Raw genomic sequence first — 108,786 nt, 5'->3', positions numbered from 1 at the left:
TTCGATCTTCGGCCGCGCCACCCCGGTGGAACTCGAATATACCCAGGTCGAAAAGATCTGACGAATTTCCGGCTGGTGGTCTCCATCGGCCGGCTCCCGCGTGGGAGGCTAAGTCCGCAAGTCCAAGGGCGGCCGCACCACGCAAATCCCATGACGGAACGGCCCGGCCTTCCGTCAGACTATGAGGATCATCATGGCGAAGAAAATCGTCGGCTACATCAAGCTGCAGGTTCCGGCCGGCAAGGCCAACCCCAGCCCGCCCATCGGTCCGGCGCTGGGTCAGCGCGGTCTGAACATCATGGAGTTCGTCAAGCAGTTCAATGCGAAGACGGCCCAGCTGGAACAGGGCATGCCCATTCCGGTCGTGATCACCGCCTATGGTGACCGCACCTTCACCTTCGTGACCAAGACCCCGCCGGTGACCTACTTCCTGAAGAAGGCCTCGGGCATCACCAAGGGCTCCTCCACGGTCGGCAAGTCTGCCGCTGTTGGCAAGGTCACGACCTCTCAGGTCCGCGCCATCGCCGAACAGAAGATGGTCGATCTGAACGCGAACGACGTCGAAGCCGCGATGACCATGATCGTCGGTTCCGCCCGTTCCATGGGTCTCGAAGTGGTGGAGGGCTGATCATGGCCATCGGTAAGCGTCTGAAGAAGGCCAACGGCAACGTTGACCGCGCCAAGTTCTACGCCCTGGGTGACGCTGTCGCCACGGTGAAGAGCAACGCCACCGCCAAGTTCGACGAAACCGTCGAAATCGCGATGAACCTGGGCATCGATCCGCGTCACGCTGACCAGCAGGTCCGTGGCATGGTGGTTCTGCCGAACGGTACCGGCAAGACCGTCCGCGTCGCCGTGTTTGCTCGCGCCGCCAAGGCCGAGGAAGCCAAGGCCGCTGGTGCCGATCTGGTCGGTGCCGACGATCTGGCCGAGCAGATCCTGGCTGGCAATATGGACTTCGACCGCTGCATCGCCACCCCGGATATGATGGGCGTTGTCGGTAAGCTGGGTAAGGTCCTGGGCCCCCGCGGCCTGATGCCGAACCCGAAGCTGGGCACCGTGACCCCGAACGTCGCCGAGGCCGTCAAGGCCGCCAAGGGTGGTTCGGTTGAGTTCCGCGCCGAGAAGACCGGTATCGTTCATGCCGGCGTTGGCAAGGCCAGCTTCTCCGCCGAAGCGCTGGAAGAGAACGTCAAGGCGTTCGTTTCGGCCATCAACCGTGCAAAGCCGGCTGGCGCCAAGGGCACCTATGTCGAGAAGGTCTCGCTGTCCTCCTCCATGGGTCCCGGCCTGAAGCTGGACGTGCAGGCGCTGGTCGCCGCTCTGAACGCCTAAGTTCAGAGAACGAATTTCCCGTTCCGGTCTCGGCCGGAACGGGATCGGGCCTTCTCACAAGGAAGGCCCACCCTGTCCGAGACCGCCGCGCGCCGATGGAGACTTGTCTCCTGACGCTTAATAGACCAGCCGGCGCAGACAGGAGCGAAAGCATTGATACGCCGGGACGGCGACAGCCGCCCTGGACATGATGGCTTGAAGCTTCTGGGACAGGTAACCCCGTCTGGGCTGGTTCGTTTGAACCGGCCTGGATGTGTTGTAACCGGGCGGAACAGCCTTTTGGCTGTCCTGTCCCAAATGGAGGCGAACCGTGGATCGTTCACAGAAGGAAGCTACGATCGCGGCCCTTAATCTTGAGCTGCAGTCGGCAGCCCTCGTCGTCGTGACTAAGCAGTCCGGCATGACGGTGGCTGAAGTTACCGACCTGCGCCGCAAGATGCGGGCTGCGGGCGCTAGCTACAAAGTGACCAAGAACTCGCTCGCCGTCATCGCCCTCAAGGGCACGCAGTTCGAGAAGACCGAGGGCCTGTTCAAGGGCCCGACCGCCATGGCCTGGTCCAAGGACCCGGTTGCGGCGGCCAAGGTTGCGATCGACTACGCCAAGACCAACGACAAGTTCAAGGTCATTGGCGGCTCCATCGGCGCTGTCACGCTGGACGCTTCGGGTGTCGAAGCCCTGTCCAAGCTGCCGTCGCTGACGGAACTGCGTGCTGGCCTGCTCGGCATGATCCAGACCCCGGCGACCCGTATCGCTGGTGTTCTGCAGGCACCGGGTGGCCAAGTGGCCCGCGTTCTCGCGGCCTACGCCAAGAAGGACGAGGCGGCCTGAGCCGCATCTTACCCAACGTTTATCTAGTTCCCTTAGGAGAGCATCATGTCCAAGCTGGAAAAGCTGGTTGAAGAACTGTCGGCCCTGACCGTCCTGGAAGCCGCCGAACTGTCGAAGCTGCTGGAAGAGAAGTGGGGCGTTTCCGCCGCCGCTCCGGTTGCCGTTGCCGCTGCCCCGGCCGCTGCTGGCGCCGCTGCTCCGGCTGCTGAAGAGCAGACCGAGTTCACCGTTGAGCTGGTTGACGGTGGCGACAAGAAGATCAACGTCATTAAGGAAGTCCGCGCCATCACCGGCCTGGGCCTGAAGGAAGCCAAGGACCTGGTCGAAGGCGCTCCGAAGGTCGTCAAGGAAGGCGTGCCGAAGGACGAAGCGGCCAAGATCAAGAAGCTGCTGGAAGATGCCGGCGCCAAGGTCGCCGTCAAGTAATAGTGGCGATCTTCGCTGCATAAGAAGGCGCTGGACGGTGGCACCCGGGAACGGGGGTCGCCGCCCGGCGTCGTCTGTCTTTTCTGAACCGGAACGTTCCGCTATCATGGCGGGCTTTTCCGGGACGGGACCATGGCGGTTCCGGAAGGGGTGGGATCAAACCCTGCTCCAGACGGGAAAAACCAAGGCGGATCCTGGCTTCCACCGGCAGCGGAAGTGGGTGACGCTGATGATAACGACGTGGCTAAGCGCCTATCCGAACTGGATTTGCGCCCGCGTCGATTCGTGTTTTGGGGTGGCGGGTTTCGGCCCGATGCCTCGAATTTAGGCATTGACTAGAGCGCGCATTGCACCGGGCGAGTTCACGAGAGGCACTCTATGGCCAAGTCGTTCACGGGACGTAAGCGTATCCGCAAGAGCTTCGGGCGTATCCCCGAGGTGACCCGCATGCCGAACCTGATCGAGGTTCAGCGCAGTTCCTACGACCACTTCCTGCAGATGGACGTGGCGCCGGAAAAGCGGGCGGTCCTCGGTCTCCAGGAGGTCTTCAAGTCGGTATTTCCGATCAAGGACTTCTCCGAGCGCGCCGTGCTGGACTTCGTCCGGTACGAGCTTGAGCAGCCGAAATATGATGTCGAGGAATGCCAGCAGCGCGGTATGACCTTCGCCGCCCCGCTGAAGGTGACGCTGCGTCTCACCGTGTTCGACGTTGATGAAGATACCGGCCTGAAGTCGATCCGCGACATCAAGGAACAGGACGTCTACATGGGCGATATGCCCCTGATGACGGCCAACGGCACCTTCATCATCAACGGCACCGAGCGCGTGATCGTCAGCCAGATGCACCGTAGCCCCGGTGTGTTCTTCGACCACGACAAGGGCAAGACCCACAGCTCGGGCAAGTACCTGTTCGCCGCCCGCGTCATCCCCTATCGCGGCTCGTGGCTGGACTTCGAGTTCGATGCCAAGGACATTGTCTATGTCCGCATCGACCGCCGCCGCAAGCTGCCGGCCACCACGCTGCTCTACGCGCTGGATGGCCTGGACACGGAAGCCTCCCGCGCCGCCCGCAAGGCGCTGGGCAAGGATCTGCTGCCCTATGAGGCGCAGGGCATGACCAAGGAAGAAATCCTTGGTGCCTTCTATGAGACCGTGACCTACACCCGTTCCGGTGCCGGCTGGAAGACCGCCTTCGAGCCGGAGCGCCTGAAGGGGCAGAAGCTCGCGACGGACCTGATCGACGCCCGCACGGGCGAAGTGCTGGTCACGCGCGAGACCAAGATGACCCCGCGCGTCCTGAAGCGTCTGGTCGAACAGGGCCTGACGGAAGTGGCCGCCCCCATCGAAGAGATCATCAGCCGCTATCTGGCTGTCGATATTATCGATGAGCGTACTGGCGAGGTCCTGTACGAGGCCGGTGACGAGATCAGCAGCGCTTCGCTGGACAAGCTGGAAAAGCTGGGTGTGCAGGAACTGCCCGTCCTGGCCATCGATCATCTGAATGTCGGTCCCTACATCCGCAACACGATGGCCGCCGACCGCAACGCGTCCCGTGAGGATGCGCTGGTCGACATCTATCGCGTCATGCGTCCGGGTGAGCCGCCGACGCTGGAAAGCGCTGAGGCGCTGTTCCAGGGTCTGTTCTTCGACCAGGAACGTTACGACCTGTCGGCCGTGGGCCGCGTGAAGATGAACGCCCGTCTGAATTTCCAGACGGATGATCAGATGCGCGTGCTCCGCAAGGAAGACATCCTGAAGATCCTGAAGATCCTGGTGGAACTGAAGGATGGCCGGGGTGAGATCGATGACATCGACCATCTGGGCAACCGTCGCGTCCGCTCTGTCGGCGAGCTGATGGAAAACCAGTACCGCGTCGGCCTGCTGCGCATGGAACGTGCGATCCGCGAGCGTATGAGCTCGGTCGAGATTGATACGGTCATGCCGCATGACCTTATCAATGCCAAGCCGGCGGCCGCTGCCGTCCGCGAATTCTTCGGCTCCTCGCAGCTGTCGCAGTTCATGGACCAGACCAACCCGCTGTCGGAAATCACGCACAAGCGTCGTCTCTCGGCCCTGGGGCCGGGCGGTCTGACGCGTGAACGCGCGGGCTTTGAAGTCCGCGACGTCCATCCGACCCACTATGGCCGTATCTGCCCGATTGAGACGCCGGAAGGCCCGAACATCGGTCTGATCAACAGCCTCGCGACCTATGCCCGCGTGAACCAGTACGGTTTCATCGAAAGCCCCTACCGCAAGGTGGTGGACCAGAAGGTGACGTCGGAAGTGGTCTATCTGTCGGCCATGGAAGAAGGCCGCTACATGGTGGCCCAGGCCAACGCGCCGTTGCAGGCCGATGGCAAGTTCGCCGAACTGCTGGTCTCCTGCCGTAAGGGTGGCGAGTATCTGCTGGCCCGTCCGGACATGATCGACCTGATCGACGTGTCGCCCAAGCAGGTTGTGTCCGTCGCCGCAGCACTGATCCCGTTCCTGGAGAACGACGACGCGAACCGCGCGCTGATGGGTTCCAACATGCAGCGTCAGGCCGTGCCGCTGATCAAGGCGGACAGCCCGCTGGTCGGTACCGGCATGGAAGCGACGGTTGCCCGTGACTCGGGTGTGACCATCGTCGCCCGCCGCGCCGGCATCGTCGACCAGGTGGACGCCACCCGTATCGTGGTCCGCGCGACCGAGAATACGGACCCGGCGGCCCCCGGCGTTGACATCTACAACCTGCTGAAGTTCCAGCGTTCCAATCAGAACACCTGTATCAACCAGAAGCCGCTGGTGAAGGTGGGCGACCGGGTGATCAAGGGCGATATCATCGCCGACGGTCCCTCGACCGACCTGGGTGAACTGGCCCTGGGCCGTAACGTGCTGGTCGCGTTCATGCCCTGGAACGGTTACAACTTTGAAGACTCGATCCTGATTTCCGAGCGGATCGTGCGCGATGACGTCTTCACCTCGATCCATATCGAGGAGTTCGAGGTCATGGCCCGCGATACCAAACTGGGCCAGGAAGAAATCACCCGCGACATTCCGAATGTCGGCGAAGAGGCTCTGAAGAACCTCGACGAAGCCGGCATCGTCTATATCGGCGCCGAAGTCCGTCCGGGCGACATCCTGGTCGGCAAGGTCACGCCGAAGGGCGAAAGCCCGATGACGCCGGAAGAAAAGCTGCTGCGCGCCATCTTCGGTGAGAAGGCCTCTGACGTGCGCGACACGTCCCTGCGCCTGCCGCCGGGTGTCGTCGGTACCGTCGTGGAAGTGCGCGTCTTCTCCCGCCGTGGCGTTGACAAGGACGAGCGCGCCCTGGCGATCGAGCGGGCCGAGATCGAGAAGCTGGCCAAGGACCGCGACGACGAGAAGGGCATTCTCGAGCGCTCCTTCTACACCCGTCTGAAGGAACTGCTGATCGGGCAGACCGTCGTGTCGGGTCCGAAGGGCCTGAAGGGTGGCGAGGCGATCACCGCCGAGCTGCTGTCGGGTCTGAGCCGCAATCAGTGGCGCCATATTTCCGTCGCCGATGATGGCGTGATGGAGTTCATCGAGCAGACCGGCAAGGTGTTTGACGACAGCGTCCAGCGCCTGCAGGAGAAGTTCGAGAACAAGGTCGAGAAGTTGCAGCGCGGTGACGAGCTGCCGCCCGGCGTGATGAAGATGGTCAAGGTCTTCGTGGCTGTGAAGCGCAAGCTGCAGCCCGGCGACAAGATGGCCGGTCGTCACGGCAACAAGGGTGTTATCTCGCGCATCACCCCGATCGAAGACATGCCGTACCTGGAAGATGGCCGGAATGTCGACATCGTGCTGAACCCGCTCGGCGTGCCGTCGCGCATGAATGTCGGTCAGATCCTGGAGACCCACCTTGGGTGGGCCGCAGCAGGGTTGGGCCGTCAGATCGGCGAGATGCTGGACAAGATGCGGGCCAAGGCGACCGACGCGGCCATCAAGTCCAAGACCCTGGATGAGCTGCGGGCCCGCCTGCGCCACATCTATGGTGAGGATGTGTGGGGCGCCGACATCGCCGACATGGGCGATGCCGAGCTGATCGAGCTGGCCAACAACCTGCGTCGCGGCATTCCCTTCGCCACGCCCGTCTTCGACGGTGCGCGCGAGGAGGACATCTGCCGCATGCTGGAAGATGCCGGCATCGACCGTTCGGGTCAGATGCAGTTGATCGACGGTCGCACGGGTGAGCCGTTCGACCGCCGCGTCACGGTCGGTTACATCTACATGCTGAAGCTGCACCACTTGGTCGATGACAAGATCCACGCCCGTTCCATCGGCCCCTACAGCCTTGTGACCCAGCAGCCGTTGGGTGGTAAGGCGCAGTTCGGTGGTCAGCGCTTCGGTGAAATGGAAGTGTGGGCACTGGAAGCTTACGGCGCCGCTTACACGCTGCAGGAAATGCTGACGGTGAAGTCGGACGACGTGTCCGGCCGTACCAAGGTTTACGAAGCCATCGTCCGTGGCGACGACAACTTCGAAGCCGGCATTCCCGAAAGCTTCAACGTTCTGGTCAAGGAACTGCGTTCTCTGGGCCTGAATGTCGAGCTGAACGAGCGCGACTACTAAGGGCCGATCAGGTCGACGCCCGGCGGGTCACCGCCCGCCGGGCGTCCTCATCGTTTGACGAAGCCATGACCCCCAGGGGAGACGGCATATGAATACCGAATTGATGAACATCTTCGGCACCCCGCAGGGTCCGCAGAGCTTCGACCAGATCCGCATCTCGATCGCCAGCCCGGAGCGTATCCGCTCCTGGTCGTTTGGCGAGATCAAGAAGCCCGAGACGATCAACTACCGGACCTTCAAGCCGGAGCGCGACGGCCTGTTCTGCGCCCGCATTTTCGGTCCGATCAAGGATTACGAGTGCTTGTGCGGCAAGTACAAGCGCATGAAGTATCGCGGCATCATCTGCGAAAAGTGCGGCGTGGAAGTGACCTTGTCCAAGGTCCGCCGCGAGCGCATGGGCCATATCGAACTGGCCTCGCCCGTTGCCCATATCTGGTTCCTGAAGTCGCTTCCCAGCCGTATCGGCCTGTTGCTCGACAACACGCTGAAGGATCTGGAGCGCATCCTTTACTTCGAGAACTATGTCGTTATCGAGCCGGGCCTGACCGAGCTGAAGCAGGGTCAGCTGCTGTCTGAAGACGAGCTGATCGACTTCCAGGACAAGTACGGCGAAGACACGTTCACCGCCAAGATCGGTGCCGAGGCCCTCAAGGACATGCTGTCCTCCCTGGACCTGGTCACCGAGAAGGCGAACTGCCGTGACGACCTGCGCGAGACCTCGTCTGAGGCCAAGCGCAAGAAGCTCGTCAAGCGTCTGAAGATGCTGGAAGCCTTCCTGGGCAACCCGGTCGAGGTGGAAACGGTCGCCGATTACGAGCGGTTTGAAGGCTATAAGGAGCGTATCGAGCGCGCCGACGGCCCGACCATCTACAAAACCTACCCGGAAGCCACCCGCCCGGAATGGATGATTCTGGAAGTCGTTCCGGTCATCCCGCCCGAGTTGCGTCCGCTGGTGCCGTTGGATGGTGGTCGTTTCGCGACGTCGGATCTGAACGATCTGTACCGCCGCGTGATCAACCGTAACAACCGTCTGAAGCGCCTGATCGAGCTGAAGGCCCCGGACATCATCGTCCGTAACGAAAAGCGCATGCTGCAGGAAGCTGTGGACGCGCTGTTCGACAATGGCCGTCGCGGTCGCGTCATTACAGGCGCCAACAAGCGTCCGCTGAAGTCCATCAGCGACATGCTGAAGGGCAAGCAGGGGCGCTTCCGTCAGAACCTGCTGGGTAAGCGCGTCGACTATTCCGGTCGTTCGGTTATCGTCGTGGGCCCGGAACTGAAGCTGCACCAGTGCGGCCTGCCGAAGAAGATGGCGCTTGAGCTGTTCAAGCCCTTCATCTACGCCAAGCTGGAATTGTATGGTCTGGCCAGCACGATCAAGGCCGCCAAGCGTATGGTGGAAAAGGAACGTCCCGAGGTCTGGGACATCCTGGAAGAGGTCATCCGCGAGCATCCCGTGATGCTGAACCGCGCGCCGACCCTGCACCGTCTTGGCATCCAGGCGTTCGAGCCGACCCTGATCGAAGGCAAGGCGATCCAGCTGCATCCGCTGGTCTGCACGGCGTTCAACGCCGACTTCGACGGTGACCAGATGGCCGTGCACGTCCCGCTGAGCCTTGAGGCCCAGTTGGAAGCGCGCGTCCTGATGATGTCGACCAACAACATCCTGTCGCCGGCCTCTGGCCGTCCCATCATTGTGCCGTCGCAGGATATCATCCTGGGTCTGTACTACATCACGATGGAACTGCCGGGTGCGGTTGGTGAAGGCATGGCCTTCGGCTCCATCGGCGAGATTGAGCATGCGCTGGCGGCCAAGGTCGTCACGCTGCATTCCAAGATCCAGGCCCGCTATCACACGGTGGACCAGGATGGCAATCCGATCACGACCCGTGTGACGGCCACCCCCGGTCGCATGCTGCTGTCGGAGATCCTGCCGCGCCATCCGGCCATTAAGTTCGACCTGATCAACCGCCTTCTGACGAAGAAGGAAATCGGCAACATCATCGACGTCGTCTACCGCCATTGCGGTCAGAAGGAGACGGTGATTTTCGCCGACCGGATGATGCGTTTGGGCTTCACCAACGCGTTCAAGGCCGGCATCTCCTTCGGCAAGGATGACATGGTCATCCCGGCCGAGAAGGAAACGCTGGTCAAGGAAGCCCAGGACCGCGTGAAGGAGTTCGAGCAGCAGTATCTGGACGGTCTGATCACCCAGGGCGAAAAGTACAACAAGGTGGTCGACGTCTGGTCGGAAACGACCGAAAAGGTCGCCGGCGCCATGATGAAGGTGATCGAGCAGCCGCGTCCGGGCTTCGGCGTGAACTCGGTCTACATGATGGCCCATTCCGGTGCCCGTGGTTCGCCGGCCCAGATCAAGCAGCTGGCCGGTATGCGCGGTCTGATGGCCAAGCCTTCGGGCGAAATCATCGAGACGCCGATCATCTCCAACTTCAAGGAAGGCCTGTCGGTTCTGGAGTACTTCAACTCCACCCACGGTGCCCGTAAGGGTCTGGCCGACACCGCCTTGAAGACGGCGAACTCCGGTTATCTGACCCGCCGTCTGGTGGACGTGGCGCAGGATGCCATCATCACCGAGACGGATTGCGGTACGAAGAATGGCCTGACTGTGAAGGCGGTGATCGATGGCGGCGACGTCATTGTTCCCCTGTCCGAGCGTATCCTGGGCCGTACCTCGACCGTCGATCTGGTCAACCCGCTGACCGGCGAGATGATCTTGCCGGCTGGTGAGCTGATCACCGAGCGCGAGATCGAACTGGTCGACCGCGCCGGTATCGACACCGTCCATATCCGCTCCGTCCTGACCTGCGAAACGCAGGACGGCGTGTGCGCCCACTGCTATGGCCGCGATCTGGCCCGTGGTACGCGGGTGAACATGGGCGAGGCTGTGGGCGTCATCGCCGCGCAGTCGATCGGTGAGCCGGGCACGCAGCTGACGATGCGCACGTTCCACATCGGTGGTGCGGCACAGCGTGGTGCGGAGCAGAGCTTCATCGAGGCAACGCTCGACGCCAAGGTCATCGTCCGTAACCGCAACCTCGTCATGAACAGCGAGGGTGTGCCGGTGGTGATGGGCCGCAACTGCGAGCTGGCGCTGCTCGACGAGCAGGGCCGTGAGCGCGCCAAGCACCGCGTGCCTTATGGTGCCAAGCTGAACAAAGCGCTGGCGGTTGATGGCGCGCCCATCAAGCGCGGTGACCGCTTGGCCGAGTGGGACCCGTACACCCTTCCGATCCTGACGGAACGTGAGGGTACGGCCACCTATGTCGATCTGGTGGAAGGCATCTCGGTTCGCGAAGTCATGGATGAAGCCACCGGCATCTCCTCCAAGGTGGTGGTCGATTGGCGTCAGCAGCCGCGCGGTGCGGACCTGCGTCCGCGCATCGCCCTGCTGGACGCCAATGGTGATGTGGTCAAGCTGCCGAACGGCACCGAGGCCCGTTACTTCATGAGCGTCGATGCCATCCTGTCGGTGGAAAATGGTGCGAAGGTTCAGGCCGGTGACGTGCTGGCCCGTATCCCTCGCGAAAGCTCCAAGACGCGTGACATCACCGGCGGTTTGCCGCGCGTGGCCGAGCTGTTCGAAGCCCGCCGTCCCAAGGACTTCGCGATCATCGCGGAGATCGAGGGTCGGGTGGAATTCGGCAAGGACTACAAGACCAAGCGCCGCATCGTTGTGAAGAATGACGAGACGGGGGAAGAGCGCGAGTACCTGATCCCGAAGGGCAAGCACATTGCCGTTCAGGAGGGCGACTATGTCCAGAAGGGCGACAGCCTGATGGATGGTAGCCCGGTGCCGCACGACATCCTGTCGGTCATGGGCGTCGAAGCGCTGGCGAACTACCTGATCAATGAGATCCAGGACGTCTATCGTCTGCAGGGCGTGAAGATCAACGATAAGCATATCGAAGTGATCGTCCGCCAGATGCTGCAGAAGATCGAGGTCTCCGATCCGGGTGACACTACCCTGCTGATCGGTGATCAGGTTGATCGCGTGGAGTTCGAGCAGGAAAACCGCGCCGTTCAGCAGCGGATCAAGGAAGGCGAAGTCGATCTGCGCTTTGCGGTCGGCAAGCCGGTTCTGCAGGGCATCACCAAGGCCTCGCTGCAGACCCGTTCCTTCATCTCTGCCGCGTCGTTCCAGGAAACGACCCGCGTCCTGACGGAAGCTGCCGTCCAGGGCAAGGTCGACAATCTGGAAGGCCTGAAGGAGAACGTGATCGTCGGTCGTCTGATCCCGGCCGGTACCGGTTCGGTCGTCAACCGTCTGAAGGCCATCGCTGCCGAGCGCGACCGCGCCATGCAGCTGGGCGAAGACGCCGATGCCCCGGCCCTGCCGGACGCAGCGGCCGAGTAAGATCGGCCGTCGCAGAGCAAGCAAGGAAAGGGCCACCCCGGCAACGGGGTGGCCCTTTTTCGTTTCGGGACGTCAGGAACAATCGCGCCCCTGCCGGGTTCCTCCCCATGGCGCGGGCCGTCGCCGGCGCAGGGTTCGGAGAGGTTCCCATGCAGCGCTACGCCTATGGCTGGATCACGCTGGCCTTCTTCATCGTCTCAATCTTCGGCCATTGGATATTTGGGTGGTTCGCCTATGCCGATGACGCCATCCAGCATGGAAGCGCCCCCACGCTGGTGCCCTTCATCATGCAGATGGGTCGGGAGACCTTCGAGAACTGGCAGTCGGAGTTCCTGCAGCTGCTCTGGCAGGTCTGCGGCCTGGCCTATTTCCTCTATGCCGGCTCGCCCGCCTCGAAGGAGAATGACGACCGCATGGAGGCCAAGATCGACGCCCTGCTTCGCCTACAGGCGGGCGACCGTGCCGACAGCCTGATTACAGAACTGGACGAGCGTTACCTGCGCACCCACGGCCATGCAAAGCCGTTGTGCCATGGCGAACTTCCCCTGCAGGTCGATCCCGGCTATGAGCCGCAGCAGGCTTCTCATCCCGGCGGCACAAGTCCAGTATAGGGTCTAGGTTCTCTGGTCTCGGTGCATTGTCCATGTCCACGCCCATATCGTTCGGTGCCCGTCTCAAACGTCTGCGCCGCCTGCGCGAAATGAAGCAATCGCATCTCGCCGATCTTGCCGGCGTTGATCAGACCACCGTGTCGCGGTGGGAGAGAGGCGTTCTTGTTCCCGATCCAAAGCGGGCGGCAGAGTTGCTGCGTCTGGTGGGTGTGGACGGAACGCCAACGCTGGACCGCGCCCTGGCCCGACTGGTCCGCCATTCAACGGCGTCGGTGCATCTGATTTGTGACAGAACGCATCGGCTGCTGGCGGCCTCTCCGCCGCGTGAAAAGGAATGGCGCGTGTCCGCCACCGATCTACTGGGCGTTGGGCTTCGTTGTTTTGCGACATTGGAGATTGAGGCCGCGGAGACGCGCCTGGATGATCTGGGCTGGCATGACGGGGCAGTCGACAGCCTGATGCTGTGGCCCGGGGACGGGCGTAATGGGACGTTGCCTATCATGCCCGTGATGATGCTCTGGGAAAGATTGCCGCTGGCCGATGGGGGCACGGCGCGACTTTGCACGGATTTCCCGGAAATCGCCATCCGGCCCGGCCTGCACCGACCGCCGTCACAACTGCTCCACGCCTGAAATAGGCGTAGTTTTAAGATCGGGTTGGGGGCAACAGAGCGCGATAGCTTTCTCTTTCCTGGAACTGTCCCATGCCCCTTCCCGCTGAATCCATTGCCGCTATTCCTCGCATCCTTGACTTCCTGGCCCTGTCTGAAAGGCTGAAGCTGGAACTGCGCCATAGCTGGCTGTCCGATGGCCGGCGCGAAAGCGTGGCTGAGCATTGCTGGCACATGGCGCTGATGGCGATGCTGTTGCACCGGCATCTCTCACATCCGACCGATCTGGGGCACACCCTGAAGCTGATCCTGATCCATGATCTGGTTGAGGCGCTGGTTGGCGATATCCCCTTCTTTGAGGCCAGTGAGCGTAAGGCCATGAAGCGCCAGCGTGAGCAGGAGGCCATTCTGGAGATCGAGAGGCGGCTGCCCGGCGACCTGGGTCGCGAGGTTCGTGACCTGTGGGAAGAGTTCGAAGCGCGGATAACACCGGAGGCCCGTTTCGCCGGTGCGCTGGATCATCTGGAGGTCCAGGCCCAACATAACCTGGCGGATCTTGCCAGCTGGGAACCGGTTGAGCATGAGCTGGTTTACTGGAAAATGGACAAGCCATGTGCCCATGATCCGTTCCTGACGGCTTTTGCGCAGGCTATAGCAGGGCAGGCAGAAGCCAAGATGCGGGCCGGGGGCATCGACATTGACGCCGTCAGGCAGCGGGTCGCGGCGCGCGGCTGAACCTTCTCCCTTGGCAAGCGCTCCTGCTGCCGCCTAAATTGCCGGCGTTGTTCTCAGGCGGGAGGTATGCGCCATGGCGGGTGGTCGTTTGTCGGGCAAAGTGGGCTTGCTGTTCGCAGCCCTGTCCGGTGTCGGTGCGGCATCCATCGTGGGAGAGCTGCTGCGCGCCCTGCCACAGGCACAGGCCATTGCGGCACAGAATCCGATGCTGCTGGTGGCGGCACCCATCCCCATCGGCGCGGCAGTGGCCATTGCACAGATTTTCTGGCTGCGGTCCCTGACCGCCCGGTCGTCCGTGCCCGCAGCACCAATGGCGACACCGGCCCGCACTCTGGTGCCGCCCCCGGATGACGGGCAGAGCGGGGGCAAGCCCCCGCGCTGGCGGCCTGTCATCCGTAACTGAGGGTACGGCGATGAACCGTACCCAGCTGACCCTGGCACTCGACCGTATGGACAGGCTGTACCCTAACGTGCTTCAGCCCGATTACCGGGATGAGGTGTTGGGAGTCGGTCGTTCTTTTGCGCCGCTGGCCCGGACCGCCAAGAAGCTCGGTGGTTTGCTGCACGCCCATCGAGGCCGTAAGCTGGATCAGTTGGAGGAACGGGTTGTGGCGGAGGTCCGACAACTGCATGACGAGTTGCGCGAAGGCGCGCAGCGGCTGCTGGCGGCAAAGGTCTGGATCGGGGACGAATAGCCCCCGACTGCGGTCAGGCCCCGAAGAATACCTTATGCATCAGGCGTCCGGGCAACAGCGTGAAGGCACCAGTGATCAGCAGCGCCATGATGTAAAGTCGCACCATCGCCTTTTTGTGCCGCGCGATGTCGCCCCTGCGGGCCAGACGAATGGCCTGCCACAGCGCGATTAAGGTCAGCACCGACAGAAGGTGAATGGCGCTGAACAGCCCGAACATCCGGATTTCATGGATGAAGAAGGAAGACAGCGCAACGATGGCCATGCAGGCCACCCAGATACGGCCCAGAAGCCGGTGGGTCGGCGTACCCTTGGGGCTGGCTAACTGCACGCCACCCAGGATGATGGCGGTGGCCGCCAGCACTGCATGAAGCTGGATCAGCGCCGGGGCGCTCAGGAAAAGATCAAAACCCTGCAATTTAAATCCCCTGTCCGATAGGTTTTTCCAACCTATCGGACAAACCAGACTGGAAAATCAATGGTCTGGTTAAAGGGAACATGAAGAATTCAGCGGATGACGCTGCCCCACAAGTCATACTCGTCCGCTTCCTCAATCTTCACGCGGACCATATCACCGGGCTTTACCTTGAATTCGTCATTCAGGTAGACCGCGCCGTCGATCTCCGGGGCATCGGCCCAGGAACGGCCGATGGCGCCGTCCTCGTCCACCTCATCAATCAGCACATCCATCTCGCGACCAATCTTGGTGGCAAAGCGTTTGGCGCTGATTTCCTGCTGGTGCGCCATCAGGCGGTTCCACCGCTCCTCCTGCACCTCTTTCGGCACAGCGCCGGGGATCTCATTGGCGGGCGCACCCTCCACGGGCTCATACTTGAAGCAACCCAGACGGTCGATCTGCGCCTCGGTCAGCCAGTCCAGCAGATACTGGAAATCCTGCTCCGTTTCCCCAGGGAATCCCACGATGAAAGTGGAGCGAAGGGTCAGGTCGGGGCAACCCTGGCGCCACATCTTGATCCGGTCCAGCACCTTGTCGGTATTCGCCGGGCGCTTCATGGCCTTCAGGACATTGGGAGCCGCATGCTGGAACGGAATATCCAGATAGGGTAGCACCTTGCCCTCGGCCATCAGGCCGATCACCTCATCCACATGCGGATAGGGGTAGACATAGTGCAGGCGAATCCAGGCACCCAGGTCACCCAGTTCGCGGGCAAGATCAATGAACTTGGCGCGGACCTGGCGGCCCTTCCACTTGCTTTCCGCATAGCGGGTGTCCATGCCATAGGCGGACGTATCCTGGCTCACCACCAGGATTTCCTTCACACCGGCCTTTACCAGCGCCTCTGCCTCGGCAAGCACCATGTTGGCGGGACGGGAGACGAGGTCGCCACGGATCGACGGAATGATGCAGAAGGTGCAGCGATTGTTGCAGCCCTCCGAAATCTTCAGATAGGCGTAGTGCCGGGGCGTCAGGCGCAGGCCCTGTGGCGGCACCACATCCAGATACGGGTCATGGCGCGGCGGCACCACCTCATGCACGGCGCTGACCACCTGCTCATACTGGTGCGGACCCGTCACGGCCAGGACGTTGGGGTGGTTCTGACGGATCAGGCTCTCTTCCTTGCCCAGACAGCCGGTGACGATGACCTTGCCATTCTCCTTGATGGCTTCCCCGATGGCCTCCAGGCTTTCGGCCTTGGCAGAGTCCAGAAAGCCGCAGGTATTGACCAGCACCACATCCGCCCCGTCATAGGAGCCGGAAATCTCATACCCTTCCGACCGCAGCTTGGTCAGGATGCGTTCACTGTCCACCAGCGCCTTGGGGCAACCGAGGGAGACGATGCCAACCTTGGGGGCGGCGGCGGGGGAATGGGTCTGCTTGGTCATGGGGAAGGGTCCTTGAAAACAAGCGGCCTATATAATCTCGTGCGCGCGTTGAGGCCAGTGGGGCCGCAAGCATGGCGGGGTGGCGGAAAGCAGCGCGGATGGTGTGCCAGTACGATTCGGGGTATGATCGCCCCTCAGATACAGCATCCGGGATGCCGTTATGGCCAAGGCCGTCAAAAAGATCGATGTCAGCCGCATGACCATTGATGAGTTTCTGGCGTGGGACTCGGGCGATGACCTGCCTTATGAGCTGATAGAGGGTTGGCCTGTGGCACAGTCGGCGCCGACCCGCAGCCATGGGCGCATGGACGTCAATATAGGGGCCAGCCTGAAGCAGGGACTGAAGCAGGCGGGCCGTCCCTGCGTTGTTGAGAGTGGCAGCGCATTGCGCATCGACAAACGCTGGACTGTCCGCGCGCCGGACCTGCTGGTCCGTTGCGGCCCTGATCGGCAGACGGCGGAGATGCCGCTGCTGGCCGTTGAAATCCTGTCGCCCAGCAATTCCGCCAGCGAAATGGCCCGCAAGCGTGATGATTATGCCTCGGTGGGTATCCAGCAGGTCCTGGAATTGGACCAGGAGGAGGCGCGCGCCCTGCTCTGGCAGGTCGATGGCGACCGTTGGATTGTCGAAACGATCCGGGGTCTGGAAGCCTCCATTACGCTCGGCAGCATCGGTGTTACCATCCCCATGGCCGAGATCTATGAGGATGTGGAGCTGACCCTTGCCGCCGATGGCCCGCCGGTGGCGGCAGGGTCCGCTTCTTGATCGGTCCGCCAGCCCTGCGGAGTCCAGGGGGCCACGATGCGTTGCCAACGGGGCGGAAGACCTAGGGTCGCGCTTGACGGGGTGGGGCGACATCCCTATAGTCCGCCAACCTATTTCGGGGGGGCAGGCTGTAGCCCGCCCTCGTGGCGTCTAGACGCTGTCCCCACTGTTGGCATCAAGCGCTTACCCATCAGGGACGTTGGCCAGCTCCAAGGAACCTCCCCGGAACAGTCGATAGCCGCACCCGAGTCCTTGTTCGGACGGCGCATGAGATTCTCCCGCACGGAGCCTCAAGCTTCGTATGCGGGTGTTTTTCGTCCGTCGTCATGGGGTTGGTGGTGCGACCGGTTTGGAATGACATCCCCGTCTCGGGGATATGAGAAAAGGCGAAGGGCGTTCATGCCGACGATCAGTCAGTTGATCCGCAAGCCGCGGGCTCCGTTGGTGGCCCGGGATAAGGTGCCGGCCCTGCAGGAATGCCCGCAGAAGCGTGGCGTCTGCACCCGTGTCTACACCACCACTCCGAAGAAGCCGAACTCGGCGCTTCGTAAGGTCGCCCGCGTGCGCCTGACGAACGGCTACGAGGTCATCAGCTACATTCCCGGTGAAGGTCACAATCTTCAGGAGCACTCGGTCGTCATGATCCGTGGTGGCCGCGTGAAGGATCTTCCCGGTGTGCGTTACCACATCATCCGCGGCACGCTCGATACGCAGGGCGTGAAGAATCGGAAGCAGCGCCGGTCGAAGTACGGCGCGAAGCGTCCGAAGTAAGGAGAGCGAGCAATGTCCCGTCGTCGTAAAGCCGACAAGCGCGAAGTTCTGCCCGACGCCAAGTTTGGCGATATCGTGCTGACGAAGTTCATGAACTGCCTGATGTACGACGGCAAGAAGTCGGTGGCTGAGTCCATCGTCTATGGTGCCCTGGATCGCATCGAGGTGAAGGCGAAGCAGGACCCGCTGCAGCTCTTCCATGACGCCCTGAATAACGTCCGTCCCTATCTGGAAGTTCGTTCCCGCCGCGTCGGTGGTGCGACCTATCAGGTTCCGGTGGAAGTGCGTTCTGACCGTGCGCAGGCTCTGGCGATCCGCTGGATCATCGGTGCCGCTCGCAACCGTTCGGAGAACACCATGACCGAGCGTCTGTCGGGTGAGCTGCTGGACGCCGCGCAGCAGCGCGGTACGGCCGTGAAGAAGCGTGAAGACACGCATCGCATGGCCGAAGCCAACAAGGCCTTCTCGCACTACCGCTGGTAAGTCTGGACGCCCTGATCCATGGCCCGGTCCCATCCCATCCACTCCTATCGGAATATCGGCATTGCCGCGCACATTGATGCCGGCAAGACGACGACGACGGAGCGGATCCTGTTTTACACGGGTAAGTCCTATCGCATTGGCGAGGTCGATAACGGCACCGCCACGATGGACTGGATGGAGCAGGAGCAGGAGCGGGGCATCACCATTACCTCGGCGGCCACGACCTGTTTTTGGAAGGACCACCGCATCAATATCATCGACACGCCGGGTCACGTTGACTTCACCATTGAAGTTGAGCGTTCCCTGCGGGTTCTTGACGGTGCGGTTGCCCTTTTCGATGCGGTGTCGGGCGTCGAGCCCCAGTCGGAGACGGTGTGGCGTCAGGCGGACAAGTACCGCGTGCCGCGCATCTGCTTCGTCAACAAGATGGACCGTGTCGGTGCGGACCTTCTGGGGACGGTGGCGATGATTGAGGAGCGTTTGGGGGCCAACCCCGCGCTGCTTCAGTTGCCGCTGGGTGTGGAGGCGGGCTTCAAGGGTGTTATCGACCTGATCGCTATGAAGGCGGTCATCTGGGCCGATGATATGCTTGGCGCCCGGTTCGACGTTGTGGATGTGCCGGCCGACATGCTGGACGAGGCAAAGCGCTGGCGCGCCAAGCTGGTCGAGCAGGCGGTCGATATGGAAGAGGCGGCAACCGATGCCTTCCTTTCCGGTGTTGAGCTGGATGAGAAGGAACTGCGCCGTCTGATCCGCAAGGGCACCATCGGGCTCAAGCTCGTTCCGGTGTTGTGTGGGTCGGCCTTCAAGAATAAGGGCGTGCAGCCCATGCTGGATGCCGTCGTCGATTTCCTGCCTTCCCCGGCGGACAAGGGCGACATCCAGGGTACGACGCCGTCGGGCGATGCGGTCATCCGCGCCGCCAATGACGAGGCGCCCTTCGCGGCGCTGGCGTTCAAGGTGATGAATGATCCGTTCGCGGGGTCCCTGACCTTCGCCCGTATCTATTCCGGTTCTCTGCGTCAGGATGCCATCATGGCTAATCCGGGCAAGAAGCAGGAAGAGAAGGCTGGCCGCATGCTGTTGATGCATGCCAACAGCCGGGAGGAGATTGAGGAAGCCCATGCGGGCGATATCGTCGCGTTTGCTTCTCTGGAAGGGACGACGACGGGGGATACGCTGTGTGATCCGGTCCATCCGATCCTTCTGGAGCGGATGGAGTTTCCCGAACCGGTGATCGAGGTGGTGGTCGAGCCGCGCACGCAGGCCGATCATGACCGGATGGCAGTGGCGCTTGGCCGTTTGGCGGCCGAGGACCCTTCCTTCCGGATCGGCCGCGATCCCGAATCGGGCCAGGCGATCCTGCGGGGCATGGGTGAGCTTCATCTGGAGATCATCGTGGACCGCATGCGCCGGGAGTTCCGGGTGGAGGCGGCGGTGGGTAAGCCGAAGGTTGCCTATCGCGAGACCATCACCGCTCGGGGTGAAGTGGATCATACGCATCGGCGCCAGATCGGCAATGTCGGCCAATTCGCCCGCGTCAAGCTGGTGGTGGAGCCGGCGGAGGCGGGTCGAGGGCTGGTGTTCGTGAACAAGGTGTCGGCGGAAACGCTGCCCAAGGAATTTGTCACGGGCGTGCAGAAGGGGCTTGAGGCCGCCAGGACGTCGGGTGTGGTTGCCGGTTATCCGGTGGTCGATATCCGGGTCGAACTGGTCGATGGCGCCTTCCACGATGTGGAAAGCTCCGCACAGGCATTTGAAATGGCTGCGCGGACGGCATTGCGGGAAGGGCTGGCCAAGGCTCGCCCCGTCCTGTTGGAGCCCGTGATGAAGGTCGAGGTGATGACCCCGGAAGAATATCTGGGCGATATCATCGGCGACCTGAACAGCCGCCGGGGGCAGATCCTCGGCATGGATCAGCGGGGCAATGCCCGAGTGATCGATGCCAAGGTGCCGCTGGCGACGATGTTTGGTTATGTGAATACGCTGCGGTCCAGCAGTCAGGGCCGGGCACAGTACTCGATGCAATTCGAAACGTATGAACCGGCGCCGCACGCCATCGCTGACGAGCTTCGCAGCAAGGTGGCCTGAACTGGTCGTCAACCGATTGAAATGAGGACGGAACATCATGGCTAAGGCTAAGTTTGAGCGGACGAAGCCGCACTGCAACATCGGCACCATCGGTCACGTTGACCATGGCAAGACGTCGCTGACGGCCGCCATCACGAAGGTGCTGGCCGAAAAGGGCGGCGCCACGTTCACGGCGTATGACCAGATCGACAAGGCGCCGGAAGAGAAGGCCCGTGGCATCACGATCTCGACCGCTCACGTCGAGTACGAGACGGACAACCGTCACTATGCCCACGTGGACTGCCCCGGCCACGCCGACTATGTGAAGAACATGATCACCGGTGCCGCGCAGATGGACGGCGCGATCCTGGTGTGCTCGGCCGCTGACGGTCCGATGCCGCAGACCCGCGAGCACATCCTGCTGGCCCGTCAGGTCGGCGTGCCGGCCCTGGTCGTGTTCCTGAACAAGATGGATCTGGCCGACCCGGATCTGGTCGAGCTGGTGGAGCTGGAGCTGCGCGAGCTGCTGACCTCCTACGGCTTCCCCGGCGATGACATTCCCATCGTCCCCGGCTCCGCCGTTTGCGCCCTGAACGACACGCAGCCGGAAATCGGCCGCGAAGCCGTTCTTAAGCTGATGGCTGAAGTTGACCGCTACATCCCGCAGCCGGAACGTCCGGTTGACAAGCCGTTCCTGATGCCGATCGAAGACGTGTTCTCGATCTCGGGCCGTGGCACCGTGGTGACGGGCCGCGTCGAGAAGGGCATCGTCAAGGTCGGTGAGGAAGTCGAGATCGTTGGCCTGAAGGCCACCGTGAAGACCACCGTGACCGGCGTTGAAATGTTCCGCAAGCTGCTGGACCAGGGCCAGGCTGGCGACAATATCGGCGCGCTGCTGCGTGGCACGAAGCGTGAGGACGTCGAGCGCGGTCAGGTTCTGGCCAAGCCCGGTTCGATCACCCCGCACACGGAGTTCGAGGCCGAGACCTACATCCTGACGAAGGAAGAAGGCGGCCGTCACACCCCGTTCTTCGCCAACTATCGTCCGCAGTTCTACTTCCGCACCACGGACGTCACCGGTTCGGTGACCCTGCCGGAAGGTACGGAAATGGTGATGCCCGGCGACAACATCCGCTTCGCCGTGAAGCTGATCGCCCCGATCGCCATGGACGAAGGCCTGCGCTTCGCCATCCGTGAAGGCGGCCGCACCGTCGGCGCCGGCGTCGTGTCGAAGATCGTCAAGTAAACCTATCGCTTCGACGCATCACAGCAATGTGGTGGGGCCGGCCCGAAAGTACTTGGGGCCGGCCCACTCTTTGGGTATAAACCCTGCTCTTTTTGGGGTCTAGGACATGGACAATCAGAATATCCGGATCCGCCTTAAGGCGTTTGATCATCGCGTGCTCGACCAGAGCACCAGCGAGATCGTCAACACCGCGAAGCGGACCGGTGCGCGCGTCCGCGGTCCGATTCCGCTGCCCACGCAGCTGGAAAAGTTCACGGTGAACCGCAGCCCGCACATCGACAAGAAGTCGCGCGAGCAGTTCGAGATTCGCACCCACAAGCGTCTGCTGGATATCGTCGATCCGACGCCCCAGACGGTTGATGCGCTGATGAAGCTCGACCTGGCCGCCGGTGTCGACGTCGAAATCAAGCTGTAATCAAGTTTGGTCGAGTACGGGACCTCTCCCGATCTGAGGATGTCCCGAGTTATGGAGAAAAACAGATGCGATCCGGATTGATCGCGCAGAAGGTCGGCATGACCCGCGTCTTCACAGACGAGGGTGAAAGCGTGCCGGTGACTGTGCTGAAGCTGGACCAGGTCCAGGTCGTCGCCCACAAGACGGAAGAGAAGGATGGCTACACGGCCCTCCAGCTCGGCGCCGTCAAGGCCAAGGTGAAGAACGTCGCCAAGGCCCAGCGTGAGGTGTTCGCCAAGGCCAAGGTCGAGCCGAAGAAGAAGCTCGTCGAGTTCCGCGTGGCTCCCGCCAACCTGATCGAGGTTGGTTCTGAGCTGACCGCGGATCATTTCGTTGCCGGCCAGTTCGTGGACGTGCAGGGCACGACCCTGGGTAAGGGTTTTGCCGGCGGTATGAAGCGCTGGAATTTCGGCGGTCTGCGTGCGACCCACGGCGTGTCCGTGTCGCACCGCTCCATCGGTTCGACCGGTGGCCGTCAAGATCCCGGTAAGACCTTCAAGAACAAGAAGATGCCCGGTCACATGGGTGTCGACACCGTCACCGTCCAGAACCTGAAGGTCGTGTCGGTCGATGCCGAGCGCGGTCTGATCCTGGTCAAGGGCGCTGTCCCGGGCCATGAGGGCGCTTTCGTCCTCGTCAAGGACGCCGTCAAGAAGAAGCTGCCCGAGGGCGTGCCGTTCCCCGGCGCCTTCCGTGCTCCGGCTGCTGAAGCTGTCGCGGCGGAGGGCTGATAAATGAAGACGTCCATCAAGAATCTGAACAACGAAACCGTCGGCGAGATTGAGCTGTCGGAAGACGTGTTCGGCCTGCCGGCCCGTCAGGACATCCTGGCCCGCATGGTGCTGTGGCAGCTGGCAAAGCGCCGCGCTGGCACCCACAAGGCCAAGGGGATCTCCGAGATCTCCGGTACCACCAAGAAGCCGTGGCGCCAGAAGGGCACCGGTCGCGCTCGCGCCGGCAGCCTGCGTTCGCCGCAGTTCCGTGGTGGTGCGCGTATTTTCGGGCCGGTCGTTCGTTCTCACGAACATGACCTGACCAAGAAGGTCCGCAAGCTGGCTCTGAAGACCGCGCTGTCGGTCAAGGCCGCCGAAGGCAAGCTGGTCGTGCTGGAGGCCGCCAAGGCCGATAGCCACAAGACCAAGGTGCTGTTCGGTCAGCTGCAGGCCCTGGGTCTGAAGTCGGCGCTGATCATCGACGGTTCCAACGTTGATGTGAACTTCGCCCGTGCCGCCGGCAACATTCCGCACATCGACGTGCTGCCGGAACAGGGCGCCAACGTGTACGACATCCTGCGCAAGGACGTTCTCGTCCTGACGCGCAACGCTGTCGAGCAGCTGGAGGCTCGCCTGAAATGAGCACGAGCAAGAAGACAATCTCGGCCGAGCGTATGTACGACGTCGTCGTCGCGCCCGTTATCACCGAGAAGGCCACCATGGGTTCCGAGCACAACCAGGTCACCTTCAAGGTGCGCATGGATGCGACGAAGCCCGAGATCAAGGCCGCGGTTGAAGGTCTGTTCAAGGTGACGGTCACGGCGGTGAATACCTCCGTGGTCAAGGGGAAGACCAAGCGCTTCCGTGGGACGATCGGTCGCCGGTCGGACTACAAGAAGGCCGTGGTTACCCTCGCCGAGGGCAGCTCCATCGACGTGACCACCGGCGTGTGAGGGTAGAGCTATGGCTTTGAAGACTTTCCGTCCGATTACGCCGAGCCTCCGCCAGCTGGTACTGGTGGACCGTTCGGAACTGCACAAGGGCAAGCCCGTCAAGATGCTGACCGAGGGCCTCTCGGGCTCTGGCGGTCGCAACAATACGGGTCGCATCACCGCTCGCCGCATGGGTGGTGGTCACAAGCGCACGTACCGCATCATCGACTTCAAGCGCACGAAGTTCGATATGCCGGCGACCGTTGAGCGCCTGGAATATGACCCCAACCGTACCGGCTTCATCGCTCTGGTGAAGTACGAGGACGGCACCCTCTCCTACATCCTGGCTCCGCAGCGCCTGAAGGCCGGTGACGTTGTCATCTCCGGCGAGAAGGTGGACGTGAAGCCCGGCAACGCGATGCCGCTGAAGAACATCCCCGTCGGGACCATCATCCACAATGTGGAGCTGAAGGCCGGCAAGGGTGGTCAGCTGGCTCGTTCCGCCGGCACGTACCTGCAGCTGGTCGGTCGCGATCAGGGCTATGCCCAGCTGAAGCTCCCCTCGGGCGAGCTGCGCATGGTCCGTGGCGAGTGCATGGCCACCATCGGTGCTGTGTCCAACCCGGACCAGTCCAACGTGGTCATCGCCAAGGCCGGTCGTAACCGCTGGCTGGGCAAGCGTCCGTCCGTTCGCGGCGTCGCTATGAACCCGATCGATCACCCGCACGGCGGTGGTGAAGGCCGTACCTCCGGTGGCCGTCACCCGGTCACGCCGTGGGGCAAGCCGACCAAGGGTAAGAAGACGCGTCAGAACAAGGGCACGGATAAGCTCATTATCCGCCGCCGCGCTAAGTAAGGGAGTGCTGCCGTGACTCGTTCCGTTTGGAAGGGGCCGTTCGTTGACGGCTACCTGTTGAAGAAGGCAGACAAGGCGCGTGCGTCGGGCCGCAACGAGATCATCAAGATCTGGTCGCGTCGTTCCACGATCCTGCCGCATTTCGTTGGTCTGACCTTCGGCGTCTACAATGGCCAGAAGTTCGTGCCGGTGCTGGTGACCGAGAATATGATCGGTCACAAGTTCGGTGAGTTCTCGCCGACCCGTACGTTCTACGGCCATGCGGCCGACAAGAAGGCGAAGAGGAAGTAATCATGGGAAAGCCGGCTGCAGAACGGCGCCTCAGCGAGACTGAGGCCAAGGCGTTCGGCGGAATGATCCGCACGAGCCCGCAGAAGCTGAACCTGGTTGCACAGCTGATCCGTGGAAAGTCCGCTGGTGAAGCTGTCGCCCTTCTGACATTTTCCAAGCGTCGTATCGCTGGCGAAGTGAAGAAGGTCCTCCAGTCCGCCATCGCGAACGCCGAGAACAACCACCAGCTGGACGTTGACCGCCTGTTCGTGTCCCACGCGACGGTCGGCAAGGCTCTGGTCATGAAGCGTTTCCATGCCCGCGCTCGCGGTCGTGGCGCCCGTGTCGAGAAGCTGTTCAGCAACCTGACCGTGATCGTGCGTGAGCGCGCTGAGGACAAGGCCGAGGGGGCCGCTGAATAATGGGTCAGAAAGTTAATCCGATCGGCTTGCGCGTCGGTATCAACCGGACCTGGGACAGCCGCTGGTTCGCCGACCGCGACTATGCCAAGCTGCTCCATCAGGACCTGAAGCTGCGCGGATACCTGCAGACCCGTCTGCAGGCCGCTGGCGTCAGCCGCGTCATCATCGAGCGTCCGGCCAAGAAGGCCCGCGTCACCATCCACACGGCCCGTCCGGGTGTGGTGATCGGCAAGAAGGGTGCGGACATCGAAAAGCTGCGCTCCGAGCTCAGCAAGATGGCTGGTTCCGAGGTGAACCTGAACATCGTCGAGATCCGCAAGCCGGAGCTGGACGCCCGCCTGATCGCCGAGAACATCGCCAGCCAGCTGGAGCGCCGTGTGGCGTTCCGTCGCGCCATGAAGCGCGCTGTGCAGTCGGCGATGCGTCTGGGTGCCCAGGGCATCCGTATTAACTGCTCCGGCCGTCTGGGCGGCGCGGAAATTGCGCGTATCGAATGGTACCGCGAAGGCCGCGTTCCGCTGCACACCCTGCGTGCTGACATCGACTATGGTGTTGGCACCGCGAAGACCACCTATGGCACCTGCGGTGTCAAGGTGTGGGTGTTCAAGGGTGAAGTGCTGGCCCACGATCCGATGGCGCAAGACAAGCGCGCCGCGGAACAGACGGCTGCTCGCTGATCATCCGGATACTGGCAAGGGATATAGAGAAGGCTACATGCCATGCTGAGTCCGAAGCGTACCAAGTACCGCAAGGCGCACAAGGGTCGTATCCACGGCGCCTCGAAGGGCGGTACCACACTTAATTTCGGCGCTTTCGGCTTGAAAGCTGTCGAGCCGATGCGTATTACGGCTCGTCAAATCGAGTCGGCGCGTCGCGCTATCACCCGCCACCTGAAGCGTCAGGGTCGCGTCTGGATCCGGATTTTCCCGGATCTGCCCGTGTCCTCGAAGCCGGCGGAAGTGCGCATGGGCTCCGGTAAGGGTTCGCCCGAATTCTGGGCCGCGCGCGTTGCGCCGGGCCGTATCATGTTCGAAGTCGATGGTGTTCCGGCTGAGCTGGCCACCCGCGCTTTCGAACTGGCTGCTGCAAAGCTGCCGATCAAGGTGCGTATGGTCACCCGTCTGGGTGAAGGGGGTGAGGCATGACGAAGGCTACTGACCTTCGCGGCAAGAGCACGGACGAGCTGAACGATCAGCTCCTCCAGCTCAAGAAGGAGCAGTTCAACCTGCGTTTCCAGAAGGCTTCCGGCCAGCTGGAGAATACCGCGCGGGTTCGTGTGGTGCGTCGCGACATCGCCCGCATCAAGACCATCCTGGGCCAGCAGGTTTCTGCTGCGTCCGCGTCCTGAGGAGGGGTTAACGATGCCCCGTCGCGTCCTGCAGGGTACCGTGGTGTCCGACAAGGGTGACAAGACCGTCACCGTCCTGGTCGAACGTCGCGTTATGCATCCTGTGTATAAGAAGTTCATCAAGCAGTCCAAGAAGTACGCCGCCCACGACGAGGCGAACGCGTTCAAGATCGGCGACACCGTCCAGATCGAAGAATGCCGTCCGATCTCCAAGTCGAAGCGGTGGACCGTCGTCGTGGCTCCGGCCGCTGGCGACACTCCGAACGCCTGAAGATAAGGAAGACATTCCATGATTCAGATGCAAACCAACCTGGAAGTCGCGGACAATAGCGGCGCGCGCCGGGTGCAGTGCATCAAGGTGCTGGGCGGCGCTGGTCGTCGCTTCGCCGCCATCGGCGATGTTATCGTCGTGTCGGTGAAGGAGGCCATCCCGCGCGGCCGTGTTAAGAAGGGTGACGTGCAGCGCGCGGTCATCGTTCGCACCGCCAAGGAACTGCGCCGCGAGGACGGTTCCGTCATCCGCTTCGACCGTAACGCCGCCGTGCTGATCAACAAGCAGGGCGAGCCGATCGGTACGCGCATTTTCGGGCCCGTGACCCGTGAGCTGCGCGGCAAGAAGTTCATGAAGATCATTTCGCTGGCGCCGGAGGTGCTCTGATGGCTGCGAAGATCCGCAAGGGCGACAAGGTCGCTGTCATCACCGGTAAGGACAAGGGCAAGACCGGCGAAGTCATCGCCGTTCTGCCGTCCGAGGGCCGTGTCAAGGTGCGCGGTGTTAACCTGGTGAAGAAGCACCAGCGTCAGACCCCGATGCAGCAGGGCGGCATCGTCGAGATCGAAGCGGCGCTGGACCTGTCCAACGTCGCCATCCTCGACCCGAAGACCAACAAGCCGACCCGCGTCGGCTTCCGGACGCTGGAAGACGGCCGTAAGGTCCGTTTCGCCAAGGCTTCCGGCGAAGTGATCGAGTGAGGCGCGCCATGGCTGCTCGTATGAAAGAACGCTACGACGCGACCCTGCGTGCAAAGTTGAAGGCGGAGTTCAACTACGCCAACGACATGCAGATTCCGCGTCTCGAGAAGATCGTGATCAACATGGGCGTTGGCGAAGCCGCCAGCGACGGCAAGAAGGTGACGCAGGCTGCCGCTGAGCTGGCTGCGATCACTGGCCAGAAGCCCGTGATCACGAAGGCTCGCAAGTCCATCGCCCAGTTCAAGCTGCGCGAAGGCATGCCGATCGGTTGCAAAGTCACCCTGCGCGCCGACCGCATGTATGAGTTCCTGGATCGTCTGGTCACTATCGCGCTGCCGCGCGTCCGCGACTTCCGCGGCATCAACGGCAACGCGTTCGATGGCCGCGGGAACTACGCGCTGGGCCTGAAGGAACAGCTGATTTTCCCGGAAATCGACTACGACAAGGTGGACGATATCCGCGGCATGGACATCATCTTCGTCACCACGGCCAAGACCGACAAGGAAGCCAAGGCTCTCCTGAAGGGTTTTGACATGCCTTTCGCCGGGGAGGCGGGGACCAATGGCTAAGAAGAGCTCTATCGAGAAGAACAAGCGCCGCACTGAACTGGCGGCCAAGCACCGGGAAAAGCGCGCCGCCCTCAAGGCGACCGCTAAGAACCGCGAACTCTCCGATGAGGAGCGTTTCACGGCTGTCCTGAAGCTGGCACAGCTGCCCCGCAATGGCAGCCGTACCCGCATCCGGAACCGTTGCGAGCTGACGGGGCGTCCGCGCGCCTTCTATCGCAAGTTCCGCTTGTGCCGTGTCGCCCTGCGTGATCTCGCCAGCAATGGCCAGATCCCGGGCATGACCAAGTCCAGCTGGTAAGGAGGGTCGGGTAATGAGCCTGAGCGATCCCCTGGGCGATATGCTGACCCGTATTCGTAACGGTCAGAAGGCCCGTATGTCGGTCGTGACGAGCCCCGCGTCGAAGCTCCGCACCAATGTGCTGGAAGTCCTGAAGCGTGAAGGTTACATCCGCGGTTATGCCGTGGAGGAAGACCGTCCCGGTGTGCAGTCCCTGCGCATCGAACTGAAGTACTTCGAAGGCGAGCCGGTTATCAAGGAAGTGCACCGCGTTTCCAAGCCGGGCCGCCGCATCTATTCGAAGATCGCCGATCTGCCGCGGGTCTATAATGGCCTCGGTATTTCGATCCTGTCGACGCCTCGCGGCGTCATGTCTGATGTAGAGGCCCGCGCTGCCAATGTCGGCGGCGAAGTCCTCTGCAAGGTGTTCTAAGGAGCACGGCCACATGTCCCGTATCGGAAAGCATCCGGTGCCGGTGCCGGCCGGCGTTACCGTCCAGGTCACCGGTCAGACTGTCACCGCCAAGGGCAAGCTGGGTCAGCTCAGCTTGAACTTGATCGACGAAATCGAGGCCAAGCTGGAGGATGGTAAGATTACCGTCCTGCCGCGTACCGAAACGGTCCGCGCTCGCCAGAACTGGGCCACCGCCCGTACCAACGTTGCCAACCTGGTGACCGGTGTGGACAAGGGTTTCACCCGCAATCTCGAAATCACCGGCGTCGGCTACAAGGCCGCCGTCGCTGGTTCGGAGCTGGTGCTGAACCTGGGTTTCTCGCACGACATCCGCTACCCCATTCCCGCGGGTATCACGATGAAGTGCGACAAGCCGACGTCCATCTCGATCAGCGGTGCTGATAAGCAGCAAGTTGGTCAGATCGCTGCGGAGATCCGCTCCTATCGTCCGCCTGAGCCCTATAAGGGCAAGGGCGTCAAGTACGATAACGAGACGATCATCCGCAAAGAAGGCAAGAAGAAGTAAGGCGGACGACGATGAGCAAGCAACAGGATCTCAACGCGCGCCGCAAGGCGCGGGTGCGCGCCCGGCTCCGCAAGGTCGGCAGCGGGCGCGCTCGTCTCTCGGTCTTCCGGTCGAGCCAGCATATCTACGCCCAGATCATCGACGACGAGGCCGGCCGCACGCTGGTTTCTGCGTCGAGCCTGGAGAAGGATCTGCGCGAAGCCCTGAAGACCGGCGCCGACATCGAGGCGGCCAAGGTGGTCGGCAAGCTGATTGCCGAACGCGCCGTGGCACAGGGTGTCAGCACCGTTTACTTCGATCGTGGTCAGTACCTGTATCACGGGCGTGTGAAGGCTTTGGCCGACGCCGCCCGCGAAGCCGGCCTGCAGTTCTAAGGGGGTTAGCATGGCTCGTAATGAGAACAGCGCGGCCGGCGGCGAGGGTGAGCGGCGGAACCGTGATCGCGGCGAGCGCCGCGAGCGCGGTGAAAACCGTGATCGTCGTGAGGAACGCGAAGGTGATGATCTCGTCGAGAAGCTCGTCGGGATCAACCGTGTCGCCAAGGTGGTTAAGGGTGGTCGTCGCTTCGGCTTCGCTGCCATCGTGGTTGTTGGCGATGCCAAGGGGCGCGTCGGCGTCGGTTCGGGCAAGGCCCGCGAAGTGCCGGAGGCTATCCGCAAGGCCACTGAGCAGGCCAAGCGCTCCATGATCCGCGTGCCGCTGCGCGAGGGTCGCACGCTGCATCATGACGTGTTCGGTCACTTCGGTGCCGGCAAGGTCGTGCTGCGTGCCGCTCCTCCGGGTACCGGCATCATCGCGGGTGGCCCGATGCGCGCCATCTTCGAAGCCCTGGGCGTGGCGGACGTGGTGACCAAGTCGGTCGGCACTTCCAACCCGCACAACATGATCAAGGCGACCTTCGACGCTCTGACGCAGTGCGTCAGCCCGCGTTCGGTGGCTGCCCGTCGTGGTCGTCGCGTGTCCGATATCCTGGGCAAGCGCGAAGGCGAGAAGGAGGCCGCGTAAATGGCTGACAAGAACACCGTCATCGTGACCCAGACGGGGAGCCCGATTGGCCGCCAGAGCGACCAGCGTGCGACCCTGATCGGTCTGGGTCTCAACAAGCTGAACCGCACCCGCGAGCTGGAAGATACGCCGGCTGTCCGTGGGATGATCAACAAGGTTCGGCACCTCGTGCGCGTCGAGGAGGCCTCGTAAGAGGTTTCCCCGATACGGCCTGAAGGATCAAGACCATGAAGCTCAACGAAATCAGTGAAAACCCGGGCGCACGCAAGCTTCGCATGCGCATCGGTCGCGGTATCGGGTCCGGTAAGGGCAAGACCGGTGGCCGTGGCGTCAAGGGTCAGAAGTCCCGTACCGGCGTCTCGATCAAGGGCTTCGAAGGCGGCCAGATGCCTCTGCATCGCCGTCTGCCGAAGCGTGGCTTCTCCAACGTTCCGTTCGCCAAGGATTACGCCGTGGTGAACGTGGGCGCTGTGCAGAAGGCCATCGATGACGGTCGTCTGAACGCCGCCGAGACGGTGAACGCCGAGGCGCTGGTGAAGGCCGGCCTGGTGCGTGTTTCCGCCGATGGCGTGCGTCTGCTGAACAAGGGCGCCATCAAGACCGCCGTGACCTTCGACGTGGCTGGCGCTTCCGCCGGTGCCGTCGCTGCGGTCGAGGCTGCTGGTGGCAAGGTGAACCTGCCGGCCGTTGAGGCCTGATTGGTTCCACCAACCCGGTTGGTAGAGTTTGTGACAAGGCCCCGGAGCAATCCGGGGCCTTGTTGCTTTTTGGCGTCGATCGTCGTGACCCGGCGATGGGATTGATAAATAACTTGACGTCAGTAAGTCGCTTATGTTTTCCTTCGGATGTGGCACCGATGGTGACAAAAGAGACTGTGGCGGTGGCAACGCCAGTTCACTTTCTCTGATCCACCATCCGCCCCGGCGCATTACAGCCGTGGCATTTTGAGCTGCCATGATGGTTTGGCGTACCCAATTTCAAGAGTGGCGAGAATTCTTGACGTATGGCTGCGAAGGGCGCCCGGCTTGATTGAGCCGGGCGTCTTTGCATTTGGGGCAGACGGATACCGCCTCAGCGCAGAACACGCTCCATGATCTTCGCGGCCTGCCGCAGGGTTTCACGCTCTTCCGCGGTGAGCGGCGTCAGGCGAGCCTCCAGCGCTGCCACCCGCCTTGCCCGTCCCGCCAGCAGCAGGGCGCGCCCAGTCTCTGTTGCGGCGATCCGCACGCCGCGCCTGTCCTGCGGGTCTGGCTCCCGGTTGACCAGAGCCGCCGCCGCCAGCGCATCAACAATGCGGCTCATGGTCGGTGGTCGCACCTGCTCCGCCGCTGCCAACTCACTCAGTGATCGCGGTCCGGCAAAGACCAGTACGGATAGCGCCGACAGGCGTGGGGCCGTCAGGCCGCTGTCATCATCTTCCCGCCGCAACAGACGCAGCAGTCGGATCGACGCCGAATGCAGCCGCTCGGCGATGCCGTCTGCTGGGTCATATGGGTGCTTTACGGACATTGTTAGTTTTACTAATAATTGTCGTTAGCTAAACACTACCATTCCGTGGGAAGGCGATCCATGGCTTTGAACCCGTCCCATATTGTCCAGGTAGCCGTTCCTGTTCAGAATATTGACCGAGCGCGGGCCTTTTACCGCGATGTGCTTGGCCTCACGCATCTGTTCGATGCACCGCCCTCGCTGGCGTTCTTTCAGTGTGGCCAGACTCGCCTGATGCTGGGGCCGCAGGAAGGGCAGGAACAGGTTGCCGGTCCCATCCTTTATTACAACGTGCCCGACGCAGCGGCGGCACAGGCGACGCTGGAGGCTGCCGGCGCACCCGTCATACAGCCGGCCCACCTCATTGCACGGGTTGGCGGCAAGGATATTCACCTCGCCATCTGTCGTGACAGCGAGGGGAATATGGTGGGTCTGATGAGCGAGACGCGGGCGACCTGAAACCCGGCCCGGTACAGTCGGCACAAGATGCCGCAGCCCCTACATTGGTGGCATTGACCCTGCCGCCCGATGGCTTTACCCCTGTGTCCCGAAACAAGAGCGGCGGTTAACGGCCCGGATGGCGGGTCCTGTGGTGTAACGGACACCTGCCAGATGCACATGGCATACTGGTGCTGGTGTTTTTCATGTTGACCACATGCCCATATGTCCTGTTGATACGCGTGAGAATGGCCGGCCCTCCGTTTCGGCCGGACCTGTGACTTGCCAAGAGGCCTTTTATGGCATCCGCCGCTGAACAGCTTGCCGCCAACATCAATTTCGGTGCCTTCTCCAAGGCCACCGAACTGAAGAAGCGGATTTGGTTTACCCTGGGGGCGTTGATCGTCTACCGCCTGGGGACTTACATTCCCCTTCCGGGCATCGATTCCGGTGCCTTTGCCAGCTTCTTCGCCAATCAGTCGGGCGGCATCCTGGGCATGTTCAACATGTTCGCCGGTGGTGCCGTTGAGCGCATGTCGATCTTCGCGCTCAACATCATGCCCTACATTTCGGCGTCGATTATCATTCAGCTGATGACGGCTGTTGCCCCGTCGCTGGAGACGCTGAAGAAGGAAGGCGAGTCGGGCCGCAAGCGTCTGAACCAGTATACGCGCTACCTCACGGTGGCCCTGGCTCTGGTGCAGTCTTATGGCCTGTCCTTAGGTCTGGAGGGCATGAATCAGGCCGGCGGCAGCGTGGTGATCGATCCGGGCTGGTTCTTCCGCCTGTCGACCGTCATCACCATGGTCGGCGGCACCATGTTCCTGATGTGGCTGGGTGAGCAAATCACGGCCCGGGGCGTTGGTAACGGCATTTCGCTGATCATCTTTGCCGGCATCGTGGCCGCATTGCCGGGTGCCTTGGCGCAGATTCTGGAACTGGGCCGCACCGGTGCCATGAGCACCTGGTTCATCCTGGGCCTGCTGGTGCTGGCGGTCATCGTGATCACGGGCATCGTGTTCTTCGAACGCGCGCAGCGCCGCCTTATCGTGCAGTATCCGAAGCGCCAGATGGGCAACAAGATGTATGGCGGGGAGGCTTCGCACCTGCCGCTGAAGCTGAACACCGCCGGCGTCATCCCGCCGATTTTCGCCTCGTCGCTGTTGCTGCTGCCGCTGACGGCTGTTGGCTTCTCGTCGGCGGGCGGGCCGGAATGGCTGGCCACGATCACCCGCTTCGTCGCGCATGGCACGCCGCTCTATATGGTGCTGTACACCGCGCTGATCGTTTTCTTCTGTTTCTTCTATACCGCCATCGTCTTCAACCCGACCGAAACGGCCGAGAACTTGAAGAAGTATGGCGGGTTCATTCCGGGCATCCGGCCCGGCAAGAACACGGCCGATTATCTGGACTTCGTGCTGACCCGTTTGACGGTGGTGGGGGCCGCCTACATCACGGTGGTCTGCCTGCTGCCGGAAATCATGATGGCGGAATATGGTGCCGCCTTCTATTTCGGTGGTACCAGCCTGCTGATCATGGTCACGGTGACCATGGATACCGTGGCGCAGATCCACTCCCACCTGCTGGCGCATCAGTATGAAGGGCTGATCAAGAAGGCCAAGCTGCGTGGGAGACGTGGATGAACCTGATTCTGTTGGGTCCGCCGGGGGCCGGTAAGGGGACGCAGTCCCAGCGCCTGGAGAAGAAGTACGGTACCGTGCAGCTTTCGACGGGCGACATGCTGCGCGCCGCCGTGCGGAGCGGGTCGGAACTGGGCCAGCGTGCCGATGCCATCATGAAGGCGGGGCAGCTGGTGCCGGACGAGGTCATGATCGCCATGATCTCCGAACGCATCGATCAGCCGGATTGTGCCAAAGGCTTTATCCTGGACGGCTTCCCGCGCACGGTTCCGCAGGCTGCGGCCCTGGACAGCATGCTGTCTGACAAGGGGTTGAAGCTGGATCATGTGATCGAGATGAAGGTGGACGGGCCTGCCCTTGTCACCCGCGTCACGGGTCGCTTCACCTGTGCCAAGTGCGGTACCGGCTATCATGACACGTTCAAGCCGACGGCGGTCGCGGGTACCTGCGACAATTGCGGCTCGACCGAGTTCACACGCCGTGCCGATGACAATGCCGAAACCTTCGGCAAGCGTCTGGCAGCCTATGAGCGTGATACGGCTCCCATCCTGCCCTACTACGCCTCTCGTGGCGTGTTGAAGCAGGTGGATGGCATGGCGGAGATCGATGAGGTCACCCGTCAGCTGGAAGCCATCATCGGCTGATCTGACGGATCGAACGAACTGATCAGAAAGGGGACGGTCGCCGACAGGGTGACCGTCCCCTTTTATGCTTCTCTGCTTCGGACTCCTCAGCTTCTCCAGCGCAGGACTGTATCCTTCACTGGGTTTATGAAGTCCCGCCCCTCGGCCCTTGCGCGCTCATACTCGTTCTTCAGCTGGTGGTACCAGCGGGCCTGAGTGTCGGCGTCCCTGATCAGCATCAGGGTTGGGTCATGGGCCAGCCCCTTCTGTTGCATCACCACCACATCGCGGTCCTGGCCCAGAAAGCGGCGCACGAAGCGGCGTAGGATGGGTTTGGCGAGGTCGGCCCAGCCCAGGGTCCAGTAGAAGCTGTTGGTCACTTCGGTATTATTGGCATCCAGCGGCGTGACGGTGGTCAGGTTGACGATCCGGTGCCGACCGGCGGCAATATGCTCGGTCCGCACACCGGGAAGCCGGAAGGTGATTTCCGTCTCCGGTGCGCCCCCCAGCAGCCTATAGGCCGCGGAGTTTGAGGAGGGCCGGTGCCGCTTCATGGCAAAGCCGAAGAGGGCTGGCCCGAAAGCTTTGGCTTTCTCGTGGATGGATCGCGGGGACCGCCAGAACCAGCTTTGATGCACGAAAGGCCCATGCGCCGGGTCCATGAGGCCGATGACGGCATGATCGACGGGGCAGGGAAAATGCATCACCTCCGTCAGGTTGGGCACCCTTCCTTCCATGTCGGGCATCTGCGGCGGCTCACCCTCCGGCGCGCCATCGCCCATCCAGATCCACAGATTGCCCTGCGCCTCTGCCACCGGATAGCGGCGGACCTTGATTCGGCTGATATCGAAATCCTGGCCGGTGACCAGGGAAGGGATGGCGGTGCAGCCGCCATCGCCGCTAAAGCGCCAGCCATGATAGCGGCACTCCACCTCCCGTCCGTCGAATCGGCCACAGGACAGCGGAATGCCCCGATGCGGGCAGATATCGCGCAGCGCGAAGGCAATGCCATCATTGTCCCGGGCGAACAGGACCGGCTGCCCCAGTAGAGTCTTCGCCTGCATCTTGCCGCGCTTCAGGGCGGCGGATGGCAGGGCGAAGTACCAGATGTCGGTCAGGAACGATGCGGTCATAATGCGTCACATGGGCGGCGGGGGAGCGCCGCACCATAACAGGACATGAACGACAGGTCAGGGTGCACAAAGGGGCGAACTGCTGACTTCCCCGCCAAACCCTGGTAAAATCCCGCCCATCAACGTCATTCCTGCGCCTGAACCCCTTCGCAGCCGCTGGGTTGCGATACGGGCACGGCGTGGAACATGAAACACCCTGTTGTTTTCTGTTTCACTTGGTTGCACGAAGCCGCGTTTCGGTCGGACGGCGGACCTCATCATCACCGAAAGCGGCCATCATAACCATGCCGTATCCACATCCAGCACTGTCCGGTCCAGGCTGGTCAGAATCGCAGCCTGGGTCGCTGTCTTGGGCAGTTCATGGGCGAAGAACCAGCGGCAGGCGGCCAGCTTGCCATTCAGATGGTTGGCATCGCCCTTGCCATCCGTGAGCCAGGTATCGGCCACCAGGGCCTGGCGCAGCCAGATCCAGGCCATGACGGTGTGCCCGAACATTTCCAGATAGGTGGTGGCATTGGCTAGCGACAGCGCCACCTGTCCGCCGGCCCGCACCGTACCCAAGTGCGCGGTCACGGTGGCGACGCGGCTCAACGCTTCGCCAAGGCCCGCCGCGTGGGCCGCAAGGGCGGGGCGTGCGGTTGCGGCGGTAATCGTGGTCGCCATTTCGGCGGCCAGCGCTTCAAACGCGGCACCACCGTCCATGAACACTTTGCGGCCCAGCAGGTCATTGGCCTGGATGCCGTAGGTGCCCTCATGGATCGGGTTCAGGCGGTTATCCCGGTAATATTGTTCCACCGGATAATCGCGGGTGTAGCCATAGCCGCCCAGGATCTGGATGGCCCATTTATTGGCTTCCAGACAATGTTCCGATGGCCAGGACTTGGCGATGGGGGTCAGCAGTTCCAGCAGCAAGGTTGCGCGGCGGCGCTCGGCCTCCTCATGTGCCGTCCTCTCCTCGTCCACCAGCCGGGCGCAGAGCAGGCACAGCGCGATGGCACCTTCCGATGCCGCCTTCTGCTGCAGCAGCATGCGGCGGACATCGGCATGCTCGATGATTGGCACCATGGGGCTGGTCGGATCGCGCGCCTCCAGCGGGCGGCCCTGTGGGCGCGTGCGGGCATACTCGGCGGAATAGCGGTAGCCGGCATAGCCAAGGGCCGCCGCCCCCAGCCCGACGCCGATCCGCGCTTCATTCATCATCTGGAACATATAGGAAAGGCCGTGATGGGCCTGTCCCACCAGGAAGCCCTGGCAGCGCCCGTCCTCGCCAAAGGACAGGATGGTGCTGGTGGTGCCGCGATAGCCCATCTTGTGTAGCAGGCTGACCAGCCGCACATCATTGTCGGGGCCCAGGCTGCCATCATCATTGACGCGGTAACGCGGCACGATGAACAGGCTGATGCCCTTCACGCCCGCCGGCGCGCCCTTGATCTTGGCCAGCACCATATGGACGATATTGTCTGACAATTCATGCTCACCGGCGCTGATCCATTGTTTGGTGCCGGTAATGCTGTAGGAACCGTCCTCATTGGGCGTGGCGCTGGTGCGGATATCGGCCAGGCTGCTGCCTGCCTGCGGCTCCGACAGGGCCATGGTGCCAAAGAACCGGCCGGTCAGCATGGGGGCCAGGAACTTGGACTGCTGCTCCGTGCTGCCGAAGCTGCGGATCAGGTTGCCGGCCCCGATGGTCAGGAACGGATAGGCGGCGGTAGCGATATTGGCGGTCTGGAAGAAGCTGAAGGCCGCCTGTACCACACACCAGGGCAATTGCAGCCCGCCCAGTTCCTCGTCGTGATGGGCGGCCAGGAAGCCGGCTTCGGCAAAGGCGTCTACGGCGTCCTTCACGGCGGGCAGCATGACGACCTTGCCGTTCACACGGTCCGGCTCATGTTTGTCGGCCTCGTGATAATGCGGTCCGAATTTTTCATTCGCCAGACCGGCGGCGGTGTCCAGAACCTGGGACAGGGCATCACGGTCCAGGTGGCTGAAGCGGGGGCGGGACAGCAGCCTGTCCAGATCCAGCAGGCCATCCAGGATGAAGTCGATCTCGCCACGGTCCATCCGGCTCATGCCCGCACCCTCCCGATATCTATTTGCGGCCCCCGAGTTGTGCTCAGGCCTTCAAACAGATGTTTAAATTGTTGGAGGGGGCCTGTCGAGAGGCTGCTTCACCGGCGCCAGAAGGAGGGGCTGAGGAGAACGAAGACCGTGAATAGTTCCAGCCGGCCCAGCAGCATGGCCAGCGACATGATCCAGACTGCGAAATCATGCAGCGGTTCGTAATTGCCCACCGGCCCGATCATGGTGCTGAGGCCGGGGCCGACATTGCCCAGCGCCGTCGCGGCGGCAGAAATGGCCGTCACATAATCCAGCCCTGTCAGGCCCAGCAAGACGGCGAAGATCAGGATCAGGGCAATATAGAGGAAGGTGAAGCTCATCACCGAGATGATGACGTCATTATCCACAGGCTTGCCATTATAGGTCAGCGGGATAACCCGGTTCGGGCTGAACAGGCGGTTGATCTGCATACGCAGGGCCAGCCACAGGATCTCAAACCGGAACATCTTGATCCCGCCGGAGGTGGAGCCGGTGCAGCCCCCCACCAGGGTCAGGATGAAGAACAACGCCACCGGCCCGGGGCCCCAAGCCAGATAGTCGGTGGAGGCAAAGCCAGTGGTGGTGATCAGGGAAACACAGTTGAACAAGGAATGACGGATCGCCTCCATCGGCTCCAGATGGTCCCTGGCGATCAGATAGAGGGCCAGCAGGCCCGCCACGATCAAGGTGAAGGCGGCATAGTGGCGAACCTGGCTGTCGCGCCACAGCGCCTTGGTATCGCCCTTGATCATTGAGATGAAACGGACAAAGGGCAGGCTGCCCAGAAACATGAACAGAATGATGGTCCATTCCACGCCGGCATTCTGAAAATGCCCGATTGACGTGTCCTTGGTAGAGAAGCCACCCGTGCCCAGCGCCGTCATGGAATGGTTGATGGCATCGAACATGGGCATGCCGGCCAGCCGCAGCATGATGATGCAGGCAATGGTCAGCGCCAGATAGGCCCAGCCAAAGCCCAGCGCCATGTCGGCGGCACGCGGCACCACCTTGTCCGACTTGTCGGAGGATTCGCTACGGAACAGCTGCATCCCGCCGACCCGCAGGAAGGGCAGGATCACGATGCCCATGCCGACAATGCCGATCCCGCCCAGCCAGACCAGCAGCGATCGCCAGAGCAGCAGACCGGGGGGCAGGGTCTGCACCGAGGCATAGGCGCTGGCCCCGGTGGTGGTTAGGCCGGACATTGCCTCGAAATAGGCGTTGGCGTAGCTCAGTCGATGTTCCGCGAAGGTGAAGGGCAGGGCCGCGAAGGCCCCCACCACGATCCAGGCGAAAGTGGTCAGCACGAAGGTCTGACGCAGGGACAGCGCGATGCGATCTGAGCGATTCGTCAAAATCAGCAGGACACCGAAAAACAGAGTCAGCGCTGAGGATACGGCAAAGACCCGCCAGTCATCCTGGCCTGCCGCGAGATCGGCAATCATCGGTGCCACCATCGCAACCGCGATGACGGACAGAAGCGCGCCGACGACATAGAAGATGGGACGAACGTCCAGGGAGAGCATGGCACTCCGGCGGCTTGACGGGAAACCGCAGCCCTTCCGGCGCGGAACGCGTCATACACCCTTGTTGAAGGCGGCGTGGCAGTCAAGCCCGCTGTGCCACCCCCGGGAACGGCAACGGCCGGGGAAATCCCCGGCCGTCACGGTCGATCAGGTCCTCGGTATCACTCGATGCCCAGAGCGGCCTTATACAGTTCCAGAAGCGCGTCCATTTCCTGACGGTCTTCCTTTTCCATCCTGCGGATGCGGATGATCTGGCGCATCACCTTGGTATCAAAGCCGGTGCCCTTGGCTTCGGCATAGATGTCCTTGATATCGTCCTGGATGCCCTTCTTTTCCTCCTCCAGGCGCTCGATGCGCTCAATGAAGGAACGCAGGCGGTCGGCCGCGATTCCGCCGACATCATTGGAGGTTGCGGCGTCAGACATGGTGTCTCTTACCTTGGCAAGTATGTTGGAAAGTGCCGGGACCTTATCCAGCCGGGGCCGTGGACGCAAGCCGGTTGGTGCGCCGCGCGACGGGCATCAGGCCCGACGCAGCACCAGGGCCACGCCTGCTGCCGTCACGACCATGCCACTCAAGGCCAGCGGCCCCAGCTTTTCCCCGAACAAGGCCCAGGCCATCAGGGCCGTGACAGGTGGAACCAGATAGAACAGGCTAGCCACCTTCGAAGCTGCTCCACGTCGGATCAGGGCGAACAGCAGGAAGATGGCACCCACCGACAGGACGAGGCAGAGCCATACCAAGGCAAAGATGAAATCAGCTGCCCAGTCGATCCGCATGGTTTCCGTAGAAGGCGCAACGATGGCCAGCACGGTGCCCGTGGCCGCGTACTGAATGGTAGTACCGGTGCGCAGATCCATGTCGGCGCAGTGCCGCTTCTGATAGAGCGTGCCGATGGAAATACCCAGCAGGGCTGCCACAGACAGGCCGATGCCCAGCGGCCCGCCGATATTCAGCGACAGTTTCTCCCACACCACCGCCGTCACCCCGGCCAGACCCAGGGCAAACCCCAGCCATTGCCGGCCCGTGATCCGCTCCCCCAGCAGGGGACCGGCCACCAGGGCGGTCAGCAGCGGCTGCAACCCGACGATCAGGGCCACGGTGCCGGCGGGCAAACCCTGCTTCAGGGCACCGAACACGCCGCCCAGATAGACGCCATGCACAAGCAGGCCTGCCACAGCGATATGGCCCACCGCCCGCCAGGATGCCGGCCAAGGTGCCTTCTGCCATGCCGACAGGGCCAGCAGCACGACGGCCACCAGCGCCATGCGCCAGAGCAGGAAGGTCAGCGGCTCCGCATGCGGCAGGCCCAGCTTGCCCCCAATGAAGCCCGTGCTCCACAGCAGCACGAACAAAGCGGGTGCCGCCTTGCCCCAATCGGGCGTGGCGAGGCTGCCAGAGGGAGAGGAGGGGATATTCATCTGACACATCCTGAAACGGCAAACGGCCGCCCCCCGGATGGGGGAGCGGCCGTCGACCTTACGACTGAACCGATAACGCGAGGTTACCTGGGATCAGTTGTTCTTGCCCTGCTTGGCAACGATTTCGTCAGCGACGTTCCTCGGCACCGGGTCGTAGTGCGAGAATTCCATCGTGAACGAACCGCGGCCAGAGGTCATGCCGCGCAGCTGACCGATGTAACCGAACATGTCGGACAGCGGCACATGGGCTTCAACGGCGATGTTATTGCCACGCTCCAGCTGACCCAGGATCGTGCCGCGACGACGGTTCACGTCGCCGATCACGTCACCCAGGTAATCTTCCGGAACCACAACCTCGACCTTCATGATCGGTTCCAGCAGGACCGGACCTGCCAGCTTCATGGCTTCGCGGAAGCAGGCCTTGGCGGCGATTTCGAACGTCAGAGCGTTCGAGTCGACGTCGTGGTACTTGCCGTCAATCAGCGTGGCCTTGAAGTCCACAGTCGGATAGCCGGCGATGACACCGTCTTCCTTCTGCATCTGCAGGCCCTTGTCCACCGACGGGATGTATTCGCGGGGAACGGTACCGCCGACAACCTGATCGACGAACTCGTAACCCTCACCGCGCTCCTTCGGCTCAAACACGATCTTCACTTCTGCGAACTGGCCCGAACCGCCGGTCTGCTTCTTGTGAGTGTAGATGTGCGTGACCGGACGGGTGATCGTCTCACGATAGGCCACCTGCGGACGGCCCATGACGCCTTCCACACCATATTCGGTGCGAACGCGGTCCAGGGTCACTTCCAGGTGCAGTTCGCCCATGCCGCGCAGCAGGGTCTGACCGGTCTCACGGTCGGTTTCCAGACGCAGGGACGGGTCGGCACGGACCATCTTGCCAATGGCGGCGCCGAACTTGTCCTGGTCAGCGCGGTTCTTCGGCTCGATCGAGACGGAGATCACGGGCTCGGGGAAGCGCATGCGCTCCAGCACCACGGGGGCGGTGGCATCGCACAGCGTATCACCGGTGTCGGTTTCGGCCAGCGACACGAAGGCGACGATGTCGCCAGCGCGGCATTCTTCCAGATCGTTGGTGTCCTTGGCGAACATTTCCACGATACGGCCGATACGCTCGCGCTTGCCACGGGTGGCGTTCAGCAGGGTCGTGCCCTTGGTGACGACGCCGGAATAGACGCGCACGAAGGTCAGCGAACCGTACTTGTCGTTCAGCACCTTGAACGCCAGACCCGAGAACGGCTCGTCGTCGGAGCACAGACGCTCGCCATTCGGGTTACCATCGGGGTCCACCGTCTTGATGGCTTCCACGTCGGTCGGGGCCGGCAGGTACCAGACAACGGCGTCGAGCAGCTGCTGCACGCCCTTGTTCTTGTAGGAGGAACCGCACAGAACCGGCACGAAGGCGCCATTCAGCGTGGCCTTGCGGATGCACTCGCGCAGCTTGTCAGCCGACGGCTCGGTGCCTTCCAGATAGGCTTCCATGGCCTCGTCGTCCTGCTCCACGCAGGCTTCGACGAGGTCCTGACGATACTGCTTGTACTGGGACAGCAGGTCACGGTCATAGGCGTTGGTGATCTTCAGCTTGTCAGCCAGATCATCCGTGACGTCCCAGATTTCCCACTTGCTGTCCTTTTCCTCGGAGAACCAGACATAAGCCTTCATCTCGACGAGGTCGATCATGCCGTGGAAATCGTCTTCCGAGCCGATCGGCATCTGCAGGCAGATGGGGCGGGAGCCCAGACGGTCAACGACCATCTTCACGGTACGGCGGAAGTTCGCGCCCGAGCGGTCCATCTTGTTGATGTAGCACATGCGCGGAACCTTGTAGTTGTCCGCGAGGCGCCAGTTCGTCTCGGTCTGCGGCTCCACGCCTGCCACACCGTCGAACACCACGACAGCGCCGTCGAGCACGCGGAGCGAGCGGTTCACCTCAATGGTGAAGTCCACGTGGCCCGGGGTGTCGATGACGTTGATCTTCTTGCCCTTCCAATGGCAGGACACGGCAGCCGACTGAATCGTGATGCCGCGCTTCTGTTCCTGCTCCATATAGTCGGTCGTCGTCGACGTCTTCAGATCCTTGGTATCATGAACGTCGATGATCGTGTGCTTACGACCGGTATAGTACAGGATGCGCTCAGTCGTGGTCGTCTTGCCGGCATCGACGTGGGCGATGATGCCGATATTCCGGATATCAGAAAGCGGGGTAGTGCGGGGCATAAGAAGGGCTCCGTCGTCCAGCGTCGTGTCAAAAGATCAACCGACCCGGCGTGGTGAGGTCGAGTGCGTGGATGAGGCGGGAGGAACCACGATACCGCAGCGCCCATCCCGCACGAAAAAAACCGGGGTGCCGTCAGCGCCAAGCGCCTCGGTTCCCCGGTGGCGGCCTATTTAGCGCGGATGTGGCCTTATGCCAAGGGGGGATATGGCATGACGGGTAAGCGCGTGGGCGATGGTGCTAGGTCAGTGCATCCAACGGCGCGATTGTTGTGGTGGGTGGCGAGGTAGGCAATGTAGCAAGCATTGCCTGCACGACGCTTCGCGCTAAACCTATTACAGACATTGCCTCTTCGATCGTAAGTACCGCCTCTGGATGAATTAGAGGGTTTCTATGCAGATCCATCATCTGCTTTAACGCCGAAAGAATCTTTCCATCAGCGGCTCCGGATTTTCTCATTGCCTCGATATACACACTAAAATTTCTTACGCGTGGTGGTGGGGAGCCCGTTGTTGTTTGGGTGTAGTATCGTCGCAGGACTGATTCTGTGGCTCTAAAAACGTGGAACGCGCAGGCAGTCGGCATTTCGTATGCTAAGCATTGTGCTGCCGATCTTATGTCTTGGATGGCCTCAGGAACTTTCTCTCCCAAATCTGCAGGAAGCAACGTCTCGCCATTGATCAATAATTTTGACGTATCAAATGGACCTTTTCTTGTTATGAAATATGAATCAAGGATGCCCAACTCAGAAGTTAATGCTATGCTATAATTGTCTGCGGCTTGTCTTATGGCAGATATAGAATATGGGCTGACAATTCTATTATATTCTTTGTTTTCAAGCTCATTATTAATAATTATAATTAGATTTTGAGAGGACTCAAATGATACTTTTAAGTAAGTCGAATATATAGACTCCGTGTGAAGTTGAGATATAGCCGTTCTTGCGAGTATTAGATCATAAAAAATTTCCTGAAATGGCTTTTCCGCTATTGGTATTTCTCTAATATTATTGATTTTATTATGTATATCGCATAAGTATGGGAGTGATATCCGTTTCATGTCAAACTCCTTGTTAGTCAAAATATCCAGTGACTAAGGAGTTTAATACATGTCTGGCTGAGAATCGCAAAAAAACCCGCCATGGATCGCTCCTGGCGGGTTTTCTCTCAACCTGTAACGGTCGGCCTGGATCAGGCGACGGCTTCTTCGCCGTCCTCGTCCTTCACCAGCACCGGGCCGCTGTCCTGGCCCTTGGCGGCCACGTCGCGGTCAACGAACTCGATGATGGCCATCGGGGCGTTGTCGCCGTAACGGAAGCCGGCCTTCAGAACGCGGGTGTAGCCACCGGCGCGGTCCTTGTAACGCTCGGCGATGACGGTGAACAGCTTGTCCACAACGGCATTGTCGCGCAGTTCGGCATAGGCCAGACGCTTGTTGGCGAGGCCGCCCTTCTTGCCCAGCGTGATCAGCTTTTCGACGATCGGACGCAGGTCCTTTGCCTTCGGCAGGGTGGTCTTGATCTGCTCGTGCTTGATCAGGGCGTTCGCCATGTTGGAGAACATGGCCAGACGGTGGGAGGTGGTGCGGCTGAACTTACGCCCGGACATTCCATGACGCATGGGTACTCTCCTTCATAGCATGGCCCCGCTGGGCGGAACCGATGGCGATCCTTGCAAGCGCCGGTACCCTTTCGGGCCAGTACGGCAAGGTTTGGGCGGAATGCCCGGAAGTTAAGGCAGCGGACCATAGGGGCCGCCGCCTGAAAGGTCAAGCTCAGTACGGCTCTTCCAGACGCTTGGCCAAGTCCTCGATATTCTCGGGCGGCCAGTTCGGGATTTCCATGCCGAGATGCAGACCCATCTGGGCCAGCACTTCCTTGATTTCGTTCAGCGACTTGCGGCCGAAGTTCGGGGTACGGAGCATCTCCGCCTCGGTCTTCTGCACCAGATCGCCGATATAGACGATGTTGTCGTTCTTGAGGCAGTTGGCCGAACGGACCGACAGTTCCAGCTCGTCCACCTTGCGCAGCAGGTTCTTGTTGAAGGGGATCTCGTCCGCCTTCGACTCGGCCACGGCTGCCTGCGGCTCCTCGAAATTGATGAACATCTGCAGCTGGTCCTGCAGGATGCGGGCGGCGATGGCCACCGCGTCTTCCGGCGTGACGGCGCCGTTGGTCTCAACGGTCAGCAGCAGCTTGTCATAGTCCGTGGTCTGGCCGACGCGGGTGTTTTCCACCTTGTAGGCGACCTTGCGGACGGGGGAGAAAATGCTGTCGACCGGGATCAGGCCGATGGGGGCATCTTCCGGACGGTTCATGGAGGCAGGGATATAGCCCTTGCCCGAATGAACGGTCAGTTCCATGTTCAGTCGCGCGCCGGCATCCAGCGTGCAGATGACGTGATCGGGGTCCAGCACCTCAATATCGGCACCGGTATCGATCATGCCGGCAACAACGTTGCACGGACCTTCGGCGCGCAGACGCATGCGGCGGGGGCCTTCGGCACCCATCTTCAGCGCCATCGCCTTGATGTTCAGGACGATGTCCGTCACATCCTCGCGCACGCCGGGGATCGACGAGAATTCATGCAGCACACCGTCGATATGGATCGACGTGACAGCAGCACCCTGCAGGGAGGAAAGCAGGACGCGACGCAGCGAATTGCCCAGCGTCAGAGCGAAACCACGCTCCAGCGGGCCAGCAACGATCAGGGCTTCACGCTTCGGGTCATTTCCCGGCGTGATTTCCAACTTGTTCGGCTTTTCGAGAGTCTGCCAGTTCTTCTGGATCACGGCTGTGCCTCATGCCATCGGGGGAAAACAACGTCCCGGAACAGGGATATCCGTTCCATGCTTGGCCGCCACGATGGCGTGTGGCGGCCTTTCCCGAACGGATGCTGTTCCGGGACGATGAATAATCGAAATCAGACGCGGCGCTTCTTCGGCGGGCGAACGCCGTTGTGCGGGATCGGCGTCACGTCGCGGATGGACGTGATCTGGAAGCCGACCGACTGAAGGGCGCGCAGAGCCGATTCACGGCCCGAACCCGGACCCTTCACTTCGACTTCCAGCGTCTTCATGCCGTGCTCCTGGGCCTTGCGGCCCGCGTCCTCGGCAGCCATCTGGGCGGCGTAGGGCGTGGACTTGCGCGAACCCTTGAAGCCCATCGTGCCCGACGAGGACCAGGAGATGGTGTTCCCCTGTGCGTCGGTGATGGTGATCATGGTGTTGTTGAAGCTGGCGTTCACGTGAGCGACGCCAGAGGTGATGTTCTTGCGCTCGCGACGGCGAAGACGTGCGGCGTTGGCATTGGGCTTGGCCATTTGGTCTTACTCCGTCTCTTACTTCTTCTTGCCGGCGATCGGCTTGGCCGGGCCCTTGCGGGTGCGCGCATTGGTATGCGTGCGCTGACCACGAACGGGCAGGCCCTTACGGTGACGCAGGCCGCGGTAGCACACCATGTCCATCAGACGCTTGATGTTCATGGCGGTTTCACGACGCAGGTCGCCTTCGACCTTATAGTCGCTGTCGATGGTCTCGCGGATGCGCAGGACTTCGTCGTCGGTCAACTGGTTGACACGACGCTCAGCCGGAATGCCGACCTTGGAGCAGATGTCAGTAGCGAACTTCGGACCAATGCCGTGAATGTACTGAAGGGCGATCACCACACGCTTTGCCGTGGGGATATTGACGCCAGCGATACGCGCCACGTGTCTTCTCCTCGTTATGTCCGGCCACGATGACCGGACGATCTTCGTCCACATCCCGCCTGCCGGTTCCGGTACCCGTGGCGGGGCGTCCAGTCGGCTTCGGGACATCTCATCCGAAGAAACCCCAACTGATGCCAGGGCCTCCAAATGCATACGCACGACATAGTCCTCCCCCAGCCCTTTCAGGCTGATGGGCGGGCATGGTCGCGCGCGTCCAATCCCTTTGGGTCAGGATCAGAGGCGCGGAGTATAGGCAGGGGCAAATCGGAGTCAAGCCGCAACAATGTGCGGGACGCAGGGTCGGGTAGGGGTTTCCCGCATGGCTGAACCGTTGTGAAGGCGGCGGCGGTTCAGGTCCCAGCACACCAGGGTTGGCGCTTGCCGCCATTGTAAGGTCTCGCATGGCCGGCCTTGATCATGGCCTGGGCCAGATCGGTGCCATCCGCCAGGGTCACCCGCGCCCGGACACGCCCGCCATACTTGTCATACTCGACATCGTGCAGGCGAATGGTGCCGTCGCCCTTGCCCTCCGTTGCCGGGGCCACCAGGGTTGCCAGCTTCTGCCGCGCCGCCTGCGCCATGCGCTTTTCATCGGCGCAGTCGGATCGGCTTTCCGGCGTGTCGATCCCGTCGAGCCGGACCCTGGCCGTCACTTCCTGGTCCAGCCAGATGGTGACGCGCACACCCAGCGTGTCGCCATCCACCACTTCCGTCACCCGTGCCGCCAGCGGACCACTGACCCGGCTGACAGCCAGCGACGGCGCCGTACCCAGCATCAGCAGGGCAGCGGCCAGGGCCGGCAGCAGCAGGGGACGCGGGCGCAACATGGGTTTCAGCGTTCCATTCAAAGGACTACCGCATAATCTAAGCTGAAGTCGCCCGGAACGGAACAGGAATTTATGACCTACGTCCTAAGTTGAATACACTTAGGATCATTAGCGCAGAATGAGCCCACTAGTAGGCGCGAATGCAACCGGAAAGATCAGAAGTCGCTGCAACGCCCCTTGAATTCCCAGTCGCCAAAGCGGGTTGGCTCGGGCCCTGCAGGGCCACCGATTTCACCGGGCGGCTGGGTCACGGGCGGCTTGCGGGCCGGGGGTTGGTCCGTTGCGGCCTGTTCAACGGTCTTCTTCTCGTCGGTCATGGGGCTCTCCATCATCTTCCGCCGCAGATATGGCGCGTGACCGTTACCCTGCCAAGCCTTGATGCGGGCAGGGCAGGGGCCATATCTGGATGGGCGGTCGCTTGGGCCGCCTAACGGATCGGGCACGAAGGAGCCTTAGGGTTAAAAAATGAACGGCTATTTCCGCACCGCCATGCTGCTGGCTGGACTGACGGGCCTTTTCCTGGCCGTCGGCTTCATGCTGGGCGGGCAGTCGGGCATGGTCATCGCGTTCGGCGTGGCCGTGGCCATGAACGCCTTTGCCTATTGGAATTCCGACAAGATGGTGCTGCGCATGTATGGCGCACGCCAGGTGGATGCCGCCACGGCCCCGCAATTCTACACGATGGTACAGCGTCTGGCGCAGCGGGCGGCTCTGCCGATGCCCAAGGTCTATATCATTGACAATGACCAGCCCAACGCCTTTGCCACGGGCCGCAACCCGGAGAATGCCGCGGTCGCCGCCACCACCGGCCTGCTGAACCGCCTGTCGGCGGAGGAAGTGGCGGGCGTCATGGCGCATGAACTGGCGCATATCAAGAACCGCGATACGCTGATCATGACCATCACGGCGACGCTGGCGGGTGCCCTGTCCATGCTGGCCAATTTCGCGATGTTCTTTGGCGGGTCCCAGTCCAATGATGGTGAGAACCGCAGCAATCCGCTGGGCTTTGTCGGGGTGATTCTGGTCTCCATCCTGGCGCCGCTGGCCGCCATGCTGGTGCAGATGGCCATCAGCCGCTCCCGTGAATATGAAGCCGATCGGATGGGGGCGGAGATCAGTGGCCGGCCCGACTGGCTGGCCGACGCGCTGGAAGGTATCCAGGGCACGGCGGCCCGCGTGACCAACCAGGCGGCGGAGAACAATCCCGCTACCGCCCATATGTTCATCATCAACCCGCTGCATGGCCGGGGTGTGGACAGCCTGTTTTCTACCCATCCCAGCACGGCCGAACGCGTGCGCCGCCTGCGCAGCATGATGATGGGTGGTTCCGTGCCGCCCCAACGCCCCGCCAGCGCGCCCAGCCGCCGGAGCGGCAGCGTTCCGGACGCGGGTGGTAAGCGCAAGCGCGGCCTGCCCTGGGGTTGACTACCGGACCGGGGCGGCGGACGGTGCCGTGCCCAGCGCCGTCCCGACAGCGGCCATGAAGGTGCCGGCCACGTCAAAACTCTCGGGATTGGCCGTATTGGCATTGAAGCCGATGGTCAGGTCGATGGCGGGGCAATGCACCACCAGCGTGCCGTAATAGCCACCCAACCCGAGACAAGCATGCGGGCCAACCTTTTCCGGCGCGAAAAGGGCGGGACGGGCCTGCATCATGTAGCCTTCGTCCGATTGTGCCGTGACCAGGGTCAGGGCAGAGGCCAGGGTGGCCGTTTCCCGGAAAACCCCGCCACGCAGGATGGCGCGGAACAGTCGCCCGACATCATCGAGTGTAGAGACCAGTCCGCCTCCGCCATAGAGATCATAGGATGGGTCCGCCGCCGTCATGTCGACACCCGACGCATATTGATGGGCACGTGGCTTCACCCCTGCCGGTGCGGGCTCCAGGCTTTCCAGCCAGGTGTGGGTCAGCCCCAGCCTTTCATAAGGGAGCAACTGGCGCAGGGCAGGGCCCATGCCCTGACCTGTGGCCCGTTCCAGGATCTCGCCCAGAAGGGAGTAGCCCGTATCCACATAATGGAACCGCTGCCCCGGTGCACCGTGGGCGGGGCCAACCTTCATGGCGATGGCAATCTGTTCGGCCCGGGTCCAGTGGCGTCTGGGTTGTGACAGCATCGCCTTCTCATAGGCGGGGTCATCATAGAAGTCGCGCAGGCCGCTGGTATGGTCCAGCAGCTGCCGTACCGTGATGCGGTCCGGATCATAACCGCCACTGCGCAGCAAAGCCGCCGTTTCCGGTGCGATCAGCGGTGCGATGGATTGTGCCAGTGACAGCTTTCCCTCTTCCTCCAGCCGCAGGATGGCCGCCCCCACAAAGGCCTTCGTGATGCTGGCAACCCGGAACGGATGGTCGGGCATCAGGGGCGTACCCGTTGGATCGGCCTTGCCGACGGCGGCGCGCCAGTCGATGCCCCGGCGAGGGGCCTGCACGGTGACGGTGATGCCGGGGCTGTCGGGCAGGGCGGTTACCGCCTTTTCCAGCGCTTGCTGGAATACAGGTGTCAGGTCCGTGTCCGCCCGCGCTCCGGTGGCGGCGACGCTCAGCGCCATAAAAGCCAGAAGCCACCGTAACCGCCGCACCATGCTGTCACTCCCTTAAAGAACGGCCAGACAATCGGCAATCAGGTCCGACAGGCCGATGGCATTGGTCGGGTGCGGGATGCCGTCGGCTGACACGACGCTTTCGATGCCCGCCGCCTTGAAAGCCTCCAGCCGCTCCATCGGGAAGACGGCATGCACCGTGGCTGCCAGGACTCGTGCCGCCCCATGGGCATAGGCCACCTTGGCGGCGTCGATCAGGGTGCCGCCGGAACTGATGATGTCATCCACGAACAGGATTGTACGGCGGGTCAGGTCGGTGCCCTCCGGCAGGCCAACCGAGACGTCATGGTCGCCGCGCCGCACCTTCAGGCCGACAATGCCCTGCACACCCGCCGCCTTGGCCGCCCCGTTTACCAGATGGTCCGATTCTTCATCGGGACCCAAAATGATCCAGTCCTGATCCGCCGCGCCCTGCGCCCTGGCCCAGGCGCCCAGCAGGGGACCGGCGGTCAGGGCGGCGGAACGACCGCCGGGAAACACCTCGCCCAGGTCGTGGGTTCGGTGCAGATGTGGATCGACGGTGACGATCCGGTCGAACAGCCCGCCCAGCCAGCGGCCCATGATGCGCTGGCTCACCACCTCGCCAGGGCGGAACTCCATATCCTGGCGCATATAGGCCAGGTAGGGGGCGACCAGGGTCAGCTCCTTGGCGCCGCGTTCACGCAGGGCGCCGGCCAGGAACTGCAATTCCACCAGCTTGGCATTGGGTTGATCCAGCGACCGCACGATCACGGCGCGTTCAGGGGCGGCCTCCAGCCGGACCAAGCTTTCACCATCGGGGAATCGGTGCAGCGAAACCTGATGCAGGGGAAGGCCCGTGCGCGCCGCAAGGTTGCCGGCCAGTGCCGCGCCTTCGGGAAAGCCGATCAGAATATCCATGCTTGTTCCATCCCCACCCGGCCGCTGGGTCGGCCGCTCTTGTGACATGCGCGGTCAAAATACACCGGAGCGACCCTGCGACGCACGCCCGAAGCGGGGGATGACAAATGAGTATGGCGAAATTTGGCGTTTTTAATTATCGACTGTAATATCGGGGAGCGCGGTTCATTTTTCGGCAATTGTTCCGGGCACCGCTGACAGGCGGCTTGCTTCGGTCGTTGCGTTAGCGGCATCTTTGCTCTGGCGTCGTTTGAAAGGGGTGGCCCGATGTGGGGGCTTGGCGGTAGCAGCGGCATGGATCCGTTGGAACTCTCCGACAAGGAGTACGCTGCCCTGGAGGAGGCGCTGATGGCGTCGGCCCGTGGCCGTGCCTTTCTGCGTCAGCGCGACCGGCAGACACGCATCGTGGCCCAGGATGACTGGCGCGCCTTGCTTTCCAGCATGACCGAACAGGTGGGACGCCTGCAGGGGATCGGCGGTGGTGGCGCTGCCGCTGCGGCGGTGGCCGACCAGAGCCCGCATATCCACATCATGCGGGAAGAGCTGAAGCAGCTTTCCAACTATATCGAACAGACGCGGCAGGAGATCGCGCAACTGCGCCCCATGGATGCCGGTGCCAACCGCATCATGGCCGCCACCAACGAACTGGACGCCATCGTCACCGCGACGGAACGGGCGACATCGGACATCCTGAATGCGACCGAACGCATTCAGGCCCTGGTCTCGCGTCTGCCGCCCAGCGACATTACCAACGATATCGATGCCCAGACCATCGAGATCATGACCGCCTGTTCTTTCCAGGACATTACCGGTCAGCGCACGACCAAGGTCGTCAACACGCTGCGCTATATCGAGCAGCGCGTGAACACCATGATCGAGATCTGGGGTGTGGAGGATACCGAGGTCGGGGCTAAGAAACTGGGCACTGACGGCCTGATCGCCCTGCGTCCCGACGATGATCGCCCCGACAAGCACCTGCTGCATGGCCCGGCGTTGGAGGCCGTCAGTCAGGCCAATATCGATGCGCTGTTCGACAGCCTGGACGGCCCGTCCATGCCGGCCAAGGCCGATGCCAATGACGACCTGAACAATATGGATGATTGGGGCCTGTCGGAGGAGGAGATGGCACCGCCACCACCCCCGCCTCCGCCCCCACCACCTCCCCCGCCGCCGCCTCCCCCACCACCCCCGCCACCGCCCCCGCCGGCGGCTGGTGCCACGGTGTCGCAGGCCGATATCGACGCCTTGTTCGGGTAAGCCGCCATGTCCGCAGATGGCAACAATGTCGCTCCCCGCGTGCGCCTGTCCCAGGCGCAGCTGGACCGCGCGTGCGAACGGCATCTGGCCTATCTGTCGGGCATGCCAGGTGCCGCTAAGTTGAGCCTGCCCTTCTTTGACCTGTCGGGCATGTCGTTCAATGCCCGCAACCTGACCAACGCCAACCTGTCGGGTGCCATCCTGCGCGGCACCAGCTTTGTCGGTGCCAAGCTGGACTATGCCGATCTGTTCGGCTGCGACCTCTCCAGTTCCGATCTGTCGGGTGCGCAACTGGTGCGCACCGACCTGCGTGCCGCTAGCCTGCGCGGGGCCATCCTGCGCGGTGCCAAGATGGTGGAATGCGACCTGCGTGACGGCAATATGGCCGTCAGCACCCGCACTGACTTCAAGGTGCTGGGCCTGGAGATCGGACCTGCCGATATCTCCTCCGCCGTCATGATCAATGCCGACCTGACGCGCGCTCGCCTCACTGGCTCCTGCGCGCGGGAGGCGGACTTCTCCGGTGCCACAATGGCCGGTGCGCAGCTGGCCCGCGTCGATCTGCGCGATGCCCAGTTCAAATCGGCCAACATGGATGGCGTCGATCTGGCCGATGCCGATCTGCGCGGTGCCGACCTGTCAGGGGCCAAGGTTTCCGCCCAGGCGCTGCAAGCCGCGATCCGCACCGATGAGGAAGCGGCCAAGCGCGGTGTGGGGCAAGCGCCCGACATGCCGCCGGCCCCACCGGCACCAGACGCTGCCCCCAACAGCCCGCCGCCACCCGAACGCCTGGACGCCATGCTGCGCGCCCACGCGCAATGGGTGGCGACCGGCGGGCAGGCAGGCCACCAGCTGGATATCAGCGGCCTTGACCTGTCGGGCAGCGACATGGCGGGTCGTGTCCTGACCCTGATGAAGGCGACCGGCGCCAACCTGCGCGGTGCCGACCTGCGCGGTGCCCAGATGCAGGCCGCACAGCTGTCGGGTGCCGACCTGCGCTCCACCAATCTCAGCTTCGCCGATCTGCGCGGTGCCTGCATGGACCGCGCCAACCTGATCGACGCCAACATGGAAAAGGCCAACCTTTCCAAGCTGAAAACGGCGCGCGGACATGAGCTGCGCACCTCGCTCGTTCGCGCCCGTCTGGCCGCCGCCATCCTGCGCGGGGCCGACCTGACCCTGGTGGATTTCACGGGTGCCGACCTGTCCGCCACCGTCCTGGACGGTGCCGACATGAGCGGTGCTACGCTGGAGGCGGCGCGGGGCCTCAATTTGAGCTGAGGCGCTGCTCCGAACGGGTTCACTCACCCTCTTTCGACAATGCCCCACCCGTTGCCCATCGGGTCCTTGGGCGGTATTTGCTGTCTTCAGACTGCCGAATTCTACGGTCGTGACCCGTCATCGCCGACCAAATGCAACCAAGTGAAACAGAAAATCGAGGGGTGTTTCACCGCTCACGCCTTTTGGGCTTCGGCAGCCGGCGGCTCCGAATTCGGCTTGGCGTGGAAATAGCGTTGATGGGGCAATGATAGCAAGGGTGGTAGGAAAAGTCAGCAGATACGGGCTGGCAGCGTTTGTACAGGCGGCATGCCGGTGGTTTCCCCCACCGCAAATGCAAACGGCGGGGTTGCCCCCGCCGTCTATGTTGCTTCACCTGTCGCTGCCGCCTCAGCCGCGATTCATCCGGCTGTTGACCAGATCATGGACGACATTGGGGTCGGCCAGCGTGCTGGTGTCGCCCAACGCCTCATGCTCGTTGGCGGCGATCTTGCGCAGGATGCGGCGCATGATCTTGCCCGACCTTGTCTTGGGCAGGCCCGGTGCCCACTGGATCAGGTCCGGCGTGGCGATAGGGCCGATTTCCTTGCGGACCCAGGTGACCAGCTCCTTGCGCAGCTCCTCCGTCGGGTCCTCCCCGGCATTCAGGGTGACATAGGCGTAGATGCCCTGGCCCTTCAGGTCGTGCGGGTAGCCGACCACAGCGGCCTCTGCCACCTTGGGGTGGGCGACCAGCGCGCTTTCGATTTCTGCCGTGCCCAACCGGTGGCCGGACACGTTGATCACGTCATCGACGCGACCGGTGATCCAGTAATAGCCGTCTTCATCGCGGCGGCAGCCATCGCCCGTGAAATACTTGCCCTTGAAGGTGCTGAAATAGGTCTGGATGAAGCGTTCATGGTCGCCAAAGACCGTCCGCATCTGGCCCGGCCAGCTATCCACGATGCAGAGATTACCCTCCGTCGCACCTTCCAGGATGGTGCCTTCATTATCCACCACCTGCGGCTGAACCCCGAAGAAGGGCAGGGTGGCCGATCCCGGCTTCTGCCCGATGGCACCCGGCAGCGGGGTGATCAGGATGCCCCCGGTTTCCGTCTGCCACCATGTATCGACGATGGGGCAGCGGCCATCGCCCACCACGCCGTGATACCACAGCCAGGCCTCGGGATTGATCGGCTCACCCACCGAACCCAGCAGGCGCAGGCTGGCGCGGCTGGTCTTCTTCACCGGGGCCTCACCTTCGCGCATCAGGGCGCGGATGGCGGTGGGGGCCGTGTAGAAGATGTTGACCTTATGCTTGTCGATCACTTCCCAGAAGCGGCTGACCGACGGGTAATTGGGGATGCCTTCAAACATCAGGGTCGTGGCACCATTGGCCAGCGGGCCATAGACGATGTAGCTGTGGCCCGTGACCCAGCCCACGTCGGCGGTGCACCAGTAGATGTCGCCATCATGATAGTCGAAGACATACTGGTGCGTCATGGAGGCATAGACGAGGTAGCCGCCGGTGGTGTGCAGCACGCCCTTTGGCTTGCCCGTCGAACCGGACGTGTAGAGGATGAACAGCGGGTCTTCGGCCCCCATCACCTCCGGCGCGTTGTCGGCGGAAACCTTGGCCGTTTCCTCGTGATACCAATGGTCGCGGCCATCCTTCCAGGCGATATCGCCGTCCGTGCGCTTCACCACGATGACCGAGGTGACGCCCGGTGCCTTCTCCAGGGCCTTGTCGACATTGGCCTTCAACGGCACCTTGCGGCCACCGCGAAGACCTTCATCGGCGGTAATGACCAGCTTGCTGTCGCAATCGACGATGCGGTCATAGAGGCTGTCGGGGGAGAAGCCGCCGAACACGATGGAATGGATGGCCCCGACGCGGGCGCAGGCCAGCATGGCATAGGCGGCCTCCGGGATCATGGGCAGATAAATGGTGACCCGGTCACCCTTCTTCACGCCCTGCGCCTTTAGCACATTGGCGAGGCGGCAGACCTTCTCATGCAGCTCACGATAGGTGATGTGGGCCGATTCCGACGGGTTGTCGCCTTCCCAGATGATGGCCGTCTGATCCCCGCGCGTGGCCAGATGCCGATCAATGCAATTATAGGCGACATTGGTGGTGCCATCCTCGAACCAGCGAATGGAAACATCGCCCTCGAAGCTGGTGTTCTTCACGCGTGTGTAGGGGGTGAACCAGTCAATGCGCTTGCCATGCGTGCCCCAGAAAGTTTCCGGGTCCTTGACCGACTGCTCGTACATCGCCTTGTACTTTGCTTCATCGACCAGGGCGTTTGCGGCCACATCTTCCGTGACAGGAAAGAAGGTTGGGCTGCTCATGGCGTTGTTTCTCCCAAGGTTGGCGGGTGGTGACATCACCGGCCGGACGGTTGCCGGCCCCGCTTATCTCTTGAACCGAACCCCTGGCTTTTGCGTATTCCGCGCCCGCGGGTTCTGTCCGTTCACGCAATTTATGTAAGCATCGGCGGTCAAGTTTGGAACATGTACATTCGTCGCGTGCGCATTTCGACGCATTCAACGGTTTTTCCGGGGAAATGATGGAGCCGCCATACTGCGTGCGGGGCGTTGCACAGCATGGTATGATTTACGAAACACTGCATGGAAACGGGGCGGACAGGGAATGAGTGGGGTGATTCCCGAAGAGGGCGGCAGTCAGGGCACCGGCGATGATCCGGTGCGGCTGGGCCTGCGCACCAGCCTGATGACCTTGAACCTGCTGTTATCGTCTCTGCCGACGGGCGCGTCAGGCTTTGCTGATGCGGCGGCGGATGCGCGCTGCCTGTCGCGGCGTATTGCCACGGCAACCGATGATTTTCGCGATGTGATGCGAAAGGCGGGGTGATTGGGGTTATTCCCCCACCGCCACCACACCATCACTGACTGTAAGCGGCACCGACCGCAGCGGGCGGCCAGCACAGGGGCCGATGATGCACATGCCATCTTCCACCCGGAACTGCGCGCCGTGTGTGCTGCATTGCAGCCAGCGTCCATCGATGCTCATGAAATCGTCGGGGTCCATTTCCAACGGCACCCCGACATGCGGGCAAGCATTGCGATAGCCGAACACCCTGTCGCCCTTGCGCGCTACCAGGATCTTCACCTTCACCTCGCCCTTCGGCCAGTCGAAGCCGCGTGCCGTGCCGTCGGGGATTTCCTCCAAGCGGCAGAGGGGGTGCGGTGTCGTCGATGGTACCATCCGGTCAGCCCTTCGTCGCCTGGAGGGAGAATGACAGGGGCAGGCGCGGCATCCCGTCCGGCAGGCGGTACAGGCCGGTATGGTCCGACGGCACCATACAGGGATAAAGCCGGTAGGGCAGTTCCTCATGCTCGTGCAGGAAGTCGATCCGCAGGCCGGCAGCGACCAGCCCTGTGACGATGGCGGAGATCGGGTGCAGCCACTCATAGTTCCGGGTGCTGCGGATTGTCTCCGCCGATCCGGTGTAAGTGGTGGCGTCATCCGTCACTACCGGTCGGTCCTGGGGTGTACGCCAGTCGTAATGAGGCCGGATGACGCCGTCCACCTCTTCAAAGGGCAGGATGGTCGGGTGGGATTCCGCCAGGTACAAGCGACCGCCCGGTACCAGCATTTCCGCCACCACCCTGGCCCAGCGACCAATATCGGGCAGCCAGTTGATGGCCCCCCAGGTGACATAGGCGATATCAAACCGGTCAGGGATCAGGGTTGGTGCATCGTAAACACTGCCCTCCACGAAGGTGGCGGCCACCCCCACCTCTGCCGACAGGGCGCGGGCGGCGGCGATGGCAGCGGGGGAGAAATCCAGCCCTGTGGCGATGGCTCCCCGCCGGGCCAGCGTCAGGGTATCCTGCCCGAAGTGGCATTGCAGGTGGAGTAGCCGCCTGCCGACTACATCTCCCACCTCCGCCGCCTCGATGGCGTGCAGGATGTCCGCCCCGGCGCGGAAATCCGCCATGCGGTAGGCTCCGGTATCGTCCTTCAGGTGGATGGCGACGCGCTCGTCCCAGTTGGCGCGGTTGGCGTCGAACCATTTCTGTTCATCCATCACCCGGCCCTCACGCTGTAATTCCAGCCAGGACGCAGATATGGGCCCATTGATCATCAGTGACAGGGCAGACGGAAAGGCGTGACTGCTTGATCAACTGCATTTCCGCCAGGGCCGGATCGCCCTTCATCTGCTTCAGGGTGACGGGTGTCTTCACCGGCATCACCGGTTTTAAGTCTACCATCACGAAGCGGCCAGCGGGATCAGAAGGGTCGGGATAGGCCTCGCGCACGATTTCCGCGATGCCGACAATCTCCAGCCCCTCGTTGGAATGGTAGAAGAAGGCCCGATCGCCCACCTTCATGGTCTTCAGGTTCAGGGCCGCCTGATGGTTGCGCACGCCATCCCAATGGGTGCGGCCATCGGCCACGAACTTGTCCCAGGCATATTTGAACGGTTCGGACTTCACCAGCCAATAGGCCATGATGGGTTCCCCACGGCATAAAGTCAGTAGGTCAGGTCGAGCGCAGTGCGCGAGCCCTGACAGTAATGGATGTAAGCCTTTTCTGTCAGGGCGAGGCTGACGCCTCGACCTGACCTACGGGCGCTTACGGCAGAACCTTGCGGTAGGGGCGGATGCTGACCGACTGAAACAGCCCGGCCTTGGCATAGGGGTCGCCGGCGGCGAAGGCCTCGGCACTGGCCTTGTCCGCGAAATCCATGACCAGCAGGCTGCCTACCGGCTTTTCCCCGGCATCGTCCAGCAGGGGGCCGGCGATGACGATCTGCGTCAGGAAGGAATTCAGATAATCCAGATGCGTCGGGCGGTTGGCCAACCGCAGGTCCAAGGAATTGGGATGATCAAGGCAGGAAATGGCGAACAGCATGGGGCGACCCTGTCGGTTACGATGTCCATCCCATGCTTTAGCCGCAGCGGCGCGCCCCGTCCAGGGGCAGCGCCGTCACCGACCCGTCAGCACCCAGTCCGGGCGCACCCAGTGGCAGGTATAGCCGTTGGGCGTGCGTTCCAGATAATCCTGGTGGAAATCCTCTGCCTCCCAAAACGGGCCGGCATCGGTAATTTCCGTCACCACCTTGCCGGGCCAATGGCCGCTGGCGTCCACCTCCGCCTTCACATGGCGGGCGGTTTCGGCCTGGGCCGCGTTCTCCACGAAGATGGCGGAGCGGTACTGGCTGCCGATATCATTGCCCTGACGGTTGGTCGTCGTCGGGTCATGGATCTGGAAGAAGAATTCCAGCAGGCGGCGATAGGTCAGCTTCTCGTTGTCAAAGCTGATCTCAATCGCCTCCGCATGGCCGGTGCGGCCCGTCTTCACATCCTTATAGGTGGGGTTGGTCAGGGCACCGCCGGTATAGCCGACGCGGGTGGCAACCACGCCCGGCACCTTGCGGATCAGGTCCTGCATGCCCCAGAAGCAGCCGCCGGCCAGGATGGCGCGTTCAATGGCCATGATCTCATTCCTTTCAGCTCAATGCTCGGCCCGTACATGTGGTGCCTTGGGGTGATGAAGTCCAGTATGGGGCGGCGGGCACCTTTGCGTCATCGGCGTTCGACAAGCGGGGGCGGGCAGGGTACATCCCCACGCCATGAATGATGTGACCACCAGCCCGGCCGACAGCGCGCTTGCGACGCGCGGTGTGGCCCTTGACCTTTTGTTCAACGTGCTGGCCAAGCGCGTGCCGTTTGACGACGCCTGGGACGCCAGCCGGCCTTTGCGCGCGCTGGAGCCGCGCGACCGCGCCTTTGTGCGGATGCTGGTGGCCACCACCCTGCGCCGTCTGGGCCAGATCGATGCCGCCATCCAGGGCAGCCTGAACAAGCAGGGCCAGCAGTTGAAGGCCGTGGTGCAGGACATCCTGCGGCTGGGCGCGGCCCAGCTTTTGTTCCTGGGCACGCCCGCCCATGCCGCCGTGGACACGGCGGTGGAACTGGCCGTGGCGCGCAAGCAGCATCCCTATAAGGGCCTGATCAATGCCGTTCTGCGCCGGCTGGACCGCGAACGCGTGTCGATCCTGGCGGAACAGGATGCCGGACGTCTGAACACGCCCGACTGGCTGTGGCTGTCCTGGCGCAAGACCTATGGCACCGCCCTGACCCGCGCCATTGTCGAAACGCATCTGGGTGAGGCACCGCTGGATATCACCGTGAAAGGTGATGCGGCGGCGTGGGCCGAACGGCTGGAAGCCACGGCCCTGCCCACGGGCAGCCTGCGCCGCGCCGCCGGTGGCCAGGTCACGGAACTGTCGGGCTTTGATGAGGGCGGATGGTGGGTGCAGGATGCCGCCGCCGCCATCCCCGCCCGCCTGTTCGGTGACCTGACGGGCCGTGACGCCATCGACCTGTGTGCCGCACCCGGTGGCAAGACGGCGCAGCTGGCGGCAGCCGGTGCCCGTGTTGTGGCCGTGGACCGGTCGGACAAGCGCCTGATCCGCCTGTCGGAGAATATGGCCCGCTTGGGTCTGGCGGGACAGGTGACGACGGTGGCCGCAGATGCCACCGAATGGCGACCTGATGCGCCGGTGGATGCCGTGCTTCTGGACGCCCCCTGTTCGGCCACCGGTACCATCCGCCGCCACCCCGACGTAGCGCGGCTGAAATCAGAAGAGGATGTGGAGAAGCTGGGCCGTATTCAGTCGCGCCTGCTGTACCGCGCCGTCGATATGCTGAAACCCGGCGGCACCCTGGTCTATTGCACTTGCTCGCTCCAGCCTGAGGAAGGCGAGAACCAGATCACCAATCTGCTCTACCGCCGGCCCGAGATGCAGGTGGTGCCGGTGACGGCGGAAGAGGTCGGGGGCCTGTCCGACCTGATCACTGCGGAAGGCTTTGTCCGTTGTACCCCCGGCCACCTGTCCGAAATCGGCGGTATGGACGGGTTCTTCGCGGCGCGGCTGCGGCGGGTCTCGTAAGTTACGGCCCCTCCGCCCGCCACACATCCTTTACATGCCGGGGCAGGCGGCGGGGCAGGACGGCCATCAGGTCGAAGCGGATGGCGTAATGGGCCAGATGCGGGCGGTGGGCCACGTACTGGCTGATCGCGGCATAGCGTCGGCGCCAGCTGGTGCGGGGCAGGGAGGACAGGGCCAGGACCATGTTCCGCCGCGCCTTGACCTCCACCACGGCCAGCACGTTGCGCTTGGCGGCGATGATGTCGATCTCGCCCATGGGCAGGCGCAGGCGGGTGGCCAGGATGCGGTAGCCCTTCAGCCACAGGACCAGACAGCACAGCCATTCGGCGATGCGGCCCAGCCGTTCGGCGCGACGGCGGTCAAGCTGGTCACGGGCCCGCGCCATCGCCCCCCGTCCCCAGTTGCAAGGCCCGCGCATAGACCTGTTTCTTGGGTTGGCCCGTGATGGTGGCGACATGGGCGGCGGCATCGCGCACGCTCATCCCGGCGGACAGTGCCTGTTTCAGCAGGCTGTCCATGTCGGCGGCGTCACTGGCGGCGGCCCCCTCGGCGGGCGGGCCGATGACCACTACCACCTCGCCCTTGGGCGGGCCTTTCTCGGTATAGTGGGCGGACAGGTCGGATGCCGGGCCCCGCCGCACCTCCTCAAACAGCTTGGTCAGTTCGCGTGCCACCGCCACCTCGCGGTTACCCAGGCTGGCGGCGACATCGGCCAGCATCTCGGCCAGACGCTGCGCCGACTCATAGAAGATCAGGGTGGCGGGCAGGGTGCGGAACAGCTCCAGCTCTGTCCGCCGCGCCGCCGATTTGGCGGGCAGGAAGCCGCCGAACAGGAACCGGTCGCTGGGCAGGCCCGACAGGACCAGGGCCGTGATGGCGGCATTGGCACCGGGCAGATGGGTCAGGGCAAGGCCCCTGTCCTTGGCCTCGCGCACCAGCTTGAAGCCTGGATCGCTGACCAGCGGGGTGCCGGCATCGCTGACCAGGGCGATGGCCTGTCCATTGGCCACCTTGTCCAGCAGGACCGGACGCATCTTTGCCGCGTTATGGTCATGATAGGGCAGCATACGGGTGCGGATGCCGTATCGGCGCAGCAATTTGCCGGTGACGCGCGTATCCTCGCATGCGATGGCATCGACACCGCGCAGGATGTCGAGCGCGCGCAAGGTAATGTCGCTGGCATTGCCGATAGGGGTGGCGACGATGTAAAGCCCCGCCCCAGGTTTACGGATGGCGCCGCTGCCGCTAGGCTGCGCCACCACATCATCATCGCCTTCCTCGGGGAATTCCCCGTCCAGGTCGGCGTCAAGGGTGGGTTGGTCGTCCATGCTGGGTGACGTCAAAGGGAAGGGGTTCCGAATGCGTGGGATGGAAGATCGGCGCGGGGCGTCGTGGCTGGTGACGCTGGCGGCCTGCGTCGGGCTGCTGGCGGGGTGCGCCAGCCCTGGCAGCGTACCGGCCCCGGCCCCCACCCCGCAACCCCCGCCGCAGGTGGCCCCGCCCCTCGTCACCCCGCCGCCGCCTGTGGCCGCCCAGCCGGTGGCCCCCAAGGATGACAAGGTCCGCGTCGGTCTGCTGCTGCCGCTGACGGGGGCCAATGCGGCGCTGGGGCAGTCGATGCTGGACGCCGCACAGATGGCCCTTTTTGACTTAGGCGACGATAGATTCACCCTGCTGCCCCGCGATACGCAGGGTAGCCCTGGCATCGCCGCCACTGCCGCCCAGGGTTTGATCGAGGAAGGGGCGGGCGTGATCCTGGGTCCCCTGTTCGGCGCGGAAGCCGCCGCTGTGAAGCCCGTGGCGGCGCAGGCCGGCAAGCCCGTCCTGTCCTTTTCCAGTGACTGGAACGTGGCGGGCGGCGGGGTTTGGACGCTGGGGTTCCAGCCGCAGGAACAGGTGCGGCGCGTGGTTGGACTGTCGATGGCGCGCGGCCTGATGCGGTTCGGCGTGGTGGCCCCGTCCACCCCCTATGGCGATGCGGCTGTACAGTCGCTGCGCGAGGCGGTCGAACAGGCGGGTGGGACCGTGACCAAGGTCGAACGCTACACGGCGGGTGCCACCAACCTGACCGAACTGGTCAAGAACCTGTCGGATTTCGATCAGCGGCAGGCGGCGCTGGGCGCCGAACGGGCACGCCTGACCGCACTGGGCGATCCCGAGTCGCTGGCAGCCCTGCGCCGCCTGTCCAATGCCGACACGTTCGGGCCGCTGCCGTTTGATGCCGTGCTGATTGCCGAAGGCGGGCAGACCTTGCGTGAACTGGCGGCCCTGTTCCCCTTCTTCGATATCGATCCGGGTCCCGTCCGCATGCTGGGCACCGGCCTGTGGGACGAGGCGGGGCTGGGCCGGGAGGCGGCGCTGGTCGGCGGCTGGTTCGCGGCCCCTGCCCCGGAAGGGCGCGACGCGTTCGAAGCGCGGTTCCAGCAGACCTTCGGTTACCGCCCGCACCGTCTGGCCACCCTGGCCTATGATGCCACTGCGCTGGCGGCTGTGCTGGCCAAGGGGGGGACGGGGTTCACGGTTCCGGCCCTGACCAATGCCAATGGCTTTGCCGGGGCGGAGGGGATTTTCCGCCTGCTGCCCACCGGTACGGCCGAACGCGGGCTGGCCGTGATGGAGGTGACGCGCACCGGCACGACGCCCGTCGACCCCGCCCCGCAAAGCTTTGTTCCCGTCCCGACCTCGTGAGGGTGCCGATGGATATCCATGTCGCCAAGGCCGCCGATGGCCAGCATGTCCTGACCTGGGACGGTACCAGCGTGTGCTGTGCCGTGGGGCGGACGGGGATTCGGCTGGATAAGCGGGAAGGGGACGGGGGAACGCCTGTCGGGGCCTTCACCCTGCGCCGGGTCCTGTACCGCGCCGACCGGTTGGCCCCGCCGATGACGGGGTTGCCCGTATCGGTGATCAACCGCGACGATGGCTGGTGCGATGACCCCGCCCATCCCGATTATAACCGCCCGGTCAAGCTTCCCTTTGCGGCCAGCCGGGAGGAGCTTTGGCTGGACAGCCTTGTCTACGACATCATCGTCATCCTGGGTCACAATGACGATCCGCCTGTGCCGGGCATGGGCAGTGCTGTGTTCTTCCACCTGACCGACGCGGAGTATGGCCCCACGGCGGGCTGCGTGGCGGTGCAGCTTTCCGACATGCTGCCCATCCTGGCGGCGGCCAAACCGGGCGACCGCATGGTCATCGCGCCGTCGCCACAGGCGATGGCGGCGTGTGATCCGGCAGGTGGACGGGGGCCGGACTGTTTCCTCTAAGCCGGGTCACCCCCAGCTTTCGCGATACAGGGCCACCATCTCGGCCGCGCTGGGCACGCGTGGATTGTTGTTGGGGCTGCCCGACGCCAGGGCCTGTTCAGCCATGGTCGTCAGCGACGCCTCCCAGCGCGCGGGATTGATGCCGTACTGTCTGGGTGTGGGGACCTTCAGGTCTTCGTTCAGGCGGCGCAGGGCTGCAACCAACTCGCCCGCCGCCGCTTCGTCATCCTGTCCAGGCTCCGCCGCCCCAATGGCGCGGGCGCAGTCGGCATAGCGGGTGATGGCGCTTGGCAGTGACCAGGCCGTGACGGCGGGCAGCAGCATGGCGTTGGACAGGCCGTGCGGCACATGAAAGAAGGCGCCGATGGGCCGGCTCATCCCATGCACCAGGGCGACCGACGCGTTGGAAAAGGCCATGCCGGCCAGCGTGGCCCCCAGCATCATATTCTCCCGCGCGGCCCGGTCGTTGGGGTCGGCACAGGCGGTGCGAATCCAGGGCGCGATACGGCCCATGGCGGCAATGGCCATGGCATCGGTGAAGGGGCTGGCCTTCACACTGACATAGGCCTCGATGGCGTGGGTCAGGGCGTCAATGCCGGTATCGGCGGTCAGGCGAGGCGGGCAGGACAGGGTCAGTTCATAATCGATGATGGCGGCGGCGGGCACCAGACCCGGCCCCGCAATCAGCATCTTTTCCTCCGTTTCGGTGTCGGTGATGACGGTAAAGCGCGTCACCTCTGACCCGGTGCCGGCGGTGGTGGGGATGGCGATGACGGGCATGCCGGGCGTCGGGATCGGGCTCGGCACCTTGTAATCGCGCATGCGACCGCCATTGGCGGCCAGCACGGCCATGGCCTTGGCGGTGTCGATGGGCGACCCGCCGCCCAGTGCGATCATCCCGTCATAACCACCTTCGCGCAGCAGGGCGGCACCGGCGGCAATCACGTCCGTGGTCGGGTCCGGCACCGTGTCGGCGAACAGGCCGGGTGCAAGGCCAGCCGCCAGCAACGGGGCCAGCAGCCGGTCGGCGTGGCCATGGTCGCGCATGAAGGGATCGGTGACCAGCAGGGGCCGCCGCACACCCAGCCGGGCCAGAACCCCCGCCAGCCGCTGCACAGCCCCGCCGCCGATTTCCATGATGGGTGGCACCAGGATGGTGGCGATCATCGTCTGCTCCCCGCCTTGTCGTATTTACGCCCCGCATGTTCGGCCCAGACGGCAGGCTTGCCAAGTGTCGGCTGCCGGGATTGGCACATCAGGTGATGAGGTCTGTTCATGTATGGAACGCGGCTGCCCGAGCGCCTATGCTGCCCCCCTGACCATTCCGATCTTTCAAGGTTCCCATGACCAGTCCCGCCCCCGACCTGTTCGCCGCCGCTATTGCCGCCCGCGCCCACTCCCATTCCCCCTATTCGGGGTTTAAGGTGGGGGCGGCCATCCGGTCGGAAAGTGGCCGCATTCATGCCGGCTGCAATGTCGAGAATGCCGCCTATCCGCAGGGCCAATGTGCCGAGGCCACGGCCATCGGCCTGATGGTGGCGTCGGGCGACCGCCGTATTGTGGAGATCGTGGTTGTGGGCGGGGAGGCCGGGTCCGGCGTGATGTGTACGCCCTGCGGCGGCTGCCGCCAGCGTATCCGGGAATTTGCCGGCCCTGACACGCCCATCCATGTCCATGACGCGGGCAGCCACCGCCGCAGCTTCACACTGGGGGAGCTGCTGCCCTTCAGCTTTGGTCCTGACAATCTGGGTTTCTGATATGTCCGGTATCGAAATGACCATTGAAGACGCTGCCAGACGCGTCCTGCCGCTGCTGGACCTGACCAGTTTGAATGAGGCGGATGACGCGGACAGCACCGCCGCCCTGTGTGCCAAGGCGGTGACGCCGGCGGGGAATGTGGCGGCGGTCTGCCTCTGGCCGTCATTTGTTCCGCAGGCGAAACAAGTGCTGATCGGCAGCGGGGTGAAGGTCGCGACCGTGGTCAACTTCCCCGGCGGGTCGCTGCCGGCGGAGAAGGTCGTGGCCCAGATTGCCCGCGCGCTGGCCGATGGCGCGGACGAGATCGACGTGGTCATGCCCTATGCCGCCATCATGGCCGGCATGGGCGGGGACCAGCGGGCAGCCGATCATCTGGCCGCCTGCCGGGAGGCGTGCGGGACCGCGACCATGAAGGTCATCCTGGAAAGCGGGGCGCTGGCCAAGCCGGCCCTGATCGAACGGGCCGCCCAGGTGGCCGTGGCCGCTGGAGCGGATTTTCTGAAGACCTCCACGGGCAAGGTGCCGGCGGGGGCCACCCTGGGTGCGGCGCGCATCATGCTGACTGCCTGCCGCGAGGCCGGGCGGCCCGTCGGCTTCAAGGCGTCGGGCGGTATCCGCGATGTCGAGACGGCAGCCCAATATCTGGCCCTGGCGGATGAGATCTGCGGGCCGGGCTGGGCATCGCCCGCCACCTTCCGCTTTGGCGCGTCGGGCCTGCTGGACGCGTTGCTGGGTGATCTCGGCCAGGGGCCGACGGTGACGGTGACAGCGGGCTACTGATCCGCCGTCACCACGCCCTGGTCGACCCGCAGCCATGCCGTCGCCAGGGTCGCCACCTCTTCGCGCTGGTGCGTGACATAGAGCATGGGCAGGCCCGTGCCATCGCGCAGGCGCTGCAGGTAGGGCAGCAGTTCCGCCTTGCGGGCGGGGTCCAGGGCCGACAGTGGTTCATCCAGCAGCAGCAGCGACGGGTTGGACAGGAGCGCCCGCCCGATGGCCACCCGCTGCCGTTCCCCACCCGACAGGTCGCGCGGGCGGCGATGCAGCAGGGGGGCGATGTCCAGCAGATCGATGATGGTATCCAGCGATGGCCCGGCCCGCCCGCGCCCGCCGAACAGCCTTCCGTAGAGAAGATTGTGGCGGACGTTCAGGTGGGGGAACAGGCGCGCTTCCTGAAATACCTGCCCGACATGGCGGCGGTGCGGGGGCAGCCAGATGCGCTGTCCTGTATCGACCAGGACCTTGCCGTCCAACACGATCCGCCCCGCGGAGGGCCGGGTCAGGCCGGCGATCAGGGACAGCAGCGTGGTCTTGCCGGCCCCCGACGGGCCGGTGATGGCCGTGACGCCGGGGCCGATGGACAGGTCGGCGGAGAGCGTGAAACTCCCGATCCGGTGGGTCAGCGACAGGTCAAGCATCCCGCCCCTCCACCCGCCGGCGCACGCGCCGCGCCAGAAGCTCGCTGGCCGTGACCGCGATGATGGCGATCAATGCTGCGACCAGGGTCAGGCGCAGGGCCGCCGCGTCGCCGCCCGGCACCTGCGTCAGACCATAGATGGCCGCCGGCAGGGTCTGGGTCACGCCGGGAATGGCGGCGACAAAGGTGATGGTGGCTCCGAATTCGCCCAACGCCTTGGCAAAGCACAGGATGGCGCCGGACAGGATGCCGGGCAGGGACAAAGGCAGGGTCACGGTCAGGAACACGGCCCAGGGCGGGGCACCCAACCCTGCTGCCGCATCCTCCAGCCGCGTATCCACCGCCTCCATCGAAAGCCGAATGGCGCGGACCAGCAGGGGGAAGGCCATGACCGAACAGGCCAGCACGGCCCCGGTCCAGTTGAAGGCGAAGACAATCCCGAATTCGGCCAGCACCTGCCCCACCGGCCCCTTGCGCCCGAACAGCAGCAGCAGCAGGTAGCCCGTCACGACCGGCGGCAGAACCAGGGGCAGATGCACCAGCGCGTCCAAGAGGATACGCCCCGGAAAGGACCGACGGGCCAGCAGCCATGCGACCAGAATGCCCGGTCCCAGGCTGACGGCGGTGGCCCAGCAGGCCACCTTTACCGACAGCCAGATGGCCGTCATTTCCTCCGCCGTGAAGGTCCCCATTATTTGGTCAGCACCGTAAAGCCCTGATTGATGAAGTGACGCCGCCCTTCCTCCGTCCTCAGGAAGTCCAGCAGCGGCTGGGCGGCGGCCTTGTCCGCGCCCTTCAGCAGCGCCACAGGATACTCAATCGGCGCGTGGCTGTCGGCGGGGAAGATGCCGACAATGGCCACGCCGGGTTCAACCCGCGCGTCGGTCGCATAGACGATGCCGGCCCCGGCCTCCCCCCGCGCCACCAATGCCAGAGCCGCGCGGACATTTTCAGCAGGTGCCAGCTTGTCCGACACCTTTGACCACAGGCCCAGCTTGGTCAGCGCCGCCTTGGCATAGCGACCGGCGGGCACGGCATTGACATCGCCCACGGCCAGTCGCTTGCCGTTCAGCATGGATGTCAGGTCCAAACTGCTATCAATGGTCAGCCGTCGTGCCTGTGATCGCTCCATCACCATCACCAGCTGATTGCCCAGGAAGGTGAAGCGGCTGTCGGCCTGCACCAGCCCGGCCTTGCCCAGATAATCCACCCAGTCCTGATCGGCCGAGATGAAGATATCCGCCGGTGCCCCCGCCTCAATCTGTCTGGCCAGGGCCGAACTGGCGGCATAGGCGGCGGTGGCGCTGTTACCCGATTGCGCCTTGTAGGTCAGCAGCGCCTCATCCAATGCCGTTTTCAGGCTGGCGGCGGCATAGACCGTCACGTCCTTCGCCATGGACGGGGGCACCAGCAGCAGCGACAGCGCGACCATAAGCGAGGAAAGGCGGAAACGGGCCATGATACATCCTGACCTGAAGGCGGTGAGCAGCAGATTATCGTTATGTCTGGTGAAATACAACGAGACTGTTGACCGGCGTCCGGGTCCCGCTTTCGCCGGGGAAAGCCGTTCTACGCAACCAAGTGAAACATAAAAACGCAGCGTGTTTCACCGCCCAGCCCTTTCCTGCTTCGAAAGCCGGTGGCATCGAATGGCGCAGATACGGGAATGGCGTTTAGAGGGCGATGATAGCAGGCAAGGGGCAGAAAGTCAGTAATTCCGCCGCTTTTGATTGCCGGTTTCACCCGCGTCGGAACACCAGGGTCAGGTTGTTGGCCGGCATCTCGATAATCGCTGGCATCGTGAAGCCGTTGGCGGCGGCGAGGTCCATCACCGTCTCCAGGTCGCGCACGCCCCAAGCCGGGTTACGGGCCTTCAGGTCGGCGTCGAAGGCGGCGTTGCTGTCGGCGGTGTGCTGTCCGCCGCGTTTATAGGGACCGTACAGGCAGAGTGGCGCGCCGGCGCGCAGGAGACGACCGGCCCCCGTGAACAGGCCGATGGCCGCGTCCCAGGGGGCGATATGGATCATGTTGACGCACAGGATGGCATCAGGCTGAACCGCAGGCCAGTCGTCAGGGGCGGCAGCGTTCAGGGCCAGCGGTGGGCGCAGATTGGGCAGGGCCGCCTCGGCCATCCAGGCGCGAATGCTGGCCAACGCGTCGTCATCGGGGTCACTGGGCTGGAATGTCAGGGCGGGCAGGTTTTCGGCCAGGAAAACCGCATGTTCCCCACTGCCGCTGGCGATTTCCAGCAGCAGGCCGGTTTCCGGCAGGTGCGGGCGCAGCGCGTCCAACAAGGGCTGACGGTTACGCAGGGTGGCGGGGGCGTGGCGTTTTTCGTCGGTCATCATGGCAGCAAAGGTAGGCGGCGGCGGCCGGCGCGCCAAGCCCATTTCGCCCGCGCATGCCGGGTCAGACCAAGCGGGCAGTTGCGCGCGCCCCCTGGATTGTCTACCTCTGCCACTGATCAAACCCGTCGCGCGCGCCACGTTTTTTGGAGTTCCGGGGATGCCCTACGTCGTTACCGAGGCCTGCATCAAGTGCAAGTACACCGACTGCGTTGAAGTCTGCCCCGTGGACTGCTTCTACGAGGGTGAGAATACGCTGGTCATCCATCCCGATGAATGCATCGATTGCGGCGTGTGCGAGCCGGAATGCCCGGCCGAGGCCATTTTGCCCGACACCGACCCGCGCGCCGAACAGTGGCTGGCCATGAACCGCGAATATGCCGGTCAGTGGCCCGTCATCAACCGCCGCAAGGACCCGCTGCCCGACGCTGACGACTGGAAGGGCGTGCCCGACAAGTTTGCCAAGCATTTCAGCCCCAAGCCGGGGAAGTAAGAGTCTACCTGTTCCCTCAGGCGCCGGGCGGGCGCATCCGCGCCCTTGGCTTATGGCGCACGAGCGCCGGGCTGGCAGTCGCCAGCCTGTTTTCCCTCAGGCACCGGGCGGGCGCATCCGCGCCCTTGGCTTGCGGCGCACGAGCGCCGGGCTGGCAGTCGCCAGCCTGTTTTTCCCGCAGGCACCGGGCGGCGGCATCCGCCGCCCTCGGTAGTTTGATGGAAGCCCGTGAGGGGGCCGCCGGCAAAAAATGTTGACCGGCGGTTAAGAAGTCCGCTATTGCCCATGCGATGGGCGCATGACCGACATAACGCGCCCTGCGCGGAACTTATGGCGAACAACGCGTTCCGCCTCTGTCATGTGGACGTAATATCGACTATATTCGATCAAGCGAGGATCGGCACGGCGCCCGTGATCGTGGCTTGATGTGCCGACCGCTTTCGCCATCGCAGTGTTTCGTCAGGAGAGGTCCCGCCGCCTGTGTGGTCGGGGCCCCTATCATTTTTGTTCCCGTGGCGCGCAGCCCCGCGCGGAAGAAGAGAGCAACCGACATGTCCGAAAGCCTAGATTTCATCACCGGAGATCACGTTGTGTATCCGGCCCACGGTGTGGGCCAGATCATCGGGATCGAAACCCACAGCATCGCCGACATGAGCGTGACGCTGTACGCCATCCAGTTTGAAAAGGAACGGATGACGTTGAAGGTTCCGGTGGCGAAGGCCAAGGCCTCCGGCCTGCGCCGCCTGTCCACCAAGGACCGGATCAAGGCCGCCATGGAGACCCTGCAGGGTCCCAGCAAGATCAAGCGCATCATGTGGAGCCGCCGCGCCCAGGAATATGAAGCGAAGATCAACTCCGGTGATCCGGTTTCCATCGCGGAAGTCGTGCGCGACCTGTATCGCGGCGAGGACCAGTCCGACCAGTCCTACAGCGAGCGTCAGATTTATCATGCCGCCTTGGAGCGTCTGGCCCGTGAGCTGGCCGTTGTCGAGAAGATCGACGAGCGCAAGGCCACCGAGAAGCTGGAAGCCGTGCTAAGCAAGGCGGCCTGATCGGGGTACACCTACAAGATCAAGCATCCCGCTGTTAAAAAATCGGGATATTTAGTATGTAGGGGGCGTTCACAGGCTGAACGCCCCTTTTTTTGCACCGCCGCACGCCCTACACTGCCTGCGCGAGGAAGAAGCTGTCGGGTCCCCATGTCGGATGATCGCAAATACGCTTTGCTGGGTCGGCCACGCCGCGTGTGGGCGGTGGGCGCCATCCATGGCGAGGCGACGCGTCTGGCGGCCCTGCATGATGATGTCGGCAAGCGCTTTCTGCCCGGTGACCGTCTGGTTTATCTGGGCAATATGATCGGCCGGGGTGCGGCCGTGCGCGAGACCATTGAGGAATTGCTGTCCTTCCGGCGCGAGATCATGGCGCGGCGCGGTGTCGTGGCAACCGATATCGTGTATCTGCGCGGCGGGCAGGAGGAGATGTGGCAGAAGCTGTTGCAGCTTCAGTTCGCGCCCGACCCCGCCGCCGTGCTGCAATGGATGATCGGGCAGGGGCTGGATACCACGCTGGCCGCCTATGGCGGCAATGCGCAATATGGGTTGGTGTCTGCCAAGGAAGGGGCCGTCACGCTGGCCCGCTGGACCGGGGAGCTGCGCGCCGCGCTGCGCGCCGCACCGGGGCATGACAATCTGCTGAGTGCGGTGCGCCGCTGCGCCTATACCAGTGCCGTGGATGGGGCGCCGACGGACCTGCTGTTCGTCAATGCCGGGCTGGACCCGGCCAAGCCGCTGCATATGCAGGCCGACATTTTCTGGTGGGGTGGCAGTTCGTTCGCCCGCATCACGGAACCCTATAATGGTTTCCGCCGCGTCGTGCGCGGCTATGACCCAACCCATGGGCCGGGCCCGACCGTCACCGACCATACGGCCAGCCTGGATGGTGGGGCCGGTTTTGGTGGTCGCCTGATCTGCGCCTGCTTCGCGCCCGATGGCCGGATGCTGGAACTGGCCGAAGCCTGAAAAATTTCGGTGCCGGTGATCCAACCGGTTCCCCCCTCCGTACCAAGGATCAAACAAGGGCACATGCCCTTTCCCCCTTGATCCAGCGACGGAGAGTGAGCGATGGCATCCATCGACGATCCTGAAACCCAGCGTGCCAACCTGGCTTTCATCCGTGCGTCGATGAAAGAACCGCTGCTGGCCCGCGACCACGAGCTGGATCTGGCCCGCCGCTGGCGGGAGAAGGGGGACGAAAAGGCCCTGCACGAACTGGTGCGGTCCTATACCCGCCTCGTCATCTCCACCGCCACGCGTTTCCGCCATTACGGCATTCCCATGGGTGATCTGGTGCAGGAAGGCAATGTCGGCCTGATGCAGGCGGCGGGCCGGTTCGAGCCGGAACGCGATGTCCGCTTCTCCACCTACGCCGCGTGGTGGATCCGGTCCGCCATGCAGGACCATATCCTGCGCAACTGGTCCATCGTGCGGACGGGCACCACGGCAGCGCAGAAGTCGCTGTTCTTCAACCTGCGCCGCCTGCGCGCCAAGATCGCCGACAATCCCTCCTCCGAGCATCTGTCCACCGATGCGCGTCAGCAGATCGCGGTCGAACTGGATATTGATGCGCGGGAGGTGGAGACGATGGAGATGCGGCTGGCCGCCTGCGACCAGTCGTTGAACGCCACCATGGCCATGGATGGTGAGGCGGAATGGCAGGACATCCTGCCCGACAGCCGCCCCAACCCGGAGGATGTGGTGATCGGCATGCGCGACGGGCGCATGCGGTCCAAATGGCTGGCCGAAGCGCTGGGCGAACTGTCGCCGCGCGAACGCCAGATCATCGCCGAACGCCGACTGCGCGATGAGGGGGCGACGCTGGAAGAACTGGGCCGCGTGCTTGGCGTGTCCAAGGAACGCGTCCGCCAGTTGGAAAGCCGGGCCATGAACAAGCTGCGCGCCAGCATGATGAAGCGCGTGGCCGATGGGCGCGATCTGTTGATGGAGGCGTGAGGGGGGCGTTACTCCCCCTGACCCCCATACCACAAGCCTATGCTGATATTGCTGGCCCCGCTGGCCCTCAGATAGGCGGTCCAGAAATCCCGCACCCGGTTTTCCACGGGGCGGGACAGGGCCTTGCGACCGGGGTCATGGCCCCGGCCAAAGCCGAACATGTCGACCTGCACCTGTGACAGGGGAGCCAGAAGCCGTTGATCGGTGACGGTGCGCAGGTTCTTGGCGGGCGGCCCCTCCGACAGGGACGTGTAGGGCAGCACATCGGAATGTTCCAGAAGATCGGAAAAGACGATCATCCGGTTCAGGCCGCGCGGTTTCCAGCTGTCTGCGACAGTATCGATGGTGCGCAGGATTTCGGAGCGGGGATAAGCCTGCTTTTCCTTCAGCATGCCGATCAGGACCTGCGCCAGCCGGCGCTTGAACTCCCGGTTTTCCGCCTTGGCGACGGTCGGCTTGCAAGTGGCCATGATCCAGTCCGTCAGGCCGCCGCCTTCGGGACAACCGGGCACGCATTCCTCAAACTTGCGGGCTGACGCCGCGTAATCGTCGGTGATGGTATGGACCACCAGCCGGTCACCGGGCTTCAACTCGCCCACGAACCGGTCCAGCCCCGCGATCAGGATGTCGATATCCTGCTGATCATATGGGGTGGTGCGGTCCACCAGCAGGGCGACGGTGCCTGTGCCCAGCTTGCAGTAATCCTGCCGTGCGGCCAGGGCGGCGGGTGCCAGACCGGCCAGCAGGACCAGCAGAAGCAGGAACCGGCCCAGCCTCATCCCCGCACCGCCCGCAGCAATTGCGCGCTGATCTGCAGGGCCGACGGGATGTCGCGCAGGCAGGCGGGCGTGCCGTCGCTGCGGGCGCGCAGATTGCCGATGCGGTAATTGATCAACCGGTTATGGCTGTTCATACCCAGCTGGCGCAGGCTCTGCTCATAATCGGCGCCGGCGGATTTGCGGTCGGCCTGGATGGTGGCGATGTCCTTTTCCAGCTGTTCGATCTGCCGGTTCAATGCTGCGATCATGTCGTCATATTTGCGGGTCGCCTGCATGCGCTGCTTGTTATAGTCGGTTTCCCGGCCGGTCACGCGCTTGCGGGCCTTTTCGGCCTTGCGGGTCAAGCGCTCATAATCCGGGTGCGGATCATGCCGCACAAAGGACGCGACGACGCCCACCGTCAGGATCACCAGATTGATGACCAGCAGGGTCCAGCCGGCGGAACCGAGTTCCGTACCGGTCACCTGTGCCGCCGTGCTGGTCAAATCGCCCTGGCGCAGCAGATCGGCGAAGGAGCTATTCGTATCCGCCTCCAGCAGGCGCAGAAAATGCTCGCGCACCGCCGCGATGAAATAGACCAGCGTGCCCGACAGGCCGGCGAGCACGGCGGCACCGGTGTAGTAGGACAGCCGCGCCTGCATCCGTTCATGCTGGTTCGCCTGTTTCAGCCACAGGCCGATGAAATGCGCGAACAGGGCCAGTACCCCGCCGATGATCAGCGAGATGAACAGGGACAGAAGCGGCGTTTCCTGAAAGAAGAACTCGAACGCCATGCGGTTGACCGGCACCTCCGCCAGACAGACCAGCAGCATCAGGAACGGATAGGCCCAGACCATGGAGACACGCAGGGGCCGGGCCAGTTCCGCCTGCAATTTGGCGACGGCGGCGACGGCCTCCGCCTTGCGTTCGGTCAGGTCGCGGAATTCGGGGCTGTCGGGGCCAACCTTGTGCGACAGGTCGTTCAGGGCGCGCTGCTTCTCATCCTGCAGGGTGCGGCGGCGGTTGACCAGATCCTCGTCGCGTTCCTTCAGCTTCTGCTGCTCGGCGATATCCAGTTCCGACAGGTAGGCCAGGCGCGCCTTCTCATAGGCGGCGAAATCGGCTGTGACCTGGGCCAAAACCTGATCCTGCACGGGGTTCTGCGGCGCATCCAGCGGCGGAAAGCCCTTCTCCCCGTCGCGGGCCCCGCGCGTCTCATCCGCGCGGCGCTCGCTGTCGCTATAGCTCAGATGCCGGCCGATATGCATGTCGGCCATCTGCTTCACCCGGTTCGCCATTCCGCTCCCCCGAAGGTCGAGGCGTGGTGCCCCTTTGAGGAAAAGAGCATTTCATGTCGATTATGGGGCGGCAAGGACGGGGCCGGGCCGGAAGGGGCCATTTAAGCCGATTTCCGGGAGGCCTTCCGCCATGATCTGGACGGATTTGGGGGGACCCCTCAGGTATCGACCCTGAAATACCCCTTGATTGATGTGGCGTTACGGACGGCAATCTGGATATGGGTCTTCTGTTTGAAACCGCTGCCGGGGAACAACTCCGTTCCTTCGGTGAACAGGCCCCGGACGGAGTCGAAGCGTGCAGTTGTGCTATCAATTGAGGCGTGAAGGCGGCGGATGACGGCGCAATCCAGAAACCGGAGAAGCCGATCCTTGTCCTTATCATGGGCCCGGCGGTTTCCCGGCAAAGGGCCCAGGTTCGGATCGGCGTCGTGCGTTTCCCGCAAGGATTCATAGGCGAGGGCGAGCAGGTTCAGGCTTTCGCGGGACATCAGATCCCGACAGTTACCCAGATCGATGATAGCAATGGCTCTGCCAGCTTGCCACGATGAGCCTTGTCCTCTGCCCATTCACGGGCACGAACCGGATCGGCCTCCCAGAAGTAGATGCCGGGTCCTAGCCAGTCGTATTTCTGTTCGCTGGCGTTCAGGACGCTGTTGCCATTCAGAACGGCTTCACCAACCGCTCTTTCACATCCATGATACCCAAGAACAAAGGCAGTTTGCAGCCGGCTCATCAGGAGGCTGTCGTCTGCTCTTCGCGGTAATTGGCGTTCAATTTGCCGTCGCGATCATAGATACCTTCGCGAACCAAGGTCTTACGGGCCTGCTGTGCCGATGCAGTCGCCTTGCGGGTATATTCCGCCAGCGCGTCCTTGATGGTTTCAAACTGGGTCTTGGTCATTTCTGAACTCCAATATCCCGTTGGTGTTCATAGAGTATCACTGGCGCCGGTCTGCGTCCCCCGCCCACCCGAAACAAAAAGGGGAGGCCTGTTTCCAGGCCTCCCCCTCGTCTTTTCAAACCAGAACCAGCGATCAGCCGGCTTCGGCCTGACGCTCGGCGCGCTTGCGGTCGTTCGGGTCCAGCAGCTTCTTGCGCAGGCGGATGGACTTCGGCGTGACTTCCACCAGCTCGTCGTCCTGGATGTAGGACAGGGCCTTTTCCAGGGACATGCGGATGGGCGGCGTCAGGACGACGGCTTCATCCTTGCTGGTGGTGCGGATGTTCGTGAGCTTCTTGCCCTTCTGAACATTCACTTCCAGGTCGTTCTCGCGGGTGTGCTCACCCACGATCATGCCCTCATAGACCTTCCAGCCGGGCTCGATCATCATCGGGCCGCGATCTTCCAGGTTCCACAGGGCATAGGCCACGGCCTCGCCCTCGGCGTTGGAGATCAGGACGCCGTTGCGGCGGCCGGGGATCGGGCCCTTGTAGGGGGCGTAATCGTGGAACAGGCGGTTGATGACGCCCGTGCCGCGGGTGTCGGTCAGGAATTCGCCCTGGTAACCGATCAGGCCACGGGACGGAACGTGGAACACCAGACGGACCTTGCCGGCGCCCGACGGACGCATTTCCAGCATTTCGCCCTTACGCTCGGCGATCTTCTGCACCACGACGCCGGAGAAATCCTCGTCCACATCGACGACGACTTCCTCAATCGGCTCCAGACGTTGACCATTGGTGTCGGTCTTCATCACCACGCGCGGACGGCTGATCGACAGCTCAAAGCCTTCGCGGCGCATGGTTTCGATCAGGATGCCCAGCTGCAACTCGCCACGACCGGCCACCTCGAACGCGTCGGCATTCTCGGTTTCGCGGATGCGCAGGGCGACATTGCCTTCGGCTTCACGCAGCAGGCGGTCGCGGATCATACGGCTGGTGACCTTGTCACCTTCGCGACCGGCCAGGGGTGAGTCATTGACCGAGAAGGTCATGGCCAGGGTCGGCGGATCGATCGGCTGTGCCGGCAGGGCGTTCTCGACGCTCATATCGACGATGCTGTCGGCGACGGTGGTCTTCACCAGACCGGCGATGGCGACGATGTCACCGGCCTGCGCCTCGTCCACCGGCACGCGCTCCAGACCGCGGAAGGCCAGAACCTTCGACGCGCGGCCCTGCTCGATCAGCTTGCCGTCGCGGGACATGGACTTGATGGCCATGTTGGTCTTGATGCGGCCGGACTGGATGCGACCCGTCAGGATGCGGCCCAGATAGGGGTTGGCTTCCAGGGTGGTGGCCAGCATGGTGAACGGCGCATCAACGCTGTCGACCTTGGGGGCCGGCACGTGATTGACGATCAGCTCGAACAGCGGGGTCAGGTCCTTACGCTCGTCATCCAGACTGTTCACGGCCCAGCCGTTGCGGCCGGAGGCGAACAGGGTCGGGAAGTCCAGCTGCTCGTCGGTGGCGTCCAGCGAGGCGAACAGGTCGAAAATCTCGTTATGCACTTCGTCGGGACGCGCATCCTGACGGTCGATCTTGTTGACGACGACCATCGGGCGCATGCCCAGCTTCAGGGCCTTGCCCAGCACGAACTTGGTCTGCGGCAGCGGGCCTTCGGCGCTGTCCACCAGCAGGCAGACGCCGTCCACCATGTTCAGGATACGCTCCACCTCGCCGCCGAAGTCGGCGTGGCCCGGCGTATCGACGATGTTGATGCGGACGTCGTTCCAGACGACGGACGTGCACTTGGCCAGGATCGTGATACCGCGTTCACGCTCCAGGTCGTTGCTGTCCATGGCGCGCTCGGCGACCTGCTGGTTTTCACGGAAAGTGCCGGACTGCTTCAACAGCATGTCCACAAGCGTGGTCTTGCCGTGGTCGACGTGGGCGATGATGGCGATATTGCGCAATTGCATGGGTACGGTCCTGCGTGCCTGGTGCTGGTCGCGCGCCGCCCAATGACTATGTCCGCCGGATCGGGGTTCGCGCATGAAAAACGCCCGGCCACCCTGTCAGCGTTCAAAAGGAACGGGAACAAGGGTGGCCGGGCTGTTTCGCGGCGCAATATAATCGTTTCGCACCGGCTTCGGTAGGGTGCAGAAGGTGGGGCTGCCCTGCGTTTGGACGGATCGCGGTTAACGTTCCATCAAGGGGTTGGCGCAATGGCCGCAAGAATCCACGCCCCTTGGCCTAACACCAAAGCGCCGGTCCCTTACCCCTGGAAAGCCGCCCCCGGCCCATGCCACCATGGCGGCAACCGGGGGAGGATAATGACCCAAGGCAGATGGCGAAAATGGATGTTGCTGGCGGCGGCTGCCTTGGCGGCGGCGCCCATCCATGCCCAGGAGACGAAATATGAGGTGGTGATCCAGGGGGTGGAGGACCATCCGCATTTGTCGAAGCTGCTGAACGAAGTCTCCAGTCTTGTCACCCTGAAGGACCAGCCGCCGCCTTCGCCCATCGGCCTAGGCCGTCGGGCCGATGCCGATCTGGACCGGTTCCGCGCCGCCCTGCGATCCGAAGGTTTCTATGACGCCATTGTCGATGCGGAGATCGATGTCGATGTGGTGCCGGCCAAGGTCCTGATCCGGGTGGAGGAGGGGGCGCGGTACAAGGTGACATCGGTCGCCATCGCCGGACCCAATGAACAGCCCCTGCCCGATGGTGCGCCGGCCCCGGACGCGCTGGGCCTGGCCATCGGGTCGGATGCGCGCGCACCTTCGGTGGTGGATGCCGAAGGCCGCATCCTGCCGCGCCTGGCGGAAAAGGGTTATGCCTATGCCCGCCTGCTGGACCGCAAGCTGATCGTGGACCATGCCAAACAAGGCATGGATGTCACCTATGTCGTTGATCCCGGTCCGAAAGTGACGTTCGGCGATGTCAGTTTCAACGGCCTGGATGAGGTGTCGCAGCGCGCGGCCCGCCGCCGCCTGCCCTGGCGCGAGGGCGACGCCTATCACCCCGCCACCATGGAGGAGGGGCGTCAGGCGCTGGCCGATCTGGGGGTCTTCTCTTCCGTCCGGCTGCGGCTGGCCGATCAGCCGACGGGTGACCAGAAGGCACCCGTCCTGGTCGATCTGGCCGAACGGGAAATGAACTATGTCGGTTTTGGTGCCGATTACGGGACCGAGGATGGATTCGGGGCCAATGCCTATTGGGGTGACCGCAACCTGATGGGTAATGCCGAGAAGTTGCGTGTGGATGCCTCGGTCGCCGGTATTTCCCGGCGAGGGGAGACCAGCGCCAGCGATTTCGATTACCGTCTGGCCGGCACCTATCAGCAGCCGGATTTCCTGTCGCGCCGCCAGTCGCTGAACCTGTCGGCGGAGGCCTTGTCGGAACGGCCCGACGCCTATCGCCGGCAGGCACTGGTCCTGACGGGAGCGGTGGAGCGCAAGCTGGGCAAGGGGTTGAAGGCCAGCCTGGGCGTGACGGCGGAACAGTCGAAGATCGACGAAAGCCTGCAGACCACGCAGAACACCCTGGTCGGCATTCCCGCCGCCATTACCTGGGACCGGTCCAACGATCTTTTGAACCCGACCAAGGGTTTCCGCCTGTCGGGTGCCGTCACCCCCTATCTGGCGGCCTTCGGGGACAGCAACAGTTTCACGGTCGCGCGGGTCGGCGGCAGTGCCTATTTCGATTTCAAGGATGATGGCTGGTACGTGGGCGCGCTGCGCGGCGTTTACGGGGCGGTGATCGGCGGCGGGTTGCTGGATGTGCCAGCGGACAAACGCTTCTTCGCGGGCGGTGGCGGGTCGATCCGTGGCTATGGCTATCAGGAGGTGGGACCGCGCGACGCTAGTGGGGAGCCGCTGGGCGGCGTGTCATTGCTGGAAATGTCCGCAGAGATGCGGGTGAAGGTGACGGAGGATATTGCCGTCGTCCCCTTTGTGGATGCGGGCAATGTCTATACGACCGAATATCCCAAGCTAGGGCAGGGGTTACGCTATGCCGCCGGGATCGGCGGGCGTTACCACACTGTCATCGGCCCCATCCGCCTGGATGTGGCCGTACCGCTGAACAAGCGCGACGGGGACAAGGCATTTCAGTTCTACATCTCCATCGGCCAGGCCTTTTAAGGAGGGGATGATGAGCGATTTCAACCGCCTTCGCCCCATCCTGATCTGGATCGCCGCCGGTCTGGCGGGGCTGATTGGTCTGGTCGTCCTGATCGCCATATCGGCGGGCATCTGGCTGTCCACCCCGTCGGGCCGCGATTTCGTGCTGTCCAAGGCTGGGGAGGCCGTGCCGGAACTGACGATTGAGGGGGTGGACGGGTCGGTTTTCGACCTGCGCGCCGCCCGGATCACCCTGTCTGATGCCGATGGTGTCTGGCTGACCGTGGAGGGCGCGCATCTGGCCTGGAACCCCTGGGCCCTGTTCTCCCGCACCCTGTCAGTGTCGGAACTGTCGGCAAAGGCTGTGACGGTGGCACGCCAGCCGCTGCCCAAGCCGGATGATCCCAACGACAAGAGCGGGATGCCGCGCCTGCCCGTTGCCGTCACCCTGTCGCGGTTGGCGGTGGAGCGGGTAACGCTGGGGTCGGACCTGCTGGATGGCAATCCGGCGGTGCTGACCCTGGCCGGGCAGGGGCGGTTGCCGGCGGGTGAACTGGGCGGGTCGGGATCGCTGGATGTGAAGCGCATTGATGACCGGCCCGGCACCTTGACCGTGGCCGGTGATTACCGGCCCGGCCGCCGCCTGACCCTGACGGCAGAGGCGCTGGAACAGGGTAACGGGCTGATTGCCGAATTGCTGGACATTCCGGGCCGCCCGCCCGTGACTTTGACCCTGAAGGGTGATGGACCGCTGACCGATTGGACGGGGACGGCCACGGCCAAGGCCGGCGATGCCGCCGATGCCAAGGCGGAATTCAGGATCAGACCGTCGGGCACCAAGCTGACCTTCGGCCTGGACCTGTCGGGCAACGTGCAAGCCCTGCTACCGCCCGATATCCGCCCCCTGGTCGGGCCGGACCTGCGCATCGGGGCTGGCGGCCTGATCGATCCGGGGGTGAAGCTGGCGCTGGATGGCGTGGGTATCCAGACGGCGGTCGGCAAACTGTCCGGCGGCGGGGCCTTTGACATCAAGACCCGCGCCATCAATGTCGGCGCCTGGGTGGAGGTGCCGGATGCGGCCCTGCTGTCGCCCCTACTGGGGCCGGCGCGGATGAAGGCCGCACGGGGCAGCGTGACCCTGACCGGTACACCGGAGGCACCGGAACTGGCCACCGACATGGTGCTGGACGCCCCCGTCCTGCCCGATCTGACGCTGAACAGCCTGGGCGTGAAACTGTCCGCCAAGGGGATGGACCGGACGGCGGTCATTGCCGCCCTGCATCTGGACGGGGCGTCGGGGCCGCTGTCGGCCCTGACGGGGCGGACATCCGATCTGGCCGCCGAACTGACCGTGATCCGCGCTAAGGGCGGGATCGACATTGCCAAGGCCGGCTTCATCGGTACCGCCCTGTCAGCCACGGCCAGCGGATCGCTGACCGGCTGGGGCCGCGATGGCGAACTGGCCCTGACCTTGTCGGCCAAGGATCTGGCGCCGCTGTCCGGGGTGGCGGGGCGCAAACTGTCCGGGTCGCTGGCCGTTGAGGGCAAACTGCGCCGCGCGGACGGAAAGACGGCAGTGACGCTTCAGGGCCAGGGCCAGGAACTGGCGGCGGGCATCGCCGTCCTGGACCCGCTTCTATCGGGCCGGACGGAGATTTTCGCCGATCTGGAGGTGGCGGGGGAGGAGATGGCGCTGCGTCGCCTGTCGCTGACCAACCCGCAGCTGAAGATCGGCGGGGAGGGGCGGTACGGTCCCAAGGGGATCAGTGCCGACGCCGTGGTGGAGGTGGCGGACCTGTCGCCCCTGTCGCCGGCGCTGGGCGTGGCAATGGGGGGCGGTGTCACGGCCCGGCTGAAAAGCCCCGCCGCCGACACGCTGACGCTGGAAATGGTGGCGGATGGGCTGAGTGTGGATGGGTTGCGGCTGGTTGATACGCGGCTGGATGCGCGCCTGTCAGGCCTGCCCAGGGCGGCGAAGGGCCGGGTTGATTTGGAAAGCAGCCTGAACGGGCAGCGCATCGCGCTGGGCAGCGACCTGTCGCAGACGGGGGCCAGCCTGTCGCTGGCTGGCATTGAGGCCGTGATCGGCCTAAACCGGTTCAATGGCGATCTGTCGCTGGATACCGGCACGGGGCTGGCGGCGGGCCGGCTGTCCGGCACCGTGCCCGACCTGGGCATCCTGGCCTTCATCGCGGGCGATGAGGTCTGGGGTAATGGCACTGTCAATATCGCGCTCCGCCATGACAAGGGCCGGCAGTTCGCGGATGTGAAGGCCGATTTCAAGGAAATCTGGCGGCGCTGGCACGGGCAGAAGGTGGCTGCCATCGCCCTGTCAGCACGCCTGGATGGAACGGAGAAGGTGCCCAGCGTCGATGCGGGCTTTACCGTGACCGGTGTGGATGCCGGCACCTTGGATCTGGACAAGGTTACGGGATCGGCCAGCGGGCCCCTGTCGGCCACCTCCCTTGCCTTCGACCTGTCGGGAAAGCGCGGGTCGGCACCGGTGCGCCTGTCCATCGCGGGGCAATTGGCGACGGGGGCCAAGGACGCGATCACGCGGGTGGGGCTGGGCACGCTGTCAGGGGCCTATGGCGATACGGAATTCCGGCTGGCCAACCCCGCCAACCTGTCCTTTGGCGAGGGCGTGGTGGGTGTGCAGGGTCTGGTGGTTCTGGCCGGCGACGCGCGGGTGGAGGTAACGGCGGACCTGTCGCCCAAGGCGCTGGGTGGGCGGGTGTCGCTGACCAAGCTGCCGCTCAACTGGGTGCGCCTGATCGACCCGACCCTGACGCTGTACGGCCATCTGGACGGCACGGCCAGCCTGTCGGGCACCGTGGCCGACCCCAAGGGGGTGATGTCGCTGAAACTGTCGGAATTCGCGCTGGCGCCGCAGGTCCTGAAAGGCCCATCACCGCTGGGCGCCACGCTGACTGCCGATTGGCAGAAGGGGCGTGTGGCCCTGAATGCCCGGATTGACAGCGCGGGGTCGGGGGTGGGCCTGTCGGCGCGGGCCGATTTGCCGTTGGAAATGCGCGGATCGGCGACCAGCATCGTCGTGCCCACCGACAAGCCGGTCAGCGGTCGGCTGGAAGGTAATGTGGCGCTACGTCGGCTGAATGATCTGCTGGCGACGACGGGCGATCGTCTGGGCGGGCAGATGGTGCTGGACCTGACCCTGGGCGGCACCCTGGCCGACCGGGAACTGACGGGCAGTGTCACGCTGAACAATGCCCGTTATGAGAATCAGCGCTGGGGCACACAGATCACCGATATCGAGGCGGTGTTGAAGGGCGATCCCGAAGGGCTGGTGATTGACCGGTTTGAGGGCAAGACGCCGGGCGGCGGTACGGTGTCTGTCGCCGGCAGTTTTGGTTTCCGCCCCGAACGCGGTGACCGGCAGATCGACCTTCGCCTGACCGCGAAAAAGGCAAAGCTGGCCGGAATCGACATGGTGGAGGCGGTCGCCGGTGCCGATATCACCGTCACCGGCAAGCCGACGCAGATGATGATCGCGGGTCGCGTGGATGTGGCCAATGCCCATATCCGCATCCCGGACAAGCTGCCGCCCACGGTGGTGGAGGTGAAGGTGGTGGAGATCAACCATCCCCGCCGCATCGCCCCGCCGGGTGCCGTCAGCAGCGCCAATGCCAAGGCGGAGGGAACGCCGCCGCCCGCCCTGATCATCGGCCTGAATATCGATGTGGAGGCGCCCAACCAGATTTATATCGGGGGTCGTGGGCTGGATGCGGAACTGAAGGCGTCGCTGAAGCTGCGCGGGACGGCGGATTTGCCGCTTCTGTCGGGCGACGTGTCGCTGGTCAAGGGTGAGATGGGGCTGCTGGGGCAGACCTTCACCCTGTCGCGGGCCAATGTCAGTTTCCTGGGCGACGGCACCTTTGATCCGTCGCTGGATGTGGAGGCGCGGACGCAGCGCGGCGACCTGACGGCCATCGTCGCCGTCACGGGACGCCCGTCGAAACCGACGGTGAAACTGTCGTCGCAACCGCCCTACCCGGAAGACGAGGTGCTGGCCCGGCTGCTGTTCAACCGCGGGGCGGGGCAGCTGTCGGCGCTGGAGGCGGTGCAACTGGCGCAGTCGGCGGCCCAATTGTCGGGGCTGTTCGGCGGCGGCCCTGGCTTTGTCGACAATGTGAAACGCTCGCTGGGCGTGGATCGGCTGGAATTCCGGGGCAGCGAGGATGGATCGGGTGCGGGCACCGTGGCCGCCGGCCGCTATATCGGCGACAATATCTATGTCGGGGTGGAGCAGGAGCTGGGCACGGGCCAAAGCAAGGCCACCGTGGAATATGGCATCACCGACCATATCAAGGCGCGCGGCGAGGTCGGGACCGAAAGCAAGGTCGGCGTGCAGTTCCAATGGGATTATTGAAGGGGGTGACAGGCGGCCCACCGCACCCCCAGAATGAAGCCGAATGTGATCAACGTGGCGGATGCCATGGCCGACAGGCTTTCTTCCTTCATCGACGCGGTGCGCGCCGGACAGCCCCTGCGCCTGATCGGCGGCGGTAGCAAGCCCGGCCTGGGTCATGCGGTCGCGGGCACGGCCCTGTCGCTGTCGGCGCTGTCGCAGGTGGCGTCATATGAACCAGCGGAACTGATCCTGGTGGCCGAACCGGGGGTGCGGATGGCGGAACTACGGTCCCTGTTGTCGGCCAAGGGGCAGGCGCTGGCTTTTGAGCCGCCGGACCTGGGGCCGCTGTATGGCCGTCCCGCCGGTACGGATACGCTGGGTGGCGTGGTAGCGACGGGTCTGTCGGGACCGGGGCGGGTGAAGGCCGGGGCCGTGCGCGACCATGTGCTGGGCCTGACAGCCATTGCCGGCGACGGGCGTGTCTTCCGGTCAGGTGGCAAGGTCGTGAAGAATGTCACGGGCTTTGACGTGCCCAAGCTGCTGACCGGCGCGCATGGCACGCTGGGTATCATGACAGAGATCGTGGTCAAGGTGCTGCCGGCCCCGCCCTTGTCCAAGACCCTGGTCCTGGCGGGGATGGAGGATGCCGACGCCATCCGCGCCATGGCCGATGCCTTGGGCTCGGCGGCGGAGGTGGGGGCGGCGGCCTTTACCCCTTCTTACCTGCCGCTGGATGGGCTGCTGCCCGACCGCACACCCTGCGTGCTGCTGCGGCTGGACGGGGTTTCGGTGTCGGTGGCGGAGCGGTTGGGGGCGCTGGAACGCTTGCTGGAGGGGCGGGCGGCCATGGCGGTGCTGGATGGGGACGAGTCGGCGGCGCTGTGGGCGTGCCTGCGCGATGCGATGCCGCTGGCCGCGCGGCCCGACCTGGATGTCTGGCGTCTGTCGGTGCCGCCCATGGCGGGGATGGGCGTGCTTTCTGCCATCCGGGCGGCGATCCCACGGGCGCTGGGCTGGCTGGATTGGGGCGGGGGCCTGATCTGGGTCGGGCTGCCGGGCGGGATGGTGGATGCGGGGGCCGCCGTGGTGCGGGGTGCTGTGGGGGCCAACGGGCATGCGACGCTGATGCGCGCACCCGATGCGGTGAAGGCGCTGGTGCCGGCGTTCCAGCCGCTGCCCGGCCCGCTGGCCGCCCTGACGGCGCGGGTGAAGGCGCAGTTTGACCCGGCAGGCATCCTCAATCCCGGTCTGATGGGGGCGTGATGCAGACCCACTTCACCCTGGCGCAACTGGCCGACAGCGGTACCGCAGAGGCGGAAAAAATCCTGCGGACCTGCGTGCATTGCGGGTTCTGCACGGCCACCTGCCCCACATATCGCCTGACCGGGGATGAGCGCGACAGCCCGCGCGGGCGCATCTATCTGATCAAGGATATGCTGGAGAGCGGTCGGGATGCGGGGCCGGTGGAAACCCACCATATCGACCGCTGCCTGTCGTGCCTGTCCTGCATGACCACCTGCCCGTCGGGTGTGCATTACATGCATCTGGTCGACCATGCCCGCGCCCATATTGAACGGACGGCCAAGCGACCGGCGAAAGTGCGGCTGACGCGGCTGGCCTTGCGCCTGACCTTGCCGCATACGGGGCGGTTCCGGGCGGCGATGGGGCTGGCGAAACTGGCCCGGCCTTTTCGTGCGCTGCTGCCTCCCGACCTGCGGGGCATGCTGGACCTTGCCCCCGATCGGGTGCATCCGAAAGGACCGCAGGAAGGGCCGGGTGTGTTTCCGGCGCAAGGGCCACGGCGCCTGCGGGTGGCGCTGCTGCCCGGCTGTGTGCAGCCGGCGCTCGACCCCGATATCCATGACGCCACCATCCGGTTGCTGACCCGGTTGGGGGCGGAGGTGGTGGTGGCGACGGGGGTGGGTTGCTGCGGTGCCCTTACCCACCATATGGGCCGTGATGGGCATGGATTCGCGGCGGCCAATATCCGCGCGTGGATGGCCGAGATCGAAGGCGACGGTCTGGACGCCATCATCGTGACGGCCAGCGGCTGCGGCACCACCGTCAAGGATTACGGCCATATGTTCCGCGATGACCCGGTGCTGGCGGCGCCGGCGGCGACAATATCGGCGCTGGCGCGGGATGTGACGGAGGTGGTGGCGATGCTGGGCCTGCCGGAGGGGGTAAAGGCACCCCGGCCCCTGCGCGTCGCCTATCACGCCGCCTGTTCGTTGCAGCATGGGCAGAAGGTGAAGGACCCGCCGCGCGACCTGTTGCGGGCGGCGGGGTTCACAGTGCTGGAGGTGCCGGACGGGCACCTGTGCTGCGGGTCGGCAGGGACTTATAACCTGCTGCAGCCAGAGCTTTCAGGGCAGTTGCGCGATGCCAAGGTAGCGGCGATTGAGGGGACGCGGCCCGATGTGATCGCCGCCGGCAATATCGGCTGTATGACCCAGATCGGGTCAGGTACGGCCCTGCCGATTGTCCATACGGTACAGCTTCTGGACTGGGCCATGGGTGGGCCGGTGCCGGATGCTTTGCCCTGAATCAAAAAGCCCCGTGGATGCGGACATCCACGGGGCTTTTTGGGGATAGGCTTGTGTCAGACCTTCGGCTTTTCAGCCGGGGCCACCTTGGGCTTGCCCGCGTTGCGCAGGACGACGGCCAAGTGGGAATGCAGGTTGGCATTGGCGGCCAGAATGGAACCGCTGGCCAGCGGGCTCTTGCCGGGGCCGATCTCACTGACGAAACCGCCGGCTTCGGTGACCAGCAGCAGGCCGGCGGCCATGTCCCAGGGCTTCAGGTCGGCTTCGAAGAAACCGTCAAAGCGACCGGCAGCCGTGTAGGCGAGGTCGAGCGAAGCAGCACCCCAGCGGCGGATGCCCGCCACCTGGCCCATCAGGGCTTCCAGCTGCTGCAAGAACACGGGCGCATTGCCATGACCCTTGAAGGGGATGCCGGTGGCGATGACGCTGTCGGCCAGCTGACGGCGGGAGGAAACGCGCAGGCGGGTATGGTTAAGGAAAGCGCCCGCGCCCTTTTCGGCCCAGAACATCTCGTCATGCACGGGTTCATAGACGACGCCGGCAATGATCTCGCCCTCGCGCTCCAGCGCGATGGAGATGGCCCAGTGAGGCAGGCCGTGCAGGAAATTGGTGGTGCCGTCCAGAGGATCGACGATGAAACGGTGGGAAGCGTCCTTGCCCTTGATCTCGCCGGTTTCTTCCAGCAGCAGGCCGAAATCGGGCCGCGCCTTCTGCAGCTCCTCGCGCACGATGCGCTCGGCCTTCTGGTCGGCGGCGGAAACGAAGTCGGACGGGCCCTTGCGGGAGACCTGTAGGTGCTCGACCTCGCCGAAATCGCGCAGGATGGCCTTGCCGGCCTTTTCGGCCGCACGGGTCATGACGTTCAGGATGGCCGAACGGGCTGCCATGGTCGAACACTCCACAATGACGAAGAAACCGAAGGCCGCCTCAGCAGCCTCACATCAGGGTGAGAGCGTATAGTCCATTCTGGCGATTTTGCGATGCGGCACCGTTGCGCAGCAGGGTTGCGGCAGTTTCGGTCATGCTGGTCGCACTTTGATCAGATCAAACTTCCACAGCCACATCAAAGCCCTGACCCCAAACTGCGTTGTCAGATTGTGGTCGGAAAGTAGCTGCGCCACCGCTACGCCATCCGCCGGTATCGACCCCAGCAATTGTATAGCCAGCTCCTTCTTGAACAGCTTTTCTTCAAACGCGTAGTTCGACACAAAAGTACCCAGAAGCGCCTGCAACCTTTCCGTATGGCCGTCACTTCGCCTCACAATCCAGTTGCCACCGAGTTGCGATGTGGGGAAGTGACCAAATGTATGAAAAGGGTCGGTGTGCTGCGGCGGGGAAAAGGGCGAAATATCGCCGCCCCTTGCTGCGTGTTCTCTGATCTCACGCAGATGACCGGTCAACGCAGCGTACTGACCCAGGATGACAGGCCAGTCATAGAATTGCTGCGCACGTTGCTTGCCCGATGCTCCCATCTGATGACGGAGATCAGGGCTGTCGGCCAACCGCTCAATCATTTCATGAAGGCTGTCGATATCGACGACAGTTGCCATGCTGATGTTGCCAATATACCGGTCATACAGACCGTCGGCAGCAAGGTAACTGGCAATCAGATGGCTTCCGGCACCCGGTGGGGGAGTTACTGTCGGGACCCTGAAGCCATCGACTCCGTCCCTGACAGTATCCTTGTACCCGTCCCAGTCGCTGACAACCACCGGCAGGCCGCGCGCCATCGCCTCCAACGGCGTCAGGCCAAACGTCTCCTGGATATTGTCGGAGAGCGAGACAAAAACATCTGAAGCTTGCCAGGCATGATCGTATTTCTGCGGGTCTGCGCCATCGGCCCAGATGAACCGAACCGAGGGTGCAAGCTTCTGGCGTGCCTCATCAAATGCGATACGCATGCCCTTGTTAGGATAAATCCCCGCTTCGATGCAGGTGACGCGGTGCCGAGCCGCCAGACGTTCCAGGGCAATATAGATCGGACCCGGATTGCATTTGGCATGTACGGACAAGCGGCCCGCAAAAAGGAAAACGACTTCATCTTCCCTGATGTCAAAACTGGCCCTGGCGGCTGGACGCCCGGCCTGGTTTGCAGCAAGCGCCGGTGCGTCGATTCCGAGCGGAATGACAGGAAGGGTGGGGCGATTGAAGCGCGTCGCGCCTGTATTCCGGTGCCAATATTCCTGTGTCTCCTCAAGCAGCCTGTTGACCAGGGTGTGGGCCGCTTTTGAGGTGCAGATCAGCGCATCCCAGGGGCGGAACGGCGGCAAAGCCATCGCGGAGATCAGGTTCAGCGCATTTTGGGAAGATAAGGTGTGGGTGATGCCCATGATGCTGAAGCTCGTGGGTCCCAGCCGTTCCCGGCCTGATGCCAGCTCCGTTGTTGGAGGGGCTGGATAATAAAGGGTGCCGGCCTGCTGTGCAGAACCCAAGCCCGGTATCAAACTGTAGTTTAATTTTCCAGTAAAACCAAAACTATTCAGCTGTCTGGCAAGCCTATTAGCTGATTGATCTGTCTGGCAGATAGCATTTATGGTGGATTGAGTCCATGTCCTGGCTACGCCATTTAGAAATGACTTGCCAGACATTTGCCGTCCCATGATCTTCTGATCAGTGGTGTAGCCATCTTCGTTATAGAATATTGAGAATGGCGGATGGGACATGCGTTCGACCCTGCCCTGAGTGACTTTGTTGGCCGGAAAAGCCCTTGGATAAAATAAAGACGCCCGCGCGTATATATCCGCGCGGGCGTCAGTACTACCAGCAGAAAGGCTACACAGACCAATCAGTCCTTGTAGCGTTCCATATATTCGCCGGTTTCGATGTTCACCACGATCTTGGTGCCGGCCTCGATATGCGGCGGAACCAGGACGCGGGCACCATTTTCCAGAACGGCGGGCTTGTAGGAGGAAGAGGCCGTCTGGCCCTTCACCACCGGGTCAGCCTCGGTGATGGTCAGGACCACGGACTGCGGCAGTTCGACCGACAGGGGGGCGCCTTCGAAGGACTGCACCACGACTTCCATGCCGTCGGCCAGGAAGATCTTGCCGTCGCCGATGATGTCGCCGGAGATGGTCACCTGTTCGAAGGTTTCCTTGTCCATGAAGGTGAAATTGTCATCTTCAGCGAACAGGAACGTCATCTCGTGATCGTCCAGACGAGCGCGCTCGACGGCTTCGCCGGTGCGGAAGCGCTCGATATTCTTGTTGCCGGTCTTGACGTCCTTCATTTCCAACTGAATGAAGGCACCGCCCTTGCCGGGCTGCACAATCTGGGTGCCGGTGATCACATAGAGACGGCCGTTATGCTCAAGGATGTGACCCTTGCGCATGGTGTTCGCATTGACCTTCATGACAGGCTTCTCAAACTTTATAGGAATCGAGCGGCGCGGAACCTAACAGGTTGCCTCTCAACAGGCAAATAGGCTTTGTCCCCGCCCGCCGCATAGGCAACCGGCGGGCCGTGCAAGGGCCGCAGGGCGGAATTTTAACATATCGCCCGACCATTTGCCGCCTTTCCGCCGTGTTTAGGGTATAAGGCAGCGGGAAAGATGATGTGCGGCACGGATGGATGATGGTGGCGGGTGAAGGGGTGATGAACGCGGCGCTGGTGCGCAAATTGCGGCTGGTCACCGGCATTGTGGCGCTGGTGGCGTTGGTCCTGGATCAGGTGACCAAACAATGGGTGCTGACCAGCCTGCTGCCTTGTCTGTCGGGGCCGGCGGGGCCGGGATGCGCCGTCGACTCCCCCTTCATTGAGGTCACGGGCTTCTTCAATATGGTGGTGGCCTGGAACTTCGGCGTCAGCTTTTCCATGTTCTACAGCCAGCATGATTTGATGCCGTTCGTGCTCAGTCTGCTGGCCGTTGGTATCTGTGGCGCGCTGCTATGGTGGAACCGCATGAATGATCGCAAACTGGTGGCGGTGGCCACCGGCATGGTCATCGGCGGGGCCATCGGTAATGTGATCGACCGGTTCCGCTTCGGGGCCGTCGCCGATTTCCTTGACTTTCACGTCGCGGGCTGGCACTGGCCGGCATTCAACGTGGCGGATTGCTGCATCGTGGTCGGGGTGGGCCTGTTGTTGATCGACGGGCTGTTCTCCGGCGACGAGCGGCGTTAGAGTGCGAACCGTCAATCGTGCGGGTCGGCCTCTGTTAGACTCTGCTCCTCGTTCAAAGGGTACGGATCGGACCATGGTTGTGTTGAAGCAAGTGCGCAAGGCGGCCGTTCCGGCCATCACCGTCCTGATGATGGGCGGCCTGCTGTCGGGCTGTGGCCTGTTCGGCGGGCATGACGCGCCGGATGAATTCATGGTCGTGTCGCGCGCCCCGCTGGAGGTGCCGCCCGACTTCTCCCTGCGTCCGCCGCAGCCGGGCAGCCCGCGCCCGCAGGAAATGGAACGCGACACCCGTTCGCAGTCCAGCGTGTTCGGCGCCAGCACGGCCGGTTCCGCCGCCCTGGTCGATCCGCGTACCAATCCGAAGCAGACCTCGGGCGAAGGTGCGTTGCTGGCCCAGGCTGGTGCCGACGGTGCCAGCCCCGATATCCGCGCCATCGTCGACCGGGAGAATCCGGGCGTGGTGGTCGGCAGCCCGAGTTTCCTGGACAAGCTGATGTTCTGGAAGGACGAACAGAACCCGGAAGTGCTGCCCCCGCCCGGCGGCACCCTGTCCACCACGCGTGAGACCGGCAAGTAAGTTTGGTCGTCATTTAGGCCGATTGAACCAAAGCCCCGCCGGTTACGGCGGGGCTTTGTTATTTTCGGGTTCCGGCAACCCAAACATGCCATGGCGCGGCATCGCGCCCGCTTCCCAAGGGGCGCTGTCCGGCCTATGTTCCGGCCATGACCGACGCGAACACGACCCGCCCCGCCGCCGCCACAGGCACGCCCCCCAGGCCCCCAGCCGGGGAAGAAGGGCGTTTCTTCGGTTATCGGGAGATTGACCCGACCGAGAAAGCATCCCTGGTCCAGGGCGTGTTCGGCAGTGTGGCCGGCAAATACGATCTGATGAACGACCTGATGTCCATGGGCGTTCACCGCCTGTGGAAGGATGCGTTCGTCGATCTGGTTCGCCCGCGTGAGGGCGAAGCGCTGCTGGATGTGGCGGGCGGCACCGGTGACATCGCTTTTCGCCTGAAAAAGCAGGCGCCGGGGGCCAAGGTCACCGTTTGCGACCTGACCGAATCGATGGTGCGGGTGGGGCGCGACCGGGGCCTGGATGGCGGCATGCTGTCGGGCATCGACTGGACCGTCGGCAATGCCGAGGATCTGCCGTTCCCGTCGCGGTCCATGGATGCCTATACGATCGCCTTCGGTCTGCGCAATGTGACGCGCATCGACAAGGCCCTGGCTGAGGCGCGGCGCGTGCTGAAGCCCGGCGGGCGCTTCTTATGTCTGGAATTCAGCCATGTCGTGATCCCCGTGCTGCGGGATATCTATGACGGCTATTCCTTCCACCTGCTGCCGCGCCTGGGGCAGATGGTGGCGGGCGACAAGGACAGCTATCAGTATCTGGTGGAAAGCATCCGCCGCTTCCCCGAACAGCAGGCTTTGTGCCGCCGGATCGAAGCGGCGGGCTTTACCGGGGCCAAGGCGCGCAACCTGTCGGGCGGGATCGCCTGTATCCATTCCGGCTGGCGCGTTTAAGGATGATCCGCGCCATCCGTAACCTCGCCCGCATGGTCAGTATCGGTCGCACGCTGGGCCGCCATGGTGCCCTGCCCGTCGATCTGTTCCGGGATTCAGCTCCGTTCCTGTCCTTCATCCTGTCGCTGGGCAATCGCAACAAGGTGCCGGGCCGCCCCGGACAGCGTCTGGCCGCCGCGTTGCAGGCGCTGGGTCCCAGCTTCATCAAGCTGGGTCAGGTCCTGTCCATCCGCGCCGATCTGGTGGGGGAAGAGGTCGCCAACGATCTGGCAGAGCTGCGCGACCGGCTGCCGGCCTTTTCCGGTGATGCCGCCCGCGCCATCATCGAGGCGGAGCTGGAGCGGCCCATCACCGAGCTTTATGCCCAGTTCGATGATCAGGCGGTGGCGGCGGCCAGCATCGCCCAGGTGCATTTCGCGCAAACGCCCGACGGGCGACTGGTGGCCGTCAAGGTGCTGCGGCCCGGTATTGAGCAGGCGTTCCAACAGGATATCGACCTGCTGCTCTGGCTGGCCGATTGGGCCGTGCGGGTGCAGCCCAAGCTGAAACGCCTGAAGCCCGTGGCCGTGGTGGAGACGTTCGCGCGTACCGTGGCCCTGGAAATGGACCTGCGGATGGAGGCGGCGGCGGCTTCAGAGCTGGCCGGGAACTTCACGGGTGATGATACGTTTGGCGTGCCTTCCATCGACTGGGACCGTACCGCCAAGCGTGTGATGACGCAGGAACGGGTGATCGGCTTTTCCATCGACAAGGTGGACGACATCCGCGCCGCCGGCTTGCAGACCGATCAGTTGCTGGCCCATGCCGCCGATGCGTTTTTCAATCAGGTGTTCCGCGACGGCTTTTTCCATGCCGACATGCATCCCGGCAATATGTTCGTGACGCCGCAGGGGCGGCTGATCGCCGTGGATTTCGGCATCATGGGCCGGATTGATCGGCAGACGCGCCTGTACCTGGCCGACATGCTGATCGGGTTTTTGAACCGCGATTATGATCTGGTCGCCAAGGTGCATTTCGATGCCGGTTTCGTGCCGGCGACGCAGGATCAGGAACTGTTCAAGCAGGCCTGCCGCTCCATCGGCGAACCGTTGCATGGACGCCCCCTGTCCGACATTTCCGTGGGCCGGCTGCTGGCGCAGCTCTTTGCGGTGACCGAGAAGTTCCAGATGGAGACGCAGCCGCAATTGCTGCTGCTGCAAAAAAGCATGCTGACGGCGGAGGGGATGGGGCGCGTCCTGAACCCGCATGTAAATATGTGGGAACTGGCCCGACCCCTGATCGAACGCTGGATGATTGAGAACCGGGGGCCGGAGGCGCGCATTGCCGACCTTCTATCCAATGTTGCCGGCATAGCGCGCCGTCTGCCCACCCTGGTCCGCGATCTGGAACGCACCGCCAACATGCTGGCCGAGGGCGGGGGCCTGCGCCTGCATCCCGAGTCGGTGCTGGCGCTGGCGGCGGTGCGGGAACGGGAGGGGCGGCGCTGGCGACGGCTGGGCTGGGCGGCTTTGCTGCTGGCGGCGGTGGCGCTGGGCGTGGCGTTGACGTAGCGCGGATTAGCGAAGCGTAATCCGCGGAGCGACGGTGCGGGGTTTCCGCGGATTACGGCGTCGCCTAATCCGCGCTACACTTCTTCCGGTGACGCATCGGGGTGTGGATCATGGGGCTTCCCCCTAACCTGTTCGGACTGGCCGGGTGGAGCGGCAGTGGCAAAACCACGCTAATTGCGCGGTTGATCCCGGCCCTGTCGGCGCGGGGCCTGACGGTCGCCACCATCAAGCATGCCCACCACGCCTTCGATATCGACCAGCCGGGCAAGGACAGTTACGTCCACCGCATGGCGGGCGCGCAGGAGGTGCTGGTGGCGTCGGCCAACCGCTGGGCCCTGATGCATGAGAACCGGGGTGGGGGGGAGCCGACCTTGGCTGAACTGGTCGCCAAGCTGTCCCCCGTTGATGTCATCCTGGTCGAAGGGTTCAAGCGCGACGCGCACCCCAAGCTGGAGGTGCATCGCCCGTCCAATGGCAAGCCGCCGCTGTGGCCCGATGATCCGCGCATCGTGGCGGTGGCCAGCGATGTGGCCCTGCCCGACTGTACCTTGCCCGTGCTGGATTTGGGCGATGTGGAGGCAGTGGCCGACCTGATCCTGCGCACCATTGGGGTGGGGTATGGCGGATAGGGATTGTTTTGATACCGGATCAAAAATTCTGACCGTGGCGGAAGCGCTGACCCTGATCGCCGCGCAGTTTCATTCCGTTACGGAACCGGAACAAGTACCGCTGGCTGGGGCGTTGGGCCGGGTGCTGGCGGTGGATGTGGTCAGCGCGCTGGACCTGCCGCCCTTTGATAATGCCGCCATGGATGGCTATGCCGTGCGCGCCGCCGACCTGGGCCGGGCGCTGCCGGTGGCGGGCACGCTTTATGCCGGGTCGGCACCCGTGGCGGCACCAACGCCGGGGATGGCCCTGCGCATCTTCACCGGTGCCGTGATGCCGGACGGGCTGGACACCGTCGTCATGCAGGAAGAGGTGCGGGTGGAGGGCGCGTTTGTCCACCTGCCTGCCGGTGGTTCGGTCGGACAGAATGTGCGCCAGCGCGGAGAGGATGTGGCGGTGGGGCAAGTGGCGCTGCCCGCCGGACGGCGGCTGCGGCCACAGGATATCGGGCTGGCGGCGGCGCTGGGCTTGGATGCGCTGTCGGTGCGGCGGCCCCTGCGCGTGGCGCTGTTTTCGACGGGGGATGAGGTCACGGCGCCGGGCCGCGCGCTGGCCCCCGGCGGCATTTACGATGCCAATCGCCCCATGCTCCACGCGCTGCTGTCGCAGATGGGCTGTATGGTTACCGACCTGGGCATCCTGGCCGATGATGAGACCGTGATCCGCGCGGCCCTGGCTGGGGCGGCCCCTGACCATGACCTGATCCTCACCTCCGGCGGCGTGTCGGCCGGGGAGGCCGATCATGTGAAGGCGGCGGTGACGGCGCTGGGCGGGCTGGACCTGTGGAAACTGGCCCTGAAACCCGGCAAGCCGTTGGCGTTGGGGCATGTCGGGGGCGTGGCATTTGCCGGGTTGCCCGGCAATCCTGTGGCCATGCTGGTGAGCTTTTTGGTCCTGGTCCGGCCCTTGATCAACCGTCTGTCGGGGGCGGTGTCCACGCCCCTGCCACTGCTGACCGCACCCGCCGGGTTTGCGCATGCCAAGAAGGCGGGGCGGCGGGAATATCTGCGGGTCAGCATTGGGCCGGACGGTGTGGCCCATGCCGACCCGGATGAAAGGGCCGCCATGCTGGGCCGCCTGACCCGCGCCGATGCGCTGGCGGAACTGGGGGAAGAGGTGACGGTGGTGAGGCCGGGGGACCCGGTGCGGGTGCTGCCATTGGGGCTGCTGGGGGCTTGATAATAAATCCGCATACGGATATGTTCCGACATCCGCTTCGATAGGAGCTTTGATGTTCGGGATTGTCGTCATCCGCTGACCCGCCGCTTGTGGCCGGTCAGTCTTCGCATAAGTCCATGCCCCGCCGCGCGGTTTGCCGGTGGCCGCGTATGGCTGCGTCAGCCCCTATGCTGAACGGACGACGACATCCCCATCATGAATATCTCAAAGCCGGAGCAGCGGACGCTGCACGCGCTGGCCCAGGGTGGCCGCATCAACCTGATCCGTAACGAGGCCGATTATCGCGATGTGCAGGCCGTGGAATGCCTGACGCGCGACGGCTGGCTGCTGGTGGATTGCACCTTGCCGGTGTTCCGCAAGCTGAAGGCCCGCCGCCTGATCGCATCGCGAAACGGTGGGCCGTATCGCATCACGCGCAATGGCCTTATGGCGGTGCGGCCGCAGTTGGATAACCGCTGAAACGAAGAACCCCGGTGCCGTTGCCAGCACCGGGGTTACTCGTGCTCCCTCAAGCGCCGGGCGGGCGCATCCGCGCCCTTGGCTTACGGCGCATGAGCGCCGGGCCGACAGTCGTCGGCCGCCAAGCCGGCAAAGGTTCAACCTTTGCCGGCTTGGTCCCTCACATATTCGGGTAGTTCGGACCCCCGCCGCCCTCCGGCACGGTCCAGGTGATGTTCTGGAGCGGATCCTTGATGTCGCAGGTTTTGCAATGGACGCAGTTCTGCGCGTTGATCACGAAGCGCGGATGCTGGCCATTATCGTCGCGCACCACCTCATACACCCCGGCGGGGCAATAGCGCTGGGCCGGTTCATCGTAATTGGGCAGGTTATGCTCAATGGGGATCGACGGGTCCTTCAGCTTCAGGTGCGCCGGCTGATTTTCCTCGTGATTGGTGTTGGAGATGAACACCGAGGACAGGCGGTCGAAGCTGATCACGCCATCGGGCTTGGGATACTTGATCTTCTTGGCCATATGGGCCGGGGTCAGGCTTTCATGGTCGGCCTTGGTGTGGTGCAGGGTGTAGGGCAGGAATTTGCCCAGGCCCAGGTCGTGCGCCCACATCTGAATGCCGCCATGGATGTTGCCCAGCAGCAGACCGGCCTTCAGGCCCGGCTTCACATTGCGGACCTTGAACAGATCCTCATAAACCCAGCTATCCTTCCAGGATTGTTCATAGGCCGACAGCGTATCGCCGCTGCCACCGCCGGCGGCCAGCTTGTCGAAGGCGGCCTCGGCGGCCAGCATGCCGGTCTTCATGGCATTGTGGGTGCCCTTGATGCGGGGCACGTTCACAAAGCCGGCGGAACAGCCGATCAGCGCACCGCCGGGGAAGGTCAGCTTCGGCACTGACTGCAACCCGCCCTCATTGATGGCGCGGGCGCCATAGGACAGGCGCTTGCCACCCTCCAGATACTTGCGCACGAACGGGTGCTGCTTGAAGCGCTGGAATTCCTCAAACGGGGACAGATGCGGGTTGGCGTAATCCAGGTTCACCACGAAGCCGATGGAAACCTGATTGTCTTCCAGATGGTACATCCAGGAACCGCCCGCCGTGCTGCTGTCCAGCGGCCAGCCCTGGGTGTGGATGACCAGACCCTGTTGATGCTTTTCCGGGTCGATCTGCCACAGTTCCTTGATGCCGATGCCGTATTTCTGCACGTCGCAGTCCGACCGCAGATCGAACTTTTCCATCAGCTGCTTGGACAGGTTGCCGCGCACCCCTTCGGCGAAGAAGGTGTATTTGCCGTGCAGTTCCATGCCGGGCGTGAAGTTATGCGTCGGCTCCCCATCCTTGCCGATGCCCATGTCGCCCGTGGCGACACCCTTCACGCTGCCATCCTCATGGAACAGCACCTCGGCGGCGGCGAAGCCGGGATAAATCTCCACGCCCAGCTCTTCAGCCTGACCCGCCAGCCAGCGGCAGAGATTGCCCAGGCTGATGGCATAGTTGCCGTCGTTGTGCATCAGAGGCGGCAGCAGGAAGTTGGGCACACGGATGCCGCCCTTGTCCGACAGGATATAGAACCGGTCGTCCGTGACGGGCGTGTTCAGCGGCGCGCCCTTTTCCTTCCAGTTGGGGATCAGTTCGTTCAGCGCGCGGGGGTCGATGACATTGCCCGACAGGATGTGGGCACCCACTTCCGAGCCCTTTTCCAGGACGCAGACGCTGACCTCCTGGCCCTTCTCCGCCGCCAGCTGTTTCAGCCGGATCGCCGCTGACAGGCCCGACGGGCCTGCGCCAACGATCACGACATCATATTCCATCGATTCGCGTTCCATACCCCATCCCACCGCTTGTTTTCAGCGCGCCTTTCGACCGTTCGTGCCTTTTTGCAGGCGCGTGATATCCAGTCCTGGTGCTGCTGCCGGCCCGTCCAGCGGGGCCGATCCTCTACGACGCTGTTAAGACAGCATAGGCCGGTGGTAGGGTCAAACCATGATTGGCGTTGTCGAATCCGTCTCCGCCCTGCGGTTCCTGTTGGATTGCGGGGTTGATGAGGTGATTGGGGAGGAGCCGACCGATTGGTCGGCCCTGTCCCCACGTCCGCGCACCCAAAGTGCCGTAGCGTCACCTGCACCCGCCCGGCCCGCAGCGGGGTCCGCAGCGCCGCAACCGGCCCCGCGACAAAATGTGCCGTCGCCACCGCTGGCCCGTCTTGCTGATCCCGGCCCGCTTGGGGCGGCGGAGGCCGGGCAGTCGGCGCGCATGGCCGCGTCCGCCGCCCAGACCCTGGATGAGCTGAAGGAGGCGCTGGCCGCCTTTGACGGCTGTGCCCTGAAAAGGACGGCCACCAATCTGGTGTTCGGGATGGGCAGCCGGCAGGCGCGCATCATGCTGATCGGGGAAGCGCCGGGGGAGAATGAGGACCGGCAGGGCCTGCCCTTTGTCGGGCCGGCGGGACAGTTGCTGGACCGCATGCTGGCGGCCATCGGGTTGGACCGGAACGCCGATGATCCCGCCAAGGCCGTCTATATCACCAACATGCTGCCCTGGCGTCCGCCCGGCAACCGCAGCCCGACGGATAGCGAGATTGCCGCCTGCATGCCGTTTATGGTGCGGCATATCGAGCTGCTGTCCCCCGATATCCTGATCTTTGCCGGCGGCATTTCGGCCAAGGCCATGTTGAACCGCACGGAGGGCATCACCCGACTGCGCGGACGCTGGTTCGATTATGGCAGTGCCGGGTTGAAGAAATCGGTGGCGGCGATGCCAATGCTGCACCCCGCCTACCTGCTGCGCAATCCCGATGCCAAGCGGGAGGCGTGGAAGGATTTGTTGGCGCTGAAGGTCCGGTTAGACGGGGGCCCGTAACATGCCCCGGTAAAGGCCGGGTTCCGAGCCAGCGATGGGGATGGCGCCCACAGCCTTTTGATAGAATTCCACCGGACCCGCCCCGCCGATGACGGCGTAGGCATAACCATCGGCGGCCATGGCGCGCAGGCTGGTCAGCAGCAGCGCCTTGCCCAGGCCCAGCCCCCGCGCCTTTTCATCCACGCCCGTGGGGCCGAACAGGCCGCGCGCCGTCACGTCATGACAGGCGAAACCCAACAGGGTGCCGGCATCATCATGGGCGATATGGATGCGGGTGGGGCAGGCAGACAGGGCGACGGCGGCTTCCGCCCGCCAGCCCTCGCCAAACCGCTGTGCGATCCAGGGCAGGATGACGGATGCCTCCGGGGCCAGCGCGCGGCGCAGCGTGATGCCGGGCGATAGAGGGTCGGGGCCGGGGGGCAGGGTGTAGAGTTTGACGAGCAGGTCCATGTGTTACCCCAACGCCTTGCGCAGATTATCACCGGCCGCCGACAGGGCCGCGCGCGCCGCATCGGGCGACAGGCCGCGCAGAAGGACCAGGGCTGCCGGCTTCAAGGCACCATCGCAATCGGCAAGGGCCTGTGCCGCCGCCCCGGCAGTGGCCCCCGTGATCTGGCGCAGGATATCCAACGCACGGGCCTGCAGCTTCACATTATTGACCTGCAGGTTGACCATCAGATTGCCGTAGACCCCACCCAGGCGCACCATCAGGGCCGTGGAGAACAGGTTCAGCAGCAGTTTCTGCGCCGTGCCCGCCGCCAGACGTGTGGAGCCGGCGATCACCTCCTCCCCGCTATCGACAAACAAAGGATGTTCAGCGGCCAGCAGCAGGGGGGAGCCTTCATTGCTGGCAATGCCGATGGTCAGGGCACCCACGGCCCGCGCCACGTCCAGCGCGCCCACGGTAAAGGCGCTGCGCCCGCTGGCCGAGACGCCGATGACGATATCGGCGGGGCCGGGGGACAGGGCGCGGATGCGGTCAGCCCCGGCATCGCCCGCATCCTCCACCGACCCGTCGAACCCAAGCCGCAGGTCGCCAATCCCGGCCAGGACCAGTTCCACCCGTGTCAGCGGGAAGCTGAACGTGCCGGGCAGTTCCAGCCCGTCGAGTGCGGCCAGCACCGCCGATGACCCGGCACCGACATAGATCAGACGACCGTCGGTGCCGATTCGGGCCGTAGCCTCATCCACGGCGCGGCCCAGGGCCGGCAGGGTGGCGAGGCAGGCCGACACGGCCCGCGCCTGCCCGCCCCACAACGCCTCCAGAATGTCGGGTGTGGACCATTGGTCCAGCCCCTGGAAGCGTTGGCCCACCTTCTCCGTCGCGGACATATCCTGTCTCTGGTCTTGTTCGAATGAGGTGATGACCATACCAGATGAAGATTTGATCGCCAAGTGAGGCTTGGGATATTGCTATCTGGTATTTATCTGGTATCGTACCTGTCAGTGATTGGATAGAGACCAAGAGACGCCTTCATGACCTCTCCCTTGTTCCTGGGCATTGATGGTGGTGGCACGCGCTGCCGGGCACGGCTGGCCGATGCGGGCGGGCGCACGCTGGGCGAAGGTGTGGGTGGGGCCGCTAATATCCGTCTGGGCCTGGATGTCGCCTGGAATGCCATCATGGAGGCCGTCGATGCCGCCCTGGTGCAGGCGGGGTTGGGGCGGGAAGTTCTGTCCACCACCTGTATCGGCCTGGGTCTGGCCGGTATCACCAATGCGACCGATCAGAAGCGGGTGGCCGACAGCGCGCCAGTGAGTTTCGCCGGCATCCTGTCCGATACCGATGCCTATACGGCCTGCCTGGGTGCCCATGCCGGGGCCGATGGCGGCATCCTGATTTCCGGGACGGGTAGTGCGGCGCAGATCATTGTGAATGGCGTAGGCCGGGGCATCGGCGGCTGGGGGTTCGAGGTGTCGGACTTAGGCTCCGGCGCGTCGATGGGGCGCGACGCGGTGAAGGCCGCCCTTCTGGGCCATGACGGCATGGGGCCGCACACGGATTTGACGCGGGCCGTGATGGCGACGCTGGGGGGGGACCCGCCTTCGGTCGTCGCCTGGGTCGGCCCGGCCCGTCCGGGGGATTATGGCACCCTGGCCCCGCTGGTGTTGGAGCATGCGCGCAAGGGCGATGCGGTGGCCGAACGGCTGGTGCGCGAACAGGCTGATTATCTGGTGATGCATATCCGCCGCCTGCTGGAACTGGGCGCGCCTGCCATCTGCCTCATGGGCGGGCTGGGGCCGGTGCTGCTGGACTGGATGCCGCCCTGGGTGCGGGATGTCCTGACCGAACCGAAGGGTGACGCTATGGCCGGCGGCGTGCTGTTGGCCATGCGGGCGGGTGGCGCATGAGCGTGACCGAACCCCTGTTCGATGGGGCGGCATTGTCCGCCGACAGTCCCCTGCCGCTTTACATGCAGCTGGCCCGGCATCTGAAGCGGTTGATCAGCGACGGTACTTTGGCGGTGGAGGATGCGCTGCCGGCTGAACGCGATCTGGCCGAAGGGTTCGCCGTGTCGCGCGTGACGGTGCGCAAGGCGGTGCAGGCGCTGGTTGATGAGGGGTTGCTGCATCAGCGCCCGCGCGCCGGCACCTTCGTGGCCAAGGCCCCGCATGTGGAACAGCCCTTGTCGGCCCTGACCGGCTTTTCCGAGGATATGCGCTCGCGAGGGCTGGAACCGTCATCGCGCTGGCTGTCGCGCACGGTGGCCCCGGCCAGCCCGGAAGAGGCGATGGTGCTGGGTCTGGCGTTGGGGGAGAAGGTCAGCCGGCTGTGGCGTCTGCGTCTGGCCGATGAGGCACCGATGGCCATTGAGCTGTCGGTGGTGCCGGCCCGCATCCTGCCCGACCCGATGCAGGTCACCGGCTCGCTCTATGACGTGCTGCGCGGATTGGGATATCCGCCGCACCGCGCCTTGCAGCGCCTGTCCGCCGGCCTGCTGAATCCCGATCAGGCCGGCATCCTGCACGTGCCCGAAGGCACGCCGGCTTTGTTCATCGAACGCCGCAGCTTCCTTGAAAATGGCCGCCCGCTTGAATTCGTGCGCAGCCAGTACCGGGGCGATGCCTACGATTTCATTGTGGAGCTGAACCTGACCGCTCCGCCCAACCCGTGATGTTTTGAGACCGATCATGACCAAGCCCGACAGCACCAGCACCAAGATGGCCGTGGAAGCGGCGGAGAGTGCCGCCGCCATTCAGCGCCAGATCGACCGCTGTGGCCCGACCTTCGCGGCCCTGGGGGCAAAGCTGCGCGACCTGAACCCGTCGCTGGTGGTGACCTGTGCGCGCGGCAGCTCCGACCATGCCGCCACCTATGGCAAGTATCTGATCGAAACCCATCTGGGCCTGCCGGTCGCGTCGGTCGGCCCCTCGGTTGTGTCGTTGTACAATACCGACCTGAAGGTGCAGGGGGCCCTGTTCGTGGCCGTATCGCAGAGCGGGCGCAGCCCCGACCTGCTGCGTCTGGCAGCGGCGGCCAAGAAGGGCGGGGCCTATGTCGTGGCCTTCGTGAATGACGAGACATCGCCGCTGGCAGAGGCGGCCGACCTGTTCATCCCGCTCTGTGCCGGGCCGGAAATCAGCGTTGCCGCCACCAAGTCCTATCTGACGGCCTGCTTTGCCTTCCTGTCCATGGTAGCGGAATGGAAGGATGATGATGCCCTGCGCCGCACGGCGGCCCAGGCCCCGACGGCCCTGTCGGCAGCGGCGGAACTTGACTGGACGCCGGCCCTGCTGTCCCTGACGGACAAGACGGGCCTGTATATTATCGGGCGCGGCGTGGGCACGGGTGCCATCATGGAAATGGCCCTGAAATGCAAGGAAACCTGCCGCCTGCATGCCGAGGCGTTCAGTGCGGCGGAGGTGATCCATGGCCCGCTGGCCCTGGTCGGCCCTGACTTCCCTGTGCTGGCCATCAACCAGAATGATGCGACGGCAGAGGCGACGCGGGCGGCCATTGCCCGCTGTGTCGACCTGGGCGCCCCGGTATTCAGCAGCGATGATGGCGTGAAGGGTGTGATCCCGCTGCCATCGGTGCCGGCGCTGGCCCCGGAACTGGCCCCGCTGGCGGCGGTGCAGAGCTTCTACATGGCCATCCATACGGTGTCACAGCGCCGGGGCCTGAACCCCGATGTGCCCGCCAACCTGCGCAAGGTGACGGAGACCGTGTGATGACAGGCACCCTGCTGACCGGCACGCGCGTCTTTACCGGCACCCGCACCATCAATGCCGATATCCTGATCCAGGGGGAGAAGGTGGCAGCGGTCCTGTCGCCCGGTGCCACGGCCCCTGCCGGGGTGGCGGTGCGGCACCTGTCGTCCGACATGCTGCTGGCCCCCGGTTTCATCGATACACAGGTCAATGGCGGCGGCGGGGTGCTGTTCAACGATACGCCGACGCGCGACGCGGCGCTTGCCATTGCGCGCGCCCATCGCCGGTTCGGCACCACGGGCCTGCTGCCTACCTTCATCACCGATGCGGTGGAGGGGATGCAGGCAGCGGCCATGGCAGCGGCTTCGGCCAGCGGCGTCATCGGGTCTGGCGTCATCGGCGTGCACCTGGAAGGCCCGTTCCTGACGCCGGAACGGCGCGGGGTTCATAAGCTGGATCATGTGCGCCCGGCCAGCGAAGGGGATCTGGATTTCCTGGAAGGGCTGCCCGACCGGTTCGGTGCGCATGATGCCCGCGTGCTGCTGTCGCTGGCACCCGACCGGGTGGCACCGGCGGATATCGCGCGGCTGGTCGCGGCGGGGGTGATTGTGGCGGGGGCGCATTCGGCCGCCAGCTTTGCCCAGACCATGGCGGCGGTGGATGCCGGCCTGACCGGATTTACCCATCTGTTCAACGCCATGCCGCCGCTGGTCAACCGCGAACCGGGCATAGCCGGGGCCGCCCTGTCGGCGCGCGATACCGTCTGCGGTATCATTGCTGATGGGGTGCATGTGCATCCGGCCATGCTGCGTCTGGCGCTGGCGGCCAAGGGGGCGGGCGGCTTGATGCTGGTCACCGATGCCATGCCGCCGACCGGGACAGATGACAGCAGTTTCCAGCTGTACGGCCAGACCATCCATCGCCGCGACGGGCGGCTGGTCACCGATGATGGCACGCTGGCCGGGGCCGATATCGACATGGCGCAGGCGGTGCGCAACGCCATCAAGCTGATGGGCGTGGATGTGGAGGAGGCGCTGCGCATGGCCTCGCTCTATCCCGCACGGTTTCTGCATCTGGACCATCGCCTGGGCCGCATCCAGGCGGGATGGCAGGCGGATATCGTGCTGCTGGACAAGGACCTCTCCGTCACCGGCACCTGGGTCGCCGGGCAATGGCGGGATGCCGCCGATTAAATCAAAGACCACCACCAATCAGGGAGTAGGGGCATGTTGAAGCGTCGTTACACCGCCCAAGAGGTGGAGCAGAAGCTGGCCTTGGCCGATGCGCTGCTGAATGAAGGCTATAAGATTGTGGATATCGCCCGCGAACTGGGCGTGACCCGCGTCACCTATTACCGCTGGCGCCAGGATCAGGCGGGCGAGAAGCCGGCCATGGTGCGCCGCCTGGAACAGCTGGAACGGGAGAATGCGGAGCTGCGCCGGCGTCTGGCCGACCTCCTGCGCGCAGGCTACCGGGCGGATGCCGTGGCGGCGTGAAATCTACTCCCCGCTCGTGCAGCGGAAAACGTAGGTCAGGTCACGCCGAAGGCGTGCCCTGACAGGATAGGCCTTCGATCCTTTGCCGTCAGGGCGACGCGTCCGCGTCGACCTGACCTACTTACTGCTGCGGGCCGGGTATCGGTCGGATGCCGTGGCGGCGTGAGGCCTATCCCCGCTCGTGCAATCCGGCGGCCCAATCATCGCGCAGGATGGCGTAGAGGATGTGGTCGGCCCATTTGTCATTGATGCGCAGATAGGCCCGCGCATAGCCTTCCTTGGTGAAGCCGACCTTTTCCAGCACGCCGCTGCTGGCCTGATTGGTGGGCAGGCACGCCGCCTCTACCCGATGCAGGCCAAGCTGCCCGAAGGCGAAGGACAGCATCAGGCGGGCGGCCTCTGAAGTATAGCCACGCCTTGCAAAGGGGCGGCCCACCCAATAGCCCATGGACCCCATCTGCGCCACGCCGCGCCGGACATTGGTCAGGCCGATGCCGCCCACCACCTGTTCGCTGCGCTGTTCGAAGGTCAGGAAGCTGTAGGTCTCATCATCGCGCCATTCGGCGGCCTGCCGGCGCAGGCGGCGGTTGAATGCCGTCTGGGTCAGGGCGTCGGGCGGCCAGGTCGGTTCCCAGGGCACCAGGAATTCGCGGCTGGCCTCCCGGATCTCGGCCCATTGCTTCCAATCGCGCGGCTGCGCCGGACGGATGAAGACATTGGGGCCGTCAACGCGCAAGGGCGGGGGGCTTAACAGACCATCAGGGATCAAACGGATCATCCTGTTCCTGGCCCCCCGGTTCGCGGTTTCTTGTTTGTCGGTAGTTTAAGCGTGATCGCGTCAGGCTGCCAGACGGCTTGTCACGCTGTCCAGGCTTTCCAGACCTTCAAGGGGGCCCAGCGCCGTCAGGGTCGGCTTGCTGCCAAATATGCGTTCCGCACAGGCGGCGACGGCGGCCAGATCGACGGCATCCAGCTTTGCCACCGTTTCGGCGGGCGGAATGACGCGGCCATAGGTCAGCAGCTGCGAGCCCAGCTGTTCAGCCCGATTGGTGGTGCTTTCCAGGCCCATCAACTGGCTGGCCTTCAGCTGCGCCTTGGCGCGGACCAGTTCCTCTGTCGTCAGGGTGCCCGCCAGCTTGCGCACCTCCTCACAGATCACGGGGATCAGTTCGGCGGTGCTGTCGGGGCCGGTGCCGGCATAGATGCCGAACACGCCGCTGTCGGCCATGGACCAGTTGAAACTGTGGACCGAATAGACCAGCCCGCGCTTTTCGCGCACTTCCTGGAACAGGCGGGACGACATGCCGCCGCCCAGCAGGGTGGACATGAGCATGGCGGCATACAGGTCGGGGCTGTTATTCGACACCCCGTCAAAGCCCAGCAGCACATGCACCTGTTCCAGGTCGCGATCCTCCCGGAACTCGCCCCCGTGATAGATGGCCTGTTCAGCCCCCGTCACCTCACCCGCACCTTGATAGGTGAACAGGCGGGCGGCCAGTTCCACCACCTGTTCATGGGTGATGTTGCCGGCGGCGGCCACCACCATGTTGGCGGGCACGTACCGGCCCGTCACATAATCCACCATGGCGGCGCGGGGCAGGCTTTCCACCACGTCCGACGTGCCCAATACGGGGCGGCCCAGACGCTGTTTCGGGAAGGCGGTGGCCAGGAAATGGTCATAGACGATGTCGTCGGGCGTATCCTCCGCCTGACCGATTTCCTGCAAAATGACCTGGCGTTCCTTAGCCAGCTCCCCCTCATCGAACAGGGGATTCTGCACCATGTCGGCCAGGATACCCAGCGCCAGGCCCAGATCCTCCTTCAGGACCTTGGCGTAGTAACAAGTCTGTTCGCGGCTGGTATAGGCGTTCAGATGGCCGCCGACATTCTCAATCTCCGCCGAAATGGCGAAGGCGTCGCGGGTCGGCGTACCCTTGAACAGCATATGTTCAACCAGATGCGCCACCCCGTTGGCGGCCAGCGGTTCATGCCGGCTGCCGACGCCGAACCAGACGCCGACCGATACGGTCTCGACATGGGGCATGCTGTCAGTGGCGACACGCAGGCCGTTGGGGAGGGTGGTGACGCGGGTGCCGGGGGCGGCGGGGAAGCTGTTGCTCACGTAATCTCTGTTCCGTTTCAGGCTTGCTGCTTTGCGACCCGGGCGCGGGCACGCACATAGTCCTTCAATATCTGGATATCGTTGGGAAGGATATCCAGTCGTTCGGGCCGTTCGTACAGGTCGGCCAGATGGCGGGGCAAAGGCGGGCGCACGCCGGTCGCCTTTTCCACCGCATCGGGGAACTTGGCGGGATGTGCCGTGCCCATGACGATGACGGGGATGGACGGGTCCAGACCGGCATGGCGGGCGGCAGCGACACCCACCGCACTGTGCGGATCGACGAGATAGCCGGAACCGGCATAGGCGTCGCGCATCACATCCAGCGTCTGTTCAGTGTCGCAGCGATAACCCGCGAACAGTTCACGCACGCGCGCCAACTGCCCCTGGCTGACCTCAAACCGCCCCGTCTCCCGGAAGCCGGCCATGCACTGCGCCACGGCGGCACCGTCCCGGTCCATCAAATCGAACAGCAACCGTTCGAAATTGCTGGAGACCTGGATATCCATGGAGGGCGACAGGGTGGGCACCACGCCATCGGCCTTCATCTCGCCTGACGCGAAGAAGCGGGCCAGGATGTCATTCTCGTTCGTGCCAACGATCAGCTTTGCCACCGGCACGCCCATCTGGCGGGCAGCATAGGCGGCATAGACATTGCCGAAATTGCCCGTGGGCACGGCAAAGGCCACTTCGCGGTCCGGCGCACCCAGCGCCACAGCCGCTGCCACATAATAGACGATCTGGGCCACGATGCGGGCCCAGTTGATGGAGTTGACCGCCGACAGGTTCAGCGCGTCGCGGAACGGCTGATCGTTGAACATCGCCTTCACGGCGTCCTGGCAATCGTCGAACGTGCCTTCCAGAGCGACATTATGGACGTTGGACGACAGGACTGTCGTCATCTGCCGGCGCTGCACCTCCGAGGTGCGGTTATGCGGATGCAGGATAACGATATCGACGCGCTCGCGATCACGGCAGGCCTCGATCGCCGCCGAACCGGTATCGCCGCTGGTGGCACCGACGATGGTGACGCGGCTGTCCTTCTTGGCCAGAAGATGGTCGAACAATTGCCCGAGCAACTGTAGCGCCACATCCTTGAAGGCCAGGGTGGGGCCGTGGAACAGCTCCATCATCCAGGCATTAGCATCGATCTGGGTCAGCGGCACGACGGCCTTGTGCTGAAACGTGCCATAGGCGGCGTTTACCAGACGGGTGAAATCCGCCCGGTCGATGGTGCCGCCCAGGAAGGGCAGCATGACCTCGACCGCCAGTTCAGCATAGGACAAGCCACGGAAACGGCGCAGATCGTCCGGGGTCAGTTTCGGCCATGCCGCCGGTACGTAAAGGCCCCCATCGCGGGCCAGACCCGCCAGCAGGACATCGTCGAACGCCAGGGCGGGCGCCTGGCCGCGCGTGCTGATATAGGACACCTTTACCTCGACCCGATGCGGCTTAAATCCAAGGCGCGTACCCTAGCCAGGGTGGGCACGGGCCGCAAGGGGAGGGGGCGGGTGCCGTTGTGTCATTGGCTCATGCCTGACCCGACCGGGCAGGGCACCACCAAAAGCGGTACACCATCCCTATTCATCTTGTCGCAGCCCTGGGCTTAGGTGGTATCGGATCAATGGTTTCCTTCGCGACCGCGAACGTTTATCTTAAATGCCTGATAGAGTCTGAACCTAAGAGTTGCATATTTATTGCGCAGATAAAGGGGAGTGCAAGGGTGATGGGGTGGACGCAGGCCTTGATGATGGGGATGGTGATGGGCCTTGGTGCCTATCTCTTTACCTATCTTATGGGCCGCTATGCCGAAAGCTCCCTACAATCCGGCGTCGACTTGAAGCGGATAGAGGAGGTCTTGCCGCGCCGGTCCCTGCTGGAGGCGAAGTTCGATCTGCGCCGCAGCGACCGCAAGGCGCGACTGACCCAGCTGCAATCCGAACTGGCCGAACTGCGCCGTCGCCGCTTCCTTCAGGAGAAGGCCCTGGTCGATGCGCGACGGGAGGCGAATGCGCCCGTGCGCATCGTCGGGCCGGAGGGGCAGGCCCTGTTGAAGTTCCGCGCCTGGATGGTGAACCGGCAGGTGCAGCAGGCCCTGACCGACCGCAAGCGTCATCCGACCCTGGATATGGAATGGGCCAACCCGCAGGTGATCGAGATCTGGGCCGACAATCTTTCCGATGC

The 108,786-nt window shown here is 63.7% G+C and carries 118 protein-coding genes (2 of these 118 only partly in view); 72 read left to right on the top strand and 46 right to left on the bottom strand.

Going from position 1 to position 108,786, the window contains the following annotated elements; all coding sequences use genetic code 11:
* The 12 genes from nusG to ABC729_RS11195 all read left to right on the top strand — a co-directional run.
* Positions 1-61, top strand: partial view of a transcription termination/antitermination protein NusG gene (gene nusG, locus ABC729_RS11250; RefSeq protein ID WP_054169727.1) — the end only. The gene continues 470 nt to the left of window position 1, outside the view; the window shows 61 of its 531 coding nt (coding positions 471-531); the start codon falls outside the window, past its left edge; its stop codon occupies positions 59-61.
* Positions 62-193: 132 nt separating this feature from the next.
* A complete protein-coding gene (gene rplK / locus ABC729_RS11245; RefSeq protein WP_495607668.1) occupies positions 194-628 on the top strand; it encodes a 50S ribosomal protein L11 in 435 nt (144 codons plus the stop codon).
* Complete coding sequence (gene rplA, locus ABC729_RS11240; protein ID WP_495608670.1) at positions 628-1,335, top strand: 50S ribosomal protein L1; 708 nt, start codon at positions 628-630, stop codon at positions 1,333-1,335. Before rplK ends, rplA begins: the two co-directional genes overlap by 1 nt.
* Positions 1,336-1,645: 310 nt before the next feature.
* On the top strand, positions 1,646-2,164 hold the full coding sequence (gene rplJ, locus ABC729_RS11235) for a 50S ribosomal protein L10 (protein WP_245924102.1): 519 nt from the start codon (positions 1,646-1,648) through the stop codon (positions 2,162-2,164).
* 45 nt (positions 2,165-2,209) lie between these two features.
* A complete protein-coding gene (gene rplL, locus ABC729_RS11230) occupies positions 2,210-2,590 on the top strand; it encodes a 50S ribosomal protein L7/L12 (protein WP_102113010.1) in 381 nt (126 codons plus the stop codon).
* A 378-nt stretch (positions 2,591-2,968) separates the two neighbouring features.
* Positions 2,969-7,162 carry a DNA-directed RNA polymerase subunit beta gene (gene rpoB, locus ABC729_RS11225; RefSeq protein ID WP_495607667.1) on the top strand — a complete coding sequence of 1,398 codons (4,194 nt, stop codon included), beginning with the start codon at positions 2,969-2,971 and terminating at the stop codon, positions 7,160-7,162.
* A gap of 88 nt (positions 7,163-7,250) precedes the next feature.
* On the top strand, positions 7,251-11,537 hold the full coding sequence (gene rpoC, locus ABC729_RS11220) for a DNA-directed RNA polymerase subunit beta' (RefSeq protein WP_495607666.1): 4,287 nt from the start codon (positions 7,251-7,253) through the stop codon (positions 11,535-11,537).
* Between the two features lie 107 nt (positions 11,538-11,644).
* Positions 11,645-12,148 carry a DUF6766 family protein gene (locus tag ABC729_RS11215; protein ID WP_495607665.1) on the top strand — a complete coding sequence of 168 codons (504 nt, stop codon included), beginning with the start codon at positions 11,645-11,647 and terminating at the stop codon, positions 12,146-12,148.
* Between the two features lie 32 nt (positions 12,149-12,180).
* The gene (locus ABC729_RS11210) at positions 12,181-12,780 is read left to right on the top strand and encodes a helix-turn-helix domain-containing protein (RefSeq protein WP_495607664.1); all 600 of its coding nucleotides are present in this window, start codon (positions 12,181-12,183) and stop codon (positions 12,778-12,780) included.
* Between the two features lie 71 nt (positions 12,781-12,851).
* Entirely contained in the window at positions 12,852-13,493 is a 642-nt protein-coding gene (locus tag ABC729_RS11205; protein ID WP_495607663.1) for an HD domain-containing protein, read from the top strand.
* Between the two features lie 73 nt (positions 13,494-13,566).
* Positions 13,567-13,896: a hypothetical protein gene (locus ABC729_RS11200; RefSeq protein WP_495607662.1), complete on the top strand. Its 330-nt coding sequence runs from the start codon at positions 13,567-13,569 to the stop codon at positions 13,894-13,896.
* A gap of 10 nt (positions 13,897-13,906) precedes the next feature.
* Positions 13,907-14,188 carry a hypothetical protein gene (locus ABC729_RS11195; RefSeq protein WP_495607661.1) on the top strand — a complete coding sequence of 94 codons (282 nt, stop codon included), beginning with the start codon at positions 13,907-13,909 and terminating at the stop codon, positions 14,186-14,188.
* A gap of 13 nt (positions 14,189-14,201) precedes the next feature.
* Here ABC729_RS11195 and ABC729_RS11190 read toward each other — a convergent pair whose 3' ends face one another.
* The gene (locus ABC729_RS11190) at positions 14,202-14,603 is read right to left on the bottom strand and encodes a DUF2306 domain-containing protein (RefSeq protein WP_495607660.1); all 402 of its coding nucleotides are present in this window, start codon (positions 14,601-14,603) and stop codon (positions 14,202-14,204) included.
* A gap of 89 nt (positions 14,604-14,692) precedes the next feature.
* Complete coding sequence (rimO, locus tag ABC729_RS11185; RefSeq protein ID WP_495607659.1) at positions 14,693-16,030, bottom strand: 30S ribosomal protein S12 methylthiotransferase RimO; 1,338 nt, start codon at positions 16,028-16,030, stop codon at positions 14,693-14,695.
* A 160-nt stretch (positions 16,031-16,190) separates the two neighbouring features.
* On the opposite strand from rimO, the gene ABC729_RS11180 reads away from it, so the two are divergent.
* From ABC729_RS11180 to rplO, 26 genes are all read left to right on the top strand, one after another.
* Positions 16,191-16,796 carry a Uma2 family endonuclease gene (locus ABC729_RS11180; RefSeq protein ID WP_495607658.1) on the top strand — a complete coding sequence of 202 codons (606 nt, stop codon included), beginning with the start codon at positions 16,191-16,193 and terminating at the stop codon, positions 16,794-16,796.
* Between the two features lie 399 nt (positions 16,797-17,195).
* A complete protein-coding gene (gene rpsL, locus ABC729_RS11175) occupies positions 17,196-17,567 on the top strand; it encodes a 30S ribosomal protein S12 (RefSeq protein WP_054169737.1) in 372 nt (123 codons plus the stop codon).
* Positions 17,568-17,579: 12 nt separating this feature from the next.
* Complete coding sequence (rpsG, locus tag ABC729_RS11170) at positions 17,580-18,050, top strand: 30S ribosomal protein S7 (RefSeq protein WP_416573388.1); 471 nt, start codon at positions 17,580-17,582, stop codon at positions 18,048-18,050.
* 18 nt (positions 18,051-18,068) lie between these two features.
* Complete coding sequence (gene fusA / locus ABC729_RS11165) at positions 18,069-20,141, top strand: elongation factor G (RefSeq protein WP_495607657.1); 2,073 nt, start codon at positions 18,069-18,071, stop codon at positions 20,139-20,141.
* Between the two features lie 37 nt (positions 20,142-20,178).
* On the top strand, positions 20,179-21,366 hold the full coding sequence (gene tuf / locus ABC729_RS11160; protein ID WP_495607656.1) for an elongation factor Tu: 1,188 nt from the start codon (positions 20,179-20,181) through the stop codon (positions 21,364-21,366).
* A gap of 106 nt (positions 21,367-21,472) precedes the next feature.
* Positions 21,473-21,781: a 30S ribosomal protein S10 gene (rpsJ, locus tag ABC729_RS11155; RefSeq protein WP_029013602.1), complete on the top strand. Its 309-nt coding sequence runs from the start codon at positions 21,473-21,475 to the stop codon at positions 21,779-21,781.
* Positions 21,782-21,846: 65 nt separating this feature from the next.
* Complete coding sequence (gene rplC / locus ABC729_RS11150; RefSeq protein WP_495607655.1) at positions 21,847-22,551, top strand: 50S ribosomal protein L3; 705 nt, start codon at positions 21,847-21,849, stop codon at positions 22,549-22,551.
* Between the two features lie 3 nt (positions 22,552-22,554).
* Positions 22,555-23,175 (top strand): 50S ribosomal protein L4, encoded by a 621-nt coding sequence (gene rplD, locus ABC729_RS11145; protein ID WP_495607654.1) that lies wholly within the window; start codon positions 22,555-22,557, stop codon positions 23,173-23,175.
* On the top strand, positions 23,172-23,486 hold the full coding sequence (locus ABC729_RS11140; protein WP_054168364.1) for a 50S ribosomal protein L23: 315 nt from the start codon (positions 23,172-23,174) through the stop codon (positions 23,484-23,486). The genes rplD and ABC729_RS11140 overlap by 4 nt, the downstream gene beginning before the upstream one ends.
* A 10-nt stretch (positions 23,487-23,496) precedes the next feature.
* Positions 23,497-24,321, top strand: a complete 825-nt coding sequence (gene rplB / locus ABC729_RS11135) for a 50S ribosomal protein L2 (RefSeq protein WP_495607653.1) — start codon at positions 23,497-23,499, stop codon at positions 24,319-24,321.
* A 12-nt stretch (positions 24,322-24,333) separates the two neighbouring features.
* Complete coding sequence (gene rpsS / locus ABC729_RS11130; protein WP_054168362.1) at positions 24,334-24,612, top strand: 30S ribosomal protein S19; 279 nt, start codon at positions 24,334-24,336, stop codon at positions 24,610-24,612.
* Positions 24,613-24,614: 2 nt separating this feature from the next.
* Positions 24,615-25,013: a 50S ribosomal protein L22 gene (gene rplV, locus ABC729_RS11125; protein ID WP_054168361.1), complete on the top strand. Its 399-nt coding sequence runs from the start codon at positions 24,615-24,617 to the stop codon at positions 25,011-25,013.
* The gene (gene rpsC / locus ABC729_RS11120; protein WP_416573397.1) at positions 25,013-25,690 is read left to right on the top strand and encodes a 30S ribosomal protein S3; all 678 of its coding nucleotides are present in this window, start codon (positions 25,013-25,015) and stop codon (positions 25,688-25,690) included. The genes rplV and rpsC overlap by 1 nt, the downstream gene beginning before the upstream one ends.
* A gap of 42 nt (positions 25,691-25,732) precedes the next feature.
* Complete coding sequence (gene rplP, locus ABC729_RS11115) at positions 25,733-26,158, top strand: 50S ribosomal protein L16 (protein WP_054168359.1); 426 nt, start codon at positions 25,733-25,735, stop codon at positions 26,156-26,158.
* Positions 26,155-26,361: a 50S ribosomal protein L29 gene (gene rpmC / locus ABC729_RS11110; protein WP_054168358.1), complete on the top strand. Its 207-nt coding sequence runs from the start codon at positions 26,155-26,157 to the stop codon at positions 26,359-26,361. The genes rplP and rpmC overlap by 4 nt, the downstream gene beginning before the upstream one ends.
* Before the next feature lie 13 nt (positions 26,362-26,374).
* The gene (gene rpsQ / locus ABC729_RS11105) at positions 26,375-26,632 is read left to right on the top strand and encodes a 30S ribosomal protein S17 (RefSeq protein ID WP_054168357.1); all 258 of its coding nucleotides are present in this window, start codon (positions 26,375-26,377) and stop codon (positions 26,630-26,632) included.
* A gap of 18 nt (positions 26,633-26,650) precedes the next feature.
* A complete protein-coding gene (gene rplN / locus ABC729_RS11100; RefSeq protein WP_054168356.1) occupies positions 26,651-27,019 on the top strand; it encodes a 50S ribosomal protein L14 in 369 nt (122 codons plus the stop codon).
* Positions 27,016-27,333 carry a 50S ribosomal protein L24 gene (gene rplX / locus ABC729_RS11095; protein WP_342752431.1) on the top strand — a complete coding sequence of 106 codons (318 nt, stop codon included), beginning with the start codon at positions 27,016-27,018 and terminating at the stop codon, positions 27,331-27,333. The genes rplN and rplX overlap by 4 nt, the downstream gene beginning before the upstream one ends.
* A gap of 8 nt (positions 27,334-27,341) precedes the next feature.
* Entirely contained in the window at positions 27,342-27,902 is a 561-nt protein-coding gene (gene rplE / locus ABC729_RS11090) for a 50S ribosomal protein L5 (RefSeq protein ID WP_054168354.1), read from the top strand.
* Complete coding sequence (gene rpsN / locus ABC729_RS11085) at positions 27,895-28,200, top strand: 30S ribosomal protein S14 (RefSeq protein WP_094456272.1); 306 nt, start codon at positions 27,895-27,897, stop codon at positions 28,198-28,200. Before rplE ends, rpsN begins: the two co-directional genes overlap by 8 nt.
* Positions 28,201-28,213: 13 nt before the next feature.
* Entirely contained in the window at positions 28,214-28,612 is a 399-nt protein-coding gene (rpsH, locus tag ABC729_RS11080; protein ID WP_054168352.1) for a 30S ribosomal protein S8, read from the top strand.
* A gap of 13 nt (positions 28,613-28,625) precedes the next feature.
* Entirely contained in the window at positions 28,626-29,159 is a 534-nt protein-coding gene (gene rplF / locus ABC729_RS11075; protein WP_495607652.1) for a 50S ribosomal protein L6, read from the top strand.
* A gap of 11 nt (positions 29,160-29,170) precedes the next feature.
* The gene (rplR, locus tag ABC729_RS11070) at positions 29,171-29,533 is read left to right on the top strand and encodes a 50S ribosomal protein L18 (protein ID WP_495607651.1); all 363 of its coding nucleotides are present in this window, start codon (positions 29,171-29,173) and stop codon (positions 29,531-29,533) included.
* Positions 29,534-29,543: 10 nt separating this feature from the next.
* Entirely contained in the window at positions 29,544-30,164 is a 621-nt protein-coding gene (rpsE, locus tag ABC729_RS11065) for a 30S ribosomal protein S5 (protein WP_495607650.1), read from the top strand.
* The gene (gene rpmD / locus ABC729_RS11060) at positions 30,165-30,356 is read left to right on the top strand and encodes a 50S ribosomal protein L30 (protein WP_094456267.1); all 192 of its coding nucleotides are present in this window, start codon (positions 30,165-30,167) and stop codon (positions 30,354-30,356) included.
* Positions 30,357-30,391: 35 nt separating this feature from the next.
* Positions 30,392-30,862, top strand: coding sequence for a 50S ribosomal protein L15 (gene rplO / locus ABC729_RS11055; protein ID WP_495607649.1), 471 nt, complete (start codon positions 30,392-30,394; stop codon positions 30,860-30,862).
* A gap of 373 nt (positions 30,863-31,235) precedes the next feature.
* Here rplO and ABC729_RS11050 read toward each other — a convergent pair whose 3' ends face one another.
* Entirely contained in the window at positions 31,236-31,673 is a 438-nt protein-coding gene (locus tag ABC729_RS11050; protein ID WP_495607648.1) for a MarR family winged helix-turn-helix transcriptional regulator, read from the bottom strand.
* A gap of 60 nt (positions 31,674-31,733) precedes the next feature.
* On the opposite strand from ABC729_RS11050, the gene ABC729_RS11045 reads away from it, so the two are divergent.
* From ABC729_RS11045 to ABC729_RS11035, 3 genes are all read left to right on the top strand, one after another.
* Positions 31,734-32,111, top strand: coding sequence for a VOC family protein (locus ABC729_RS11045; protein WP_495607647.1), 378 nt, complete (start codon positions 31,734-31,736; stop codon positions 32,109-32,111).
* 278 nt (positions 32,112-32,389) lie between these two features.
* Entirely contained in the window at positions 32,390-33,733 is a 1,344-nt protein-coding gene (gene secY / locus ABC729_RS11040) for a preprotein translocase subunit SecY (protein ID WP_495607646.1), read from the top strand.
* The gene (locus ABC729_RS11035) at positions 33,730-34,374 is read left to right on the top strand and encodes an adenylate kinase (RefSeq protein WP_495607645.1); all 645 of its coding nucleotides are present in this window, start codon (positions 33,730-33,732) and stop codon (positions 34,372-34,374) included. The genes secY and ABC729_RS11035 overlap by 4 nt, the downstream gene beginning before the upstream one ends.
* Before the next feature lie 86 nt (positions 34,375-34,460).
* On the opposite strand, the gene ABC729_RS11030 is transcribed toward ABC729_RS11035, so the two are convergent.
* The 13 genes from ABC729_RS11030 to ABC729_RS10970 form a co-directional block, all read right to left on the bottom strand.
* Entirely contained in the window at positions 34,461-35,486 is a 1,026-nt protein-coding gene (locus ABC729_RS11030) for a Rieske 2Fe-2S domain-containing protein (RefSeq protein ID WP_495607644.1), read from the bottom strand.
* Between the two features lie 276 nt (positions 35,487-35,762).
* Positions 35,763-37,556, bottom strand: a complete 1,794-nt coding sequence (locus ABC729_RS11025) for an acyl-CoA dehydrogenase family protein (protein ID WP_495607643.1) — start codon at positions 37,554-37,556, stop codon at positions 35,763-35,765.
* Positions 37,557-37,654: 98 nt separating this feature from the next.
* Entirely contained in the window at positions 37,655-39,109 is a 1,455-nt protein-coding gene (locus ABC729_RS11020; protein ID WP_495607642.1) for a TrkH family potassium uptake protein, read from the bottom strand.
* Between the two features lie 161 nt (positions 39,110-39,270).
* Positions 39,271-39,534 carry a DUF2312 domain-containing protein gene (locus ABC729_RS11015; RefSeq protein ID WP_054168339.1) on the bottom strand — a complete coding sequence of 88 codons (264 nt, stop codon included), beginning with the start codon at positions 39,532-39,534 and terminating at the stop codon, positions 39,271-39,273.
* A gap of 96 nt (positions 39,535-39,630) precedes the next feature.
* Positions 39,631-40,530 carry a DMT family transporter gene (locus ABC729_RS11010; protein ID WP_495607641.1) on the bottom strand — a complete coding sequence of 300 codons (900 nt, stop codon included), beginning with the start codon at positions 40,528-40,530 and terminating at the stop codon, positions 39,631-39,633.
* Between the two features lie 93 nt (positions 40,531-40,623).
* Positions 40,624-42,762 (bottom strand): elongation factor G, encoded by a 2,139-nt coding sequence (gene fusA, locus ABC729_RS11005; protein WP_495607640.1) that lies wholly within the window; start codon positions 42,760-42,762, stop codon positions 40,624-40,626.
* Positions 42,763-43,000: 238 nt separating this feature from the next.
* Complete coding sequence (locus ABC729_RS11000; RefSeq protein ID WP_495607639.1) at positions 43,001-43,819, bottom strand: hypothetical protein; 819 nt, start codon at positions 43,817-43,819, stop codon at positions 43,001-43,003.
* A gap of 131 nt (positions 43,820-43,950) precedes the next feature.
* Positions 43,951-44,379 (bottom strand): 50S ribosomal protein L17, encoded by a 429-nt coding sequence (gene rplQ, locus ABC729_RS10995; protein WP_495607638.1) that lies wholly within the window; start codon positions 44,377-44,379, stop codon positions 43,951-43,953.
* Between the two features lie 154 nt (positions 44,380-44,533).
* A complete protein-coding gene (locus tag ABC729_RS10990; RefSeq protein ID WP_054168334.1) occupies positions 44,534-45,550 on the bottom strand; it encodes a DNA-directed RNA polymerase subunit alpha in 1,017 nt (338 codons plus the stop codon).
* Positions 45,551-45,681: 131 nt separating this feature from the next.
* A complete protein-coding gene (gene rpsK / locus ABC729_RS10985) occupies positions 45,682-46,080 on the bottom strand; it encodes a 30S ribosomal protein S11 (RefSeq protein WP_495607637.1) in 399 nt (132 codons plus the stop codon).
* 18 nt (positions 46,081-46,098) lie between these two features.
* The gene (rpsM, locus tag ABC729_RS10980) at positions 46,099-46,467 is read right to left on the bottom strand and encodes a 30S ribosomal protein S13 (RefSeq protein WP_495607636.1); all 369 of its coding nucleotides are present in this window, start codon (positions 46,465-46,467) and stop codon (positions 46,099-46,101) included.
* A gap of 350 nt (positions 46,468-46,817) precedes the next feature.
* On the bottom strand, positions 46,818-47,294 hold the full coding sequence (locus tag ABC729_RS10975) for a thermonuclease family protein (RefSeq protein ID WP_495607635.1): 477 nt from the start codon (positions 47,292-47,294) through the stop codon (positions 46,818-46,820).
* 155 nt (positions 47,295-47,449) lie between these two features.
* Positions 47,450-47,611: a succinate dehydrogenase assembly factor 4 gene (locus tag ABC729_RS10970; protein WP_495607634.1), complete on the bottom strand. Its 162-nt coding sequence runs from the start codon at positions 47,609-47,611 to the stop codon at positions 47,450-47,452.
* Between the two features lie 148 nt (positions 47,612-47,759).
* Between ABC729_RS10970 and htpX the strand changes: the two genes are divergently transcribed.
* Positions 47,760-48,719, top strand: a complete 960-nt coding sequence (gene htpX, locus ABC729_RS10965) for a zinc metalloprotease HtpX (RefSeq protein ID WP_495607633.1) — start codon at positions 47,760-47,762, stop codon at positions 48,717-48,719.
* Here the strand turns inward: htpX and ABC729_RS10960 are convergent, their stop codons facing one another.
* Positions 48,720-49,877, bottom strand: a complete 1,158-nt coding sequence (locus tag ABC729_RS10960; protein ID WP_495607632.1) for a serine hydrolase domain-containing protein — start codon at positions 49,875-49,877, stop codon at positions 48,720-48,722.
* Positions 49,878-49,889: 12 nt separating this feature from the next.
* A complete protein-coding gene (locus ABC729_RS10955; RefSeq protein WP_495607631.1) occupies positions 49,890-50,774 on the bottom strand; it encodes a ribose-phosphate diphosphokinase in 885 nt (294 codons plus the stop codon).
* A 267-nt stretch (positions 50,775-51,041) separates the two neighbouring features.
* Here ABC729_RS10955 and ABC729_RS10950 point away from each other — a divergent pair, with 267 nt between their 5' ends.
* A complete protein-coding gene (locus tag ABC729_RS10950; RefSeq protein WP_495607630.1) occupies positions 51,042-52,031 on the top strand; it encodes a protein phosphatase CheZ in 990 nt (329 codons plus the stop codon).
* 6 nt (positions 52,032-52,037) lie between these two features.
* Positions 52,038-53,312: a pentapeptide repeat-containing protein gene (locus tag ABC729_RS10945; protein ID WP_495607629.1), complete on the top strand. Its 1,275-nt coding sequence runs from the start codon at positions 52,038-52,040 to the stop codon at positions 53,310-53,312.
* Positions 53,313-53,699: 387 nt separating this feature from the next.
* Here ABC729_RS10945 and acs read toward each other — a convergent pair whose 3' ends face one another.
* Positions 53,700-55,640, bottom strand: a complete 1,941-nt coding sequence (gene acs / locus ABC729_RS10940; RefSeq protein ID WP_495607628.1) for an acetate--CoA ligase — start codon at positions 55,638-55,640, stop codon at positions 53,700-53,702.
* A 301-nt stretch (positions 55,641-55,941) separates the two neighbouring features.
* Between acs and ABC729_RS10935 the strand changes: the two genes are divergently transcribed.
* Positions 55,942-56,163, top strand: coding sequence for a hypothetical protein (locus ABC729_RS10935; RefSeq protein ID WP_495607627.1), 222 nt, complete (start codon positions 55,942-55,944; stop codon positions 56,161-56,163).
* A 6-nt stretch (positions 56,164-56,169) separates the two neighbouring features.
* On the opposite strand, the gene ABC729_RS10930 is transcribed toward ABC729_RS10935, so the two are convergent.
* The 5 genes from ABC729_RS10930 to msrA form a co-directional block, all read right to left on the bottom strand.
* Positions 56,170-56,517, bottom strand: coding sequence for a Rieske (2Fe-2S) protein (locus ABC729_RS10930; RefSeq protein ID WP_495607626.1), 348 nt, complete (start codon positions 56,515-56,517; stop codon positions 56,170-56,172).
* Positions 56,518-56,521: 4 nt separating this feature from the next.
* Positions 56,522-57,343, bottom strand: a complete 822-nt coding sequence (locus ABC729_RS10925) for a class I SAM-dependent methyltransferase (protein ID WP_495607625.1) — start codon at positions 57,341-57,343, stop codon at positions 56,522-56,524.
* A gap of 10 nt (positions 57,344-57,353) precedes the next feature.
* Positions 57,354-57,767 carry an EVE domain-containing protein gene (locus tag ABC729_RS10920; RefSeq protein WP_495607624.1) on the bottom strand — a complete coding sequence of 138 codons (414 nt, stop codon included), beginning with the start codon at positions 57,765-57,767 and terminating at the stop codon, positions 57,354-57,356.
* 124 nt (positions 57,768-57,891) lie between these two features.
* Positions 57,892-58,170: a YciI family protein gene (locus ABC729_RS10915; protein WP_495607623.1), complete on the bottom strand. Its 279-nt coding sequence runs from the start codon at positions 58,168-58,170 to the stop codon at positions 57,892-57,894.
* 75 nt (positions 58,171-58,245) lie between these two features.
* Positions 58,246-58,755 carry a peptide-methionine (S)-S-oxide reductase MsrA gene (gene msrA / locus ABC729_RS10910; RefSeq protein ID WP_102113044.1) on the bottom strand — a complete coding sequence of 170 codons (510 nt, stop codon included), beginning with the start codon at positions 58,753-58,755 and terminating at the stop codon, positions 58,246-58,248.
* 136 nt (positions 58,756-58,891) lie between these two features.
* On the opposite strand from msrA, the gene ABC729_RS10905 reads away from it, so the two are divergent.
* The gene (locus ABC729_RS10905; protein ID WP_495607622.1) at positions 58,892-60,214 is read left to right on the top strand and encodes an RsmB/NOP family class I SAM-dependent RNA methyltransferase; all 1,323 of its coding nucleotides are present in this window, start codon (positions 58,892-58,894) and stop codon (positions 60,212-60,214) included.
* Between the two features lies 1 nt (position 60,215).
* Here the strand turns inward: ABC729_RS10905 and ABC729_RS10900 are convergent, their stop codons facing one another.
* Complete coding sequence (locus ABC729_RS10900) at positions 60,216-60,599, bottom strand: YraN family protein (protein ID WP_495607621.1); 384 nt, start codon at positions 60,597-60,599, stop codon at positions 60,216-60,218.
* Positions 60,583-61,542, bottom strand: a complete 960-nt coding sequence (rsmI, locus tag ABC729_RS10895; RefSeq protein ID WP_495607620.1) for a 16S rRNA (cytidine(1402)-2'-O)-methyltransferase — start codon at positions 61,540-61,542, stop codon at positions 60,583-60,585. Before rsmI ends, ABC729_RS10900 begins: the two co-directional genes overlap by 17 nt.
* Positions 61,543-61,573: 31 nt before the next feature.
* Here rsmI and ABC729_RS10890 point away from each other — a divergent pair, with 31 nt between their 5' ends.
* Positions 61,574-62,902, top strand: coding sequence for a penicillin-binding protein activator (locus ABC729_RS10890; RefSeq protein WP_495607619.1), 1,329 nt, complete (start codon positions 61,574-61,576; stop codon positions 62,900-62,902).
* Between the two features lie 8 nt (positions 62,903-62,910).
* Complete coding sequence (locus tag ABC729_RS10885) at positions 62,911-63,480, top strand: L,D-transpeptidase family protein (protein ID WP_495607618.1); 570 nt, start codon at positions 62,911-62,913, stop codon at positions 63,478-63,480.
* 6 nt (positions 63,481-63,486) lie between these two features.
* Here ABC729_RS10885 and ABC729_RS10880 read toward each other — a convergent pair whose 3' ends face one another.
* Positions 63,487-64,647: an iron-containing alcohol dehydrogenase gene (locus tag ABC729_RS10880; protein WP_495607617.1), complete on the bottom strand. Its 1,161-nt coding sequence runs from the start codon at positions 64,645-64,647 to the stop codon at positions 63,487-63,489.
* A 176-nt stretch (positions 64,648-64,823) separates the two neighbouring features.
* Between ABC729_RS10880 and cdd the strand changes: the two genes are divergently transcribed.
* Complete coding sequence (cdd, locus tag ABC729_RS10875; protein WP_495607616.1) at positions 64,824-65,237, top strand: cytidine deaminase; 414 nt, start codon at positions 64,824-64,826, stop codon at positions 65,235-65,237.
* 1 nt (position 65,238) lies between these two features.
* Positions 65,239-66,018: a deoxyribose-phosphate aldolase gene (deoC, locus tag ABC729_RS10870; RefSeq protein ID WP_495607615.1), complete on the top strand. Its 780-nt coding sequence runs from the start codon at positions 65,239-65,241 to the stop codon at positions 66,016-66,018.
* Here the strand turns inward: deoC and modC are convergent.
* The 4 genes from modC to ABC729_RS10850 all read right to left on the bottom strand — a co-directional run bounded on the left by modC (position 66,012) and on the right by ABC729_RS10850 (position 69,039).
* Positions 66,012-66,656 carry a molybdenum ABC transporter ATP-binding protein gene (modC, locus tag ABC729_RS10865; protein ID WP_495607614.1) on the bottom strand — a complete coding sequence of 215 codons (645 nt, stop codon included), beginning with the start codon at positions 66,654-66,656 and terminating at the stop codon, positions 66,012-66,014. The two genes, deoC and modC, sit on opposite strands and share 7 nt — an antisense overlap.
* On the bottom strand, positions 66,649-67,347 hold the full coding sequence (modB, locus tag ABC729_RS10860; RefSeq protein ID WP_054168787.1) for a molybdate ABC transporter permease subunit: 699 nt from the start codon (positions 67,345-67,347) through the stop codon (positions 66,649-66,651). The genes modC and modB overlap by 8 nt, the downstream gene beginning before the upstream one ends.
* Positions 67,347-68,114 carry a molybdate ABC transporter substrate-binding protein gene (gene modA, locus ABC729_RS10855; RefSeq protein WP_495607613.1) on the bottom strand — a complete coding sequence of 256 codons (768 nt, stop codon included), beginning with the start codon at positions 68,112-68,114 and terminating at the stop codon, positions 67,347-67,349. The genes modB and modA overlap by 1 nt, the downstream gene beginning before the upstream one ends.
* A 280-nt stretch (positions 68,115-68,394) precedes the next feature.
* Positions 68,395-69,039, bottom strand: a complete 645-nt coding sequence (locus ABC729_RS10850) for a DUF938 domain-containing protein (protein WP_495607612.1) — start codon at positions 69,037-69,039, stop codon at positions 68,395-68,397.
* Positions 69,040-69,160: 121 nt separating this feature from the next.
* On the opposite strand from ABC729_RS10850, the gene fdxA reads away from it, so the two are divergent.
* From fdxA to ABC729_RS10830, 4 genes are all read left to right on the top strand, one after another.
* Positions 69,161-69,493: a ferredoxin FdxA gene (fdxA, locus tag ABC729_RS10845; protein WP_495607611.1), complete on the top strand. Its 333-nt coding sequence runs from the start codon at positions 69,161-69,163 to the stop codon at positions 69,491-69,493.
* Positions 69,494-70,044: 551 nt separating this feature from the next.
* On the top strand, positions 70,045-70,545 hold the full coding sequence (locus ABC729_RS10840) for a CarD family transcriptional regulator (protein ID WP_292912389.1): 501 nt from the start codon (positions 70,045-70,047) through the stop codon (positions 70,543-70,545).
* Positions 70,546-70,692: 147 nt separating this feature from the next.
* A complete protein-coding gene (locus ABC729_RS10835) occupies positions 70,693-71,511 on the top strand; it encodes a metallophosphoesterase family protein (protein ID WP_495607610.1) in 819 nt (272 codons plus the stop codon).
* 102 nt (positions 71,512-71,613) lie between these two features.
* Entirely contained in the window at positions 71,614-72,501 is an 888-nt protein-coding gene (locus ABC729_RS10830; RefSeq protein WP_495607609.1) for an RNA polymerase factor sigma-32, read from the top strand.
* Positions 72,502-72,509: 8 nt separating this feature from the next.
* Here the strand turns inward: ABC729_RS10830 and ABC729_RS10825 are convergent, their stop codons facing one another.
* The 6 genes from ABC729_RS10825 to typA form a co-directional block, all read right to left on the bottom strand.
* Entirely contained in the window at positions 72,510-73,280 is a 771-nt protein-coding gene (locus tag ABC729_RS10825; RefSeq protein WP_495607608.1) for a hypothetical protein, read from the bottom strand.
* Positions 73,277-74,557, bottom strand: coding sequence for a hypothetical protein (locus ABC729_RS10820; protein WP_495607607.1), 1,281 nt, complete (start codon positions 74,555-74,557; stop codon positions 73,277-73,279). Before ABC729_RS10820 ends, ABC729_RS10825 begins: the two co-directional genes overlap by 4 nt.
* Positions 74,558-74,715: 158 nt before the next feature.
* Positions 74,716-75,045, bottom strand: a complete 330-nt coding sequence (locus ABC729_RS10815) for a hypothetical protein (RefSeq protein ID WP_495607606.1) — start codon at positions 75,043-75,045, stop codon at positions 74,716-74,718.
* Positions 75,045-75,290 carry a hypothetical protein gene (locus ABC729_RS10810; protein WP_495607605.1) on the bottom strand — a complete coding sequence of 82 codons (246 nt, stop codon included), beginning with the start codon at positions 75,288-75,290 and terminating at the stop codon, positions 75,045-75,047. Before ABC729_RS10810 ends, ABC729_RS10815 begins: the two co-directional genes overlap by 1 nt.
* Positions 75,290-75,457, bottom strand: coding sequence for a hypothetical protein (locus ABC729_RS10805; RefSeq protein WP_495607604.1), 168 nt, complete (start codon positions 75,455-75,457; stop codon positions 75,290-75,292). The genes ABC729_RS10810 and ABC729_RS10805 overlap by 1 nt, the downstream gene beginning before the upstream one ends.
* A gap of 133 nt (positions 75,458-75,590) precedes the next feature.
* Positions 75,591-77,414: a translational GTPase TypA gene (typA, locus tag ABC729_RS10800; RefSeq protein WP_102113061.1), complete on the bottom strand. Its 1,824-nt coding sequence runs from the start codon at positions 77,412-77,414 to the stop codon at positions 75,591-75,593.
* A gap of 354 nt (positions 77,415-77,768) precedes the next feature.
* Between typA and ABC729_RS10795 the strand changes: the two genes are divergently transcribed.
* The 4 genes from ABC729_RS10795 to glcF are packed head-to-tail and all read left to right on the top strand — an operon-like array spanning position 77,769 to position 86,477.
* Complete coding sequence (locus tag ABC729_RS10795; protein WP_495607603.1) at positions 77,769-79,580, top strand: autotransporter assembly complex protein TamA; 1,812 nt, start codon at positions 77,769-77,771, stop codon at positions 79,578-79,580.
* A gap of 7 nt (positions 79,581-79,587) precedes the next feature.
* Entirely contained in the window at positions 79,588-83,949 is a 4,362-nt protein-coding gene (locus ABC729_RS10790) for a translocation/assembly module TamB domain-containing protein (RefSeq protein WP_495607602.1), read from the top strand.
* Between the two features lie 33 nt (positions 83,950-83,982).
* Positions 83,983-85,194: an FAD-binding protein gene (locus ABC729_RS10785; RefSeq protein ID WP_495607601.1), complete on the top strand. Its 1,212-nt coding sequence runs from the start codon at positions 83,983-83,985 to the stop codon at positions 85,192-85,194.
* Positions 85,194-86,477 carry a glycolate oxidase subunit GlcF gene (gene glcF, locus ABC729_RS10780; RefSeq protein WP_495607600.1) on the top strand — a complete coding sequence of 428 codons (1,284 nt, stop codon included), beginning with the start codon at positions 85,194-85,196 and terminating at the stop codon, positions 86,475-86,477. Before ABC729_RS10785 ends, glcF begins: the two co-directional genes overlap by 1 nt.
* 56 nt (positions 86,478-86,533) lie before the next feature.
* On the opposite strand, the gene ABC729_RS10775 is transcribed toward glcF, so the two are convergent.
* The 3 genes from ABC729_RS10775 to efp form a co-directional block, all read right to left on the bottom strand.
* Complete coding sequence (locus ABC729_RS10775; RefSeq protein WP_495607599.1) at positions 86,534-87,364, bottom strand: inositol monophosphatase family protein; 831 nt, start codon at positions 87,362-87,364, stop codon at positions 86,534-86,536.
* Positions 87,365-87,496: 132 nt separating this feature from the next.
* A complete protein-coding gene (locus ABC729_RS10770) occupies positions 87,497-89,140 on the bottom strand; it encodes a glycosyltransferase family 4 protein (RefSeq protein WP_495607598.1) in 1,644 nt (547 codons plus the stop codon).
* Between the two features lie 122 nt (positions 89,141-89,262).
* Positions 89,263-89,829 (bottom strand): elongation factor P, encoded by a 567-nt coding sequence (gene efp, locus ABC729_RS10765; protein WP_495607597.1) that lies wholly within the window; start codon positions 89,827-89,829, stop codon positions 89,263-89,265.
* 203 nt (positions 89,830-90,032) lie between these two features.
* Between efp and lspA the strand changes: the two genes are divergently transcribed.
* The 7 genes from lspA (at position 90,033) to ABC729_RS10730 (ending at position 95,980) form a co-directional block, all read left to right on the top strand.
* Positions 90,033-90,599 carry a signal peptidase II gene (lspA, locus tag ABC729_RS10760; RefSeq protein ID WP_495607596.1) on the top strand — a complete coding sequence of 189 codons (567 nt, stop codon included), beginning with the start codon at positions 90,033-90,035 and terminating at the stop codon, positions 90,597-90,599.
* A gap of 73 nt (positions 90,600-90,672) precedes the next feature.
* The gene (locus ABC729_RS10755) at positions 90,673-91,176 is read left to right on the top strand and encodes a DUF3035 domain-containing protein (RefSeq protein WP_495607595.1); all 504 of its coding nucleotides are present in this window, start codon (positions 90,673-90,675) and stop codon (positions 91,174-91,176) included.
* Between the two features lie 146 nt (positions 91,177-91,322).
* A complete protein-coding gene (locus tag ABC729_RS10750) occupies positions 91,323-92,126 on the top strand; it encodes a class I SAM-dependent methyltransferase (RefSeq protein WP_495607594.1) in 804 nt (267 codons plus the stop codon).
* 2 nt (positions 92,127-92,128) lie between these two features.
* On the top strand, positions 92,129-93,676 hold the full coding sequence (gene ubiB / locus ABC729_RS10745; RefSeq protein ID WP_495607593.1) for a 2-polyprenylphenol 6-hydroxylase: 1,548 nt from the start codon (positions 92,129-92,131) through the stop codon (positions 93,674-93,676).
* 110 nt (positions 93,677-93,786) lie between these two features.
* On the top strand, positions 93,787-94,305 hold the full coding sequence (gene mobB / locus ABC729_RS10740; RefSeq protein WP_495607592.1) for a molybdopterin-guanine dinucleotide biosynthesis protein B: 519 nt from the start codon (positions 93,787-93,789) through the stop codon (positions 94,303-94,305).
* On the top strand, positions 94,295-95,521 hold the full coding sequence (locus tag ABC729_RS10735; RefSeq protein ID WP_495607591.1) for a molybdopterin molybdotransferase MoeA: 1,227 nt from the start codon (positions 94,295-94,297) through the stop codon (positions 95,519-95,521). The genes mobB and ABC729_RS10735 overlap by 11 nt, the downstream gene beginning before the upstream one ends.
* 195 nt (positions 95,522-95,716) lie before the next feature.
* A complete protein-coding gene (locus ABC729_RS10730) occupies positions 95,717-95,980 on the top strand; it encodes a YjhX family toxin (RefSeq protein ID WP_495607590.1) in 264 nt (87 codons plus the stop codon).
* A 160-nt stretch (positions 95,981-96,140) separates the two neighbouring features.
* On the opposite strand, the gene ABC729_RS10725 is transcribed toward ABC729_RS10730, so the two are convergent.
* On the bottom strand, positions 96,141-97,802 hold the full coding sequence (locus ABC729_RS10725) for an electron transfer flavoprotein-ubiquinone oxidoreductase (RefSeq protein WP_495607589.1): 1,662 nt from the start codon (positions 97,800-97,802) through the stop codon (positions 96,141-96,143).
* Between the two features lie 157 nt (positions 97,803-97,959).
* Between ABC729_RS10725 and ABC729_RS10720 the strand changes: the two genes are divergently transcribed.
* Positions 97,960-98,835 (top strand): uracil-DNA glycosylase, encoded by an 876-nt coding sequence (locus ABC729_RS10720; RefSeq protein WP_495607588.1) that lies wholly within the window; start codon positions 97,960-97,962, stop codon positions 98,833-98,835.
* Here the strand turns inward: ABC729_RS10720 and ABC729_RS10715 are convergent.
* Both ABC729_RS10715 and ABC729_RS10710 read right to left on the bottom strand, forming a co-directional pair.
* Positions 98,818-99,285, bottom strand: a complete 468-nt coding sequence (locus ABC729_RS10715) for a GNAT family N-acetyltransferase (RefSeq protein WP_495607587.1) — start codon at positions 99,283-99,285, stop codon at positions 98,818-98,820. The two genes, ABC729_RS10720 and ABC729_RS10715, sit on opposite strands and share 18 nt — an antisense overlap.
* Before the next feature lie 3 nt (positions 99,286-99,288).
* Entirely contained in the window at positions 99,289-100,167 is an 879-nt protein-coding gene (locus ABC729_RS10710) for an N-acetylmuramic acid 6-phosphate etherase (protein ID WP_495607586.1), read from the bottom strand.
* A 144-nt stretch (positions 100,168-100,311) separates the two neighbouring features.
* Here ABC729_RS10710 and ABC729_RS10705 point away from each other — a divergent pair, with 144 nt between their 5' ends.
* The 5 genes from ABC729_RS10705 to ABC729_RS10685 are packed head-to-tail and all read left to right on the top strand — an operon-like array spanning position 100,312 to position 104,483.
* Positions 100,312-101,187 (top strand): glucosamine kinase nucleotide-binding domain-containing protein, encoded by an 876-nt coding sequence (locus tag ABC729_RS10705; RefSeq protein WP_495607585.1) that lies wholly within the window; start codon positions 100,312-100,314, stop codon positions 101,185-101,187.
* A complete protein-coding gene (locus ABC729_RS10700; RefSeq protein WP_495607584.1) occupies positions 101,184-101,951 on the top strand; it encodes a GntR family transcriptional regulator in 768 nt (255 codons plus the stop codon). The genes ABC729_RS10705 and ABC729_RS10700 overlap by 4 nt, the downstream gene beginning before the upstream one ends.
* Positions 101,952-101,967: 16 nt before the next feature.
* On the top strand, positions 101,968-103,008 hold the full coding sequence (locus tag ABC729_RS10695; protein WP_495607583.1) for an SIS domain-containing protein: 1,041 nt from the start codon (positions 101,968-101,970) through the stop codon (positions 103,006-103,008).
* Positions 103,008-104,180, top strand: a complete 1,173-nt coding sequence (gene nagA / locus ABC729_RS10690) for an N-acetylglucosamine-6-phosphate deacetylase (protein ID WP_495607582.1) — start codon at positions 103,008-103,010, stop codon at positions 104,178-104,180. The genes ABC729_RS10695 and nagA overlap by 1 nt, the downstream gene beginning before the upstream one ends.
* Positions 104,181-104,213: 33 nt before the next feature.
* Positions 104,214-104,483, top strand: a complete 270-nt coding sequence (locus tag ABC729_RS10685; protein WP_495607581.1) for a transposase — start codon at positions 104,214-104,216, stop codon at positions 104,481-104,483.
* A 169-nt stretch (positions 104,484-104,652) separates the two neighbouring features.
* On the opposite strand, the gene ABC729_RS10680 is transcribed toward ABC729_RS10685, so the two are convergent.
* The 3 genes from ABC729_RS10680 to thrC are packed head-to-tail and all read right to left on the bottom strand — an operon-like array spanning position 104,653 to position 108,032.
* Positions 104,653-105,261, bottom strand: a complete 609-nt coding sequence (locus tag ABC729_RS10680; protein WP_495607580.1) for a GNAT family N-acetyltransferase — start codon at positions 105,259-105,261, stop codon at positions 104,653-104,655.
* Positions 105,262-105,321: 60 nt separating this feature from the next.
* Positions 105,322-106,605 carry a M16 family metallopeptidase gene (locus ABC729_RS10675; protein WP_495607579.1) on the bottom strand — a complete coding sequence of 428 codons (1,284 nt, stop codon included), beginning with the start codon at positions 106,603-106,605 and terminating at the stop codon, positions 105,322-105,324.
* A 17-nt stretch (positions 106,606-106,622) separates the two neighbouring features.
* The gene (gene thrC, locus ABC729_RS10670) at positions 106,623-108,032 is read right to left on the bottom strand and encodes a threonine synthase (protein ID WP_495607578.1); all 1,410 of its coding nucleotides are present in this window, start codon (positions 108,030-108,032) and stop codon (positions 106,623-106,625) included.
* A gap of 296 nt (positions 108,033-108,328) precedes the next feature.
* Between thrC and ABC729_RS10665 the strand changes: the two genes are divergently transcribed.
* Positions 108,329-108,786, top strand: the 5' portion of a protein-coding gene (locus ABC729_RS10665; protein ID WP_495607577.1) for a hypothetical protein. 106 nt of this gene lie beyond the right edge of the window; only the first 458 of its 564 coding nucleotides appear in the window; the start codon lies at positions 108,329-108,331; the stop codon falls past the right edge of the window.

The organism is Niveispirillum sp. CC-CTL257 (assembly GCF_059489915.1).
Note: the sequence above shows the minus strand (reverse complement) of the source record. Positions and strands in the feature narration are given on the sequence as shown.

What these genes read in the sequence shown, in the direction of transcription:
- rplK (WP_495607668.1), top strand. Translation starts at nt 194, where the DNA reads ATGGCGAAGAAAATCGTCGGCTACATCAAGCTGCAGGTTCCGGCCGGC.
- rplL (WP_102113010.1), top strand. Translation starts at nt 2,210, where the DNA reads ATGTCCAAGCTGGAAAAGCTGGTTGAAGAACTGTCGGCCCTGACCGTC.
- rpoB (WP_495607667.1), top strand. Translation starts at nt 2,969, where the DNA reads ATGGCCAAGTCGTTCACGGGACGTAAGCGTATCCGCAAGAGCTTCGGG.
- rpoC (WP_495607666.1), top strand. Translation starts at nt 7,251, where the DNA reads ATGAATACCGAATTGATGAACATCTTCGGCACCCCGCAGGGTCCGCAG.
- ABC729_RS11215 (WP_495607665.1), top strand. Translation starts at nt 11,645, where the DNA reads ATGGCGCGGGCCGTCGCCGGCGCAGGGTTCGGAGAGGTTCCCATGCAG.
- ABC729_RS11210 (WP_495607664.1), top strand. Translation starts at nt 12,181, where the DNA reads ATGTCCACGCCCATATCGTTCGGTGCCCGTCTCAAACGTCTGCGCCGC.
- ABC729_RS11205 (WP_495607663.1), top strand. Translation starts at nt 12,852, where the DNA reads ATGCCCCTTCCCGCTGAATCCATTGCCGCTATTCCTCGCATCCTTGAC.
- ABC729_RS11200 (WP_495607662.1), top strand. Translation starts at nt 13,567, where the DNA reads ATGGCGGGTGGTCGTTTGTCGGGCAAAGTGGGCTTGCTGTTCGCAGCC.
- ABC729_RS11195 (WP_495607661.1), top strand. Translation starts at nt 13,907, where the DNA reads ATGAACCGTACCCAGCTGACCCTGGCACTCGACCGTATGGACAGGCTG.
- rimO (WP_495607659.1), bottom strand. Translation starts at nt 16,030, where the DNA reads ATGACCAAGCAGACCCATTCCCCCGCCGCCGCCCCCAAGGTTGGCATC.
- ABC729_RS11180 (WP_495607658.1), top strand. Translation starts at nt 16,191, where the DNA reads ATGGCCAAGGCCGTCAAAAAGATCGATGTCAGCCGCATGACCATTGAT.
- rpsL (WP_054169737.1), top strand. Translation starts at nt 17,196, where the DNA reads ATGCCGACGATCAGTCAGTTGATCCGCAAGCCGCGGGCTCCGTTGGTG.
- rpsG (WP_416573388.1), top strand. Translation starts at nt 17,580, where the DNA reads ATGTCCCGTCGTCGTAAAGCCGACAAGCGCGAAGTTCTGCCCGACGCC.
- fusA (WP_495607657.1), top strand. Translation starts at nt 18,069, where the DNA reads ATGGCCCGGTCCCATCCCATCCACTCCTATCGGAATATCGGCATTGCC.
- tuf (WP_495607656.1), top strand. Translation starts at nt 20,179, where the DNA reads ATGGCTAAGGCTAAGTTTGAGCGGACGAAGCCGCACTGCAACATCGGC.
- rpsJ (WP_029013602.1), top strand. Translation starts at nt 21,473, where the DNA reads ATGGACAATCAGAATATCCGGATCCGCCTTAAGGCGTTTGATCATCGC.
- rplC (WP_495607655.1), top strand. Translation starts at nt 21,847, where the DNA reads ATGCGATCCGGATTGATCGCGCAGAAGGTCGGCATGACCCGCGTCTTC.
- rplD (WP_495607654.1), top strand. Translation starts at nt 22,555, where the DNA reads ATGAAGACGTCCATCAAGAATCTGAACAACGAAACCGTCGGCGAGATT.
- ABC729_RS11140 (WP_054168364.1), top strand. Translation starts at nt 23,172, where the DNA reads ATGAGCACGAGCAAGAAGACAATCTCGGCCGAGCGTATGTACGACGTC.
- rplB (WP_495607653.1), top strand. Translation starts at nt 23,497, where the DNA reads ATGGCTTTGAAGACTTTCCGTCCGATTACGCCGAGCCTCCGCCAGCTG.
- rplV (WP_054168361.1), top strand. Translation starts at nt 24,615, where the DNA reads ATGGGAAAGCCGGCTGCAGAACGGCGCCTCAGCGAGACTGAGGCCAAG.
- rpsC (WP_416573397.1), top strand. Translation starts at nt 25,013, where the DNA reads ATGGGTCAGAAAGTTAATCCGATCGGCTTGCGCGTCGGTATCAACCGG.
- rplP (WP_054168359.1), top strand. Translation starts at nt 25,733, where the DNA reads ATGCTGAGTCCGAAGCGTACCAAGTACCGCAAGGCGCACAAGGGTCGT.
- rpmC (WP_054168358.1), top strand. Translation starts at nt 26,155, where the DNA reads ATGACGAAGGCTACTGACCTTCGCGGCAAGAGCACGGACGAGCTGAAC.
- rpsQ (WP_054168357.1), top strand. Translation starts at nt 26,375, where the DNA reads ATGCCCCGTCGCGTCCTGCAGGGTACCGTGGTGTCCGACAAGGGTGAC.
- rplN (WP_054168356.1), top strand. Translation starts at nt 26,651, where the DNA reads ATGATTCAGATGCAAACCAACCTGGAAGTCGCGGACAATAGCGGCGCG.
- rplE (WP_054168354.1), top strand. Translation starts at nt 27,342, where the DNA reads ATGGCTGCTCGTATGAAAGAACGCTACGACGCGACCCTGCGTGCAAAG.
- rpsN (WP_094456272.1), top strand. Translation starts at nt 27,895, where the DNA reads ATGGCTAAGAAGAGCTCTATCGAGAAGAACAAGCGCCGCACTGAACTG.
- rpsH (WP_054168352.1), top strand. Translation starts at nt 28,214, where the DNA reads ATGAGCCTGAGCGATCCCCTGGGCGATATGCTGACCCGTATTCGTAAC.
- rplF (WP_495607652.1), top strand. Translation starts at nt 28,626, where the DNA reads ATGTCCCGTATCGGAAAGCATCCGGTGCCGGTGCCGGCCGGCGTTACC.
- rplR (WP_495607651.1), top strand. Translation starts at nt 29,171, where the DNA reads ATGAGCAAGCAACAGGATCTCAACGCGCGCCGCAAGGCGCGGGTGCGC.
- rpsE (WP_495607650.1), top strand. Translation starts at nt 29,544, where the DNA reads ATGGCTCGTAATGAGAACAGCGCGGCCGGCGGCGAGGGTGAGCGGCGG.
- rpmD (WP_094456267.1), top strand. Translation starts at nt 30,165, where the DNA reads ATGGCTGACAAGAACACCGTCATCGTGACCCAGACGGGGAGCCCGATT.
- rplO (WP_495607649.1), top strand. Translation starts at nt 30,392, where the DNA reads ATGAAGCTCAACGAAATCAGTGAAAACCCGGGCGCACGCAAGCTTCGC.
- ABC729_RS11050 (WP_495607648.1), bottom strand. Translation starts at nt 31,673, where the DNA reads ATGTCCGTAAAGCACCCATATGACCCAGCAGACGGCATCGCCGAGCGG.
- ABC729_RS11045 (WP_495607647.1), top strand. Translation starts at nt 31,734, where the DNA reads ATGGCTTTGAACCCGTCCCATATTGTCCAGGTAGCCGTTCCTGTTCAG.
- secY (WP_495607646.1), top strand. Translation starts at nt 32,390, where the DNA reads ATGGCATCCGCCGCTGAACAGCTTGCCGCCAACATCAATTTCGGTGCC.
- ABC729_RS11035 (WP_495607645.1), top strand. Translation starts at nt 33,730, where the DNA reads ATGAACCTGATTCTGTTGGGTCCGCCGGGGGCCGGTAAGGGGACGCAG.
- ABC729_RS11030 (WP_495607644.1), bottom strand. Translation starts at nt 35,486, where the DNA reads ATGACCGCATCGTTCCTGACCGACATCTGGTACTTCGCCCTGCCATCC.
- ABC729_RS11025 (WP_495607643.1), bottom strand. Translation starts at nt 37,556, where the DNA reads ATGAGCCGGATGGACCGTGGCGAGATCGACTTCATCCTGGATGGCCTG.
- ABC729_RS11020 (WP_495607642.1), bottom strand. Translation starts at nt 39,109, where the DNA reads ATGCTCTCCCTGGACGTTCGTCCCATCTTCTATGTCGTCGGCGCGCTT.
- ABC729_RS11015 (WP_054168339.1), bottom strand. Translation starts at nt 39,534, where the DNA reads ATGTCTGACGCCGCAACCTCCAATGATGTCGGCGGAATCGCGGCCGAC.
- ABC729_RS11010 (WP_495607641.1), bottom strand. Translation starts at nt 40,530, where the DNA reads ATGAATATCCCCTCCTCTCCCTCTGGCAGCCTCGCCACGCCCGATTGG.
- fusA (WP_495607640.1), bottom strand. Translation starts at nt 42,762, where the DNA reads ATGCCCCGCACTACCCCGCTTTCTGATATCCGGAATATCGGCATCATC.
- ABC729_RS11000 (WP_495607639.1), bottom strand. Translation starts at nt 43,819, where the DNA reads ATGAAACGGATATCACTCCCATACTTATGCGATATACATAATAAAATC.
- rplQ (WP_495607638.1), bottom strand. Translation starts at nt 44,379, where the DNA reads ATGCGTCATGGAATGTCCGGGCGTAAGTTCAGCCGCACCACCTCCCAC.
- rpsK (WP_495607637.1), bottom strand. Translation starts at nt 46,080, where the DNA reads ATGGCCAAGCCCAATGCCAACGCCGCACGTCTTCGCCGTCGCGAGCGC.
- ABC729_RS10975 (WP_495607635.1), bottom strand. Translation starts at nt 47,294, where the DNA reads ATGTTGCGCCCGCGTCCCCTGCTGCTGCCGGCCCTGGCCGCTGCCCTG.
- ABC729_RS10970 (WP_495607634.1), bottom strand. Translation starts at nt 47,611, where the DNA reads ATGACCGACGAGAAGAAGACCGTTGAACAGGCCGCAACGGACCAACCC.
- htpX (WP_495607633.1), top strand. Translation starts at nt 47,760, where the DNA reads ATGAACGGCTATTTCCGCACCGCCATGCTGCTGGCTGGACTGACGGGC.
- ABC729_RS10960 (WP_495607632.1), bottom strand. Translation starts at nt 49,877, where the DNA reads ATGGTGCGGCGGTTACGGTGGCTTCTGGCTTTTATGGCGCTGAGCGTC.
- ABC729_RS10955 (WP_495607631.1), bottom strand. Translation starts at nt 50,774, where the DNA reads ATGGATATTCTGATCGGCTTTCCCGAAGGCGCGGCACTGGCCGGCAAC.
- ABC729_RS10950 (WP_495607630.1), top strand. Translation starts at nt 51,042, where the DNA reads ATGTGGGGGCTTGGCGGTAGCAGCGGCATGGATCCGTTGGAACTCTCC.
- ABC729_RS10945 (WP_495607629.1), top strand. Translation starts at nt 52,038, where the DNA reads ATGTCCGCAGATGGCAACAATGTCGCTCCCCGCGTGCGCCTGTCCCAG.
- acs (WP_495607628.1), bottom strand. Translation starts at nt 55,640, where the DNA reads ATGAGCAGCCCAACCTTCTTTCCTGTCACGGAAGATGTGGCCGCAAAC.
- ABC729_RS10935 (WP_495607627.1), top strand. Translation starts at nt 55,942, where the DNA reads ATGAGTGGGGTGATTCCCGAAGAGGGCGGCAGTCAGGGCACCGGCGAT.
- ABC729_RS10930 (WP_495607626.1), bottom strand. Translation starts at nt 56,517, where the DNA reads ATGGTACCATCGACGACACCGCACCCCCTCTGCCGCTTGGAGGAAATC.
- ABC729_RS10925 (WP_495607625.1), bottom strand. Translation starts at nt 57,343, where the DNA reads ATGGATGAACAGAAATGGTTCGACGCCAACCGCGCCAACTGGGACGAG.
- ABC729_RS10920 (WP_495607624.1), bottom strand. Translation starts at nt 57,767, where the DNA reads ATGGCCTATTGGCTGGTGAAGTCCGAACCGTTCAAATATGCCTGGGAC.
- ABC729_RS10915 (WP_495607623.1), bottom strand. Translation starts at nt 58,170, where the DNA reads ATGCTGTTCGCCATTTCCTGCCTTGATCATCCCAATTCCTTGGACCTG.
- msrA (WP_102113044.1), bottom strand. Translation starts at nt 58,755, where the DNA reads ATGGCCATTGAACGCGCCATCCTGGCCGGCGGCTGCTTCTGGGGCATG.
- ABC729_RS10905 (WP_495607622.1), top strand. Translation starts at nt 58,892, where the DNA reads ATGAATGATGTGACCACCAGCCCGGCCGACAGCGCGCTTGCGACGCGC.
- ABC729_RS10900 (WP_495607621.1), bottom strand. Translation starts at nt 60,599, where the DNA reads ATGGCGCGGGCCCGTGACCAGCTTGACCGCCGTCGCGCCGAACGGCTG.
- rsmI (WP_495607620.1), bottom strand. Translation starts at nt 61,542, where the DNA reads ATGGACGACCAACCCACCCTTGACGCCGACCTGGACGGGGAATTCCCC.
- ABC729_RS10890 (WP_495607619.1), top strand. Translation starts at nt 61,574, where the DNA reads ATGCGTGGGATGGAAGATCGGCGCGGGGCGTCGTGGCTGGTGACGCTG.
- ABC729_RS10885 (WP_495607618.1), top strand. Translation starts at nt 62,911, where the DNA reads ATGGATATCCATGTCGCCAAGGCCGCCGATGGCCAGCATGTCCTGACC.
- ABC729_RS10880 (WP_495607617.1), bottom strand. Translation starts at nt 64,647, where the DNA reads ATGATCGCCACCATCCTGGTGCCACCCATCATGGAAATCGGCGGCGGG.
- cdd (WP_495607616.1), top strand. Translation starts at nt 64,824, where the DNA reads ATGACCAGTCCCGCCCCCGACCTGTTCGCCGCCGCTATTGCCGCCCGC.
- deoC (WP_495607615.1), top strand. Translation starts at nt 65,239, where the DNA reads ATGTCCGGTATCGAAATGACCATTGAAGACGCTGCCAGACGCGTCCTG.
- modC (WP_495607614.1), bottom strand. Translation starts at nt 66,656, where the DNA reads ATGCTTGACCTGTCGCTGACCCACCGGATCGGGAGTTTCACGCTCTCC.
- modB (WP_054168787.1), bottom strand. Translation starts at nt 67,347, where the DNA reads ATGGGGACCTTCACGGCGGAGGAAATGACGGCCATCTGGCTGTCGGTA.
- modA (WP_495607613.1), bottom strand. Translation starts at nt 68,114, where the DNA reads ATGGCCCGTTTCCGCCTTTCCTCGCTTATGGTCGCGCTGTCGCTGCTG.
- fdxA (WP_495607611.1), top strand. Translation starts at nt 69,161, where the DNA reads ATGCCCTACGTCGTTACCGAGGCCTGCATCAAGTGCAAGTACACCGAC.
- ABC729_RS10840 (WP_292912389.1), top strand. Translation starts at nt 70,045, where the DNA reads ATGTCCGAAAGCCTAGATTTCATCACCGGAGATCACGTTGTGTATCCG.
- ABC729_RS10835 (WP_495607610.1), top strand. Translation starts at nt 70,693, where the DNA reads ATGTCGGATGATCGCAAATACGCTTTGCTGGGTCGGCCACGCCGCGTG.
- ABC729_RS10830 (WP_495607609.1), top strand. Translation starts at nt 71,614, where the DNA reads ATGGCATCCATCGACGATCCTGAAACCCAGCGTGCCAACCTGGCTTTC.
- ABC729_RS10825 (WP_495607608.1), bottom strand. Translation starts at nt 73,280, where the DNA reads ATGAGGCTGGGCCGGTTCCTGCTTCTGCTGGTCCTGCTGGCCGGTCTG.
- ABC729_RS10820 (WP_495607607.1), bottom strand. Translation starts at nt 74,557, where the DNA reads ATGGCGAACCGGGTGAAGCAGATGGCCGACATGCATATCGGCCGGCAT.
- ABC729_RS10815 (WP_495607606.1), bottom strand. Translation starts at nt 75,045, where the DNA reads ATGTCCCGCGAAAGCCTGAACCTGCTCGCCCTCGCCTATGAATCCTTG.
- ABC729_RS10810 (WP_495607605.1), bottom strand. Translation starts at nt 75,290, where the DNA reads ATGAGCCGGCTGCAAACTGCCTTTGTTCTTGGGTATCATGGATGTGAA.
- ABC729_RS10805 (WP_495607604.1), bottom strand. Translation starts at nt 75,457, where the DNA reads ATGACCAAGACCCAGTTTGAAACCATCAAGGACGCGCTGGCGGAATAT.
- typA (WP_102113061.1), bottom strand. Translation starts at nt 77,414, where the DNA reads ATGCAATTGCGCAATATCGCCATCATCGCCCACGTCGACCACGGCAAG.
- ABC729_RS10795 (WP_495607603.1), top strand. Translation starts at nt 77,769, where the DNA reads ATGACCCAAGGCAGATGGCGAAAATGGATGTTGCTGGCGGCGGCTGCC.
- ABC729_RS10790 (WP_495607602.1), top strand. Translation starts at nt 79,588, where the DNA reads ATGATGAGCGATTTCAACCGCCTTCGCCCCATCCTGATCTGGATCGCC.
- ABC729_RS10785 (WP_495607601.1), top strand. Translation starts at nt 83,983, where the DNA reads ATGAAGCCGAATGTGATCAACGTGGCGGATGCCATGGCCGACAGGCTT.
- glcF (WP_495607600.1), top strand. Translation starts at nt 85,194, where the DNA reads ATGCAGACCCACTTCACCCTGGCGCAACTGGCCGACAGCGGTACCGCA.
- ABC729_RS10775 (WP_495607599.1), bottom strand. Translation starts at nt 87,364, where the DNA reads ATGGCAGCCCGTTCGGCCATCCTGAACGTCATGACCCGTGCGGCCGAA.
- ABC729_RS10770 (WP_495607598.1), bottom strand. Translation starts at nt 89,140, where the DNA reads ATGTCCCATCCGCCATTCTCAATATTCTATAACGAAGATGGCTACACC.
- efp (WP_495607597.1), bottom strand. Translation starts at nt 89,829, where the DNA reads ATGAAGGTCAATGCGAACACCATGCGCAAGGGTCACATCCTTGAGCAT.
- ABC729_RS10755 (WP_495607595.1), top strand. Translation starts at nt 90,673, where the DNA reads ATGGTTGTGTTGAAGCAAGTGCGCAAGGCGGCCGTTCCGGCCATCACC.
- ABC729_RS10750 (WP_495607594.1), top strand. Translation starts at nt 91,323, where the DNA reads ATGACCGACGCGAACACGACCCGCCCCGCCGCCGCCACAGGCACGCCC.
- ubiB (WP_495607593.1), top strand. Translation starts at nt 92,129, where the DNA reads ATGATCCGCGCCATCCGTAACCTCGCCCGCATGGTCAGTATCGGTCGC.
- mobB (WP_495607592.1), top strand. Translation starts at nt 93,787, where the DNA reads ATGGGGCTTCCCCCTAACCTGTTCGGACTGGCCGGGTGGAGCGGCAGT.
- ABC729_RS10735 (WP_495607591.1), top strand. Translation starts at nt 94,295, where the DNA reads ATGGCGGATAGGGATTGTTTTGATACCGGATCAAAAATTCTGACCGTG.
- ABC729_RS10730 (WP_495607590.1), top strand. Translation starts at nt 95,717, where the DNA reads ATGAATATCTCAAAGCCGGAGCAGCGGACGCTGCACGCGCTGGCCCAG.
- ABC729_RS10725 (WP_495607589.1), bottom strand. Translation starts at nt 97,802, where the DNA reads ATGGAACGCGAATCGATGGAATATGATGTCGTGATCGTTGGCGCAGGC.
- ABC729_RS10720 (WP_495607588.1), top strand. Translation starts at nt 97,960, where the DNA reads ATGATTGGCGTTGTCGAATCCGTCTCCGCCCTGCGGTTCCTGTTGGAT.
- ABC729_RS10715 (WP_495607587.1), bottom strand. Translation starts at nt 99,285, where the DNA reads ATGGACCTGCTCGTCAAACTCTACACCCTGCCCCCCGGCCCCGACCCT.
- ABC729_RS10710 (WP_495607586.1), bottom strand. Translation starts at nt 100,167, where the DNA reads ATGTCCGCGACGGAGAAGGTGGGCCAACGCTTCCAGGGGCTGGACCAA.
- ABC729_RS10705 (WP_495607585.1), top strand. Translation starts at nt 100,312, where the DNA reads ATGACCTCTCCCTTGTTCCTGGGCATTGATGGTGGTGGCACGCGCTGC.
- ABC729_RS10700 (WP_495607584.1), top strand. Translation starts at nt 101,184, where the DNA reads ATGAGCGTGACCGAACCCCTGTTCGATGGGGCGGCATTGTCCGCCGAC.
- ABC729_RS10695 (WP_495607583.1), top strand. Translation starts at nt 101,968, where the DNA reads ATGACCAAGCCCGACAGCACCAGCACCAAGATGGCCGTGGAAGCGGCG.
- nagA (WP_495607582.1), top strand. Translation starts at nt 103,008, where the DNA reads ATGACAGGCACCCTGCTGACCGGCACGCGCGTCTTTACCGGCACCCGC.
- ABC729_RS10685 (WP_495607581.1), top strand. Translation starts at nt 104,214, where the DNA reads ATGTTGAAGCGTCGTTACACCGCCCAAGAGGTGGAGCAGAAGCTGGCC.
- ABC729_RS10680 (WP_495607580.1), bottom strand. Translation starts at nt 105,261, where the DNA reads ATGATCCGTTTGATCCCTGATGGTCTGTTAAGCCCCCCGCCCTTGCGC.